Origin of the sequence: Streptomyces sp. NPDC002055 (assembly GCF_040296705.1) — a bacterium.
Classification (GTDB): Bacteria; Actinomycetota; Actinomycetes; order Streptomycetales; family Streptomycetaceae; genus Streptomyces.
Window position 1 is genome coordinate 1 of sequence record NZ_JBEOXS010000011.1, and the last position, 115,343, is coordinate 115,343.

At 72.1% G+C, this 115,343-nt stretch carries 91 protein-coding genes and 1 tRNA gene (1 of these 92 running past the window's edge); 49 read left to right on the forward strand and 43 right to left on the reverse strand.

Going from position 1 to position 115,343, the window contains the following annotated elements; genetic code table 11:
• Positions 1 to 209: 209 nt before the first annotated feature.
• The 4 genes from ABT112_RS08785 to ABT112_RS08800 form a co-directional block, all read right to left on the reverse strand.
• Entirely contained in the window at positions 210 to 656 is a 447-nt protein-coding gene (locus tag ABT112_RS08785) for a hypothetical protein (RefSeq protein WP_351507115.1), read from the reverse strand.
• Between the two features lie 153 nt (positions 657 to 809).
• Positions 810 to 1,247 (reverse strand): CBS domain-containing protein, encoded by a 438-nt coding sequence (locus ABT112_RS08790; RefSeq protein WP_351507117.1) that lies wholly within the window; start codon positions 1,245 to 1,247, stop codon positions 810 to 812.
• Complete coding sequence (locus ABT112_RS08795) at positions 1,226 to 1,699, reverse strand: SRPBCC family protein (protein WP_351507119.1); 474 nt, start codon at positions 1,697 to 1,699, stop codon at positions 1,226 to 1,228. Before ABT112_RS08795 ends, ABT112_RS08790 begins: the two co-directional genes overlap by 22 nt.
• A 110-nt stretch (positions 1,700 to 1,809) precedes the next feature.
• Positions 1,810 to 2,736 (reverse strand): hypothetical protein, encoded by a 927-nt coding sequence (locus ABT112_RS08800; RefSeq protein ID WP_351507121.1) that lies wholly within the window; start codon positions 2,734 to 2,736, stop codon positions 1,810 to 1,812.
• Between the two features lie 282 nt (positions 2,737 to 3,018).
• Here ABT112_RS08800 and ABT112_RS08805 point away from each other — a divergent pair, with 282 nt between their 5' ends.
• Complete coding sequence (locus ABT112_RS08805) at positions 3,019 to 3,816, forward strand: S1 family peptidase (protein ID WP_351507123.1); 798 nt, start codon at positions 3,019 to 3,021, stop codon at positions 3,814 to 3,816.
• Positions 3,817 to 4,490: 674 nt separating this feature from the next.
• Positions 4,491 to 4,814, forward strand: a complete 324-nt coding sequence (locus ABT112_RS08810) for a chorismate mutase (protein WP_351507127.1) — start codon at positions 4,491 to 4,493, stop codon at positions 4,812 to 4,814.
• 56 nt (positions 4,815 to 4,870) lie between these two features.
• Here ABT112_RS08810 and ABT112_RS08815 read toward each other — a convergent pair whose 3' ends face one another.
• Entirely contained in the window at positions 4,871 to 5,626 is a 756-nt protein-coding gene (locus tag ABT112_RS08815) for a haloacid dehalogenase type II (RefSeq protein ID WP_351507129.1), read from the reverse strand.
• 351 nt (positions 5,627 to 5,977) lie between these two features.
• On the opposite strand from ABT112_RS08815, the gene pepN reads away from it, so the two are divergent.
• The 4 genes from pepN to ABT112_RS08835 all read left to right on the forward strand — a co-directional run bounded on the left by pepN (position 5,978) and on the right by ABT112_RS08835 (position 12,639).
• Positions 5,978 to 8,491 (forward strand): aminopeptidase N, encoded by a 2,514-nt coding sequence (pepN, locus tag ABT112_RS08820; protein ID WP_351507131.1) that lies wholly within the window; start codon positions 5,978 to 5,980, stop codon positions 8,489 to 8,491.
• A gap of 155 nt (positions 8,492 to 8,646) precedes the next feature.
• On the forward strand, positions 8,647 to 9,471 hold the full coding sequence (locus tag ABT112_RS08825; RefSeq protein WP_351507133.1) for a MerR family transcriptional regulator: 825 nt from the start codon (positions 8,647 to 8,649) through the stop codon (positions 9,469 to 9,471).
• Positions 9,472 to 9,826: 355 nt separating this feature from the next.
• Positions 9,827 to 11,248, forward strand: coding sequence for a pyridoxal phosphate-dependent decarboxylase family protein (locus ABT112_RS08830; RefSeq protein WP_351507134.1), 1,422 nt, complete (start codon positions 9,827 to 9,829; stop codon positions 11,246 to 11,248).
• A complete protein-coding gene (locus ABT112_RS08835) occupies positions 11,245 to 12,639 on the forward strand; it encodes a lysine N(6)-hydroxylase/L-ornithine N(5)-oxygenase family protein (protein WP_351507136.1) in 1,395 nt (464 codons plus the stop codon). The genes ABT112_RS08830 and ABT112_RS08835 overlap by 4 nt, the downstream gene beginning before the upstream one ends.
• A 90-nt stretch (positions 12,640 to 12,729) precedes the next feature.
• On the opposite strand, the gene ABT112_RS08840 is transcribed toward ABT112_RS08835, so the two are convergent.
• Positions 12,730 to 14,526: a bifunctional metallophosphatase/5'-nucleotidase gene (locus ABT112_RS08840; RefSeq protein ID WP_351507139.1), complete on the reverse strand. Its 1,797-nt coding sequence runs from the start codon at positions 14,524 to 14,526 to the stop codon at positions 12,730 to 12,732.
• A 210-nt stretch (positions 14,527 to 14,736) separates the two neighbouring features.
• On the opposite strand from ABT112_RS08840, the gene ABT112_RS08845 reads away from it, so the two are divergent.
• The 5 genes from ABT112_RS08845 to pyk all read left to right on the forward strand — a co-directional run bounded on the left by ABT112_RS08845 (position 14,737) and on the right by pyk (position 20,978).
• Positions 14,737 to 15,435 carry an SIMPL domain-containing protein gene (locus ABT112_RS08845; RefSeq protein ID WP_351507141.1) on the forward strand — a complete coding sequence of 233 codons (699 nt, stop codon included), beginning with the start codon at positions 14,737 to 14,739 and terminating at the stop codon, positions 15,433 to 15,435.
• A 258-nt stretch (positions 15,436 to 15,693) separates the two neighbouring features.
• Positions 15,694 to 17,094, forward strand: coding sequence for a lysine N(6)-hydroxylase/L-ornithine N(5)-oxygenase family protein (locus tag ABT112_RS08850; RefSeq protein WP_351507143.1), 1,401 nt, complete (start codon positions 15,694 to 15,696; stop codon positions 17,092 to 17,094).
• Positions 17,091 to 18,845: an IucA/IucC family protein gene (locus tag ABT112_RS08855; RefSeq protein WP_351507145.1), complete on the forward strand. Its 1,755-nt coding sequence runs from the start codon at positions 17,091 to 17,093 to the stop codon at positions 18,843 to 18,845. Before ABT112_RS08850 ends, ABT112_RS08855 begins: the two co-directional genes overlap by 4 nt.
• Entirely contained in the window at positions 18,842 to 19,393 is a 552-nt protein-coding gene (locus ABT112_RS08860) for a GNAT family N-acetyltransferase (RefSeq protein WP_502975289.1), read from the forward strand. Before ABT112_RS08855 ends, ABT112_RS08860 begins: the two co-directional genes overlap by 4 nt.
• Before the next feature lie 151 nt (positions 19,394 to 19,544).
• Positions 19,545 to 20,978 (forward strand): pyruvate kinase, encoded by a 1,434-nt coding sequence (gene pyk / locus ABT112_RS08865; RefSeq protein ID WP_351507147.1) that lies wholly within the window; start codon positions 19,545 to 19,547, stop codon positions 20,976 to 20,978.
• Positions 20,979 to 21,011: 33 nt separating this feature from the next.
• Here the strand turns inward: pyk and ABT112_RS08870 are convergent, their stop codons facing one another.
• Together ABT112_RS08870 and ABT112_RS08875 are read right to left on the reverse strand one after the other, a co-directional pair.
• The gene (locus ABT112_RS08870) at positions 21,012 to 21,785 is read right to left on the reverse strand and encodes a transcriptional regulator (protein WP_351507149.1); all 774 of its coding nucleotides are present in this window, start codon (positions 21,783 to 21,785) and stop codon (positions 21,012 to 21,014) included.
• A gap of 110 nt (positions 21,786 to 21,895) precedes the next feature.
• Positions 21,896 to 21,970: transfer RNA gene (locus tag ABT112_RS08875), tRNA-Leu, on the reverse strand.
• Positions 21,971 to 22,065: 95 nt separating this feature from the next.
• Between ABT112_RS08875 and ABT112_RS08880 the strand changes: the two genes are divergently transcribed.
• Complete coding sequence (locus ABT112_RS08880; protein ID WP_351507151.1) at positions 22,066 to 22,710, forward strand: ANTAR domain-containing response regulator; 645 nt, start codon at positions 22,066 to 22,068, stop codon at positions 22,708 to 22,710.
• A gap of 232 nt (positions 22,711 to 22,942) precedes the next feature.
• Here the strand turns inward: ABT112_RS08880 and ABT112_RS08885 are convergent, their stop codons facing one another.
• The 7 genes from ABT112_RS08885 to ABT112_RS08915 form a co-directional block, all read right to left on the reverse strand.
• The gene (locus ABT112_RS08885) at positions 22,943 to 23,659 is read right to left on the reverse strand and encodes an ABC transporter ATP-binding protein (RefSeq protein ID WP_351507153.1); all 717 of its coding nucleotides are present in this window, start codon (positions 23,657 to 23,659) and stop codon (positions 22,943 to 22,945) included.
• Positions 23,656 to 24,741, reverse strand: a complete 1,086-nt coding sequence (locus ABT112_RS08890; RefSeq protein ID WP_351507364.1) for an ATP-binding cassette domain-containing protein — start codon at positions 24,739 to 24,741, stop codon at positions 23,656 to 23,658. The genes ABT112_RS08885 and ABT112_RS08890 overlap by 4 nt, the downstream gene beginning before the upstream one ends.
• Before the next feature lie 5 nt (positions 24,742 to 24,746).
• Positions 24,747 to 26,483, reverse strand: coding sequence for a branched-chain amino acid ABC transporter permease (locus tag ABT112_RS08895; RefSeq protein WP_351507155.1), 1,737 nt, complete (start codon positions 26,481 to 26,483; stop codon positions 24,747 to 24,749).
• A gap of 5 nt (positions 26,484 to 26,488) precedes the next feature.
• Positions 26,489 to 27,421, reverse strand: coding sequence for a branched-chain amino acid ABC transporter permease (locus ABT112_RS08900; protein ID WP_351507156.1), 933 nt, complete (start codon positions 27,419 to 27,421; stop codon positions 26,489 to 26,491).
• A 95-nt stretch (positions 27,422 to 27,516) separates the two neighbouring features.
• Complete coding sequence (locus tag ABT112_RS08905) at positions 27,517 to 28,746, reverse strand: branched-chain amino acid ABC transporter substrate-binding protein (RefSeq protein WP_351507159.1); 1,230 nt, start codon at positions 28,744 to 28,746, stop codon at positions 27,517 to 27,519.
• A gap of 1,027 nt (positions 28,747 to 29,773) precedes the next feature.
• Positions 29,774 to 30,247, reverse strand: a complete 474-nt coding sequence (locus ABT112_RS08910) for a PaaI family thioesterase (protein WP_351507366.1) — start codon at positions 30,245 to 30,247, stop codon at positions 29,774 to 29,776.
• Positions 30,248 to 30,310: 63 nt separating this feature from the next.
• On the reverse strand, positions 30,311 to 32,626 hold the full coding sequence (locus tag ABT112_RS08915; RefSeq protein WP_351507162.1) for an FdhF/YdeP family oxidoreductase: 2,316 nt from the start codon (positions 32,624 to 32,626) through the stop codon (positions 30,311 to 30,313).
• A 269-nt stretch (positions 32,627 to 32,895) separates the two neighbouring features.
• On the opposite strand from ABT112_RS08915, the gene polA reads away from it, so the two are divergent.
• The gene (gene polA, locus ABT112_RS08920; RefSeq protein WP_351507164.1) at positions 32,896 to 35,652 is read left to right on the forward strand and encodes a DNA polymerase I; all 2,757 of its coding nucleotides are present in this window, start codon (positions 32,896 to 32,898) and stop codon (positions 35,650 to 35,652) included.
• Between the two features lie 249 nt (positions 35,653 to 35,901).
• Here the strand turns inward: polA and ABT112_RS08925 are convergent, their stop codons facing one another.
• Entirely contained in the window at positions 35,902 to 36,765 is an 864-nt protein-coding gene (locus tag ABT112_RS08925; RefSeq protein WP_351507166.1) for a DUF4184 family protein, read from the reverse strand.
• A gap of 260 nt (positions 36,766 to 37,025) precedes the next feature.
• On the opposite strand from ABT112_RS08925, the gene ABT112_RS08930 reads away from it, so the two are divergent.
• The 3 genes from ABT112_RS08930 to pgfA all read left to right on the forward strand — a co-directional run bounded on the left by ABT112_RS08930 (position 37,026) and on the right by pgfA (position 40,300).
• The gene (locus ABT112_RS08930) at positions 37,026 to 38,861 is read left to right on the forward strand and encodes a lytic transglycosylase domain-containing protein (RefSeq protein ID WP_351507168.1); all 1,836 of its coding nucleotides are present in this window, start codon (positions 37,026 to 37,028) and stop codon (positions 38,859 to 38,861) included.
• Between the two features lie 195 nt (positions 38,862 to 39,056).
• Positions 39,057 to 39,209, forward strand: coding sequence for an SPW_0924 family protein (locus ABT112_RS08935; protein WP_351507170.1), 153 nt, complete (start codon positions 39,057 to 39,059; stop codon positions 39,207 to 39,209).
• A 92-nt stretch (positions 39,210 to 39,301) separates the two neighbouring features.
• A complete protein-coding gene (gene pgfA, locus ABT112_RS08940) occupies positions 39,302 to 40,300 on the forward strand; it encodes a cell envelope lipid trafficking protein PgfA (RefSeq protein WP_351507172.1) in 999 nt (332 codons plus the stop codon).
• Positions 40,301 to 40,374: 74 nt separating this feature from the next.
• Here pgfA and hrpB read toward each other — a convergent pair whose 3' ends face one another.
• Both hrpB and ABT112_RS08950 read right to left on the reverse strand, forming a co-directional pair.
• Positions 40,375 to 43,107, reverse strand: a complete 2,733-nt coding sequence (gene hrpB, locus ABT112_RS08945) for an ATP-dependent helicase HrpB (RefSeq protein ID WP_351507174.1) — start codon at positions 43,105 to 43,107, stop codon at positions 40,375 to 40,377.
• Positions 43,108 to 43,188: 81 nt separating this feature from the next.
• Positions 43,189 to 43,992 (reverse strand): class I SAM-dependent methyltransferase, encoded by an 804-nt coding sequence (locus ABT112_RS08950; RefSeq protein ID WP_351507176.1) that lies wholly within the window; start codon positions 43,990 to 43,992, stop codon positions 43,189 to 43,191.
• A gap of 373 nt (positions 43,993 to 44,365) precedes the next feature.
• Between ABT112_RS08950 and rpsA the strand changes: the two genes are divergently transcribed.
• From rpsA to ABT112_RS08980, 6 genes are all read left to right on the forward strand, one after another.
• Positions 44,366 to 45,874 carry a 30S ribosomal protein S1 gene (gene rpsA, locus ABT112_RS08955; protein WP_351507178.1) on the forward strand — a complete coding sequence of 503 codons (1,509 nt, stop codon included), beginning with the start codon at positions 44,366 to 44,368 and terminating at the stop codon, positions 45,872 to 45,874.
• Positions 45,875 to 46,117: 243 nt separating this feature from the next.
• A complete protein-coding gene (locus ABT112_RS08960) occupies positions 46,118 to 47,356 on the forward strand; it encodes a PP2C family protein-serine/threonine phosphatase (protein WP_351507367.1) in 1,239 nt (412 codons plus the stop codon).
• 161 nt (positions 47,357 to 47,517) lie between these two features.
• Positions 47,518 to 48,459, forward strand: coding sequence for a PAC2 family protein (locus ABT112_RS08965; RefSeq protein ID WP_351507180.1), 942 nt, complete (start codon positions 47,518 to 47,520; stop codon positions 48,457 to 48,459).
• 33 nt (positions 48,460 to 48,492) lie between these two features.
• The gene (gene coaE / locus ABT112_RS08970) at positions 48,493 to 49,101 is read left to right on the forward strand and encodes a dephospho-CoA kinase (protein WP_351507182.1); all 609 of its coding nucleotides are present in this window, start codon (positions 48,493 to 48,495) and stop codon (positions 49,099 to 49,101) included.
• 268 nt (positions 49,102 to 49,369) lie between these two features.
• Positions 49,370 to 49,753 carry a tetratricopeptide repeat protein gene (locus ABT112_RS08975; protein ID WP_351507183.1) on the forward strand — a complete coding sequence of 128 codons (384 nt, stop codon included), beginning with the start codon at positions 49,370 to 49,372 and terminating at the stop codon, positions 49,751 to 49,753.
• A 129-nt stretch (positions 49,754 to 49,882) separates the two neighbouring features.
• Positions 49,883 to 50,614: a DUF7873 family protein gene (locus ABT112_RS08980; protein WP_351507185.1), complete on the forward strand. Its 732-nt coding sequence runs from the start codon at positions 49,883 to 49,885 to the stop codon at positions 50,612 to 50,614.
• 598 nt (positions 50,615 to 51,212) lie between these two features.
• Here the strand turns inward: ABT112_RS08980 and ABT112_RS08985 are convergent.
• The 4 genes from ABT112_RS08985 to ABT112_RS09000 form a co-directional block, all read right to left on the reverse strand.
• A complete protein-coding gene (locus ABT112_RS08985; RefSeq protein WP_351507188.1) occupies positions 51,213 to 51,473 on the reverse strand; it encodes a DUF6343 family protein in 261 nt (86 codons plus the stop codon).
• A 148-nt stretch (positions 51,474 to 51,621) separates the two neighbouring features.
• Positions 51,622 to 52,533 carry a hypothetical protein gene (locus ABT112_RS08990; protein WP_351507190.1) on the reverse strand — a complete coding sequence of 304 codons (912 nt, stop codon included), beginning with the start codon at positions 52,531 to 52,533 and terminating at the stop codon, positions 51,622 to 51,624.
• 135 nt (positions 52,534 to 52,668) lie between these two features.
• The gene (locus ABT112_RS08995) at positions 52,669 to 53,322 is read right to left on the reverse strand and encodes a hypothetical protein (RefSeq protein WP_351507192.1); all 654 of its coding nucleotides are present in this window, start codon (positions 53,320 to 53,322) and stop codon (positions 52,669 to 52,671) included.
• A 271-nt stretch (positions 53,323 to 53,593) separates the two neighbouring features.
• A complete protein-coding gene (locus tag ABT112_RS09000; RefSeq protein ID WP_351507194.1) occupies positions 53,594 to 54,289 on the reverse strand; it encodes a DUF6308 family protein in 696 nt (231 codons plus the stop codon).
• Positions 54,290 to 55,347: 1,058 nt separating this feature from the next.
• Here ABT112_RS09000 and ABT112_RS09005 point away from each other — a divergent pair.
• Positions 55,348 to 58,641 (forward strand): SCO1167/SCO6262 family helicase, encoded by a 3,294-nt coding sequence (locus ABT112_RS09005; RefSeq protein ID WP_502975290.1) that lies wholly within the window; start codon positions 55,348 to 55,350, stop codon positions 58,639 to 58,641.
• Positions 58,638 to 59,876, forward strand: a complete 1,239-nt coding sequence (locus ABT112_RS09010) for an SWIM zinc finger family protein (protein WP_351507198.1) — start codon at positions 58,638 to 58,640, stop codon at positions 59,874 to 59,876. Before ABT112_RS09005 ends, ABT112_RS09010 begins: the two co-directional genes overlap by 4 nt.
• A gap of 89 nt (positions 59,877 to 59,965) precedes the next feature.
• Here ABT112_RS09010 and ABT112_RS09015 read toward each other — a convergent pair whose 3' ends face one another.
• From ABT112_RS09015 to ABT112_RS09035, 5 genes are all read right to left on the reverse strand, one after another.
• Complete coding sequence (locus ABT112_RS09015; protein ID WP_351507200.1) at positions 59,966 to 60,157, reverse strand: DUF4236 domain-containing protein; 192 nt, start codon at positions 60,155 to 60,157, stop codon at positions 59,966 to 59,968.
• A gap of 293 nt (positions 60,158 to 60,450) precedes the next feature.
• Positions 60,451 to 60,660, reverse strand: a complete 210-nt coding sequence (locus tag ABT112_RS09020) for a DUF397 domain-containing protein (protein ID WP_351507203.1) — start codon at positions 60,658 to 60,660, stop codon at positions 60,451 to 60,453.
• A 78-nt stretch (positions 60,661 to 60,738) separates the two neighbouring features.
• On the reverse strand, positions 60,739 to 61,272 hold the full coding sequence (locus ABT112_RS09025; RefSeq protein ID WP_351507205.1) for an HAD domain-containing protein: 534 nt from the start codon (positions 61,270 to 61,272) through the stop codon (positions 60,739 to 60,741).
• Positions 61,273 to 61,500: 228 nt separating this feature from the next.
• Complete coding sequence (locus tag ABT112_RS09030) at positions 61,501 to 62,478, reverse strand: carbohydrate kinase family protein (protein WP_351507207.1); 978 nt, start codon at positions 62,476 to 62,478, stop codon at positions 61,501 to 61,503.
• A complete protein-coding gene (locus tag ABT112_RS09035; protein WP_351507209.1) occupies positions 62,475 to 63,398 on the reverse strand; it encodes a pseudouridine-5'-phosphate glycosidase in 924 nt (307 codons plus the stop codon). The genes ABT112_RS09030 and ABT112_RS09035 overlap by 4 nt, the downstream gene beginning before the upstream one ends.
• A 250-nt stretch (positions 63,399 to 63,648) precedes the next feature.
• On the opposite strand from ABT112_RS09035, the gene ABT112_RS09040 reads away from it, so the two are divergent.
• Positions 63,649 to 64,980 (forward strand): glycoside hydrolase domain-containing protein, encoded by a 1,332-nt coding sequence (locus ABT112_RS09040; RefSeq protein ID WP_351507211.1) that lies wholly within the window; start codon positions 63,649 to 63,651, stop codon positions 64,978 to 64,980.
• 186 nt (positions 64,981 to 65,166) lie between these two features.
• On the forward strand, positions 65,167 to 65,529 hold the full coding sequence (locus tag ABT112_RS09045) for a cupin domain-containing protein (RefSeq protein WP_351507213.1): 363 nt from the start codon (positions 65,167 to 65,169) through the stop codon (positions 65,527 to 65,529).
• A 33-nt stretch (positions 65,530 to 65,562) separates the two neighbouring features.
• Here the strand turns inward: ABT112_RS09045 and ABT112_RS09050 are convergent, their stop codons facing one another.
• From ABT112_RS09050 to ABT112_RS09060, 3 genes are all read right to left on the reverse strand, one after another.
• Entirely contained in the window at positions 65,563 to 66,933 is a 1,371-nt protein-coding gene (locus tag ABT112_RS09050; protein WP_502975291.1) for an MFS transporter, read from the reverse strand.
• A 273-nt stretch (positions 66,934 to 67,206) separates the two neighbouring features.
• Positions 67,207 to 67,740, reverse strand: a complete 534-nt coding sequence (locus ABT112_RS09055; protein WP_351507215.1) for a methylated-DNA--[protein]-cysteine S-methyltransferase — start codon at positions 67,738 to 67,740, stop codon at positions 67,207 to 67,209.
• A gap of 166 nt (positions 67,741 to 67,906) precedes the next feature.
• Positions 67,907 to 68,821: a glycerophosphodiester phosphodiesterase gene (locus tag ABT112_RS09060; RefSeq protein ID WP_351507217.1), complete on the reverse strand. Its 915-nt coding sequence runs from the start codon at positions 68,819 to 68,821 to the stop codon at positions 67,907 to 67,909.
• A 637-nt stretch (positions 68,822 to 69,458) separates the two neighbouring features.
• Between ABT112_RS09060 and uvrB the strand changes: the two genes are divergently transcribed.
• The 4 genes from uvrB (at position 69,459) to ABT112_RS09080 (ending at position 76,382) form a co-directional block, all read left to right on the forward strand.
• Complete coding sequence (gene uvrB / locus ABT112_RS09065; RefSeq protein ID WP_351507219.1) at positions 69,459 to 71,603, forward strand: excinuclease ABC subunit UvrB; 2,145 nt, start codon at positions 69,459 to 69,461, stop codon at positions 71,601 to 71,603.
• 287 nt (positions 71,604 to 71,890) lie between these two features.
• Complete coding sequence (locus ABT112_RS09070; protein WP_351507221.1) at positions 71,891 to 72,469, forward strand: TerD family protein; 579 nt, start codon at positions 71,891 to 71,893, stop codon at positions 72,467 to 72,469.
• A gap of 517 nt (positions 72,470 to 72,986) precedes the next feature.
• Positions 72,987 to 75,179 (forward strand): TerD family protein, encoded by a 2,193-nt coding sequence (locus ABT112_RS09075; RefSeq protein ID WP_351507223.1) that lies wholly within the window; start codon positions 72,987 to 72,989, stop codon positions 75,177 to 75,179.
• A gap of 219 nt (positions 75,180 to 75,398) precedes the next feature.
• Positions 75,399 to 76,382 (forward strand): TerC family protein, encoded by a 984-nt coding sequence (locus tag ABT112_RS09080; RefSeq protein ID WP_351507225.1) that lies wholly within the window; start codon positions 75,399 to 75,401, stop codon positions 76,380 to 76,382.
• Between the two features lie 244 nt (positions 76,383 to 76,626).
• On the opposite strand, the gene ABT112_RS09085 is transcribed toward ABT112_RS09080, so the two are convergent.
• Positions 76,627 to 77,913 carry an MFS transporter gene (locus tag ABT112_RS09085; RefSeq protein ID WP_351507371.1) on the reverse strand — a complete coding sequence of 429 codons (1,287 nt, stop codon included), beginning with the start codon at positions 77,911 to 77,913 and terminating at the stop codon, positions 76,627 to 76,629.
• A gap of 603 nt (positions 77,914 to 78,516) precedes the next feature.
• On the opposite strand from ABT112_RS09085, the gene ABT112_RS09090 reads away from it, so the two are divergent.
• Positions 78,517 to 78,729, forward strand: a complete 213-nt coding sequence (locus ABT112_RS09090; RefSeq protein WP_351507227.1) for a hypothetical protein — start codon at positions 78,517 to 78,519, stop codon at positions 78,727 to 78,729.
• Between the two features lie 274 nt (positions 78,730 to 79,003).
• On the opposite strand, the gene ABT112_RS09095 is transcribed toward ABT112_RS09090, so the two are convergent.
• From ABT112_RS09095 to ABT112_RS09105, 3 genes are all read right to left on the reverse strand, one after another.
• Positions 79,004 to 79,258: a hypothetical protein gene (locus tag ABT112_RS09095; RefSeq protein WP_351507229.1), complete on the reverse strand. Its 255-nt coding sequence runs from the start codon at positions 79,256 to 79,258 to the stop codon at positions 79,004 to 79,006.
• 373 nt (positions 79,259 to 79,631) lie between these two features.
• Positions 79,632 to 80,288: an MBL fold metallo-hydrolase gene (locus tag ABT112_RS09100; RefSeq protein WP_351507231.1), complete on the reverse strand. Its 657-nt coding sequence runs from the start codon at positions 80,286 to 80,288 to the stop codon at positions 79,632 to 79,634.
• A gap of 4 nt (positions 80,289 to 80,292) precedes the next feature.
• A complete protein-coding gene (locus tag ABT112_RS09105; RefSeq protein WP_351507233.1) occupies positions 80,293 to 81,009 on the reverse strand; it encodes a maleylpyruvate isomerase family mycothiol-dependent enzyme in 717 nt (238 codons plus the stop codon).
• A 179-nt stretch (positions 81,010 to 81,188) separates the two neighbouring features.
• On the opposite strand from ABT112_RS09105, the gene uvrA reads away from it, so the two are divergent.
• The 16 genes from uvrA (at position 81,189) to pgi (ending at position 103,543) form a co-directional block, all read left to right on the forward strand.
• Positions 81,189 to 84,362, forward strand: coding sequence for an excinuclease ABC subunit UvrA (gene uvrA / locus ABT112_RS09110; RefSeq protein WP_351507235.1), 3,174 nt, complete (start codon positions 81,189 to 81,191; stop codon positions 84,360 to 84,362).
• A 454-nt stretch (positions 84,363 to 84,816) separates the two neighbouring features.
• Positions 84,817 to 85,719: a GNAT family N-acetyltransferase gene (locus tag ABT112_RS09115; RefSeq protein ID WP_351507237.1), complete on the forward strand. Its 903-nt coding sequence runs from the start codon at positions 84,817 to 84,819 to the stop codon at positions 85,717 to 85,719.
• Between the two features lie 334 nt (positions 85,720 to 86,053).
• Positions 86,054 to 86,227 (forward strand): hypothetical protein, encoded by a 174-nt coding sequence (locus tag ABT112_RS09120; RefSeq protein ID WP_351507239.1) that lies wholly within the window; start codon positions 86,054 to 86,056, stop codon positions 86,225 to 86,227.
• Positions 86,224 to 86,694, forward strand: coding sequence for a hypothetical protein (locus ABT112_RS09125; RefSeq protein ID WP_351507241.1), 471 nt, complete (start codon positions 86,224 to 86,226; stop codon positions 86,692 to 86,694). The genes ABT112_RS09120 and ABT112_RS09125 overlap by 4 nt, the downstream gene beginning before the upstream one ends.
• A gap of 418 nt (positions 86,695 to 87,112) precedes the next feature.
• Complete coding sequence (gene uvrC / locus ABT112_RS09130) at positions 87,113 to 89,365, forward strand: excinuclease ABC subunit UvrC (RefSeq protein ID WP_351507243.1); 2,253 nt, start codon at positions 87,113 to 87,115, stop codon at positions 89,363 to 89,365.
• Complete coding sequence (rapZ, locus tag ABT112_RS09135; protein ID WP_351507245.1) at positions 89,362 to 90,291, forward strand: RNase adapter RapZ; 930 nt, start codon at positions 89,362 to 89,364, stop codon at positions 90,289 to 90,291. The genes uvrC and rapZ overlap by 4 nt, the downstream gene beginning before the upstream one ends.
• A gap of 263 nt (positions 90,292 to 90,554) precedes the next feature.
• Positions 90,555 to 91,571 carry a gluconeogenesis factor YvcK family protein gene (locus ABT112_RS09140; protein WP_351507373.1) on the forward strand — a complete coding sequence of 339 codons (1,017 nt, stop codon included), beginning with the start codon at positions 90,555 to 90,557 and terminating at the stop codon, positions 91,569 to 91,571.
• A complete protein-coding gene (gene whiA, locus ABT112_RS09145; protein ID WP_351507247.1) occupies positions 91,562 to 92,551 on the forward strand; it encodes a DNA-binding protein WhiA in 990 nt (329 codons plus the stop codon). The genes ABT112_RS09140 and whiA overlap by 10 nt, the downstream gene beginning before the upstream one ends.
• Positions 92,552 to 92,873: 322 nt before the next feature.
• On the forward strand, positions 92,874 to 95,822 hold the full coding sequence (locus ABT112_RS09150) for a M14 family metallopeptidase (RefSeq protein ID WP_351507249.1): 2,949 nt from the start codon (positions 92,874 to 92,876) through the stop codon (positions 95,820 to 95,822).
• A 128-nt stretch (positions 95,823 to 95,950) separates the two neighbouring features.
• Positions 95,951 to 96,955, forward strand: coding sequence for a type I glyceraldehyde-3-phosphate dehydrogenase (gene gap / locus ABT112_RS09155; RefSeq protein ID WP_351507250.1), 1,005 nt, complete (start codon positions 95,951 to 95,953; stop codon positions 96,953 to 96,955).
• Positions 96,956 to 97,062: 107 nt separating this feature from the next.
• Positions 97,063 to 98,274: a phosphoglycerate kinase gene (locus ABT112_RS09160; RefSeq protein ID WP_351507252.1), complete on the forward strand. Its 1,212-nt coding sequence runs from the start codon at positions 97,063 to 97,065 to the stop codon at positions 98,272 to 98,274.
• Between the two features lie 101 nt (positions 98,275 to 98,375).
• Positions 98,376 to 99,152 carry a triose-phosphate isomerase gene (gene tpiA / locus ABT112_RS09165; RefSeq protein ID WP_351507254.1) on the forward strand — a complete coding sequence of 259 codons (777 nt, stop codon included), beginning with the start codon at positions 98,376 to 98,378 and terminating at the stop codon, positions 99,150 to 99,152.
• A 149-nt stretch (positions 99,153 to 99,301) separates the two neighbouring features.
• Complete coding sequence (gene secG, locus ABT112_RS09170; protein ID WP_351507256.1) at positions 99,302 to 99,532, forward strand: preprotein translocase subunit SecG; 231 nt, start codon at positions 99,302 to 99,304, stop codon at positions 99,530 to 99,532.
• Positions 99,533 to 99,695: 163 nt separating this feature from the next.
• On the forward strand, positions 99,696 to 100,031 hold the full coding sequence (locus ABT112_RS09175) for an RNA polymerase-binding protein RbpA (RefSeq protein ID WP_351507258.1): 336 nt from the start codon (positions 99,696 to 99,698) through the stop codon (positions 100,029 to 100,031).
• 585 nt (positions 100,032 to 100,616) lie between these two features.
• Complete coding sequence (locus tag ABT112_RS09180; protein ID WP_351507260.1) at positions 100,617 to 101,834, forward strand: MFS transporter; 1,218 nt, start codon at positions 100,617 to 100,619, stop codon at positions 101,832 to 101,834.
• Between the two features lie 56 nt (positions 101,835 to 101,890).
• Positions 101,891 to 103,543: a glucose-6-phosphate isomerase gene (gene pgi / locus ABT112_RS09185; RefSeq protein ID WP_351507262.1), complete on the forward strand. Its 1,653-nt coding sequence runs from the start codon at positions 101,891 to 101,893 to the stop codon at positions 103,541 to 103,543.
• Here the strand turns inward: pgi and ABT112_RS09190 are convergent.
• The 8 genes from ABT112_RS09190 to tkt form a co-directional block, all read right to left on the reverse strand.
• Positions 103,519 to 104,295, reverse strand: a complete 777-nt coding sequence (locus ABT112_RS09190) for an amino acid ABC transporter ATP-binding protein (protein WP_351507264.1) — start codon at positions 104,293 to 104,295, stop codon at positions 103,519 to 103,521. The genes pgi and ABT112_RS09190 overlap by 25 nt on opposite strands.
• Before the next feature lie 7 nt (positions 104,296 to 104,302).
• Positions 104,303 to 105,103, reverse strand: a complete 801-nt coding sequence (locus ABT112_RS09195; protein ID WP_502975292.1) for an amino acid ABC transporter permease — start codon at positions 105,101 to 105,103, stop codon at positions 104,303 to 104,305.
• On the reverse strand, positions 105,100 to 105,882 hold the full coding sequence (locus ABT112_RS09200; RefSeq protein ID WP_351507268.1) for an ABC transporter substrate-binding protein: 783 nt from the start codon (positions 105,880 to 105,882) through the stop codon (positions 105,100 to 105,102). Before ABT112_RS09200 ends, ABT112_RS09195 begins: the two co-directional genes overlap by 4 nt.
• A gap of 276 nt (positions 105,883 to 106,158) precedes the next feature.
• Positions 106,159 to 106,941 (reverse strand): 6-phosphogluconolactonase, encoded by a 783-nt coding sequence (gene pgl, locus ABT112_RS09205; RefSeq protein WP_351507270.1) that lies wholly within the window; start codon positions 106,939 to 106,941, stop codon positions 106,159 to 106,161.
• Positions 106,938 to 107,996: a glucose-6-phosphate dehydrogenase assembly protein OpcA gene (gene opcA, locus ABT112_RS09210; protein WP_351507272.1), complete on the reverse strand. Its 1,059-nt coding sequence runs from the start codon at positions 107,994 to 107,996 to the stop codon at positions 106,938 to 106,940. The genes pgl and opcA overlap by 4 nt, the downstream gene beginning before the upstream one ends.
• A complete protein-coding gene (gene zwf, locus ABT112_RS09215; RefSeq protein WP_351507274.1) occupies positions 107,993 to 109,531 on the reverse strand; it encodes a glucose-6-phosphate dehydrogenase in 1,539 nt (512 codons plus the stop codon). Before zwf ends, opcA begins: the two co-directional genes overlap by 4 nt.
• Before the next feature lies 1 nt (position 109,532).
• Positions 109,533 to 110,651 (reverse strand): transaldolase, encoded by a 1,119-nt coding sequence (gene tal / locus ABT112_RS09220; protein WP_351507276.1) that lies wholly within the window; start codon positions 110,649 to 110,651, stop codon positions 109,533 to 109,535.
• Positions 110,652 to 110,685: 34 nt separating this feature from the next.
• Positions 110,686 to 112,764, reverse strand: a complete 2,079-nt coding sequence (gene tkt, locus ABT112_RS09225; RefSeq protein WP_351507278.1) for a transketolase — start codon at positions 112,762 to 112,764, stop codon at positions 110,686 to 110,688.
• Positions 112,765 to 113,198: 434 nt separating this feature from the next.
• Between tkt and ABT112_RS09230 the strand changes: the two genes are divergently transcribed.
• Positions 113,199 to 114,161 carry a heme o synthase gene (locus ABT112_RS09230; RefSeq protein WP_351507280.1) on the forward strand — a complete coding sequence of 321 codons (963 nt, stop codon included), beginning with the start codon at positions 113,199 to 113,201 and terminating at the stop codon, positions 114,159 to 114,161.
• A 183-nt stretch (positions 114,162 to 114,344) separates the two neighbouring features.
• Positions 114,345 to 114,695, forward strand: a complete 351-nt coding sequence (locus ABT112_RS09235; RefSeq protein WP_351507282.1) for a hypothetical protein — start codon at positions 114,345 to 114,347, stop codon at positions 114,693 to 114,695.
• Between the two features lie 329 nt (positions 114,696 to 115,024).
• Here the strand turns inward: ABT112_RS09235 and ABT112_RS09240 are convergent, their stop codons facing one another.
• A protein-coding gene (locus tag ABT112_RS09240; protein WP_351507284.1) for a COX15/CtaA family protein crosses the window boundary here: on the reverse strand, positions 115,025 to 115,343 show its 3' portion. 665 nt of this gene lie beyond the right edge of the window; only the last 319 of its 984 coding nucleotides appear in the window; its start codon lies beyond the right edge, outside the window; its stop codon occupies positions 115,025 to 115,027.

Here is a 115,343-nt window from a genome sequence, read left to right on the forward strand (position 1 = left end):
CCACCGGCGGGAGGGGGCGGGGCCGCAGGGGTGGGGGTTCCGGAAGCTTCCGTGTATTTGTGGCCCCCAGGGCCGTAAATATACGTTCCGGAACCCCCACCCCGCAGGCCCCGGCCCCCGGCCCAGACCCCCACCCCGCGCGGCACGGCCCCGCTCACCCGCACCGGACCCCCGCCGACCCCGCGGCCCCGGTCCGGCCCCCGCCCGGCTCACCGCACGGCCAGCCGCTCCCCAGTCGCCGCGTCCACCACCGTGCGGTCCCCGACCGCGTTCCGCAGCCGCACCGTGACCGGGTCGACGAGCAACTGGTCCGTGCAGACGTCGACGTCCTTCGGCTTCTCCCAGCCCGCCACCACGACGAGCCGGTCCGTCTCGCGCACCCGGGCGCCCCAGTCCGAGACGCACGCCCCGTGGCCCACCCGGAGCGTGAGCGCCGGCCCCGCCGCGCCGCTCGGGTGCTCGGCAGCCTCCAGCGGGAGCAGATCGGCATGGCGCCCGGGCACCGGGCCCACGTCCGGCCAGTCGCGTGCGATCCGGTCGGCCCGGGCCTCGAAGCGGGCGCCGCCCGCAGGCGCGGCCGGATCGCCGCTGCCGCAGCCCGCCGTCCCCACGGCCAGCGCCAGCAGCGCGGCCGCCGCCACCGCAGCCGATCGCATCGTTCCCTCCCGCCGCCGGGGTGACGGACCGCTGTCCTGCCGCGCGCGGCCCGGTGCCGGCGGGCCCCGACGGGAGCCGCCCCGACCGCCGGGGCATCGACACCCTGCCGTCCCGCCCGGGAGCCGGCTGAGCGGCCCGAGCCGGGCCCGTCGTCAGACCGCGTAGACCCGTTCGACGAACTCCGCCATCATGGCGTCCGGGATGTTCCGGGCGAGATTGGCCTCGCTGATCATGCCGATCAGCCGGTGGCCGTCCCGTACGTCGATCACCGGCAACCGCTTGATCTGGTGGGTCTCCATCATCTCCAGGGCCTCGGTGATGGAGGCGTCCGCATCCGTCCAGAACAGCTGCCCGGCGAACGCACCGGCCCGCACGCTCCCCGGGGACATCCCCTCGGCGACACAGCGGACGGCGATGTCCCGGTCGGTGATCATGCCCTTGAGCCGGTTGTCCTCACCGCAGATGGGGATGCACCCCACGTCGAGATCGCGCATCATGCGTGCGGCGTCGAGGAGCGTCTCGTTCTCCCCGACGCACTGCGTGCCCTGGTGCATGACGTCGCGGGCCCTCATGGACTCTGTCGTGGCCATGGCTCGTCCTTCCCTTCGGTGCGCTCCTTCTCCGCCAGATCCTTGAACTGGCGGAGGTCGTTCCGTACGAGTCGTTCGATCGCACTGGCCTGCGCGAATCCCTTCGGCCCGCCGAATTCCTCTTTGACCGTGTCCGGGTCGTACTCCACCCGGACCTGGATCCGGGTGTGCTCGGGGTCGAGCGGCAGGACGGAGAAGGTGCCCGCCAGATGCGGGGCGCCGTTCATGGTGCGCCACATCATCAGCCGCCCCTGGCCGCGGTCGAGTATCTCGGCGTCGAGCTCGTAGACCCGGTCCCCGGCGTGGATGTCCAGGTGTGCCCGGTGCCTGCCCTCCGTCCGCGCCTCCCGGACCCCGCCCACGAACCGCGGGTAGTCCTCGACACGGTGCAGACGCTCCCAGGCCACCCGCGCGGGGACGTCGATGTCGATCTGCTCTTCGAGCGTGCTCATCGGAGACCTCCAACCTGCTATCCAGGTTGCTCCGCCCCGGCAGGGGACGCGAATCGGCCCCGGGCCGCGGAACCCCGGTGGAGAGCGGGGACGCCGCACCGGTACGGAGGTCAGGTGTCGCAGTCGAGCACCGTGCGGCACAGCCCGCAGCGCGCCCGCATCCGGCCGCGGACGGGCACCCGGATGCGCTGCAGACAGGTGGGGCAGGGGAAGGTCACCCGCAGCGGGGAACCGCCCTCGAAGCGGTAGCCGCCACCGGGCGGGTGCGCGGCCCGCCCGCCGTGACCGTGCGGCGGCGGAACGGGCCGGCCGCCCTGGGCCGCCCGGCGCTCCCGGGCGTACCGGAGCCGCCCGGCCCAGCCGCCGGCGGTCAGCGGGGGCTGCTCCTCGTCGTGGCGGGCCGGCGCGCGGCCGGCGGTGTACGCGGTGTACGCCTGCGGGCTGGTGAACCAGGGCGACGGGTCCTCCCCGAAGACCCGGGCCCGCTTGGCCAGGACGTACCCGAACTCCTCCGGCGTGAGATACCCCAGCTTCTGCGAGGTGACGGCGTCCTCGCGGAAGGCGTCCAGCAGCAGCCAGCCCGCCCCGAGGTAGGCGGCGGCGGTGTCCGTCAGGATCTCGTTGTCGCGCGTGCCGGGGAACGACAGGTCCAGGCGGTGCAGATAGATGTGCATCACCTCATGGGCGAGGGCCGCGCCGATGTCCTCGCGGTGGTCCCGGAACCGGCTGTTGAGCTCGACGAAGTACTCCGGCCCGGCGGTGAGTTCGACGTTCGCGGCATGGTGCATGTCGCGGAAGCTCACGATGATCCGCGCTTCCGGCAGGCGCAGATGCTGCACCATCGCGCGGGCCACCCGCTGGGCGCCGAGGTGCAGGTCGTCGGCGTCGGCGAAGGCCACCTCGGCCGGCGGCACACTCGCGGCGAAGCTGTGCACCGTGTCGGGGGAGAGCCGCTGGTAGAGCGCGGTGATGGCCGACCGCACGGTCTCGATGTGCGGAAAGCCGTGCACCACGTCGCTGCCCGTTCCCGTGCCCACAGGTCAACTGTACGGTCGGCCGGCTCATAGCGGACGGAACGCGGCGCCGGGCGGGATTGGCCTGAAATAGCCCTCAGAAATGGCTTATTGGCGGCTCTTGTTGCGTACGTCACTCTCTCCTCATAATCCAAGGGCGCGTCTTGTGGACTCATCCCCCAGGGTCCGGAACGCCTGCGGTGTGCTGCCGTCACCCAACGGAACCCCTTCGGCGGTCCCTTCCGGATTCCTGAATTGGCATGAGCCTGCCAAGAGTGCGGGAGACCCCCCACGAAAGGACTTCCGTTGAAGACCCTCGCCAGATCCCTGAAGAGATGCCTCGCCGCCGGCGCCGTACTGCTGGCCGCCTTCACCCTCCAGCCGGGCACCGCCCAGGCCCGGCCCGCCACCACAACCGCCACCCCGCCCGTCGTCGGCGGCACCCGCGCCGCCCAGGGCGAATTCCCCTGGATGGTGCGCCTGTCCATGGGGTGCGGCGGCGCCCTCTACACCAAGACCATCGTGCTGACCGCCGCCCACTGCGTGAACGGCTCCGGCAGCAACAGCAGCATCACCGCCACCGCCGGCGTCGTCGACCTCCAGGCCGCCGGCGCCATCAAGGTCAAGTCCACCCGGGTCCTCCAGGCCCCCGGCTACAACGGCACCGGCAAGGACTGGGCGCTGATCAAGCTCGCCCGGCCCATCGACCTGCCCACCCTGCCCATCGCCCGCACCACCGCCTACGACCAGGGCGACTTCACCGTCGCCGGCTGGGGCGCGGCCCGTGAGGGCGGCGGCCAGCAGCGCTACCTCCTCAAGGCCACCGTGCCCTTCGTCGACGACACCACCTGCCGGAGCGCCTACTCCGACCTGGTCCCCGGCGAGGAGATCTGCGCCGGGTTCATGGACCAGGGCGGGGTCGACACCTGCCAGGGCGACTCCGGCGGCCCCATGTTCCGCAGGGACGGATCCGGCGCCTGGATCCAGGTCGGCATAGTCAGCTGGGGCGAGGGCTGCGCCCGGCCCGGCAAGCCCGGCGTCTACACCCAGGTGAGCCGCTTCGCGGCGGACATCGCGGCCGGTGCGAGCCAGCTCGGCGGCTGACCAGCGCGCAAGCCCCGGGGAGACCCACCGGCGGGAGCCCCTGAGAAGTGCCACCGAGAGACGTCAGGGGAGCGGCCGACCACCGCGGGGAAACGACCGGCGCCCGTGCCGAGCACGGGCGCCGGTTCGTGTCCGCGGCCGGCGCACAGCGTCCGCTTCACCCCCGGCCGCCGCTACCGGGTCGCGTTCCGCTACGAGAACGAGGCGGCGGGCCGGTACGCGTGGGTCACCGCCGTCGAGCTTCCGGAGACGCGGGAACGCGACCGCATGCCGCTCCCGTCGCGACCTCTCCCGCCGCCCTGGAGCACGAGTTCACCGCACCCCGCCGAGGGCGACGCCCGGGTCGGGCTCCGCACGACCGGCGACAGCGATACCGCCGGATTCGCCCTGGACGGCTTCACCGTCGACGAACCCGGGTACCACCCAGGTGCCTCGGGCCGGTCCGCTCCTCGTCGCGGACCGGCCCACGGTCCGGCGGACGCCCTCTGGCGGGCAGCCGGTCCGGGCGGGAGGACCAGCGGCCGGAGCGGGACCCGGGGCGGGGGAGCGTGCCCTGTACCGGACCTCGTCCCCGGGAGGACCGCACCGTGGCCGGGCGACAAAGGGAGGAGGACGCTCCTGTTACCGTGACCGCAGGTACCTCCGCCGTGACGCGCAACCGGGAGACCCGCTCGATGACCGATCAGTCCGTGAACAGCTCCCCGCTCGACGACGAAGCCGTCCGGGCCGAACTCGAGCGGTTGCGCAACAGCATCGACAACATCGATGCGGCCGTCGTCCACATGCTGGCCGAGCGCTTCAAGTGCACCCAGCAGGTCGGCCGCCTCAAGGCCACGCATGAGCTGCCTCCGGCCGACCCCGCGCGCGAGGCACGGCAGATCGCCCGTCTCCGCGAACTCGCCGAGAGCGCCAAGCTCGATCCGGCCTTCGCCGAGAAGCTGCTCAATTTCATCATCGCGGAGGTCATCCGCCACCACGAGACGATCGCCCGCGGCTAGCTGTATCGATCACGAGCGTTGTTGCCCGCGCGGACGGCGCGACCGCCGGCTCGTGATCAATGCACCTGGCTGACCCGGCTGCCGGAGGTGAGCGGCCGGTCCGCCCCGGATGCGCCGAGGGCATGGGCCAGAGCGACGATGTCGTCCGCGACGAGGTCGACGCCGTCGGGCGGTCCGACGGGGTCGGCGTCCGGCCCCCACTCCAGTGGGCGCGGGACATAGGCGGTGCGCAGCCCCGCCCGGGCCGCCGCTTCGAGGTCGTCCGGGTGGCAGGCGACCATGAGCAGCCGCCGCGGCTCCACCGCGAGCAGTTCGGCCGCCGTGCGGTAGATCCGCGGGTCGGGCTTGTAGGACCTGGCGAGTTCGGCCGACAGGATGCAGTCGAAGCGGAGTCCGGCCTGTTTGGTGAGGCGCGCGAGCAGACCGACACCTCCGTTGGACAGGGACGCGGTGACCACCCGGGTGCGATGCAGCATCTCCAGGCCGACGGGAGCGTCCGGCCAGGGGCGCAGCCGGTGCCAGGCCCGGACCAGTTCGTCCCGCTCCGCCTCGCCGAGCCGGTCCAGCCTGTGTGCGGTCAGCACCTCGTCGAGCACGAGACGGTGCAGATCGTCCAGCGGTATCCAGGGCATCTCTCCGGACAGGATCCGTCCCAGGGCCGGGTGGTAGCCGCGCCGCCAGGAGTCCGTGACGGCGGGCCAGTCGGCGCGCAGCCCGGCCCGGCCGCCGACGCCGGCCAGCTCGCGGCTCACGCTCGACCGCCAGTCGGTCAGCGTCCCGAACACATCGAACACTGCGGCATCAACGTCCATGAGCCGTCCCCATCCCTCGATCGTCCCCTCAACCGTGTCCCGGCGTCCTTCCACCCTCATGGACGGAGACCGGGGCCGACAGGTTTCGTCGGCTGTGCGGCGGACCGTCGTGCGGCGGACCGTCGTGCGGAGGCGCGTCGCGGTACCGGACGACGAGGGGGCCGCGGGCTCACTGCGGGACCGGACGAAGACCCGGTCTGCGGCTCACCACCGCCCGCGCCCCTCGCGGACGCCCCGCGCCCCGCGCCCCTCGCGGACGCTCCGCGGACGGCGCGGCCACCGGCCCGGCCACCGGCGAGGCCATGGCAACCCCGCTGCACCGCCCACCGGCCATGCGGCAGCATGTCAGCCATGTCCGTACTGACACGCGACGAAGCGCAGATCCGCGCCCGCATACTCGAAGTCCACCGCTACACCCTCGACCTCGATCTGACGCGCGGCGACGAGCTGTTCGGCTCGACCACCGTCCTGCGCTTCACCGCGCGCGAGGCCGCGGACACCTTCGTCGAGCTGCGCCCCGCCGTGCTCCACCGCGCGGTGCTCGACGGGCAGGAGCTCGACCCGGCCGGCCTCGCCGACGGGCGGCTGCCGCTCACCGGGCTCACCGCGGGCGACCACGAGCTGCGCGTCGAGGCCGACATGCGCTACTCCCGCACCGGGGAGGGCATGCACCGCTTCACCGACCCGGCCGACGGCGAGACGTACCTGTACTCCATGTGCGGCATGGCCGAGGCGCCGGCCGTCTTCGCCGCCTTCGACCAGCCCGACCTCAAGGCCGTCTTCGAGCTCGCCGTCACCGCGCCCCCGGCCTGGACGGTGCTCGGCAACGGCATCGCCGGCCGCCCCGCCGAGGGCCGCTGGACGTTCACCCCCACCCCGCCGCTCAGCACCTACCTGCTGGCGCTCGCCGCCGGGCCGTACCACTCGGTCCGGGCCGAACACCGCGGGCTGCCGCTCGGCCTCCACGTACGGCGGTCGCTCGCCCCCCACCTCGACGCCGACGCCGACGAACTCCTGGACGTCACCCGCCGCTGCTTCGACCGCTACCAGGACATCTTCGACGAGCCCTACCCGTTCGACTCCTACGACCAGGCCTTCGTCCCGGAGTTCAACTTCGGCGCCATGGAGAACCCCGGACTCGTCCTCTTCCGCGACGAGTTCATCCACCGCTCCGCCGTCACCGACACCGAGCGGCAGACCCGGGCCATGGTGATCGCCCACGAGATGGCCCACATGTGGTTCGGCAACCTGGTGACCCTCACCTGGTGGGACGACATCTGGCTGAACGAGTCCTTCGCCGAGTACCTGGGCTTCCAGATCCTCACCGAGGCCACCTCCTACACCGGGACCTGGACCGACTTCGCGGTCACCCGCAAGAGCTGGGGCTACGACGCCGACCAGCGCCCCTCCACCCACCCCGTCGCACCCGAACCCGACGCCGTCCCGGACACCGTCGCCGCGCAGCTCAACTTCGACGGCATCTCCTACGCCAAGGGCGCCGCCGCCCTCCGACAGCTCGTCGCCTGGCTCGGCGAGAAGGTCTTCCTCAGCGGCATCAACGACCACTTCGCCCGCCACCGCTTCGGCAACGCCACCCTGGCCGACTTCATCGACTCGCTGTCCCGCGCCTCCGGCCGGGACGTCCGGGCCTGGGCCGACCGCTGGCTGCGCACCACCGGCATCGACACCCTCACCCCCGCGGTCGAGGCGGACGGCAGCGACTGGCGGCTGGCGGTCCGGCACAGCGGCAGCCGGCCGCACCGGATCACCGTCGGCGCCTACGGGCACGCCCCCGCCGACCCGGGCCGGCTCGTGCTCCGGGACCGCTTCGAACTCGACGTCCCGAAGGACGGCGACCCAGCTCCGCTCACCTTCGCCGGCCCCCGCCCGGACCTGCTCCTCCTCAACGACCAGGACCTCGGCTACACCAAGATCCGCCTCGACCCCGGCTCCTGGGAGACGGCCGTCCGGTCCCTCTCCGGGCTGCCCGACCCGCTCGGCCGGGCGGTGCTCTGGAACGCCGCCCGCGACATGGTCCGCGACGGCGAACTGCCGCACGCCGCCTACCTCGACGCGGCCCGCACCCACCTGCCCCGGGAGACCGACACCGCGATCGTCCAGGGCGTGCTGGCCTTCGCCCGCACCTGGATCGCCGACCGCTTCCTCCCTCCGGAGGACCGCCCCGCCGCGCTGACCGCCCTCACCCGGATCTGCCGGGACCTGATCCGGCTCACCGAGGACGGATCGGCGCCCGGGCTGCGGCTCACCGCCGTCCGCACCTTCATCGACAGCTCCGTCGACCCCGAGCCCCTGCGCGACTGGCTGACCGCGGGCGCCGTCCCCGGCAGCCCCGAACTCGACCCCCAGCTGCGCTGGCGGATCCACGGCAGGCTGGCCGTCCTCGGCGCGGCGACCCCGGCGGACATCGACGCCGAACTCGACCGGGACCCCGGCGCCACCGGCCGGGAAGGGGCCGCCCGCTGCCGGGCCGCGCTCCCGGACCCGCAGGCCAAGGAAAAGGCCTGGGCGGCCATGTTCGACAGCGACGAGCTGTCCACCTACCTGGTCGCGGCCACCGCCGACGGCTTCTGGCACCCCGAACAGCGCGACCTCCTGCGGGACTACGTGCCCCGCTGGTTCCCCGCCGCGGTGGCCGCCGCCGAACGCCGCGGCCCCGCCGTCGCCGACGCCCTGGGCCGCCACGGCTTCCCGGCCGTGGTGGCCGACGCGGAGACGCTGCGGCTGGGGGAGAAGCACCTCGCCGCCGCCCGGCCCGTCCCGGCGCTGCACCGCAAGCTGACCGACCTCCTCGACGACCTGCGGCGCGCCCTGCGCGTCCGGGACGGGGCCGCCACTCCCCGCTGACCTGCCGGAACACGCTGGAGGGGGGGGGACCCGGTCCGGGTCCCCCTGCGACCACACTGCGGATTCAGCCCGTCACTCCAGGAATTCGGCAGGCGCCATTCCGGACTCCCGTGCTTGACCATGACACCGTGTGAGGCGCTGGACTCGGAGGCACCATGTTCACCATCGGAGACTTCGCCCGCCACGGCCGCGTATCGGTCCGCATGCTGCGCCACTACGACGCGATCGGACTGCTGGCCCCCGCCCGCGTCGACCCCGCCACCGGCTACCGCTTCTACACCGCCGCCCAGCTCGCCCGGCTCAACCGCATCATCGCCGTCAAGGACCTCGGCTTCACCCTTCAGCAGGTGCGGGCCATCCTCGACGAAGAGGTCGGAGCCGAGGAGCTGCGCGGCATGTTGCGGCTGCGCAAGGCGGAGCTCGAGGAGGCGATGGCCGCCGCCGCGGCGCGACTGGCCCAGGTCGAGGCGAGGCTCCGGTCCATCGAGAGCGAGGGACACATGCCCGCCGACGACATCGTGCTCAAGAGCGCCCCCCCGGTGCGGGTCGCCGAGCTCACCGGCACCGCCGCGAGCTACGGGCCCCAGGACATCGGCCCCGTCATCCAGCCCCTCTACGAGGAGCTCTGCCGTCGCCTGGCCGCCGCGGGGGTGACCCCCTCCGGGCCCGGCATCGCCTACTACGAGGACTCCCCGGACGGCGAGGGCACGATCGTCGTCCACGCCGGGCTGACCGTCACCGGCGACCCGGGCGGCGGCCACGGCTTCGCCGTCGTCGACCTGCCCGCCATCGGCAGCGCCGCCACCATCGTGCACCGCGGCTCCCTGCAGGGTGTGATGCCGACGGCCCAGACCCTGGCCCGCTGGATCGACACCAACGGCTACCGCTCCGCCGGATACGCACGCGAGGTCTACCTCGAATGCCCGGAGGACATCGACGCGTGGGTGACCGAACTCCAGGAACCGGTCACACCCGCCTGAACCAGACGCCCCACCGCCTGAACCACACGCCCTCGTGGCGCGTAACTCGCTGTGGAGTCCACACCCCTGACGGTGCGTCCGGCCCGCTCCCCACGAGCGGCCGGACCACCGTTCTCCTTCGCCACCCGGGGAGCCCTCGCAGCCCGCCCCCGAGGCACACCCCCACAGCTGCCCCGCCGCGCCCCGTCCTCTACCAGCCGACGTAATCCGACGTCCAAGCCCCGGACAGCAGTCCCCCTTTCGAGTCCGATCACCGTGCTCGGCCGGGCTTCTTCCGCCATGCTTGCTCAGAATCGAGTGCGCCCGGCCGACGCACCCGGTGCGCCCGAACGCCCCACCACCCGAGGGACACACCATGCCCACGCCCCCCGACGGCACCCCCCTCACGCCGCTCGCCGGAGGCACCGACGGCCCACGGCAGCTCCGCCCCCTCCTGGACACCGTCCTGGAAGCGCTCGCGTCCGGCACCACCGCCCGCGGCGGCCCCTTCCCCTCCGGCGGCCCCGCCACGGTCGCCCACCGGATAAGGACCGCGGCCGAACCGCTCATCCCCGAGAACGGCGTCGGCTCCCACCCCGCGCTCCGGACCCTCGTCCACGCCCTCGCCGAAGGCGCCGCCGACCCGGCCGACCCGCACTGCGCGGCCCACCTGCACTGCCCGCCGCTCGCCGTCGCCGCGGCCGCCGAACTCGCCGCCGCCGCACTCAACCCCTCCATGGACTCCTGGGACCAGGCCCCCGCCGCCTCCACCCTCGAATCCCTCGTCTGCCGCGGACTGGCCACCGAGGTGTTCCCGCACGGCGCCGCCCCCGACGCGCTCGTCACCACCGGCGGCACCGAGTCCAACCAGCTCGCCCTGCTGATCACCCGGGAACTCACCCGCGAGCGCGGGCCCCTCCAGGTCGTCTGCGGAGCCAACGCCCACCACAGCGTGCGCCGCGCCGCCTGGCTCCTCGGCCTGCCCCGGCCCGTCGTCCTCCCCACCCCCGCCGGCATCCTCAGCCCCACCGCCCTCGACGCCGCCCTCGGCGGGCTGAACGGCCCCGCACTCGCCATCGCCACCGCGGGCACCACCGACACCGGCGAGATCGACCCGCTGCCCCAGCTCGCCGACGTCTGCGCCGCCCACGGCACCCGGTTCCACGTCGACGCCGCCTACGGCGGGCCGCTCCTCTTCAGCCACACCCTGCGCAACCGGCTCGACGGCCTCTCCCGCGCCGACTCCGTCACCCTCGACCTGCACAAACTCGGCTGGCAGCCGGTCGCCGCCGGCCTCCTCACCGTCCCCGACGCCGCCGTGCTCGCCACCCTGGACCACCAGGAGGACTACCTCAACGCCCCCGACGACACCGAGGCCGGCATCCCCGACCTCCTCGGCCGCTCCCTGCGCACCACCCGGCGCCCCGACATCCTCAAGATGGCCGTCACCCTGCGCGCCCTCGGCCGCACCGGGCTCGCCGAACTCGTCGACCACACCTGCGCCGCCGCCCAGCGCCTCGCCGACCTCGTCGAGGCCCGCCCCGGCTTCGTCCTCTACGAGCGGCCGACCCTCAGCACCGTCCTCTTCCGGCCCGACGGGGCAACCGACGAGCAGGTGGCCGCCGCCCGCCGCAGCCTGCTCACCGAGGGCCGCGTCGTCCTCGGCCGCGCCCACGCCACCGACCACCGGGACGGCACCGAACGGCTCTGGTTCAAGGCCACCGTCCTCAACCCGCACACCCGGCCGCCCGACCTGGAGGCCCTGCTCAAGATCGTGGAAGGAAGCACCGCGAGATGACCACCGAGAACGATCAGCCCCTGGACCTGGTGGGCATCGGCATCGGCCCGTGCAACCTCTCCCTGGCCGCCCTCGCCCACGGCGTGCCCGGCCTGCGCACCGCCTTCTACGACCAGCGGCCGTCCTTCCGGTGGCATCCCGGCCTGCTCATCGAGGGCGCCACCCTCCAAGTGCCGTTCCTGGCCGACCTCGTCACCATCGCCGACCCCGCCAGCCCCTGGTCGTTCCTCAACTACCTCAAGACCCGCGAGCGGCTCTTCCCCTTCTACTTCGCCGAGCGCTTCCACATCCAGCGCGCCGAGTACGACGCCTACTGCCGCTGGGTCAGCGAACAGCTCCCCGGACTCCACTTCGGCCACCACGTCGACGCCGTCCGCCGGGACCCCGAACGCGGCCTGTTCGAAGTCGACTTCACCCAGCTCGGCCCGGACGGCGAAGCCGAGGCCCTGGGCCGCACCTACGCCCGCAACCTCGTCCTCGGCATCGGCACCACCCCCTACGTCCCCGAGCCGCTGCGCCCGCTCACCGACGCCCCGGACGTCCCCGTCGTCCACTCCTCCGACTACCTCGCCCACCGGGACCGGCTGCTCCGCGGCGACCACCTCACGGTGATCGGCGCCGGCCAGTCCGGTGCCGAGGTCTTCCTCGACCTGCTGCGGGCCCGCCCCGCCGGGCGCGAGCGGCTGACCTGGCTGGCCCGGACCCCCGCCTTCGCGCCCATGGAGTACAGCAAGCTGGGCCTGGAGCAGTTCACCCCCGACTACGCCCGCTTCTTCCACGGCCTCGCGCAGCCGGTGCGGGACGAGCTGCTGCCGCGGCAGTGGCAGCTCCACAAGGGAATCGACCACGAGACCCTCGCCGCCATCCACGACGAGCTGTACCGGCGCACCCTGCATGGCGGCTGGCCGGACGCCGTCCTCACCCCGGGCGTCTCCGTGCGCACCGCCGGACGCGTCGCCACCACCCAGGTCGAGCTCCACCTGGAACACGGACAGCAGGGCACCCGCAGCCGGCTCACCACCGACGGCGTCGTCCTGGCCACGGGCTACCGGGAGAGCCGCCTCGACACGGTCCTCGGCCCGCTGGACGCCTCTGTGCACCGGGACGCCGCCGGGCGGCCGCAGATCGACGAGCAGTACCGGCTCGTCCTGGACCGCGGCGTGCAGGGCTCGGTCCACGTGCAGAACGCCGAGCGGCACACCCACGGCGTCGGCGCCCCCGACCTCGGCCTGATGGCCTGGCGCAGCGCCGTCATCCTCAACTCGCTCCTCGGCAGGACGGCCTACCCGCTGCCGTCCCGCACCGCGTTCACCACCTTCGGCCTGACCCCGGGGCCGGGCAGCGGGCAGGTGCCCGACCAGCGCGGCCGGCTCGTCCGCACCCGGGCCTGACCGCACCGCGGGGCCGCCCGGCAGGGTGGCACGCGGGGCGCCGGGAGCCCCGGGGCGGAATCACCCCGGGGCCCCGGCCATCGGCCGCCGTCAGAAGACCGGGGTGCCGTCCCGGGTCAGCCGCCAGTCCACCGAGGCGAACCGCGCGCCGTCGATGGTGCCCTTCGCCTTCACCCAGGCGATGATCGTGTTGCGGATCTCGTCGGAGTTCGCCCACAGCTGCCGCGCCTTGGCGATGTGCGGGAAGTTGCCGCCGCCGCTCGCCCGGTAGTTGTTCACCGCCAGCACGAACTGCGCCTTCTCGTCCAGCGGCCTGCCGTCGTAGGTCAGCTTGCCGATCCGGGAGCCCGGCTCCCGGGCGATGTCGATCTCGTAGCCCAGGCCGCTGATCACGTCGTAGTTGTAGTCCGGGGTGTTCCCGGCGTTGGTCAGCTTCGCCGGGTCCACCTCGCCACCGGCCGGGGTGGTGACGTAGTACCGCGCCGAGAACTCCAGGTACTCCTTGAGCTGGGCGCCGGTCAGCAGCCGCGCCTCCAGGGTGTTCTCGAACGGGTACAGCCCGGCGACCTCGCGGATCGTGACCTTCCCCGCCGGGATCGCCGCCGTGCGGGAGAAGCACGAGGCCTGGGAGAGCACGGGCAGCGCCGCGTGCTCGGTGCCGGCGAGGGCCGCCTTCACCGTCTCCGCCTGGACGTGGTTGATGAAGTCGAGGATCGGGACATCCTTGTACGGGGCCTCGGCCGCGGCCATCGCGGCGGTGGAGGTGCCGATCACCTGGTTCACATACCGCACCACCTTCGCCTGCTCGTCACCGAGCAGCCGGGTGATCCTCGGGTCCTCGGCGGCGGCGTTGGAGTTCAGCACCTTCGCGGCGACCGACTCCACGGCCCAGCGGCCCTTCCGCCACACCAGACCGAAGTCGAAGAGCGTCAGCCGCTGGCCCCACTTCAGCGGCTCGGACAGCACGACCTCCCGGCCGGTCTCCTTGTTGGTGACCCGGTACTCGGGGATCTCGGTGTGCGCGTGGCCGACGAGGATCGCGTCGATGCCCGGCACCTGCTCGGCGACGAGCGCCGCCGCGTTCTCGATGTGCGGCAGCTGGTCGCCGTACGAGGAGGTGCCGCTGCTGCCCGAGTGCGCGGACACGATCACCACATCGGCGCCCATCGACCGCAGCCGCGGCACGTACTTCGCCGCCTGCTCCTCCAGCCCCGGGAAGGTCATCTTCCCCTGTACGTTGGCCTTGTCCCAGATCGCGATCCCGGGGTTGGTGAGCCCCAGGACGGCGACCTTCACGGTGCGGCCGCACGGGGTGCGCAGCCGGGTCATCCAGTACGGCGGGAACGCGGGGGCCCCGGTCCGCGCGTCGAGCGCGTTGGCGCCGAGCAGCGGGAAGTCGCACTGCTCCTCGAACTTCCGCAGCACCGGAATGCCGTAGTTGAACTCGTGGTTGCCCAGCGCCGCCGCGTCGTACCCGATGGCGTTCATGGCCTGCGCCATGGGGTGGACCGGGCCGCCCGCGCCGGTGATCGGGTCGACCTTGGCGTAGTAGTAGGAGAGTTGGGTGCCCTGGATGGTGTCGCCCGCGTCGATCAGCAGGGTGTTGGACCGGCCCTTCTCCCTGCGGACCTGCTCCACCAGGGTGGAGATCTTGGCGAGGCCGACGTCGTTGTGGTCCTTGTCGTCGAACTCCTTGTCCGTGAAGTAGTCCCAGTTGAAGACGTTGCCGTGCAGATCGGTGGTGCCCATGACGGTGAAGGAGTACCGCTGCGGGGGACGGCCGTGGCCGTGGCCCCGCGCCTCCGCGGGCACGGCGGTGCCCGCGAGGGCGACCCCCGCTCCGGTCGCCGCGGTGCGGCCCAGGAACTTCCTTCGGTCGATCGACATCTACGGGCTCCTTGTTCAGCTGTGTGCGCGTCTGCGCGAATACGACGCGCGTAGATTCTGGCCCGGCGCGCCCCGCCCGCAACAGCCCCGCCGGATCTCTCTTCGATGACGGATCCCCGCCCGGGGGCGCGCACCAACTGCCGTGGCCCGGCCCGGACAAGGCCCGGGCACCGCGCCGGGGACGGCCGCCGCCCTGCCACAGTGGGCGGCATGACCACACCCGAACCCACCCCGTACGGCACCCCCGAGAGCCCCCGCGTCGCCGTCCGCGGCGAAGCCCGCCTGGAGGCGGACCCCGAACTCGCCCGCATCTCCGTCACCGTCGAGGCCCGGGGCGGCGACCGGAAGGCGGCACTCGACGACCTCGCCCGCCGCAACTCCGCCGTCCTCGACCTCGTCACCTCCTACGGCGAGGCGGTGCACAAGCTGGAGACCGGCTCCTTCGTCATCACCCCGGAACTGGCCCAGAAGGGCCGCGGGGAACGCGTCAAGGCCTACCACGGCCGGGTCCACATCACCGCCACCCTCACCGACTTCACCGTCCTCGGCGACGTCGTCACCCGCCTCGCCGACCTCGACCTCACCACCGTCAGCGGCCCCTGGTGGTCCCTGCGCCCCGGCTCGACCGTCCACCGGGACGTCCGGCAGCGGGCCGTGCGCGCCGCCGTCCGGCGCGCACGGGAGTACGCGGAGGCGCTCGACGCCCGCCTGGTGGCGCTGGTCGAACTCGCCGACGAGGGAGCCGAGAGCACCGCCCCCACCCCGCGCGGCCCCGGCCGGCCGGGCGGACCCGCGCCCCAGGGGCTGGCCGGCGCCGCCCCGGGCCCGGTCCTGGACCTCCAGCCGCAGCGGCAGACCGTCTACGCGCGGGTCAACGCCCGGTTCATCATGTCGCCCCCACAGCTCTGACGGCTCCGACCGCCCTGAAACCGTTGGCCATACCCGGCGGCCCGGCAGCACAAACACACCTTCTGGTAAGGAAGTTGAGCACGGCCGGGCCGCTGTGCGTATTGGATGGTGTGAGGTGCTATGTAAAGAAAGGTGAGGCTGACCTAACCAACTGGTGCAGGAGTGTGGAACGCCTCACAATCCGCCGCTCCGACGAGCCCCGACCGGGACACACGCCGTCAGAGAGGCAAGCAGGCACCCGAATGCACGGAGGAACCGATGACGCCGCCCGGACACCTGTCCACCCGTGAAGAGCCCCTGGACCTGCTCGGGATCGGCGCCGGCCCCTTCAACCTCTCCCTCGCCGCCCTCGCCGACGGAGCCCCCGGACTCACCAGCGCCTTCCTCGACCAGCGCACCCGCTTCCAGTGGCACCCCGGCCTGCTCATCGACGGCGCCACCCTCCAAGTCCCCTTCCTCGCCGACCTCGTGAGCCTGGTCGACCCCAGCAGCCCCTGGTCCTTCCTCAACTACCTGAAGACCCGCGAGCGGCTCTTCCCCTTCTACTTCGCCGAGCGCTTCCACATCCCCCGCGCCGAATACGACGCCTACCTCCGCTGGGCCGCCGGCGAACTGCCCACCGTCCACTTCGGACACCAGGCCGACCTCGTCCGCTGGGACCCCGCACGCCAGGCCTTCGAAGTCGACTTCACCCGCCTCGACGCGGACGGCGCCGCCGAAGGACTCGGCCGGATCTTCGCCCGCAACATCGCCCTCGGCATCGGCACCGCCCCCCACATCCCCGCACCCCTGCGCGCGCTCGCCGACGACCCCGCCGTACCCGTCCTGCACTCCGCCGACTACCTCCACCACCGCGACCGGCTCCTCGCCGCCCGCCACATCACCGTCGTCGGCTCCGGCCAGTCCGGCGCCGAAGTCCTCCTCGACCTCCTCCGCGCCCGCCCCGCCGGCCACGAAGGACTCACCTGGCTCGCCCGCACCCCCGCCTTCGCGCCCATGGAGTACAGCAAGCTCGGGCTCGAACAGTTCACCCCCGACTACACCCGCTACTTCCACGGGCTCCCCGAAGCCACCCGCGACCAGGTCCTCCCCGGCCAGTGGCAGCTCTACAAGGGCATCGACCACGACACCCTCGCCGCCGTCCACGACGAGCTCTACCGGCACACCCTGCACGGCGGCTGGCCCGACGTGACCCTCACCCCCGGCCTCGACGTCACCGCCGCCGAGCGCGCCCACGGCCGCATCGACCTGACCGTCCACCACACCCAGCAGCACACCCGGGCCACCCTCACCACCGACGCCGTCGTCCTCGCCACCGGCTACCGCGAACGCCCCCTCGACGGCCTCCTCGCCCCCCTCGACGACCACATCCGGCGGGACGACGCCGGACGCCCCCGCATCGACACCCAGCAGCGCATCGTCCTCGACGACCGCATCCCCGGCTCCCTCTTCGTACAGAACGCCGAACGCCACACCCACGGCGTCGGCACCCCCGACCTCGGACTCGCCGCCTGGCGCTCCGCCGTCATCGTCAACGCGCTCACCGGCCGCGAGATCCACCCGCTGCCGCGGCGCACCGCCTTCACCACCTTCGGCCTGGACGGAACCCCCCACATTCCCTCCCGCACCCGGGCCGGCGCACAGAAAGAGACCCCATGAGCCCGACCCTGCAGGACCGTCCCGCACCCGACCGGCTCCGCCACCGCACCCCCGCAGAAACGGCCGACACCGCCGCCACGGAGAACCTCCTCCGCTGCTGGGTACGCGAGAACGGCATCCCCCGGCCGCCCGACGACATCCTGCGGCTCCACCTCCCCTCCGCCGGCACCACCCTCCAGGCGACCGTCCTGCACTGGTCCGCCGTCGGCTGGCACCGCTTCTGCGGCGCCCGCCTCGCCTCCGGCGCACCCGCCCCCGCCACCCTCGTCGCCGCCCTCCTCGCCACCGAGGCCGCCCGCGGCGAACCCGGCGCCGTCACCGACCTCACCGGCCGCGTCACCGACTCCGTGCGGCACGTCGAAACCTTCATCCGCACCCGCGCCGAACACCCCGAGGACCCCGCCGGCACCACCCCCTTCCTCGCCGCCGAACAAGCCCTCATCACCGGCCACCCCCTGCACCCCACCCCCAAGAGCCGCCTCGGACTCACCGACCGCGAAACCAGCCGCTACTCACCCGAACTCCGCGGCAGCTTCCCTCTCCACTGGTTCGCCGCCGACACCTCCGTCGTGCACACCGACACCGCCCTCGACCGCACCACCCAGCAACTCCTCACCGAACTCGCCGGCCACGACGCACCGAAGCCGCCCCCCGGCACCCGCCTCGTCCCCGCCCACCCCTGGCAGGCCCAGGACCTCCTGCGCCGCCCCGCCGTCCAGGACCTCCTCGCCGCCGGACTCCTCCACGACCTCGGCCCCGCCGGCCCCGCCTGGTCACCCACCTCCTCCGTGCGCACCCTCTACCGCGCCGACGCCCCCGTCATGCTGAAGTTCTCCCTCGGCCTCGACATCACCAACTCCCGCCGCGAGAACACCCGCCCCGAACTCCACCGCGGCCTCGCCGTCCACCGGCTCCTCGAAGCCGGCCTCGACAGCGCCCTGCGCGCCGCCCACCCCGGCTTCGGCATCGTCCGCGACCCCGCCTGGATCGCCGTCGACACCCCCGACGCCACCCCCACCGGCCTCGACGTCGTCATCCGCGACAACCCCTTCCCCGGCCCCGCACACCGCCCCCAGGCCGTCTGCGTCGCCGGACTCGTCGCCGAACGCCCCGACCGCACCGACAGCCGCTCCGCCCTCGCCCGCCACATCCACCGGCTCGCCGGACGCACCGGCCGCCGCGTACCCGACGTCGCCCGCGAGTGGTTCGACCGCTACCTCCACACCGTCATCGGCCCCGTCCTCTGGCTCCACGCCACCTACGGCCTCGGCCTCGAAGCCCACCAGCAGAACACCCTCGTCACCCTCGACACGGACGGCCGCCCCACCGGCGCCCGCTACCGCGACAACCAGGGCTACTACTTCTCACCCACCCGCAGCCCCGCCCTCCACCGCTGGATCCCCGGCATCGGCCGCGACCTCGGCACCTACGTCGACGACGCCGTCATCGACGAACGCCTCACCTACTACCTCGGCATCAACAACATCCTCGGCCTCATCGGCGCCCTCGGCTCCCAGGGCCTCGCCGACGAACACGACCTGCTCCGCCTCGCCCACCGCACCCTCACCGAACACGCCCGCACCCACGGCGACCGGCTGCGCCTGGCCACCCTGCTCTGCGAAGCCCCCACCCTCCGCTGCAAGGCCAACCTCCTCACCCGCGTCCACGGCATGGACGAACTCACCGGCCCCCTGGAGAGCCAGTCCGTCTACGTCGACATCCCCAACCCCCTCGCGGAGGCCGCCCGGTGATCCAGCACCGCACCGCCGCCGCCGAGGTCGAGCTCCCCGCCGGCACCTTCACCCTGCGCCCCGTCGACCCCGCCACCGACGCGGCCCTCGTCCACACCTGGATGAACGACCCCGAAGTGGCCCGCTTCTGGGACATGGCCCAGCCCGTCGACCACATCGGCGCCTACCTGCGCGGACAGATCGCCGGCACCCGCTCCACCCCCTACCTCGGCCACCTCGACGGCACCCCCATGAGCTACTGGGAGCTCTACCGCGCCGACCTCGACCCCCTCGCCGACCACTACCCCGCCGAACCCCGCGACGCCGGCGTCCACCTGCTCCTCGGCCCGGCCGCCCACCGCGGCCGCGGCCTCGGCGCGGTCCTGCTGCGCGCCGTCTCCGACTGGCAGCTGCGCACCGACCCCTACGCCCGGCGGGTCGTCGCCGAACCCGACATCCGCAATATCCGGTCCGTCCGCGCATTCGAGCGCGCCGGATTCCGCATGACGAGCCGGCTCGACCTGCCGGACAAATGCGCGGCACTCATGGTCCGGCATCGCACACAATGACGAAAGGGACGGCGCTCCCGGCCGCGCATTTCCGCTCATCGGAGCGCCCCCCTGCACTTTTCAACACTTGTCAACAAGGCTTCATGAAAAGGCCGTTGGACAGTCATGCTCTTCCAATTCTTTACCGGCGGGTAAGTCGTAGGCTCGTTTCATGCGCCGAGCGAAAATCGTCTGCACCCTGGGACCCGCCACCGACTCGTACGACCAGATCAAGGCACTGGTAGACGCCGGAATGGACGTGGCCCGGCTCAATCTCAGCCACGGCACCCACGCCGGCCACGAGGAGCGTTACCAGCGGGTACGGAAGGCCGCCGAGGACGCCGGCCGCAGCGTCGGCATCCTCGCCGACCTTCAAGGCCCGAAGATTCGCCTCGGCCATTTCGGCGAAGGCCCCGTACTCCTTGAACGCGACGACACCTTCACCATCACCGTCGAGGACCAGGAGGGCGACCGCCACGGCTGCGGCACCACCTACCCCGGCCTCGCCGACGACGTGACGCCCGGCGAACGCATCCTCGTCGACGACGGACGGGTCACCCTCGAAGTCACCGAGGTAGACGGCCCCCGGGTCCGCACCCGGGTCGTCGAGGGCGGCCTCATCTCCGACCACAAGGGGCTCAACCTCCCCGGAGTCGCCGTCTCCGTCCCCGCCCTCTCCGAGAAGGACGTCGCCGACCTCCGCTGGGCCCTGCGCGCCGGCGCCGACGTCATCGCCCTCTCCTTCGTCCGCAGCGGCCGCGACATCGAGGACGTCCACCGGATCATGGACGAGGAGGGCCGCCGGCTGCCCGTCCTCGCCAAGATCGAGAAGCCGCAGGCCGTCGACGACCTGCAGAGCATCGTCGACGCCTTCGACGGCATCATGGTCGCCCGCGGCGACCTCGGCGTCGAGATGCCCCTGGAGACCGTGCCCATCGTCCAGAAGCGCGCCATCTCCCTGGCCAGGCGCAACGCCAAACCGGTCATCGTCGCCACCCAGATGCTGGACTCGATGATCGACGCCTCCCGGCCCACCCGCGCCGAGGCCTCCGACGTGGCCAACGCCGTCATGGACGGCACCGACGCCGTGATGCTCTCCGGCGAGACCAGCGTGGGCAAGTACCCCGTGGAGACCGTGCGCACCATGGCCCGCATCGTCGCCGCCGCAGAGGAGGACATGCTCGCCAAGGGCCTCCCCCCGCTCACCGAGCGCAGCAAGCCGCGCACCCAAGGCGGCGCCGTGGCCCGCGCCGCCGCCGAGATGGGCGACTTCCTGGGCGCGAAGTACCTGGTCGCCTTCACCCAGTCCGGCGACACCGTCCGCCGCCTCTCCCGCTACCGCTCCCCGATCCCGGTCCTCGCCTTCACCCCCGAGGCCCCGACCCGCCACCGGCTCAGCCTGACCTGGGGCGTCGAGACCTTCCTCGGCCCCTCGGTCGACTCCACGGACGAGATGGTCCAGCAGGTCGACGAGTACCTGCTCAAGCTCGGCCGCTGCCGGCCGGGCGACGTCGTCGTGATCACGGCGGGCTCCCCGCCCGGCGTCCCGGGCTCGACCAACCTGGTCCGGATCCACCACATCGGCGAGGACGACTACCAGAAGTAGCCCCCGGCGCTCGACGGGCGCTGCGATGCCCGGTCAGTACTTCGGCCCGATGTGCTCGTCCATGAGGGCGACGGAGGCGCGCCGGGCGACGGAGATGTTCCGGGCGCCCCCGGAGCGGCGGCAGGTCCGCCATTCGACGCCGACCCGGTCGAGCGAGGCGGTGAAAAGCCGCAGAATGTCGGCCGAGGTGTTCGTGAAGAAATACCGGGGATACGAATAGCTCCGCCGCTCCCCGGCGACCGTTCTCGCGGTCCGGTTGATGACCCGGCAGCCGTCGGAGTGCATCAGCCCGCGGATGAATTCCCAGGGATTCTCCGCGACGATGTCCTGTTGCCAGTCGGCGAGAGCGATGACCCGTTCGTGCTTCTTTCCGGGACCGTGCTGCGGGAAGAGGCACGGCCAATGATGGCTGTAGCACGTCACCGTGGTGCAGCCCGGATTCCGGACGGCGCAGATCCGGTTCATCGGCCGTACCGTCCCGATCGCGTCCCGGCAGGCCTCGATGAGACCCGGCCAGGCATCCGCACAGGCGATCCGCAGCGCGTAACCCCCGCGTGGGTGCGCGCTGATGCAGCCGTCGCCGAGGTAGAGACCGAGCAGGTACGCGTAGGCGGCGGCTGCCAGCGGCGCTCCGGGCGAGCACCGGGGGCACTCGTTCCGCCGGCTCGCGGGGGAGAGCGGATGGAGCCGTTCCCGCCAGGACCGGATCGCCGAACGGGATATCCCCGTCCGCCGGCTCACCGAGTTGAGACTGTGCCCCTGGCCGACGAGCGCGAGGGCGCGGCGGCGCGTTTCGAGGTCGTACATGACCCCGAGCGTGACGGAATCTTTACCGTACGGGGCCGATTCGAAGTGATGTTCACCTGAGCCGGTGAAGATCCCCGGCCGTTCGCCGAACCTTGGAAAGAAAGGTAAAGTGCCCCGGGTCGGACTCGAACCGACACTGTATGGGTTTTGAATCCATTGCCTGCTGCCAATTGGGCTACCGGGGCCTTGTAAAGGAAGGATAGCCCACACCCTCCGGGTCCCAACCATACCGGAGCTAGGTAGGCTCGTGGGGCACCACCTGCCTGGAACGAGGAGTCCCGTGAGCGCCGCCGAGCCCGAGCAGCCCGTCGCCGACGAGCAGTCCCACGTCCCCCCGCTGACGACCCGCGTGGTCATCGCCGAGGACGAGGCGCTCATCCGTCTCGACCTCAAGGAGATGCTCGAGGAGGAGGGCTACACCGTCGTCGGTGAGGCCGGGGACGGACAGAAGGCCGTCGAGCTGGCCCGGGAGCACCGCCCCGATCTCGTCATTCTCGACGTCAAGATGCCGATCCTCGACGGCATCTCCGCCGCCGAGCAGATCGCCGCGGAGACCATCGCACCCGTGCTGATGCTGACCGCCTTCTCGCAGCGTGAGCTGGTGGAGCGGGCGCGGGACGCCGGTGCGATGGCGTACCTGGTGAAGCCGTTCAGCAAGAGCGATGTCGTGCCCGCGATCGAGATGGCCGTCTCGCGCTTCACCGAACTGCGGGCCCTGGAGCAGGAGGTCGCGGACCTCTCGCAGCGGCTGGAGACCCGCAAGCTGGTGGACCGGGCGAAGAGCATCCTGCAGACCCAGTACGGGCTGACGGAGCCGGCGGCGTTCCGCTGGATCCAGAAGACGTCGATGGACCGGCGGCTGTCCATGCAGCAGGTCGCGGAGGCGGTCATCGAGGACGCCGAGGAGAAGAAGCAGGGGAAGTAGGGCCGCGCGGAAGCCCGTTCCGCCGTTCCGTGCGGACGCCGGGCCTTCCGGCCGCTCGCCTACGCCGGGCCTTCCGGTCGCTCGACTGCCGTGGCCCCGGAAGCCGCCCAGCGCACCGGCTCCGGCCGTCGCCCGGCCCCCGCCCCGCTCGTGCCTCCGACGCCGACGAAGGGCCCGCACCCGTTCTCCGGGTGCGGGCCCTTCGGTTAAGGCCGCGTCGCGCATGGGGTGCTCAGTCCTCGCCGAGGTAGGCCTTCCGCACGGACTCGTCGTGGAGCAGGCTCTCGCCCGACCCCGACAGCACGATCTTGCCGATCTCCATCACATGGCCCTGGTCAGCGAGGGAGAGCGCCGCCTGGGCGTTCTGCTCGACGAGCAGGATCGTGGTGCCCTGCGACTTCAGCTCGGCGATCGTTTCCATGATCTTCTGCATCATGATCGGCGAGAGTCCCATGGAGGGTTCGTCGAGCATCAGCAGTTTCGGCCGGCACATCAGGGCCCGGCCCATGGCGAGCATCTGCTGTTCGCCGCCGGAGAGGGTGCCCGCCGCCTGGCCGCGGCGTTCGCCGAGGATGGGGAAGAGGTCGTACGCCTTCTCGATGTCCTTGGCGATGCCGTCGGTGTCCTTCCGGAGGAAGGCGCCGAGCTGGAGGTTCTCCGCGATCGTCAGCCGGGGGAAGATGTGGCGTCCCTCGGGCGAGTGGGCGAGGCCCAGGGCGACGATCTTGTGGGCGGGGACTCCGGAGAGCGGCCTGCCGTCGAAGCGGATCGATCCGCCGAGGGGCTTGAGCAGCCCGGACAGGGTGCGCAGGGTGGTGGTCTTGCCTGCGCCGTTCGTCCCGATCAGGGTGACGACCTGGCCTGCGTCGACGCTGAACGAGATGCCCTTGACGGCTTCGATCTTGCCGTAGGCGACCCGGAGGTCCTCGACTTCGAGCAGTGCGGTCACTGGTCGCCCTCCTTACGGGCGTCGGTGCCGGAGGACTCCGTGGTGTCCCCGGCTGCGGCGTCGGCCGGTGCCGTGCCCGTGGCCTTGGCGTCCGGGGCTTCCGCGGGGGCGTTCCCCGGGGTGTTCCCGGCGGGGGCCGGTGCGGTGCCGTCGGCCGGGGTGTCCCCGGAACCGTCGGCCGGGGCGCTCTCGGTGGGAGCTCCGGTGGTGTGCCCGGCGGCGGCTTCCGCGGCTTCTTCCGCCGCTTCGACCTCGGCGGCCTCCTCGGCGCCTGGTTCCCCCTCGAAGGGGGTGCCGATGTAGGCGGCGATGACCCGCTCGTCGCTCTGGACGACGTCCGGGGTGCCTTCGACGAGCTTCTGGCCCTGGACGAGTACGGCGACCCGGTCGCAGAGGTTGAAGATGAAGCGCATGTCGTGCTCGATGACGAGGACGGCGGTGCCCTGGTCCCGGATGGCGAAGACGAGTTCCTCGGTGGCCCGGGTCTCCTGGGGGTTCATACCGGCGGTCGGCTCGTCGAGGAGCAGCAGCCCGGGGTCGCTCGCGAGGGCGCGGGCGATTTCGAGCTTGCGCTGTTCGCCGTAGGGGAGGTTGCGGGCGAGGTGGTCCTTCTTGGCGGCGAGGCCGATGAATTCCAGGAGTTCCATGGACCGTGCCTCGGAGGCCTTTTCGGCCTTCTTGAAGCCGGGGCCGCGCAGCAGGGCGGACCAGAGGCCTTCCTTGGTGCGGGTGTGCCGTCCGACGAGGACGTTCTCCAGGACGGTCATGTTGGCGAACAGCCGGATGTTCTGGAAGGTCCGGGCGACGCCTGCCTTGGTGACCAGGTGCGGCTTGGGCGGGAGGACGGACCCCTTGTAGGTGACCTTGCCCTCGGTGGGGATGTACAGCCCGGTGAGGCAGTTGAAGAAGGTGGTCTTCCCGGCGCCGTTGGGGCCGATGAGACCGACGATCTCGCCGGAGCGGACTTCGAGGTCGACCGAGCGCACGGCGGTGAGGCCGCCGAAGCGCATGGTGACGTCGGTCGCGCTGAGCACGGTGGTGCCGGTCGACTGCGCGGCCGGGCTGGTGTCGGTGGTGGTCATATCGGTCACGCCTCCGCCTTGGTGACGCCGACGGCCCCGTCGGGCAGGCGTTGTTCGGGCACGTCGAGCTGGCCGGTCTCGTGGAATTCGAGCTGCTTCCTGCGGTCGGCGATGAGCCCTTCGGGGCGGAAGCGCATCAGCAGGATGAGGGCGAGACCGAAGAAGAGAAGCTGGAAGTCGGCGAGGAACTGCAGCTTGGCGGGGATGAGGTAGAGCAGCGACGCGCCGAGGAGCGGGCCGCTGATGGTGCCCATGCCGCCGAGGATGACCGCGGCGAGCAGGAAGGCGGAGTTGGGCGGGACGGGGCCGGCGAAGAAGTACTGCTCGGGCACGACGGTGTAGGTGACGTGTGCCTGGACGGTGCCGGCGACTCCGGCGAGGGTGGCGCCGAGGGCGAAGGCGATGAGCTTGACGCGGAAGCCGTTGATGCCCATGGCGGTGGCGGCGGTCTCGTCCTCGCGGATGGCGACCCAGGCGCGGCCGATGCGGGAGTTCCCGGCCCGGCTGAAGACCAGCACCACGAGGGCGGTGACCAGCAGCATCAGCAGGAAGTAGCTGGCGAAGGGCGGGATGGAGAGGCCGCCGACGGTGTGGGTCTCCCCGAAGTCGTAGCCGAGGATGACGAGGTCGGGGATGTTGGGGATGCCGTTGGGGCCGTTGGTGATCTGGGGGCCGGAGACGCCGTCGAGGTTGCCCATGGCGATGCGGAAGATCTCTCCGAAGCCGAGGGTGACGATGGCGAGGTAGTCGCCGCGCAGACGCAGGGTGGGGGCGCCGATGAGGACGCCGAAGACCAGCGATGCGAGGGCGCCGGCGAGGACGGCGGCCCAGAAGGGGAACTGGACGTCGAAGACGGAGGCGGTCGATCCGCTGACGAGGGCGGCGGTGTAGGCGCCGACACCGAGGAAGGCGACGTATCCGAGGTCGAGGAGTCCGGCCAGGCCGACGACGATGTTGAGGCCGAGGGCGACGGTGGCGAAGATGAGGATGTTGACGCCGACCAGGGTGTACTGGTCGTTGCTCTGGGTGAGCGGAAAGACGGCGGCCGCGGCGAACGCGGCGCCGAGGGTCACCGAGCGGTGCTTGGCGGTGAGGGCGGAGAGCCGGGCGATGAGCCCGGCCTTCATGACCGCGAGGACGCCGAAGGCGACGAGGAACATGTAGCCGACGAAGAGTTCGGGGTCCTCGGTGGCGATGCCGTAGGTGAAGATGTACAGCCCGACGCCGAATCCGGCGACGATGAGCAGGATTTCGGCCCACGTCGGCAGGGTGCGCGGCGCGGGCAGACGCTTTGCGGTGCCGGTGCTGCGGGGAAGGCCGAGTGCGCCGAAGAGGGGCACTGCCGAGGCGATGACAGCGACGTAGCCGCCGGGCTCCAGGTTGATGACGCCGCCGAGTTCGACGGCGATGGCCATCGCGGTGAACCAGGTGGTGGCGAAGGTGCCGATGGCGAAGAAGAGTACGGCTGTGTTGCCGCCCGCCGGGTTGAGCCAGCCGAGGCCGCGGATGCCGTAACCGGCGAGGATGTAGACGAGCGTCAGCAGGGCGCCGGTCAGGGTGAGGACCTGGAGGCCGCCGGGGTAGCCGGTGACGGTGAGGTCACCGGGGAATGCGGCGGTCCAGGTCCACGGGAAGAAGGTGGAGGCGACGGTGAGGACGGCTCCGGCCGCGGTCAGGGCGCGGGCGACCGTGTGGCCCAACGGGATGACCGGGGTGACTTCGGTGGTCTTCTGGGTGCTCATGGTTCTCACGCCCGATCCGCTACGCGCTCGCCGAGCAGGCCCTGTGGCCGGAGCAGCAGCACGAGGATGAGGAGGACGAAGGCCCAGACGTTGGCCCAGGCGCCGCCGCCGAGCTGGTCCATGCCGGGGATGTCCTGGATGTAGTGGATGGACATCGCTTCGGCGAGGCCGAGGACGACGCCGCCGAGCATGGCGCCGTAGATGTTGCCGATGCCGCCGAGGACGGCCGCGGTGAAGGCCTTGAGCCCGGCGATGAAGCCCATCTCGAACTGGACCTGCCCGTAGCGGAGTCCGTGGGCGACCGCGGCGACGGCGGCGAAGACGGCGCCGATGGCGAAGGCCAGCACAATGATGCGGTCGGTGTTGATGCCCATGAGCTTGGCGGTGTCGGGGTCTTGGGCGGTGGCCTGCATGGCCCGGCCGGTGCGGCTCTTGGAGACGAAGACGCCGAGGGCGAGCATGCACAGCGGTGCGGCGACGAGGAGGAAGACGTCACCGCGCTGGATGTGCAGGTTCCCGAAGACCTCGATGGACTTGCCTTCGATCTGGGGGAAGCTGCGGGCCTTCTTGGCGTCCGGGTAGAACGCCCAGACGATCTGCTGGAGCGCGATGGACAGACCGATGGCGGTGATCAGCGGGGCCAGCCGGGGTGCGCCGCGCAGCGGGCGGTAGGCGAAGCGTTCCGCCGCGGTGGCTATGGCGACCGACGCCAGGGCGCCGCCGAGGAGCATCAGCGGTATGGCCATCCACAGGGAGGTGCCGCTGGGGAGCCAGATGTAGACGGTGAGGGCACCGAAGCCCCCGATCATGAAGATCTCGCCGTGGGCGAAGTTGATGAGCTGGACGATGCCGTAGACCATGGTGTACCCGATGGCGATCAAGCCGTAGAGGGTACCCAGGGCCAGGCCGTTGACCAGCTGTTGCGGCAGTTCGTGCACCGCAGGGCCTCCGATGAGCGTGTCGGATGTGAGACCGCGCGAGGGCGCCGGTGTGCGCCCTCGCGCGGGTGGGTCTGGGTGAGGCGGGAGCCGGGTCAGTCCTTGAACGTCTCGCTCTTGACGGCTTCCCAGGCGCCGTTCTTGACCGCGTACACGGTGAGCTGCTTGTTGGTGGTGTCGCCGAACTTGTCGAACGAGACCTTGCCGGTGACGCCCTCGAAGGAGACCTTGTTCAGGGCCTCGGTGACCTTGGCGCGGGCGTCGCTGGGGAGCTTGCCGTCGTTGGCCTCGACCACGGACTTGACGGCCTGGATGATGGCCCATCCGGCGTCGTAGGAGTAGCCGCCGTAGGCCGCGTACGGGTCCTTGTAGCCGGCCGCCTCGTAGTCCTTGATGAAGGCCTTGGCGGAGTCGAGGTCCTCGACGGGGTAGCCGACGCCGGTGGAGAGGTCGCCGTCGTTCTTCTCGCCCGAGGCCTTGATGAACTCGGGGTCGTAGATGCCGTCGCCGCCCATCAGGGGGACCTCCGCACCGGCCTTCTTGATCTGGTCGGAGAGGAGGCCGCCCTCGGGGTACTGGCCGCCGAAGTAGACGGAGTCGGCGCCGGAGTTCTTGACCTTGTCGGCGACGCTGGAGAAGTCGGTCTCCTTGACGGTCAGGTGGTCGGTGCCGACGACCTTGCCGCCGAGGCGCTTGAACTCCTGGGCGAAGATCTGCGCCAGGCCCGCGCCGTAGGTCTGCTTGTCGTCGATGACGAAGACCTTCTTCTTCTTCGCGTCGTTGTAGTAGTGCTGCGCGGCGAAGCGGCCCTGGATGACGTCCGTGGTGGCCGTGCGGAAGTAGGACTTGAAGGGGCGCGAGAGGTCGCCCTTGGCCCAGTTGTCGCCCTGGCTGAGCGCCGGGTTGGTGTTGGCGGGGGAGACCAGGGCGAGGCCGGCCTTGTCGAAGACGCCCTGTATGGACTGGGCGACACCGGAGTTGAGCGGGCCGACGGCGCCGAGGACGTCCTTGTCGCCGACGAGGGTGGTGGCGTTCTGCTGACCGGAGGCCGGAATGGCCTGGTCGTCCAGGGCCTTGATCTTGAAGGTGACCCCGTCGACCTCGTTGTTCTTGTTCGCCGTCCTGGCCGCGAGGTCCACGGAGTTCTTGATGCCCTGGCCGAGGGCGGACAGAGAGCCGGTCAGCGGAGCGTCGACACCGATCACCACGGTGGTCTTGCCGCCGCCTTCGCCGTCGCCCTTGTCGTTGCGGGATCCACAAGCGGTGAGGGTGAGGGCCCCAGCCGTGATCGCTGTGGTGAAGATGATCAAGGAACGATGTCGCACGTTGTGTCCTCTCCCTGGCGCGGCGCCTCTGCTGAGGTGCCGTGTCGCGTGCCGGACCATGCCGGCCAAATATGGCTGAGCTGTGAAAGTGCTGTGTGGCTACCGGCGACGCGGTGACTGGCCGTGACTCTAAGGGCGTGCGGCGGCGGGTGGCAGAGGTGCAGGCCATGATGTGACTTTCTTGTTATGACCCAGGTCACGGCAAGGTGTCGGTGTAGCATCCATAACCTGACAAAGCGCCCAAAGTGCTGCATAGTCGGGGTTCCGCATGGCGAGAACGCGCAGATCCGCTAAGGGGTCCGGGGTGGCGCAGGTCACAGCGTCCGGAATGTGGCAGGCGTTGTTACGTGGGGGTACTCCGTGTACACGGCATGCAGTTGCCGGGCGGTGGTGGACCCGGCTCGAATCTCACGGAGAGTGACGATCTTCGGTTCCGTCGCGCCGTGCGGAGGGACTGCTTCCCTTCACATGAGCGGCACACAGTCGACGGGTCCGCCGGTCGATGAGATCCCTGGCCGCGGCGATTCCGGGGTGCTTCCGCTCGGCCTGCGCGGCGGCAGCGACCTCGTCCGGAGTATCGCGTTGGGCGGTCGACAGGCTCTTTGGATCCCGGTCGAGGCCGGCGCCGCGGCCGTTCGCCGGAATCACCCCGGCCCAGTGGCTGAGCGGCACGGTGCAGCGCTCGGCGGCCGAAGTCCCCTGCGGGCGCGGGGAGTCGGCGGGCGCGAGTGAGGGCCCGGCAGGGCCCGGGACGCGTCGGCATGCGGCCGGTGGAGGCATGCGGAGCGGCGGAGCAGGATATCCGGAACAGCCGGACAGTGGCAGGAGCGCGCCGAGTACCGCGGCGCGCCGGATCCGGGTGCGCGGCGCGGCTGTCATGACCGAAGGGAGCGGGCGGACGTGCCGCCGCAGGTGTGCAGGGCGGGAAACCCCCGGTGTCGTTGGCGTGGGGCATCGCGGCGCCGCCGTACGCGCCGGCCCACGGTACGGCTCACCTCACCGTACGGCTCACCCCCCCCGATGCGGGTCAGCCCGCCGTGCCGTTCGGGTCCGCCTCGCGGAGCAGGCATGTCAGGCGCGCCGTGCAGACGCGGCGGTCCTGCTCGTCGGAGATGACGATTTCGTAGGTGGCGGTGGAGCGGCCCCGGTGCACGGGCGTGGCGACGCCGGTCACCAGGCCCGAGCGAAGGCCGCGGTGATGCGTGCAGTTGAGGTCGACGCCGACCGCGATCCTGGTGGGGCCGCCGTGCAGCATCGCGCCGACCGAGCCGAGGGTCTCGGCGAGCACCGCGGACGCGCCGCCGTGCAGCAGCCCGTACGGCTGGGTGTTGCCCTCGACGGGGAGGGTGCCGACGACCCGCTCGGGCGCGGCCTCGACGATCTCCAGCCCCATGCGCTCGCCCAGGTGGCCGGCGGAGAACAGCGCGGGCAGGTCCATGCCCAGACCGGCCCACTGGTCCAGGACGTCCTGCGGGAACTTCGTGCTGCTCTGCTCACCCATGGTGTGCCGGCTCCGATCGTCACTCATCGAACAACTGTGTTCGATGCAGTCTGCACTTTCCTATCAGGTGCGCGCTGTGACGGCGGTCTCGGGTGCGGGCTTCTCGAGCCGTACGACAAGGGACTTGCCGGCCGGGGTGTTGCTGGTGTCCGCGGTGGCGTCCAGCGGGACGAGGACGTTCGTCTCCGGGTAGTACGCGGCCGCGCAGCCGCGGGCGGTCGGGTAGTGGACGACCCGGAAGCCGGGCGCGCGGCGCTCCCGGCCGTCCCGCCACTCGCTGACCAGGTCGGTGTAGGAGCCGTCGGGGAACCCGAGGGCCCGGGCGTCCTCGGGGTGGACGAGCACGACCCGGCGGCCGCCCCGGATGCCGCGGTAGCGGTCGTCGAGCCCGTAGATCGTGGTGTTGTACTGGTCGTGCGAGCGGAGCGTCTGCAACAGCAGCCGCCCGTCCGGGAGTTCGGGGTACTCGACGGGCGCGGCGGTGAAGTTGGCCCGGCCGGTGGCGGTGGGGAAGCGGCGGTCGTCGCGCGGGCCGTGCGGCAGGGTGAAGCCGCCGGGCCGGCGGAGCTTGTTCTCGAAGTCCTCGAAGCCGGGCACCACCCGTGAGATGCGGTCCCGGATGCGGCTGTAGTCCCGCTCGAACTCCTCCCAGGGGGTGCCGCTGCCCGCGCCGAGGGTCCGCCGCGCGAGCCGGCACACGATGGCGGTCTCGGAGAGCAGCTGTTCGCTGGCCGGCTCCAGCCGGCCGCGGGAGGCGTGCACCATGCCCATGGAGTCCTCGACGGTGACGAACTGGTCGCCGGAGGCCTGGCGGTCGCGCTCGGTGCGGCCGAGGGTGGGCAGGATCAGGGCGCGGGCCCCGGTGACCACGTGCGAGCGGTTGAGCTTGGTGGAGACGTGCACGGTGAGCCGGGCGCGGCGCATCGCCGCCTCGGTGACCTCGGTGTCGGGGGAGGCGGCGACGAAGTTGCCGCCCATCGCGAAGAACACCTTCGCCGTGCCGTCGCGCAGGGCCCGGATGGACCGGACGACGTCGAGGCCGTGCTCGCGGGGCGGCGCGAAGCCGAATTCCTTCTCCAGGGCGTCGAGGAAGGCGGGCGCGGGGCGTTCGAAAATGCCCATGGTGCGGTCGCCCTGCACGTTGCTGTGCCCGCGGACCGGGCAGACCCCGGCGCCGGGGCGGCCGATGTTGCCGCGCAGCAGGAGGAAGTTGACGACCTCCTTGATGGTGGGCACGGCGTGCTTGTGCTGGGTGAGGCCCATCGCCCAGCAGACGACGATGCCCTTCGCCTCGAGGATCATGCGCAGGGCGCGCTCGACGGTGTCCCGGTCCAGGCCGGTGGCGCGCAGCGTCTCGTCCCAGTCGTGGGCGCGGGCGGCGGCCGCGAACTCCTCGAAGCCATGGGTGTGCTCGGCGATGAACGTCCGGTCGACGGCTTCGGGCGTGGTGTCGGACGCCTCCAGCAGGAGCCGGCTCAGGAGGCGGAAGAGGGCCTGGTCGCCGCCGAGCCGGATCTGCAGGAAGAGGTCGGTCAGGGCGGTGCCGCCGCCGGCCAGCCCGCGCGCGGTCTGCGGGTTCTTGAACCGCTCCATCCCGGCCTCGGGCAGCGGGTTGACCGTGATGATCCGGGTGCCGGCCGCCTTGGCCGCCTCCAGCGCGGTGAGCATCCGCGGGTGGTTGGTGCCCGGGTTCTGCCCGGCCACGATGATCAGGTCGGCGCGGGGGAGGTCCTCCAGCAGCACGCTGCCCTTGCCGACGCCGATGGTCTCGGTGAGTGCGGAGCCCGAGGACTCGTGGCACATGTTGGAGCAGTCGGGGAGGTTGTTGGTGCCGAACTCGCGGGCGAAGAGCTGGTAGAGGAAGGCGGCTTCGTTGCTGGTGCGCCCGGAGGTGTAGAAGAGGGCTTCGTCCGGGGAGTCCAGGGCGCGCAGCTCGTCCGCGACGATGTCGAAGGCCCGCTCCCAGGGCACCGCCTCGTAGTGGTCGGCGCCCTCGGCGAGGTACATGGGCCGGGTGAGCCGGCCCTGCTGGCCGAGCCAGTAGCCGCTGCGCTCCGCGAGCCGGGCCACGGGGTGCTCGGCGAAGAAGTCGGGGGTGATCCGGCGCAGCGTCGCCTCCTCGGCGACCGCCTTCGCGCCGTTCTCGCAGAACTCCGCGGCGTGGCGCTTCTCCCCTTCGGGCCAGGCGCAGCCGGGGCAGTCGAAGCCGTCCTTCTGGTTGACCCGGAGGAGGGTGCGCGCGGTGCGCCGGACCCCCATCTGCTGCTGCGCGACGCGGAGCGAGTGGCCGATGGCGGGCAGGCCGGCGGCGGCGTGCTCGGGCGGCGAGACGTCCGGTGCGTCCTGGACGGGGTCGTCGGCGGGTGGCCGGGCTGCCACGTCGCTGCCTCCTTCGTGCTCGCGCGCTCGCTCGCCGTGCACCCCCGGGCGCTGTTCGCTGCGGACGGGTGGGCGTGCTCAGTGTGATGGCTGTCTCGATCCTCCCACGCCGGGACGGCGCATGCGGCCCTGCGGAGGGTTCCGTGCGGGCGGATGCGGGGCGCCCCGCGGCGGGCCGGACCGGGCGACGGGGGCATCACGGCTCCCGGACGGATGTGCCCGGAGGCGGCGGGCACCGGCTGTCAGTGGGGCGTGGCAGGATCGGGGGCGTGGCAGAGACAGCATCGAAGAAGTCCGCAGCAACCGCCCCCGCCCGCAGCTCGCAGGGCTCCCCGGCCACCGGGCAGGGAGACCGCCCCCGCCTGCTCCTGCTGGACGGGCACTCCCTGGCGTACCGGGCGTTCTTCGCGCTGCCCGCGGAGAACTTCAGCACGACGACGGGGCAGACGACCAACGCGATCTACGGCTTCACGTCGATGCTGGCGAACACGCTGCGCGACGAGCAGCCCACACATCTGGCGGTGGCGTTCGACGTCTCCCGGAAGACGTGGCGGTCCGAGGAGTTCGCCGAGTACAAGGCGAACCGCTCCAAGGCCCCGGACGAGTTCAAGGGGCAGGTCGAGCTGATCGGCGAGCTGCTGGACACGATGAACGTCACCCGCTTCGCGGTGGAGGGCTTCGAGGCGGACGACGTGATCGCCACCCTGGCCACCCAGGCCGAGGCGGCGGGCTTCGAGGTGCTGATCGTCACCGGTGACCGGGACTCCTTCCAGCTGGTCACCGACCATGTCACGGTGCTCTACCCGACCAAGGGCGTCTCGGAGCTGACCCGCTTCACGCCGGAGAAGGTCGAGGAGAAGTACGGCCTCACCCCACGGCAGTACCCGGACTTCGCGGCGCTGCGCGGCGACCCGTCCGACAACCTCCCCGGGATTCCGGGCGTCGGCGAGAAGACCGCCACCAAGTGGATCAACCAGTTCGGCTCGTTCGCGGAGCTGGTGGACCGGGCCGACGAGGTCAAGGGCAAGGTCGGCGAGAAGCTCCGGGAGCACCTGGAGTCCGTCAAGCTGAACCGGCAGCTGACCGAGCTGGTCCGGGACGTCGAGCTCCCGCTGGGCCCGGAGGGCCTGGAGCGCAGCCCGTACGACCGGCAGGCGCTCGCGGTGATGCTGGACGCGCTGGAGTTCCGCCACCAGAACTTCCGGGACCGGCTGATGGCCGCGGACCCGGGCGAGACGCCGGAGGAGGCCGCCCCGGCGCCGGGCGTGGAGCTGGAGGGCGAGGTGCTCGCCGCGGGCGGGCTCGCGCCCTGGCTCGAGCGGCACGGGGCCGGGCCGCTGGGCCTGGCGACGGTCGACGCCTGGGCGCTGGGCTCCGGCAGCGTCAGCGAGATCGCGCTGGCGCTGGGCTCGGGTCCGGCCGTGTGGTTCGACCCGGCAGAGCTGGACGAGGCGGACGAGCGGGCCTTCGCCTCCTGGACCGCCGACCCGGACCGGCCGAAGGTGCTGCACAACGCCAAGGGCGTGATGCGGGTCTTCGCCGAGCACGGCTGGCGTGTCGAGGGCGTCACCATGGACACCGCGCTCGCCGCGTATCTGGTCAAGCCCGGCCGGCGGTCGTTCGCGCTGGACGCGCTGTCGCTGGAGTACCTGGGCCGCGAGCTGGCCCCGGCCGCCGCCGACAGCGGACAGCTCGCCTTCGGCGCCGACGAGCAGGCCGAGAAGGACGCGCTGATGACCGAGGCGCGCACCGTGCTGGACCTGGGCGAGGCGTTCACCGGGCGGCTGGAGGAGGTCGGCGCGGCGGGGCTGCTGCGCGATGTGGAGCTCCCCACCTCCGCGATGCTGGCCCGGATGGAGCGGGCCGGGATCGCCGCCGACCGCGACTGGCTGGCCCGCATGGAGCAGCAGTTCGCCGGCGCGGTGCAGCAGGCCGTGCAGGAGGCGCACGCCGCGGTGGGCCATGAGTTCAACCTCGGTTCGCCGAAGCAGCTCCAGGAGGTGTTCTTCGGCGAGCTGGGTCTGCCCAAGACCAAGAAGACCAAGACCGGTTACACCACGGACGCGGACGCGCTCGCCTGGCTGGCGGGCCAGACCGACCACGAACTGCCCGTGATCATGCTCCGCCACCGTGAGCAGGCCCGGCTGCGCTCCACCGTCGAGGGTCTGATCAAGACGGTCGCGCCGGACGGGCGGATCCACACCAGCTTCAACCAGACCGTGGCGGCGACCGGCCGGCTCTCCTCCACCGACCCGAACCTGCAGAACATCCCGGTGCGGACCGACGAGGGCCGGGCGATCCGGCGCGGCTTCGTCGTCGGCGAGGGGTACGAGTCGCTGCTCACCGCCGACTACAGCCAGATCGAGCTGCGCGTGATGGCCCACCTCTCCGAGGACGAGGGCCTGATCGAGGCGTTCACCTCCGGCGAGGACCTGCACACCACGGTCGCCTCCCAGGTGTTCTCCGTCGCCAAGACCGACGTCGACCCGGAGATGCGCCGCAAGATCAAGGCGATGTCGTACGGCCTGGCCTACGGGCTCTCCGCGTTCGGCCTGTCCCAGCAGCTGAACATCGGGCCGGACGAGGCGCGCAAGCTGATGGACACCTACTTCGAGCGCTTCGGCGGGGTCCGCGACTACCTGCGGCGCGTCGTCGACGAGGCGCGCGCCACCGGCTACACCGAGACCATTCTCGGGCGCCGCCGCTACCTGCCCGACCTCACCAGCGACAACCGGCAGCGCCGGGAGATGGCGGAGCGGATGGCGCTCAACGCCCCCATCCAGGGCACCGCCGCCGACATCGTCAAGGTCGCCATGCTGCGGGTGGACGAGGCCCTCACCAAGGAGAAGCTGACCTCGCGGATGCTCCTCCAGGTGCACGACGAAATCGTGCTGGAGGTCGCCCCCGGTGAGCGGGCCCAGGTCGAGGAGCTGGTGCGCCGCGAGATGAGTGGGGCGGCCGAGCTGCGGGCGCCACTCGATGTGTCGGTGGGTGACGGCGGGGACTGGGAGTCGGCGGCGCACTGAGCGGCCTCGACCCCGTACCGGCGAATCCGGGCCGGGCTCCGCACCGACGGGGCCCGGCCCCCGGCCTCAGCCCCGTACCGACGGGGGCGGCCTCGGCCCGGCACCCGGGCCGCCTCAGCTCCGCACCGACGGGGCCCGGCACCTCCGCACCGACGGGGCCCGGCTTCAGCCCGGCCACAGCTCCGCACCGGCGGGGGCCCGGCTCCGTACCGGCGACCCGGCCTCAGCCTCGTACCGGCGAAGCCATCCTCAGCCCCGTACCGACGGGGCCGGTGGGCGCCGGTCCGGCTGCGGGGGCCGGGGAGCACCCTCGTTGCGGTGGCGGACGCGTACCGCCGCCGCGACGATCACCAGCCCCGGGGCGAGCCCCGCGCCCGCTCCGAACAGGGCGGTGGGGACGTAGTCCAGCAGGGCCAGGTCCCCGCCGAGCGTCGCCCGCAGGCGCAGACAGCGGTGCGCGGCGCCCGCGAGGACGCACCCCGCGAGCAGCGCCGCGGCGGTGAACCGTTCCCGCGTCCCGAGCCGGGGAACGGCGGCGGGCACCGGCACCTCCCGCGGCAGCCGGCGCACCGCCGACACCAGGAACGCGCCGATCACGGCCAGCGCCACCGCCGAACTGCCGTACTGCACGTAGGTGTAGAGCGGAAAGCCCGCCACGACCTCGCCGAGCACCGGGAACAGCCGCGTCCCCCACCGGTCCAGGTGCGTGAACGCGTCCCAGACGATGTGGGTCGCCGCGCCGAGCACCGCAGACACCCAGAACCACCACACCAGCGGCGCCACCGGTCTGCCGCGCCACGGGCGCCCGCGCAGCAGACCGTGCGTCGTGCCCTGCCATGCCCGGGGCAGAAGCGCCACCAGCGGTTCGCGCAGCAGCAGCCAGCCCGCCACGAGCAGCGCCGTGATCGCCGCGTCCACGGTCAGCACCCCGGCCGGCGCATGGGTGAAGTCGCCGAACTCCATGGCCCCGGGCAGCGCGCTGTCAGCGAAGTAGGTGGCGTCCGGTGAGAACGACCCCGCGACCAGGGCGGAGGCGAGCAGCGGCCCCCGCGCCGTCCCGTCCCTGCGGATGGCCGGCAGCACGGCCGCCGCGTGGCTCAGTGTGAACGGCATGGGTTCCCTTCGGCTCTGTCCTTGGTCGGAACGACCAGTATGCGTGCCGTAGGGTTCCGCGACTGGTTCCGCGACCTGCGGGCAACAGCGAGGTGGAGCAGTCGTGAAAGCTCTCGGGACTGCGATGGCTCGGGGGCCCAGGATGTCGTAATGTCACCTGAGTTGTGGCGCCGGGGGCGCGCCGCATTCCGGACGGGGCGGATCCCGTCCGATGTCCCCTGACCGTCGGCAGGGGAATGCGCAGGGGAGGGAACGCGGATATGGCAGCACAGTTCGGTCGGCGGCTACGCAAGAGTGCGGCCACCACCGCCGTGACGGCGGTGGCGATGGCGGCGTTGACGGCGTCTCAGGCCCCCAGCCTGCTCAGTGCCGAACAGGCCACCGGCGGCGGCTCGGAGCCCGTGCACGAGAACCCCATCGACGGCGGTTCGCCGTACCACACCGACCTGCCACCGCTGAACACCCCGAACCGGCCCGGTACTTCCATACCCGTGCCCGGCCGTCCCGAGAAGTCCGCCGAGGCGGGGCTGCCTGCTTCCGTGCTCGCCGCCTACAAGAAGGCCGAGAAGACGCTCGCGGACCGCAACCCGGGCTGCAACCTCCCCTGGGAACTCCTCGCCGCCATCGGCAAGGTGGAGTCCGGCCAGGCGCGCGGCGGTTCGGTGGACGCCGAGGGCACCACCCTCCGTCCGATCCTCGGCCCCAAGCTCGACGGCAACGGCTTCGCGCGGATCACGGACACCGACGGCGGGAAGTTCGACGGCGACACCACGCACGACCGCGCGGTCGGCCCGATGCAGTTCATCCCTTCCACCTGGAAGAACTGGGGTGCGGACGGCAACGGCGACGGTGCGAAGAACCCCAACAACATCTACGACGCGGCCCTGGCCGCCGGCCGCTATCTGTGCGCCGCCGGCCGCGACCTGTCCGTCCCGGAGGACCGGGACCACGCGATCCTCGGCTACAACCATTCCGAGGAGTACCTGCGCACCGTCCTCTCCTGGTTCGAGTACTACCGCAAGGGCACCCACGAGGTCCCGGACGGCACCGGCGTGCTGCCGGTCGACGTCGACCCGGACCCCGTCCCGGTCGACCGGAACCGGGCGCGGGACACCGGCGGCAAGAAGGGCGACCAGGGCGGCAAGGGCTCGTCCGGCCGGCACGGTTCCGGCAAGCCGGGCAGCGACCGCCCGCACAAGCCCGGCGACGGCGCCGACAAGCCCGACCGCCCGTCCGAGCCGAACGAACCGCAGCAGCCGGGCGACCCGACCGGGCCGGGCGAGTCCACCCCGGCCTCCCGCGTCACCGCCCTCCAGCGCATCGGGGCCCGGAACCTGACGGCCACGGCGGGCACCGCCTTCACCGAAGTGCCCCGGGTGCGGGCGGAGGACGCGAAGGGCAAGCCGGTCGCGAAGGTGCCCGTTCGGTTCGAGATCCGCGGCGGCACCGACACCCGCTTCCCCGATGGGGCGACCCGGGTCACCGTTCTCACCGGCGCCGACGGCACCGCCCGCGCACCGAAGCTGCTCGCCGGGGAGCGGGCCGGAACCTTCACGCTGCACGCCGGCGTCGAGGGCCGCCTGCTGCTCGGCACCGACTGCACCGGCACCGTCGAGGCCCGTCCCGCGCCGCAGGCCGATGCCCTCGTCCGCGTCGGTGACGCGCCGCTCACGGCCCCGGCCGGTGGTGCGTTCGCCGCGCCGCTGGAGGTCCGGGCGACCTACCGGGGGCAGGCCGCGGCCGGGGTGCCCGTGACCGCTTCGTTCGTCACCTCCGGGCTCCTCGCGTCGGCCGAGAACGACGAGGGCCCCTTCTTCAAGGACGCGGCCGGCAAGCCCGTGCGCACCCTGAAGACCCTCAAGACCGGCGCGAACGGTGTCCTGAAGCTGCCGAAGATCTACACCGACGACCGGGCCGGTACGTTCCGGCTGCGCGTCACCACCGCCGAGGGCACCGTCCTCACCGTCGAGCTGACCGTCACGGAGGCCACGACCCCCGCGCCCGGAACCCCTGCTCCCGGAACCCCCGCTCCCGGAACCTCTGCTCCCGGAACGCCCGCCCCGGAGACCTCCGCCCCGAAGTCCTCCGGCCAGTAGCCACCGGCCGAGCGCTCCGCCGGGTGCCGCCCGCACGGCGGTGCCCGCCGGAGCTGCGGCGCACCTGTCGCCCCGGCACCGCACCCCGCGTGGGGAGCGGTGCCGGGGTGTTCTCATCTCCGGCTCCCCTTGCTACGGTGCCCCAGCCCTGACGGACCGTCAGGTAGCAGCCGTCGACCCCCGGGGAGGCCGGTCATGCGCGCCCTCGCAGCTGCCGCCGCCGGACTGGCCGCCGCCCTCGCGCTGGTCCTCACCGTGACGGCGATCGGCGCCCCGGTCGGCGAGACGTCCCCGAGGCCGCTGCTCACCACCGTCCCCGAGCACCCCCTGGACGGAGGGGCGCCGTGACGCGGGCCGTGCAGCCACCGGAGCCGGCACCCGGGCCCCCGGCCTCCCTGTCCCGCGATCGCCGGCCGGGGCGCCGTCGCCCCCGGCGCGGGATGCGCCGACGGGCGAGCCTGGTGCTGCTCGCCCTCGCCGTCTTCTGCGCGGCCCTCGCGCCGCTGCTGCGCTGGTACGCCTTTCCCCGGCTGGCGAAGATCCCGGCGGGCCAGTACCAGGAGATGGTGCTGGAGGCGGAGAACGCCACCCTGCTCGACTACACCACCATGCGGCCCCGCACGGTCTCCCGGGTCACCATCGTGCAGACCCTCAAGGGCAACGTCGAAGCGTCGGAGAAGGTCGAGCGGACCGCCGGGCGGGACGTCGTGGTCTGGGACGGTCTCTCCCACATCATCGGCCCCGACGGAAAGATGGTCTCCAGCATCCCCGAGCGCTACATCTTCGACGCGCACACCCAGGCGCCGGTGCACGCCGACGGCGAACACGTCGACCGCGACCCGGTGAAGCGCGAGGGCATCGAGTTCAAGTGGCCCTTCCTCACCGAGCGCCGCGACTACACCTACTTCGACGCCCAGACCCGGACCTCCGCACCCATCCACTACCGGGGCACCCGCACCTTCCGGGGGCTGGAGGTCTACTACTTCGAGCAGACCATCCCCTGGACCAGGGTCCCCGTGCCGAAGAAGATGCCGGTCTCGGGCGTCACCCCCGAGTCGGTACGGAAGGCCGGTACGACGCGCTGGTACACCACCCGGCGCATGTTCTGGGTCGACCCCACCACCGGCGCGCCCGTCAACGGCGAGGAGATCCACCGGGAGGAGCTGCGGGGCGGCACCCTGCTCGGCGGCCGTGACCGGGTGACGGCATTCGCCGGACACGTACGGATGCGCGAGGACTACATCGACCACACCGTCGCCCTGGTGACGTCCCAGCGAGCGCTGATCCTGCTCATGACGTCATGGCTGCCGTGGGGCCTCGTCACCCTGTCGGCCGGGCTGCTCGCGCTGGCGCTCCTCCTGGAGGCCCGCGGCCGGCGGCCCGCGCGGGGCGGGACCGGCACGCTGCCCGACGGCTCCGGACGCGGCGGCGGCCCCTGATCCGGCCCGGGCCCGGCAGCGGACCCTGATGCCGCCGCGGCCCCGTCGTGGCTCAGGAGCGGCCCGCCATGCCCTCACTTCCGTTGCAGCCGCGCCTTCGTGTACCGCGTGGCCTCGGCCGAGAGCGGATCCTCCGGCCACGGGTGCTTGGGGTACCGGCCGCGCAACTCCGCCCGGACCGCGCGGTACCCGTCCCGCCAGAACGACGCCAGATCGGTGGTGACGGCCGCGGGACGGCCGGCGGGGGAGAGCAGATGCACCAGCAGCGGCACCCGCCCGCCCGCGATCAGCGGAGTGCGCTCCATCCCGAACAGCTCCTGGAGCTTCACCGCCAGCACCGGCCGCTCGCCCGAGTAGTCGACCCGGATCCGGGACCCGCTGGGCACCGCGATCCGTTCCGGCGCCAGCTCGTCGAAGCGCGCGGCGTCCCCGGTGGACCACGGGAGCAGCCGGGCCAGCGCCCGTCCGGCGTCCACCCGCTCCAGGTCGCTCCGCCGCCGCGCGCCGTCCAGCTCCGGGCCCAGCCATGCGTCCGGCGCACCGAGCAGCGCGGCGTCCGACACGTCCGGCCACGGCTCGCCCAGCTCCCGGTGCAGGAACGCCATCCGGCCGCGCAGCACGGACGCCTCGTCCGACCAGCGCAGCAGCCCCGGCCCCTCGCGCCGCAGCCCGTCCAGCAGCGCCGCCCGCAGCCGGGCCGGGTCGGGCCGGGACAGCGACCGGACGGACAGTTCGACGGCGCCGAGCCGCACCACCCGGCGGGCCACCGCATCGCCGCGCTCGGCGGACCAGGCCACCTCCTCGTCCGTGGACAGCAGCCCGGCCGCCGCCCGCCGGGCGGTGTCCTCGTCGGTCACCGCGGCCAGCCGGATCCGGGCCGACGCCGCACCGGAGGACCGGTCGGCGACCGCGACGGCCAGCCACTCCGCGGTGCCGAGCCGCGACCCGTCACCGAGCGCCGCACCGGTACCGGAGACCATCAGATACGCACCGGAACCGCGGCCGAGGGCCACCCGCTCGGGGAAGGCCAGGGCCGTGACCAGCCCCGCCACGGCGTCGTCGGTGAGCTCCCCGTCCGACGCGCCCGGTCCGCCCCCGGGACCCATCCGCCCCGCCGCCCCCTGGAGCCGCCGGACCTCCGCCCGCCAGCGCTGCGCATAGGCGTCACCGCCCCGCCGGGCCGAACGCCAGGCCGCCGCCAGATCGTCCCCGTACCCCCGGGGCGGCTCCTCCGAGAGCAGCGCGACCACCTCCGCCGCCCGGCGGTGACCGACCAGCTCCGCGCCGTCCAGCAGGGCCCGGGCCAGCCGCGGATGCAGGCCGAGCCGGGCCATCCGGACGCCGCGGTCGGTCGCCCGCCCGTCGGCGTCGACCGCGCCGACGGCACGCAGCACCTCACCCGCCGCGGCCATCGCCCCGGCCGGCGGCGGGTCCAGCAGGGCGAGGCCCGCGGCGTCCGGGTCGCCCCAGCAGGCCGTCTGCAGCGCGAACGCCGTCAGGTCCGCGACCCCGATCTCCGGCGACGGCCACGGCGCGAGCCGCGCCTGCTCCGCCTCGGCCCAGCAGCGGTACACCGCGCCCGGAGCCTCCCGCCCGGCACGCCCCGCCCGCTGCCGCGCCCCCGCCTGGGACACCCGCACGGTGGTCAGCGAGCTCAGCCCGCGTGCGTGGTCCGTGCGCGGCTCGCGCGCCAGGCCCGCGTCGACCACGGTCCGCACCCCCGGCACGGTCAGGCTCGACTCGGCGACCGACGTCGCCAGCACGACCCGCCGCACCCCCGTGCCGCCGCCGAGCACCGCGTCCTGCACGGCCGCCGGGGCGCGCCCGTGGACCTGGAGCACCTCCGCTGCGACCCCGCGCAGCAGGCCCGCGACACGCCCGATCTCCCCGACACCGGGCAGAAAGCACAGCACGTCCCCGTCCCGTTCGCGCAGCGCCCGCCGGACGACGGCGGCGACATGGTCCAGCAGCGCCGGATCCACCCGCAGGCCGTGCGGCGGACGCACCGGGCGGGACGGCGGGGCCCACACCACCTCCACGGGGTGCGACACGCCGTGCGCCTCGACCACCGGCGCGTCCGCACTGCCGCAGTCCGCCGAGTCGTCCGCACCGACCGTGTCCGCACTGCCGGAGTCCGCCGAGTCGTCCGCACCGACCGGGTCCGCGCCGCCGCTGCCCGCCGAGCCGTCGGACCCCTTCGAGCCGTCGGCCCCGCTCGAACCGCCGGGAGCCGACGCGCCGCCGGAACCCGCCGCGCCGCCCGCGAGTGCACCGTCTCCGAGCAGCCGCGCCCAGCCCGCCGCGTCCGTGGTCGCCGACGCCGCGACGAGCCACAGGTCCGGCCGCAGCGTCGCCCGCACGTCCAGCAGGAACGCGGCCGCCGTATCGGCGTCGAGATGGCGTTCATGGCACTCGTCGAGCACCACCGCGTCCACCCCGGCCAGCTCCTGGTCTCGCTGCAGCCGCTGGAGGAGCACACCGGTCGTCACCACCTCGACGACGGTGTCCCGGCCGGCCCGCCGCTCGCCGCGCACCGTGAAGCCGACCGTCCCGCCGACCTCCTCACCCAGCAGCCACGCCATCCGCCGGGCCGCGGCCCGGGCGGCGATGCGCCGCGGTTCGGCGACGACGACCCGCCGCACCGGCCCGTCGCCGGTCAGCCCGGCCAGCGCCAGCGGAACGAGCGTGGTCTTGCCGGTGCCCGGCGGAGCGCACAGCACCGCGGCGCCCCGTTCCTCCAGGGCGGCTCGCAGCGCGGGGAGCGCGGTCCGTACGGGCAGCTGGTCGAGGGCGTCGGTGCGGATCACGGCCCCAGTCTCCCAGCGCCCCGGCAGCCTCCCAGCGCCCCGGCCCCTCCCCGAGGCAGTGCTCCCGCCTCGTCGACCGGCTCAGTCCCGTGCGCAGACGAAGATCGCCGTGCCCGGGATCAGATGCCCTCGCAGCGGGGACCAGCCGCCCCACTCCTGCTGGTTCCAGTCCGGCCACTCCGGCTCCACCAGGTCGGTCAGCCGGAATCCCGCCGCGACCACGTCCCGCACCCGGTCGCCGATCGTCCGGTGGTGCTCCACGTAGACGGCGTTCCCGGACTCGTCCTGTTCCACATAGGGCGTGCGGTCGAAGTAGGAGGAGGCGATGGACAGCCCCTCGGGCCCCGGCTCGTCGGGGAACGCCCAGCGGATCGGATGGGTCACCGCGAAGACCCAGCGTCCGCCCGGCCGCAGCACCCGCCGCACCTCGCGCATCGCGCGCACCGGGTCGGCGACGAAGGGGATCGCCCCGTAGGCGGAGCACGCCAGGTCGAACGAGCCGTCGGCGAACGGCAGCGCCATCGCGTCCGCCTGGACCAGCGGCACCCCGCCGCCGATCCGCAGCGCGTGCTGCAGCTGCCGGTGGGAGAGGTCGAGGGCCACCGGCCGGGCGCCCTGCGCCGCCAGCCAGCGCGAGCACTGTGCCGCGCCGGCCCCGATCTCCAGGACGTCGCGGCCCTTCAGCCCCTCGGCCGGGCCCAGGAGCCCCGCGTCCTCCTCGTCGAGCCCCTCGGGGCCCCAGACGAAGCGCTCGTCCCCCAGGAAGCCGCCGTGTTCGAGCTGGTACTCGTCCGCGTTGCGGTCCCACCAGCCCCGGTTCGCCCGGCTGCTCTCCGTGTTCCCGGCGTCGCGCCGGGTCGCCACCGCTTCTTCCTCTTGGTTCATGGGGCCCGTCGTCGTAGTCTTCGCTCGAACCTTGTAGCTGCATGTGCAGTGAGGCCACGGCCTCACAGAACGCAAGTTGTGCCGGGAATGGGGCATTCCGCCCCGTGGTGTGCGCCTTCGCGCATTGACCATGTCCGGCTGCCCCCGTATGCTACAAGTTGCGCTGCGGGCCTGCGCACCTCAGACGGAGCAGGCTGCGCTCGCATCTGTTGTATGTCCCCTCGGTTGTCGAGGCGTGCGCCCTTTCTTCGGAAGGGCTCCTTTCTCCGGAAGGGAATGCGCCTCTCTGGCTGTCCGGCTTCGGCGGTTGCGATAAGGGTCCCCGGCGTAGTAGTGCCTACGACTCAATGTCCGTACCGGAGCCCTTTCCCACATGACGAGCAGCACCGAGACCACCGCCACCACCCCGCAGGTAGCGGTCAACGACATCGGTAACGAGGAAGCCTTCCTCGCCGCGATCGACGAGACGATCAAGTACTTCAACGACGGCGACATCGTCGACGGCGTCATCGTGAAGGTCGACCGGGACGAGGTCCTGCTCGACATCGGTTACAAGACCGAGGGTGTGATCCCCTCCCGCGAGCTTTCGATCAAGCACGACGTCGACCCCAACGAGGTCGTCGCCGTCGGCGATGAGATCGAGGCCCTGGTTCTCCAGAAGGAGGACAAGGAAGGCCGTCTCATCCTGTCCAAGAAGCGCGCTCAGTACGAGCGTGCCTGGGGCACGATCGAGAAGATCAAGGAAGAGGACGGGATCGTCACCGGTACCGTCATCGAGGTCGTCAAGGGTGGTCTCATCCTCGACATCGGCCTCCGCGGCTTCCTCCCGGCCTCCCTGGTCGAGATGCGCCGTGTCCGCGACCTCCAGCCCTACGTGGGCAAGGAGCTCGAGGCCAAGATCATCGAGCTGGACAAGAACCGCAACAACGTGGTCCTGTCCCGCCGTGCCTGGCTGGAGCAGACCCAGAGCGAGGTCCGCCAGACCTTCCTCACCACCCTCCAGAAGGGCCAGGTGCGCTCCGGCGTCGTCTCCTCCATCGTCAACTTCGGTGCCTTCGTGGACCTGGGTGGCGTGGACGGCCTGGTGCACGTCTCCGAGCTGTCCTGGAAGCACATCGACCACCCCTCCGAGGTCGTCGAGGTCGGCCAGGAGGTCACGGTCGAGGTCCTGGACGTCGACATGGACCGCGAGCGCGTGTCCCTGTCGCTCAAGGCGACCCAGGAAGACCCGTGGCAGCAGTTCGCCCGGACCCACCAGATCGGTCAGGTCGTCCCGGGTAAGGTCACCAAGCTCGTTCCGTTCGGTGCGTTCGTCCGCGTCGACGAGGGCATCGAGGGCCTGGTCCACATCTCCGAGCTGGCCGAGCGCCACGTGGAGATCCCGGAGCAGGTCGTCCAGGTCAACGACGAGATCTTCGTCAAGGTCATCGACATCGACCTCGAGCGCCGCCGCATCAGCCTCTCGCTGAAGCAGGCCAACGAGTCCTTCGGTGCCGACCCGTCCGTGGTCGAGTTCGACCCGACCCTGTACGGCATGGCCGCGTCCTACGACGACCAGGGCAACTACATCTACCCCGAGGGCTTCGACCCGGAGACCAACGACTGGCTCGAGGGCTTCGAGAAGCAGCGCGAGGAGTGGGAGCGCCAGTACGCCGAGGCGCAGGTCCGCTTCGAGCAGCACCAGGCGCAGGTCATCAAGTCCCGCGAGGCCGACGAGCAGGCCGCGGCCGAGGGCGCTGCGGCTCCGGCCGGTGCCACCGGTGGCGGCAACGCCGGCGGCAGCGGCTCGTACTCCTCGGAGTCGGCGGACAACTCCGGCGCCCTGGCGTCGGACGAGGCCCTGGCCGCGCTCCGCGAGAAGCTGGCCGGCGGCCAGAGCTGACGCTCCGGTTCCGGTAGCCGACCGCAACGGCTGAACGGTGAGGCCCGCTCCCTTCGGGGGGCGGGCCTCACCGCGTTCCGTCGCCGGTGCTGATCGCGTGCCTGCGGCGGGGGAGGGCTTCGCGGTCGCCCTTCCGCTCCCGGCCCCGGTGCCGGCGGCTCGTGCACAGGCCTGGGCGCCTCTGACGCCGTACATTGGCCGTAACAGGGGGGCGCGCACAAGGAGCACACGACGGACGAGGACATCGACTACGCCGCCCTGTTCGCGGCGACCCCCAGCCCGTATCTGGTGCTGAACCCCGACCTGGTGATCGTCGCCGTCAACCAGGCCTATCTGGCCGCGACCGGTCGCGAGCGGGAGGAGCTGATCGGGCGGTACGTCTTCGATGCGTTCCCGGACAACCCGTCCGACCCGGACAGCCACCCCGTCCGCAATCTGGAGGCGTCCCTGAACCGGGCGCTGGCCGGCGGAGAGCGCGACAGCATGGCGCTGCAGAAGTACGACATCCCGGTGCCCGGCCGCGAGGGACAGTTCGAGGAACGGTACTGGAGCCAGGCCAACACCCCGGTCAGAGGGCCGGACGGCTCGGTGGTCCTGGTGATCCACCGGGCCGAGGACGTGACGGAATTCGTCCGCGGGCGGGAGCGCAGCGGCTGGGAGCACGGCCTCGGCGACAACCCTCAGGCGCGCAAGGAGGCCATGGAGACCGAGCTGTACGCCCGTGCCCGCGATCTTCAGGAGCTCAATGAGCGCCTCCGGCAGGAGCACGCCCGGGAGCGCGAGGTCGCACTGGCGTTGCAGCAGGCCATGCTGCCGGTCATCCCGTCCGTGCCGCGCCGGCCGGCCGCCGTCCGCTACCGGCCGGCGGGCGGACTGCTGAACGTCTGCGGCGACTGGTACGACCTGATCGACCTGGACGAGGACCGGTTCGGTGTGACGGTCGGGGACGTCGTCGGGCAGGGGCTGGGGGCCGCCGGGGTCATGGGCCAGCTGCGCAGCGCCCTGGGGGCCGCCGTCCGCGCCGTCGACGGCCCGGCGCGGGCGCTGGACATCCTCGATGTGTACGCCCGCTCCATCGACCGGGCCCTGTCCACGACCGTGGTGCAGGCCGTCGTCGACCTCGCCGCGCAGCGCGTCACCTACAGCTCGGCGGGCCATCCGCCGCCGCTGCTGCTGCACGCCGACGGCAGCGTCGAAGCCCTGGACGCCGCGACCGACCCGCCGCTGGCGGTGCGGCCCGAGACCGTTCCCCGGCCGCAGGCCGAGGCCGCCTTCGAAGCGGGTGCCGCTCTCGTGCTCTACACCGACGGCCTCGTCGAACGCCGGGGCGAGGACATCGACTCCGGCGTCCGGCGCCTGGCTGACAGCCTCAGCCGGCACCGGGGGCTCGGTCCGGAGCCGCTGGCCGACGCGCTGCTCGGCGAGCTCGGCGCCACGGACGGCGTGCCCGACGACACCGCCCTCGTCGTCATCCGGCTCTGACCGCTGTTCCCGGGATCCCGTCGGCCCGAGCCCCTGGCGTGCTCGGATCCTGGGCCCGTCCACGGAACGCACCGCGCCCGGCCGGATCACCCGGCCCCGGGGGGAATGCCCACGCCCGGGGGCGTGTTGGCGAAGGTGAACGCAAGGGAGGCGCGGTTACGGTGCTTGATCCGCAGGATCTGTACGCATGGGAGCCCAAGGGGCTCGCGGTGGCCGAAATGGCCATGGCCCAGGACTCGGCGGGGCTGGTCATGCTCTACCACTTCGACGGGTACATCGACGCAGGTGAGACCGGTGAGCAGATCGTGGAGCAGCTGCTCGACGGACTGCCCCGGCAGACGGTGGCCCGCTTCGACACCGACCGGCTCATCGACTACCGCGCCCGGCGTCCGCTGCTCACCTTCCGGCGGGACCGCTGGACGGCGTACGACGCGCCCCGGCTCGAGCTCCACCTCGTCCAGGACGCCACCGGAGCCCCGTTCCTGCTGCTCTCCGGCCCGGAGCCGGATGTGGAGTGGGAACGTTTCGCCGCCGCCGTACGGCAGATCGTGGAGCGGCTCTCCGTGCGGCTCTCGGTGAACTTCCACGGCATTCCCATGGGCGTCCCGCACACCCGCCCGGTCGGCATCACCCCGCACGGCAACCGGGTCGACCTGATGCCCGGCCACGGCAGCGTCTTCGACGAGGCGCAGGTGCCCGGCAGCGCGGAGTCGCTGGTGGAGTTCCGGCTGGCGGAGGCGGGCCACGACGTGCTGGGTGTCGCCGCCCATGTGCCGCACTACATCGCCCGCTCGCCCTACCCGGACGCGGCGCTGACCGCGCTGGAGGCGATCACCGCGGCCACCGGGCTCGTGCTGCCGGGCGTGGCGCGTGCCCTGCGCACCGAGGCGCACCGCACCCAGGTGGAGATCGAGCGGCAGATCGGGCAGGGCGACGATGAGCTGATCTCCCTGGTGCAGGGGCTGGAGAACCAGTACGACGCCATGGCCGGGGCCCGGACCCGCGGCAACCTGGTCGCCGAGCCGGCGCAGCTGCCCTCGGCGGACGAACTGGGCCGCGAGTTCGAACGCTTCCTCGCCGAGCGTGAGGGCGACGGCGGCTGATCCCCGCCGCCTCCGGTCTTCTACCCTGAGTTCATGCTGAAGGTGGGCCTGACGGGCGGAATCGGATCCGGCAAGAGCGAGGTGTCTCGGCTGCTCGCCTCGTACGGCGCGGTGATCGTGGACGCGGACAGGATCGCGCGGGAGGTCGTGGAGCCCGGAACGCCGGGACTGGACGCGGTGGTCGCCGAGTTCGGCCCCGGGATCCTGACGGAGGACGGCACGCTGGACCGCCCCGGGCTGGGCGCCGTCGTGTTCAGCGACCCCGAGCGGCTGCGTGCGCTGAACGCCATCGTCCACCCCTTGGTCGGCGCCCGGTCGGCGGAGCTGGAGGCGTCGGCGGGGCCGGGGGCGATCGTCGTCCACGATGTGCCGCTGCTGGCCGAGAACGGTCTGGCGCCGCTGTACGACCTGGTGGTCGTCGTGGACGCCACCGAGCGGACCCGGGTCGAGCGCCTGGTGCGGCTGCGCGGGATGGCGGAGCAGGAGGCCCGGTCCCGGATGGCCGCCCAGGCGACGCGGGAGCAGCGCCTCGCCGTCGCCGACCTGGTGATCGACAACGATGGGCCGCTGGAAGCCCTGGAGCAGCAGGTCGGGAAGGTCTGGGACGAGCTGCGGCGGCGTGCGGCCGGGGCTGCGGAGTAGGACCGCCGGGTGTCGCGGGGCCCGATTGCCGGAAGCGAAGGCGCCGGAGTGGTGGGCGCTGGAATGGTCGGGCGTCGGGGCTTCGACGCGGTGGGCGTCGGGCCGGTGCGGCGGGAGCGTGCGGTGCCGGGGTGTCCGCCCGCGGGGCTCCGAGGGTTGCGGTGCCGGGGACTGTTCTCGCGCTGTTTCCCTCGGGGAATGGTCGAGGGGGCAGTGTTGTTGTGCCGGATCGACAGGCGTCCGTTTCGCAGCTGGGACAGGAGGGACCGTGCCCGAGCGCACCCCCGAGACACACGTCATCGACTTCCGCGCCGCGGAGCATCTGCTCGCCGCCCACGACCCGCAGGGCGCGGTGAAGCTCCTGGACCCGGTGATCTCGGCTCATCCGGAGAACACCGCGGCCCGGCTGCTGAGGGCGCGGGCGTTCTTCCACGCGGCGCAACTCCGCTCGGCCGAGCTGGAGTTCCAGCTCGTCCTGGAGCGCGAGCCGGACAACGCATTCGCGCACTTCGCCCTCGGGCGCACGCTCCAGCGGGCCAACCGTCCGGAGGAGGCCACCCGGCACTTCCGGCTGGCCGCGGCGCTGGACCCGCGCCCGGACTTCGTGGAGGCGGCTCGCTTCGGCGACACCGGCCCGGGCGACGCGGCCTGATACCGCAGCGTGCTCCGGCACGGCTCGCGCGCTCACCGGGGGTGACCCAGGGGGTGACCGCGCCCGGTCGCCCGACGGCGTCGTAAATCCGGTCGATCATCGTTCGTACGGGCTGCTAGCGTGCGGCACGTGGCGAAACTCAATCAGATCATCGCAGTCGAGAAGGGCGTCAAGTCCAAGGCGCAGCAGGACCTTTCGGGTACGCAGCGGGGACTCGAGAAGCCGGCGCTGCTGGCCGGGATCTCCCGCACGTACCAGCCGAAGGACGAGGAGGGCGAGCAGCTCCCGCCCGAGTCCACCCGTGTGCAGGTGAAGGCGGAGGACGTCCTGCGGGACACCGCCGCCACGCTCACCCGGCTGTTCGATGTCACCGCCACCAAGGACTGGGCGAACTGCGAAGCCCGCGCGGACATCACCGTCGAGGGCCGGACGCTGCTGCGCGACGTACCCGTCTCGTACCTGCTGTTCCTGGAGAAGCAGCTGACGGACATCAACGCGTTCGTCCGCAGGATGCCCACCCTGGACGCGGCGGAGTCCTGGTCCCTCGACCCGTCGACGGACGCCTGGAAGACCGAGCCGGTGCGCACCGTCCGGACGAAGAAGGTGCCGCGCAACCACGTGAAGGCGGAGGCGACGGACAAGCACCCGGCGCAGGTCGAGGTCTACTACGAGGACATTCCGGTCGGCTACTGGACGACCGTCAAGTTCTCCGGTGCCCTCCCGGCCCGCAGGGTCAACGAAGTCCTCGACCGCGTCGAACGGCTGCAGCAGGCGGTGAAGTTCGCCCGTGAGGAGGCCAACGGCGCCGAGGTCTCCGACCAGCAGGCCGGCGACGTGGTCTTCGGCTACCTCTTCGGGTAGCGTCATGATCTCCCCGGCCGCTGTTGAGAGCGGGCGGGGTGCGCGAGGAGCGCAAAGCTGAAGAGGAAGCTCGTCGTGATACACGCGGCTGCATTGGGAGGTATTGACCACCTCTCCGAGCATTCGGTCACGAGAGGGGACTGCCTGAAGTCCGGAGGGCACCGAGCTCAACCCTCGGTCTCCGGTCAGGTCTTCCGCCCGTGACACGCGTTCAGTCTCAGACTCTCGCTCCAGACTCAGCATGCGCCGCCGATCGCCGGATCGACCGGGCGCGGGCCCAGTCGTCGGATGCCGGTTCGAATCCGGCCCGCCCCGCTGTCCTGGGGCGGTAGTTCAAAGGAAGAACACGACGACGTCAGACTGACCCGCGCCGACGGATCCGGCGTGCACACAGGGGCGGCACACCAGGGCCCGGGGGATGGCCAAACCCCCGGGCCCGTTCAGTGCTCTTTGCCATGTGCTCGTTCGATCCCCGGTGCGGTGGCCTCGCCGGGCCGTCCGGTCCGGTCGTCGTGGCATGCTTCTCGGAGCCGTCGCCGTCGCCGCACTTGCACTCGCACCGGTGCTCGCACCACTCCCGCAGTGGGGCTGTGCCTGGTCAGTGGCGCCGAACCGGCCGGTACGGCGGAACGTCCCGGCCCGGTTGCCAGTGGGGCCCCTGATGCAGGTGGTGCGCGATGACCAGCAGATCAGCCGTCGCGATCAGCATGAGAACACCGCAGGCGACGGCCCACCCGGTCCGGCCGAGCTCGGCGAAGATCACCGTGCCCGCAATGGCCCAGAGCAGCCCCCACACGGTCAGCCCGAGCCGCATCCGCAACGGACTCCGCGCCTCCGTCGGCTCACTCCCGGTACGCATATGCCACCATCTCCACCTCCAGCATCCCTCGGACAGGAGCCGTGGGCCAGCGTCGTGTGGCGGGCTGCGCGTCGGGGCGCCGGCCTTCGGGGCGCTCGGCGGTCGTGCGCGGGAGCTCACGACGGCGGGGCGGACCGCCGTCCGCTGATCACGAACCGGTGGCCGAGCGTGATTGGACCACCGCTTGCGCCTCCTGAACAGTGACCTGCTGCTCAGCGCCGAAGACGCCATCCGGGAGGTGTCCGCCTGTTGTGCCAGACCCCGTCCACTCGACCTTCCAGGTGATGGTCGCGTTGAGCGGATACGACGCCTTTCCGGACGTTGCCCTCAGGTACGTAATGCCACACGGGGGAGTTCTGCTTGCATGTCCCTTCGTGTACGGCTGCCCGATGCTGCCATCCTTTTTGATCGGGCATTCACCCGAAGCCGGGTGCAGGTCGGCGTCCTCGGTCCCGGGCTCCAGCTTCAGTGCGACGGGTGTAGCAGTGGTGGTCGCCTGCAGGTTCAAGCCGCCGCCGATGGACGCGGTAACGGACACCGGTTTGAAGGTGGCCTTCTCCAGCCAAGCCCATGTCGCCAGGTTGACGGTCTGAGGGCCGTTCGGGTTGAGTTCCACCTCGGTGTCGGGCACCTTGATCTGCTGGTAGGCAAGGCCGGCGAGGATTTTCGGGTCAATAGCGTTCTCGACCTTGGGTTTCTCGCCGTTGTCCGCCCAGAACGGAAGCCGGTTGCAGGAGCCCCTCTTGAGGACATCCGGCTCGGCAGGGTTCTCCACTGCCCCCCACCACATGCCGTCGCCCTGCTTGTCCTTGTTGTAGTCCTTGTACTTCCCGTCCTTGTACTCCTGCCGGTACTCGTCTACCGCGCGCTTCGCGTAGTTCGCCTGCCCTGGATAGTTGAGCGTGTCACGGTATTCCTTCTCGGTCTTCTTCTCGAATTCCTTCGGGCTCCACAGCGGGGCATACCAGCAAGGAGGTGGTGTCCAGTTGCTGTTGGATACCGTGAGCCCGCCCGTCGAGCGTCCCGTGCCGTTCTTCGAAGTGTCATAGGAGACCTTCACGGGCTTGTGCGTATAACGTGTCGTCTTTGCGTCCCCCGGTCGTCGTGTCGCCTGGTTGCTCGCCGGCGAGGGCGGCGGGAACAGTCAATACCAGCGATGCTGAGACAAGTCCGCCGAGAACCAGACTTCTTAACGCTACTTCCTGCACTGTTCGGCCCCCGGCTTCACCTCGATGGAGTTCGCCTGCCACAGCTTGCCCTCGGGGGCGGCTTCCATCACGATCTCGTAGATCGAAAAGTCGGAATCGCTTTCCTGGGTTCGGAGAACCCTGCGAGTCCTGAGCTCCTTGCTGTACGCCTTCGACTGGTCGCGGCAGAAGGAGACCGCGGCGCGCTTCCCGCCGCTGTCCACCCGGACCTGGGGGCGGCTGTACCGGTCGACGCCGGTGATGGTCCAGCCGCCCTTCACGCGCTCCTCGATCTGGTCCTTCGCATAGGTCTTCGCGTTGCCCAGTGGTGTGGCGTAGAAGAGGTAGGCCGCATCATTCGGATTCTGTGTGATGACACCGTGTCGGATGCCGCGCACATAGTTCACGGCGTCATCGAGTACGGAAGCCTGTCGGCCGTCCGAAGGAGGCTGCCAGTCAAGAGCAATCTTGAAGTCCGCAGGAAAGACCACCTTTGGGCCCCTGTCGTCGTCGGCGGCCGGTGGGGTGCTGCGCGAGGATGCACGGCCTTTGCCGGCTCCTTCGATCTCCTTGCTCTTGCTCTCTTCGGTACTGCCACCACAGCCTGCGAGCAGGACGGCTAAGGCCGCAAGGGTGAAGACGGACATGGTGCGATGTCGCACGATGTGCTCCCTGGTAGGTGGAGTTGTCATGTGCGAAGGGACGCTACAGGTGTCCACACAGGGCCGTCATCGTTCCCAGGTGCCATGGTGGCGCGCCTTGGGTATCCGCTGCGGGGCCTTCTCTCTTGTTCGGCTCCGCTTGCGAGCACATGGTGTTCCGCCCACCGGCGCGGCATCGAGAGCACACCCGTACGAGGCATGCACCTTGCTGCTGGTGACGGCCTCGAACTTCCCACCGCTCGACGTCCAGGGGCCTCCGGGCGCACCGCGGTCAGGACTCGATGAGCCACTGTGGTGGGCAGGGGTGGGCCAGTTGGCGTCGGGACGGCATGACCTCCTTGCCGTAGTGCCAGGCCATGGTGTCCAGGACGCGCAGCACCGAGATGTCGTCACCGAGGCCCGCGGTGGTGCGGGCGCGTTCGAGGTGAGTGATCAGGCGCCCGTCGTCCGCCTGCAGTTCGCACCGCATGTCGGACCAGAAGAGCAGGTCGTTCTCCGGGCGGTCGAACACCCACTTGATCACGGAGTCGTACACGGGGAACAGCGCCGGCCGTTTGCGGGCCATCAGCTTGCCCGCGATCACCGGGCCGATCCACCGAAGGTCGTTCAGACGTTCCCAGAGCTGCCAGGCAGGTCCTTCGCGTCCGATGAGGCTCGCGTCCACGTCCACCAGCTGGGCGGTGACGGGCAGTTGGGCGAGCAGCTCGCTGAACGCGTGTGCGGGGTCCGGTTCCAGGAGTTGCAGGGCCGCGGTCGCCGGGATGCTGACGCCGAGCGTCGTCACGGCTATCACGTCGTCCGCGGTGAAGCGGTTGGCGACCGATAACCGGTCCCCGCCTCCGCCGAGGCGTTCGAAGCGCGATCCGGTGCAGGCCGGTGTGCCGTCCCAACGGACGGCCCAGTAGCTGCGGAGGAGTTCGGCCGCGCGGTGGCTCTGCCAGAGGGCGGGCGGGATGCGGAGGCACATGGGTGGTCTCCCGGGTGTGTACGGACGGGACGGATCGCGGGTCGCGGAGGGCGGCCGCTGAGCAGGGGAGTGGTGCGGTGCGGAAGCGCCGTGGAGCAGGGGCCCTGCGCCGTGAGTGAGCCGGTGGCCGGGGAGGTGACGGGTGCTGATGGCACTCCGGTCGGTGGAGCGGATCCCGGTCAGGGGGTGAAAGGTCGCGGGCAGTGTGCCTGCTTCGTTCCGCGGTGCTACGCCTCCGCGGTTCTGCCCCTCGTGGCTCTGCGCTTCTGCACCTCCGAGGGGGCGAACCCTGGCCGACGGGCGGTCGCGGCACGGGCTGCCGACGGTGGGGCGTCTCGTGTGGGCGCGGCCGGCCATGAGTCCGAGTGGCCGCGACCGGCGGTGCGGTCCACGGCCGGAGCCGGGTCGGAGGTCGCCATGCCGTTCCAGGTGGTGGTACGTATGCCGCCGACCTGTCGCCGACCTGCCGCTGTGCGGAACGCGCTGAACCGGCGAGGGATCGCGGTCCGCGTGCTTCTCTGCGGAGCGGTCGGTGCCGGTCGCCACAGCGGTACGGCGGGTGCCTCAGAGGCGGAGTGGGCGGTGCCGGGCGCCCGTGGTGCCTCGGGACGTGCCACCCCCGCAGGCGAGAGCTCGCTGCGTATGGGCCCGGTGTGCAGGAAGCGCTCGGTGGGTGATCCGGGCGGCATACGGAAAGGTGTGAGCGTTCACGAAACTGGTCCCCCCAGTTGAACGGCGAACAAAATACGCCGGGGGCGGGAGTTTTGCAGACCTCGAACCCTGGGGGCAAGAGTCAGGAGAAATCACTCCAAAAATGCCGAGGCTCGGCCGTTCCGCCCGCTCACAGGTGCCTGCCCCGCCGCGCGTGACGCCTTGGACCCTTTGGACATCGTGGACGGCAGACGGGGAGGGCGAAGCACAGGGGGTGACCGTGAGCGTTGGCCTACGCTGGGTTGTCGCGCCCTGTCGGCCGTAGACTCGCACGCGGTCCGCAGGTCCGGCGGGCGGGAACGGGTGCCGGTACCGGTACAGCAGTACGGCGCGAGGGGTGGCAGACGGTGACGCGGGAGCAGCACCCCGAGGCCGGTGCCTTCGCGGACTGCGCGGCTGTCTTCCTGCCGGCCGATCCGCCCCGCCATGGACGGGTCGCCTTCTGGCGGCCCGACGGCGGCCCTCTCCCTGGTGCCCCGCCACGGCGTGCCGCTCCGTTCCCTGACCCTGGACCGCCCCATGACCCCGGTCTGTCCCCTGACCCCGGTCTGTCCCAGCACCCTGGTACGTTCCCTGACGGAGTCCCGCCCCTCGACGGTCCGCAGGTCAGCGACGGTGCCGCCCCCGAGGCGTTCCCTTCCGGCCCCGGCCCCGGCCCCGGCTCTGGCACCGACCTTCGCCCCGCCCCGCAGGACCTGACCGTCGTCCGGCGGCACGGCAAGGGGGTCCGCAGCCGGACCGTCCCCGCCGTGCACCTTCCGCTCGCCGACGCCGTCCCGCTGCTGGCCGGTGCGCGCCACGACCCCGCCGCCCATCCCGCGGCGGCCTGTTGGGGCGCGGCGGCCCTGCACGCCCTGCACCTCGCCGCACGCGGCAAGCTGCTCCCCGGGCTGACCTCGGACGACGTCGACGCCTGGCGGGCCGGTCCGCTGGATCCCGAGGACGTCGCCCATCTGCGGGCCATCGCCGCCGCCATGCCCGCGGAGGCCAATGCCGTGCCGCTGCCGGGGCGGAAACCTTTGCAACTGCCCGACCCCGAGGCACTGCTGCGGGCCTTCCTCGACGCCGTCGCCGATGTGCTGCCGCGGAGCCCCGCCGCTCCCCATGCCGTGGCCGACATGCAGCCCGGGGGCCGCAACCCCGTGGGGCGCTCTCCTGCGGCCCGCGGTGCGGGGCGGCCGCACGCCACCCGTTCCACCGGGGGCCGCCGGGCCGGCAGGACCTCCGGAGTCGGCAGAACCGCCAAGGCCGACAGGACGTCCGCAGCCGCCCCGGCGTCCCACCCCGCCGGAGCCCCGTTCGCCGTGGACGAGCCGCAGCGGCTGCCCCATGCCCGGGAGTGGGCCGCCGAGGTGGCCGCGGGTCTGGCCGCCGGTGTGCGGATCTCGCTGCGGCTGGACCTCTCCCCGTACGACCTCTTCGACTCGGGGATCAGTCACGGTTCGGCGGTCGGTGACGGCTTGGCGAACGGCTCTGACCTGGCAGACGGCGAGGAGCAAGGCGGCGAGGAACCAGGCGGCGAGGAACCAGGCCGCGAGGAGGAAGGCCGCGAGGAGCGGTGCATCGCGGCGGCCGTCCTCCAGGTCCACAGCCTGGCCGATCCGACCCTGGTCTCCGACGCCGCGACGCTCTGGGACGGTGCGGACCACTTCGGGCCGCGCGCCCGGATCGACACCCTGCTCGCCGTGCGCCGCGCGGCCCGCGTCTGGCCTCCACTCGCCCGCCTGCTCGACCGGCCCGCGCCGGACGTGCTGCCGCTGACCGAGTCGGAGCTGTACGCGTTGCTGGGCCAGTCCGCGAACCGGCTGGGCGCCGCGGGGGTGGCCGTCCACTGGCCCAAGGAGTTCGCCCGGGAGCTGACCGCCACCGCCGTCGTGCGCCCCGCCCCCGGCTCCGCCGCCGACGGCTTCGGCTTCTTCGAACCGGAAGAACTCCTCCAATTCCGCTGGCAGTTGACGCTGGACGGCGAGCCGATCAGCGACGCCGAGATGGACGCCCTCGCCGAGGCGCACCGCCCCGTCGTACGGCTGCGCGACCAGTGGGTGCTGGTCGACCCCGCCCTCGTCCGCAAGGCGCGCAAGCGCGACCTGGGGCTCCTCGATCCGGTCGACGCGCTGCGCACCGTGCTCACCGGAACCGCCGAGGTGGACGGAGAGAACGTCGAGGCGGTACCCCTGGGGGCGCTGGCCGACCTCCGCGCCCGCCTCACCGGTGAACTGCGGCCCGCCGCACAGCCCCCGGAGCTCCGCGCCACGCTGCGCGACTACCAGCTCCGCGGCCTCGCCTGGCTCGACCGGATGACCTCGGCCGGTCTCGGCGGCTGCCTCGCCGACGACATGGGGCTCGGCAAGACGATCACGCTCATCGCCCTCCATCTGCACCGCGACCACCCCGCCCCGACCCTGGTGGTCTGCCCGGCCTCGCTGCTCGGCAACTGGCAGCGCGAGATCGCCCGCTTCGCGCCGGACGTTCCCGTGCGCCGGTTCCACGGCACCGGCCGCACCCTGGAAGGGCTGTCGGGCGGCTTCGTCCTCACCACGTACGGCACGATGCGCAGCAGCGCCGCCGAACTCGCCGGGCGCCGCTGGGGACTGGTCGTCGCCGACGAGGCCCAGCACGTGAAGAACCCGCGCTCCTCGACCGCGAAGGCGCTGCGCACCATCCCCGCTCCGGCGCGGATCGCGCTCACCGGCACCCCCGTCGAGAACAACCTCTCCGAACTGTGGGCACTCCTCGACTGGACCACCCCCGGGCTGCTCGGGCCGCTGAAGACCTTCCGCGCCCGGCACGCCCGCGCCGTCGAGGGCGGCGAGGACCGGGAGGCGGCCGAGCGGCTGGCCCGGCTGGTACGGCCGTTCGTGCTGCGCCGCAAGAAGTCGGATCCCGGCATCGCGCCCGAACTGCCGCCCAAGACCGAGACCGACCACCCCGTCGGGCTCGGCCGGGAACAGGCCGCGCTGTACGAGGCCGTGGTGCGCGAGACCCTGGCCCGGATCGAGGCCGCCGAGGGCATCGCGCGCCGCGGGCTGGTCATGAAGCTGCTCACCGCGCTCAAGCAGATCTGCAACCACCCCGCGCAGTATCTGAAGGAGGCCGCGCCCGGACTCACCGCCCGCTCCGGCAAGCTGGAGATCCTCGACGAGCTGCTGGACACCATCCTCGCCGAGGGCGGAGCGGCACTGGTCTTCACCCAGTACGTGGAGATGGCCCGGCTCCTCGAACGGCACCTCACCCGCCGCGGCGTCCCGGTCCAGCTGCTGCACGGCGGCACGCCCGTGGAGCAGCGCGACGTGATGGTCGACCGCTTCCAGTCCGGCGAGGCCCCGGTGTTCCTGCTCTCCCTGAAGGCCGCGGGCACCGGGCTCAACCTCACCCGCGCGGGACACGTGGTCCACTACGACCGCTGGTGGAATCCGGCCGTCGAGGAGCAGGCCACCGACCGCGCCTACCGCATCGGCCAGACCCAGCCCGTGCAGGTGCACCGGCTGATCGCCGAAGGCACCGTCGAGGACCGGATCGCCCAACTGCTGGACGCCAAAAGGGCGCTGGCCGACGCCGTGCTGAGCGGTGGCGAGGCCGCGCTGACCGAACTGAGCGACGCGGAACTCGCCGACCTCGTCTCGCTGCGGAGGCCGTCATGACCCGCCACGGCCGCCCCGCCGCTCCGGGGACCGGCGGCCCCGAGGAGTTCCCGCGGTCCTGGTGGGGGCACGCCTGGGTGCACGCCCTGGAGGAGAACGCGTCCGACCCGGCCCGGCTCTCCCGCGGCCGCGGCTACGCGCGCCGCGGGTTCGTCGACGCGATCACCGTCACCCCGGGGCGCGTCGCCGCCGCGGTGCACGGCACCCGCCCCCGCCCGTACCGGACCGCCCTCCGCCTCCAGGTCCTCACCGACGCCGAGTGGAACGACTTCCTCGACGCCGTCTCCGCGGAGCCCGCCCACATCGCGGCGCTCCTGGACAAGGACATGCCGCAGGCCCTGGTGGCCGCCGCGGACCGGGCGGGCGTCCACCTGCTCCCCGGCCCCGGTGACATGGACCCTTCCTGCTCCTGCCCGGACGACGGCCGGCCCTGCAAACACGCGGCGGCGCTCTGCTACGAGACGGCCCGGCTGCTGGACACCGACCCGTTCGTCCTGCTGTTGCTGCGCGGCCGGGAGGAGAGCGAACTCCTCGACGACCTCACCCGCCGCAACGCGGCGCGCGCCGCCCGGGAGAAGGCCGCCGGAACCCCGGCCGCCACCGCGTCGGTGGTGGCGCGTGACGCCCTGTCCGGCACGGCGCGTCCGCCGCTTCCCGCGCCCCTGGCGGCGCCCACCGCCGCGGCGTATCCGCCGGCCTTCCCGGAACCGGATGGTGCCCCGTCGGCCGAGGCCCTCGAATTCCTGGCCGTGGACGCGGCGGCCCGCGCCCAGGCGTATCTGGCCGACGGGGCGGACCCGTTCGCGGTCCGCTCGGCCTGGCAGGACGCCGTACGGCTCGCCGCCACCCACCCGCATCTCTCCGGGCGCCGGAGCTTCTCCGCCCGGTTCGCCCAGCTGGCCGCGAGCAGCGGCCGCACCGCCCAGGATCTCTCCCGGGCCGTCGCGGCCTGGCGCCAGGGCGGCGCGGAGGGCCTGGCCGTTCTCGATCTCCCGTGGGACCCGCCGGCCGGCGATTTCGACCGGGCCCGCAGCGCGCTCGCCGACGCGGACTTCCCGCGCATGACGATCCGGCACAACCGGCTCACCGACCCCCGGGGCTTCGTCCAGCTCCGCTACGGGCGGGACGGCCGCTGGTACCCGTACCGCTCCGACGGGGGACGCGAGGACTGGTGGCCGGAGGGCCCGGCGGACGAGGACCCGGTCGGCGCCCTGACGGGATCGCTGTACGGCTGACGGCCGGTGAGGACCGGGTGGGGGACCGGCAGGGCTGGGCCGGTGGCCGGCCCGCCTCGGGTGGGGTCGGCGCCTCGCGGACCGGACGCTCAGCCGCGGCGCGTGGTCTTGCGGTATCCGAACGGGCCGGGAAGGTCCATCGACGTCGTCCGACGGCCCGTGGACGAATAGGTGCGGCGCACGCCGTCCCCCTTGCCGAGGGTGACGGAGACGGACTTGCGGTTGATGTTGAGCCGGACGCCCGGAAGTATCCGGAAGCTCTTGCGGAAGGTGATGGGCACAGTGGACTCCTCTCGTCCCCGACTGGCCTTCCCCGAGGATACGCGGGTACGCCGCATCCCCTTGCCGCGATGCGCGTGCGGGCCCCGAAGCTGTTGAGGCTGTGGCCCTGCTTCCACGGCGCGAGTCGCGCACCAGGGCGTGCAAGTCGCGGACCTCGTCGGGACCGCTGCCGCCGGGACGAGCACCGGCGCCTCGTCGGGCGAGGCGGCGCAGTGCCTGCGCATGGTGTCTGCCCGGGGCCGTCCTCATGCCTCAGCCGGCCCCGACCGCGCAGGGCTGTCCGTCGACCGGGTCAGACGCCTCTGCTCGCGAAGCGGATGAAGTCGGTCCAGGCTTCGGGTGTGAGGGTGAGTGCGGGGCCGTGGGGGTTCTTGGAGTCGCGTACCTGGATGGTTCCCGTGTCGATGGCGACTTCGACGCAGTCGCCGCCTTCGCTGCCGCTGTGGCTGGACTTGATCCACTGAGGATTGTCGGTGCGGTGTGTGTTCGCTGCGCTGTTCATGACCCTCCTGCCAGGTCGGCCAGCAGATTCAGGCTCTCCTCCGGGGCGCCCACGCCATGAGCCGTGAAGCCGAACCCCCTACAGTTCCGCTGCCCACCGGGCCAGCGTCGCGAAGTCCGCGTCGCGCAGGCCCCGGCGGGGGTGGATGCGCAGGAGCAGGGCGGGGGCGTCGTGGTGGGCGGTGACGTGTGCGGTGTCGAGGTCGGTGACCATGTCGTCGACCCAGACGAACGGGCGCCCCGCCGCCCACGTCAGCACATGACGGGTCTTCCAGTAGAGGCCGTCCGGGTCCTTGGTGAAGAGCTCGGGCCATTCGATCACCGGCAGGTCGCCCGGGAGGCCGATCGCGGGGGCGATCATCTCGTTCGCCTGGTGCATCCAGGTGGTCGCCCAGGCCAGTTCGTACGGCAGCGTGGTCAGCCGCCGGCCGTGCCCGGGGTTGAGGCGGACCCGCAGGCCGCGGCGGTGGCTGCGGGACCCCGGGGTCTGCCGGGACAGCCAGTTGGCGGGGTGGAGGCGGTGCGTGGTGTAGCCGCGCGGCCGGTACAGCCGGGCGGCGTACGGGTTGAGCGGGCCGTCCACGTCGAGGAGCAGCAGGGGGCGATCCGTCATGGAGAACTCCTACCCATGGAGGTCGGGTATGTCGGCGCCGCGCCGGGTGCCGGGCAGCGGGACGTGGACGGTTGGGTACGTCGGGCCGTCGAGCGCCCGGCGCGTGCGCGGAGAAGGAGGCGCACTCATGAGGTGAGGGGCGCACCCGCGTGGCAAGGAGGCCGCTGACGCACCGCACCCTCCCCGACCTGCCCTCCTGGTGCGCCCCGCGCGGCAAGGGAGCCGCGCTCATGTGGGAGCGCCGCTCCGGAGAGCGCCCGCCGCAGCGGACACTCCCCGCTCCGGCGGCCGTCCGCCGGCCCGTGTGACGGCCTCCGCTCCGGCCCGGCAGCCCGCCTCCGCGGCGGCCACCGGATCGCCTCCGGTCAGCAGCGACGCCAGGAAGGCCCCGGTGAAGGCGTCGCCCGCGCCGGTGGTGTCCACCGGAGCGACCACGGGGGCCGGGACCCGGGCGAGGACGTCACCGCCCGCGGCGAGCACGGCTCCCGCGGCGCCCCGCTTGACCGCGACGAGAGAGAAGTCCCGGCTGAGTTCGGCCGCCGCGTCGGCCGGATCCGCGAGGCCGGTGAGCAGCGTGGCCTCGTCGCTGTTCGGGAGGAGGAGGTCCGCGGCGGCGACCGACGTCAGGAACGCGGCGGGGCCGTGCTGTTCGATGAAGCCGGCCGACGCCGGATCGACACTGACCGGTACCGACCGCTCCCGGGCCGCCGCCATCGCCGCCGAGGCCAGCGTCCTGCTGCCGTCCGCGAAGAAGAGATAGCCCGACAGGTGGAGGCGGGCCACGCCGTCGAGCAGGCCGTCCCGCCAGTCCGCGGCGGACAGCCGGAGCGCGGCGCCGCTGTCGGTGACCAGGGTGCGCTCCGCCGTGGCGTCGACCAGACAGATGACGGTGCCCGTGGCCGCGTCCGGATCGACGCGGAGGGCGGGGCGGACCCCGCAGCGCAGCAGCGCGTCCTCGTGCCACGCGGCGGAGTCCGCCCCCACGCACCCCATGAGCCGGACGTCCGGTGCTCCGCTCCGGGCCGCCCAGCAGGCCGCGTTGGCCCCGGCGCCACCCGGCAGCGTGCTCACCCGGGCCGTGGTGTCGGTCGCCGGGGCGAGGGGAACGGTGTGCCGGGCGACGACATCCGTGATCACATCGCCGATCACCAGCAGCCCCCCGCGGGCCGGGCCCGGCGGCCCACCGGCGTCCCCGGGCCCCGTCATGCCGGGGTCCGGGACCAGGCCGTGGCGATCCGCACGGCCAGGCGCACATTGCCCCGTACCGCCGCGAGGTTGGCCTCCAGCGAGGCGCCGTCGGTGTGCTGCACCAGCTGGTCCAGCAGGAACGGTGTCACCGCCTGTCCGGTGATTCCCTCGCGGGCACACGCGGCCAGCGCCTCGGCCAGCACCCGGTCGTGGAGTTCCGGATCCAGCTGCTCCCGTCGGGGAACGGGATTGCCGACGACGAGGGCCGACTCCGGGCCGCCCAGCGCGTCCTGGGCGGCCATGGCCGCGGCGACCTCCTCGGGCTCGTGGACCGTCCAGTCGACCGGCTCGCCCGAACTGCTGAGATAGAAGCCGGGGAAGCGGTCGGTGCGGTAGCCCAGCACCCCCACCCCCAGCGTCTCCAGGCGCTGGAGCGTGGCGGGCACGTCGAGGATGGACTTCACGCCCGCGCACACGACCGTGATCCGGGTGCGGGCCAGCAGCGACAGGTCCGCCGATTCGTCCTGCGTCGCGGCCCACTCCCGGTGCACACCGCCCAGTCCGCCCGTCGCGAAGACCCTGATCCCCGCGCGGGCGGCGAGGAAGGCCGTCCCCGAGACGGTCGTCGCGCCGTCGCCGCCCGCCGCCACTGCGGGGGCCAGATCGCGGTGCCCCAGCTTGCGCAGTGACGGGTCGTCGGCGATGCGTTCCAGCTGGTCCGGGGTGAGGCCGATGTGTGCCCGGCCGTCCAGTACCGCGATGGTCGCCGGGACGGCGCCGCCCTCGCGGACCTCGGCCTCCAGCTCCTTCGCCACCTGCAGATTGCGGGGACGGGGCAGGCCGTGCGCGATGATCGTCGATTCCAGGGCCACCACCGGCTGTCTGCGGGCGAGCGCTTCCCGGACCTCCTCGGACACGTTCATCGGGGGTGTGGGCATCGCTGCGCGTCTCCCGTCTCGTGGGCCGTGCTCGAAGGAACGCTTCTCCTTCCATCCCTGGCGTTCCGGTCACACCGCCAAACCTTGTGTCCCGGTGCTTGACCAGCACCGCACAAGAGTGGCAAAAATATGACAGAACAGACAGAACCTCAGAAATCCATAGAGTCCGTCGTACCGTCAGGACGCTGCCCGCGGCGCCCTCCTGACGGTCGTGCAGCCGGACTCGGTCCGACTGCCCCCGGGGGTCGACATGTCCCGTTTCCCGTTCCGTATCAGACAGCGGCTCGGCATCGCCGGCCTGGCCGCGGCCGTGGGCGGCGCGATGACGCTCGTGCTCGCCCCGCCCGCCGCCGCGGAGCCCGCCACCTCGATCACCTATCCAACGGGCGCGGCCTCGACCCGCTACACCGGTCCGGCCTTCGACGCGTGCAGCGCGCCGAGCCTCGACGCGATGAAGGCGTGGAAGGAGTCGCCCTACCGCGCCGTCGGTGTGTACATCGGGGGTGTCAACCGCACCTGCACCCAGCCCCGGCTGACCGCGAGCTGGGTCACCGAGGTGTCGAAACTCGGCTGGCGCCTGCTCCCCATCTACAAGGGACTGCAGCCGGCCTGCGGCGCACGGGCCCAGGACGAGAAGATCACCCCCGGCTCGGCGGCGGAGGAGGGCAAGGCGGCGGCGGCCGACGCCATCGCCGCGGCGACCGCGCGCGGCATGCTGCCCGGCAGCGCCCTCTACAACGACATCGAGCAGTACACCAGCCCCGACAGCACCTGCCGGAACTCGGTCCTGACGTACCTGTCGGCGTGGACGAAGGCACTCCACGCCCGCGGCTACCTCTCCGGCGTCTACATGAACCTCAACCACGGCGCCGCGGACCTCTCCGCCGTCTACGGTTCCACGAGCCACGCCCGCCCCGACGCCCTCTGGATCGCCCGGTACGACGGCAGCACGTCACTCAGCGGCTGGTCGGGGATCCCGGACTCCCAGTGGGCGGCGCACCAGCGCGCCAAGCAGTACAGCAACAGCCATGACGAGACGCACGGCGGCGTGAAGATCAACATCGACAGCAACCAGCTCGACGCCCCGGTGGCCACGGTCGCCCACACCTACACGGTGACCAGCGAAGCCGTCCTCAAGGCCCGCCGGACGCCGTCGACCTCCGGCACCGTAGTGCGGTCCGTCGCCCCCGGATCCTCGGTCGCGGTGGTCTGCCAGAAGCCGGGTGCCACCGTCGGGGGGACCTCGGTGTGGGACCAGCTCTCCGACGGCACCTTCGTCTCCGACCACTATGTGAGCACGCCCTCCAAGACCGGCTACAGCGCCCCGCTGCCCCGCTGCGCGCACCCGTACCAGGTCACCCCGGCCGGCGGGGTCAACCAGCGGACCGGTCCCGGCACCTCGTACGCCACGGCCGGTGCGCTGCCCAGCGGAGCGCTCGCCTGGACGACCTGTCAGGCCCCCGGTACCGCGGTGAGCGGCACCTCGGTCTGGAACAAGCTGGACAGCGGGCACTGGGTCTCCGACTACTACGTGGCCAACGCGAGCAACACGACGTACAGCAAGCCCGTGCCCCGCTGCTGAGCCGACTGCCCGCCGCCGCGAGAGATCGCCGCCACCCTCCACCGGGAGGGTGGCGGCGATGCGTTGCCAGGGGGCCGTCGTCCGGGGCGCCCGTGCCCTTCCGAGGGGTACCGGACAGGCTCCGGATCGACGCGCTGCGGTACCTGCCGTCCGGCGGCGGAACCGGCGCCGCTACTGTGACCGGCTATGACTGGCATGGACAACCCCGTCGCGTCGTTCGCAGTGCACATTCCGGATGTGGAGCTCGAGGTGGAGCCGCTCGCTCCCGAGCAGATCGTCTCGGGCGATCCCGTCGTCACCGGGAAGGTGCTGTGGGAGTCCCCGGACGGCAAGCAGCTCCGCGGGATCTGGCAGATCACTCCGGGCGTCGTGACCGACACCGAGGCCAACGAACTGTTCGTCGTCGTGAGCGGGCGGGCGACGATCGAGGTCGAGGGCGGTTCCGTCATCGAGGTGGGCCCGGGCGACGCGTGCGTGCTGCGCGAGGGCGACCGGACCACCTGGACCGTTCACGAGACGCTCCGGAAGGCGTATCACATCAGCCTCTGACGTCCTTCGGCCTCCGGGGCCTCTGGCGCGAGGTCAGGCGCGGGCCGGGCGTGCGGTGAACAGGGCCAGGGCCGCCATCGGCAGCAGCAGGAGGGCCGCTGCCAGGTTCAGCCAGCCGTAGCTCGCCCGCGCGACGATCAGCCCGGCCAGGGCGCCACCGGCCCCCGCCGAGGCGTTCATCGTCAGGTCCGAGAGGCCCTGGACGGCGGCCCGGGCGGCCCGCGGTACGGCGTCGGTGAGCAGCGTGGAGCCCGCCACGAGCCCCGCCGACCAGCCCAGGCCCAGCAGGAACAGACCGGCCGTGGTCCGCCCGTGGTGCCCGTCGGCCGTGCCCGCGAGCAGGGCGGCCGAAGCCATCAGGGCCACCGTCAGGGCGATCACGGTGAACGGCCCCACCCGGTCGCAGAGCCGGCCCATCACCGGGGCGAAGGCGTACATGCCCGCGATGTGAGCACTGATCACCAGCCCGATCAGCTCGATGTCCGCGCCGTGGTGTCCCAGGTCCACCGGGGTCATCACCATGATCGCCACCATCGCGGTGTGCGAGGCGCTGATGGTGACGAGCGCCAGCCGGGCCCGCGCGGAGCCGGCCACCACCCGTACACCCGCGCGGAGCGACCGGCTCTCCCGCGTCTGCGACCCGGCCGGATCCAGCGACCGGGCCGTCAGCAGCGGATCGGGGCGCAGCAGGACCAGTACCAGGACGGATGCGGCCAGGAAGACCACCGCGGCCCACAGGAACGGTCCCGCCGTGGCCGGAATCCCCAGGCCCGCGACGCTGTCCCCGGCCGGGGCCGCGATGTTCGGCCCCAGGACCGCACCGATCGTCGCCGCCCAGACCACCGTCGAGATCGCCCGGCCGAGGGTCCCCGCCGGCGCCAGATCCGCCGCCGCGAACCGGGCCTGCAGGTTGGCCGTCGTACTGGCGCCGAACGCCACCATGCCGAGCAGCAGCAGGGGGAAACTCCCCACCGCGGCGGCCAGCACGGACAGACCCGCGCCCACCGCACCGACCGCATACGCCAGCGCCAGACCGGGCCGCCGGCCGCGGGCGCTCATCAGGGCGGCGACCGGAACCGACAGCAGGGCCGTCCCCGCCACGGCCGCGGTCCCGGCCAGCCCGGCCACCGCCTCCGAGCCGCCGATCTCCTGTGCCAGTACCGACGAGAGGGCGACCCCCATCGCCGTGCCCAGGCTGCCGAGGATCTGGGAGGCGATGAGTACGGCCGTGGTGCGCCGCCGCACGGCGTCCAGACCGGGGACGGCCTCCGCCTCAGCGGGCACGGCCGGGGCGTCGGAGCCGGATACGGGTGAGGGAGCGGGGACGGGCGGGGGAATGGAGGAGGGCGAATCGGAGGAGTCGGGCACGGCCGCAGTCTGGCAGCACCGCTGCCGGCAGGCCATGGGCCGGCGGGGAAGCTTTCGGAAACGTGACCGGAGGGCGTTCCGGGCGGGAACCTTCCGCGCCGGCCCGCTGCGAGGGTTCCTTGCGAGGGCCTTCTGCGCAGCGGCCTGCGAGGTCGCGGGGTGCTTCTCCTGCCCGGGCCGGGAGCCCTGGGCAAGGCCGCGGGCCCTCCGGAGCACGGCTGCGGGGCCCGCCGGAGCAAGGCCGTGGGGCCCGCCGGAGCAAGACTGCGGAGCCTTTCGGCGCGGGGCGGGAACGGGTCTGCCGACGGCTCAGAACAGCGGCTGCGGGAGCACGCCCTCCAGCGCGAGCAGGGTGCGCTTCGTCTCCAGCCCGCCGCCGAAGCCGCCGATCCCGCCGCCGCTCTCCACCACCCGGTGGCAGGGGACCACGACGGGCAGCGGATTGGAGCCCATGGCCGTGCCCACGGCCCGTGCGGCCCCCGGTTCGCCGACCCGGTCGGCCAGGTCCTGGTAGCCGACGACCGTGCCGTACGGGACGCCGGTCGCGAGCTCCCGCAGCACCCGCCGGTTGAAGCCGGCCGACAGCGACCAGTCCAGCGCCACGGTGAACTCACGCAGCGTTCCCGCGAAGTAGGCGCGCACCTGCCGGACCGTCTCGGCGAGCAGCGGGTCCTCGGACGCCTCCACCGGCTCGTCCCCGAGCCGGGATGCCAGCCGGTCGACCGCCGCGCGGGCCGTCCGCTCGTCCGCGTGGAAGACGACGTTGACCAGCCCCCGGCCGGTCGCCGCGAGCAGCAACGGCCCGATGGGGGTGCCGGTCACGGTCCAGCTCACTGCGCTCATTCCCCGCAGGGTAGTGCGCTCCGAAGCGGTGTGCGCCGCGAGCGCGGGCCTTGCGCACCGGCGGCGGGCGCTGGGCGGCGCGCGCCGGGGGAGGGGGCGCCGCACGCACCGCGGCCGCGCCCCTCAAGGACGCGGCCGCGGTGCGTCGTGCTCCCGGGAGTCGGAGCTACGACGCGGAGGCGCCGGCGAAGGCGCTGTGGTCCGAGGTGCTCCTGGCCGTCGCGTCGCGGACGATGTCAGGGGTGTTGGTGATGATGCCGTCCACGCCGTAGCTCTTGAGCAGGGCGGCCCGCGGGCCGTCGTTGACCGTCCAGGTGAAGACCTCCAGCCGGCGGCCGTGGGCCCCGCGCAGCTTGTGCACCGCGGCCACGTACTCGGGAGTCAGCGTCCGGTGACTCGGGTTGATCTGGTCGACGAACTGCGCGTACGTCTTCAGGTCCGCGACCTCCGGAGCGCCGAGGAAGCCGGTCTTGATGTCGGGACGCAGCTTGTGGACCATGCCCACGCTGTCCGCGCTGAAGGACTGGATGATCAGCTTGCGCCGGACGTGCGAGCGGTCGAGCCAGCCCTCACGGCGCAGTTCACGGAGGGTCTGGAGCTCCAGACCGGGGTACAGCTCCGGGGCCTTGATCTCCAGCAGCAGCTTCTGCCGGTGGTCACTGACCCGTTCGAGGTACTCCTCCAGGGTGGGCACGCGTTCGCCCGCATAGGCGGGGGAGAACCAGCTGCCCGCGTCCAGCCGCTTGATCTCCGCCATGGTGAAGTCGGCGACCTTCCAGGGCGCCCGGTCGGGGAAGACCTGCTCCACGTTGGTGGTGCGCTTCAGATCGGTGTCATGAATGACGGCCAACTCACCGTCCTTGGTGCGCTGGACGTCGTTCTCCACCCAGGTGATACCGAGGTCGTCGGCCTTGTCGACGGCCGCGAGGGTGTTCTCGGGCGCGTAGGCGGACGCGCCGCGGTGGGCCACGACCACGGGTCGGTGCGGGTGGTCGATGGCCTGCGCCACCGTGGCGGGGAAGAAGAGTGTCGAGACTCCCAGAAGCGTTCCGACTGTGGCTGCGAGAGGGCGTATACGCACGGGGACTCCTCGCGTCGTCTTTCGCGGACGGGCCGAGGGTCCCAGGCGTGGTGCAACAGTGGACAGGCGTGGAATGGACAGAAGTTGAACGGGACGCCCCCCGGAGAACTTCACGGTGCCATGCCGCGACGGCCCTGTGTTCGACGCTGTGCGAGTTCACCCGCTCGAGCGAATGGGCGGGGGCGCCCGCGGAGTCGGGAACGCGTGCCGCGTGCCCGGTCCGCTCCGGCCCGGCCGCACGTGGGCGCCGACCGGGACCGGCAACCGTTCGTGATGCCGGCACCTGCCCGCGTCCGCGCCCTGTCCGCCTCTGCCGGCTGCTGCCTCGGCCCGCGTCGTGCGCCCACGGGCAGCACCGTCCGCCGGGCGCCCCGGCCCCCGGCCCCCGGCCCCCGGCACGCATGGTCCGCTCGGTCGGTGTCCGCTGCCCCGGAGAGGGCCGCTGCCGGAGGAGACGTCCGGTCCCGGCCCGGCCCGGCGGCCCCGGGAGAGATCCCGGGCCGTGCGTGCGGCTCCGCAACCGCCCGGCGGGCCGCTCAGCCCTTCGTCCCTGGTCAGCGCGGTTCGCATGACGTACGGGCCGGGGGCGGAGTGCTCGTCGGGCCCGGTTGTCAGTGGGGGGTCGTACCGTGGATGCATGCGGCCCGTTTCCAAGATCGAACGCACCGTGGCGCCCTTCGAGGTCGTCAGCCCCTACCAGCCCAGTGGCGACCAGCCCACGGCCATCGCCGACCTGGAGCGCCGCATCACGGCGGGCGAGAAGGACGTCGTCCTGCTCGGCGCCACCGGCACCGGCAAGTCGGCCACCACCGCCTGGATGATCGAGAAGCTCCAGCGGCCGACCCTCGTCATGGCGCCCAACAAGACCCTCGCGGCCCAGCTCGCCAACGAATTCCGCGAGCTCCTCCCCAACAACGCCGTCGAGTACTTCGTCTCGTACTACGACTACTACCAGCCCGAGGCGTACGTCCCGCAGTCGGACACCTACATCGAGAAGGACTCCTCGATCAACGAGGAGGTCGAGCGGCTGCGCCACTCGGCGACGAATTCGCTGCTCACCCGGCGGGACGTGGTCGTGGTGGCGTCGGTCTCCTGCATCTACGGCCTGGGCACACCGCAGGAGTACGTGGACCGCATGGTTCCGCTCAAGGTCGGCGAGGAGATCGACCGGGACCAGATGCTGCGCCGCTTCGTCGACATCCAGTACACGCGGAACGACCTCTCCTTCACCCGGGGCACCTTCCGGGTGCGGGGCGACACCATCGAGATCTTCCCGGTCTACGAGGAACTGGCCGTCCGCATCGAGATGTTCGGCGACGAGATCGAGGCCCTCTCCACCCTGCACCCGGTCACGGGCGAGGTCATCAGCGAGGACCGGGAGCTCTACGTCTTCCCCGCGAGCCACTACGTGGCCGGCCCGGAGCGGATGGAGAAGGCCATCACGGGGATCGAGGCGGAGCTCGAGGAAACGCTCGCCCGGATGGAGAAGCAGGGCAAGCTGCTGGAGGCCCAGCGGCTGCGCATGCGCACCACCTACGACATCGAGATGATGCGGCAGATCGGCAGCTGCTCCGGCATCGAGAACTACTCGCTGCACATCGACGGCCGTGAGGCCGGCTCGGCGCCCAACACCCTGCTGGACTACTTCCCGGACGACTTCGTGCTGGTCATCGACGAGTCGCACGTCACCGTTCCGCAGATCGGCGCGATGTACGAGGGCGACGCCTCGCGCAAGCGGACGTTGGTGGAGCACGGCTTCCGGCTGCCGTCGGCCATGGACAACCGGCCGCTGAAGTGGGAGGAGTTCCTGGGGCGGATCGGGCAGACGGTCTACCTCTCGGCGACCCCCGGGCAGTACGAACTCTCCCGCTCCGACGGCCATGTGGAGCAGATCATCCGGCCGACCGGTCTGATCGACCCGGAAGTGATCGTCAAGCCGACCGAGGGCCAGATCGACGATCTGGTGCACGAGATCCGGACCCGCGCGGAGAAGGACGAGCGCGTCCTGGTCACCACCCTCACCAAGAAGATGGCGGAGGACCTGACCGAATACTTCCTTGAGCTCGGCATTCAGGTCCGCTACCTGCACAGCGATGTCGACACGCTCCGCCGCGTGGAACTCCTGCGGGAGCTCCGCGCCGGTGAGTACGACGTGCTGGTCGGCATCAACCTGCTGCGCGAGGGGCTCGACCTGCCGGAGGTGTCACTGGTCGCCATCCTCGACGCGGACAAGGAAGGCTTCCTCCGCTCCGGCACCTCGCTCATCCAGACCATCGGCCGCGCGGCGCGGAACGTCTCGGGCCAGGTCCATATGTACGCGGACAAGATGACGCCGGCGATGGAGAAGGCCATCGACGAGACCAACCGGCGCCGTGAGAAGCAGATCGCGTACAACAAGGAGAACGGCATCGATCCGCAGCCCCTGCGGAAGAAGATCAACGACATTGTGGCGGCCATCGCCCGCGAAGAGGTCGACACCGAGGAGCTGCTGGGCTCCGGGTACCGCAGCGCCAAGGAAGGGAAGGCCCCCGTTCCGGACCTGGGCGGCAAGGGGAGCAAGGCCGGGCCCGCAAAGGCAGGGAAGGGCGCGAAGAGCGCGAAGGGCGGCGTCGTTCCGACCGACCGTCCCGCCGCCGAGCTCGCCCAGCAGATCGAGGACATGACGGAGCGCATGCGTGCGGCTGCCGCGGAGCTGCAGTTCGAGGTCGCGGCGCGCCTGCGAGACGAGGTGAAGGAGCTGAAGAAGGAGCTCCGGCAGATGCAGGAGGCCGGACTCTCCTGACGGGTGGACGGGTGGACGGGTGGACGGGAGGACGGGGCGGGGACAGCTCCTCCGCCCCTCCGCACCACCGCCGCCGAGTACTCCGACGTCCCAGGGCCCGTGTCCCCATCGACGTCCCCATCCACGTCCCCGGAGACCGGGCGCAGTCGGCCGGCCGCCGCGTGTTGCAGGAACGCCACAAAACGGGGCGGGCCATGCCCCGCGTCGGTGGCACTGCGTAGGGTTTCCGTCAGCTGCCCGAACAGGTGGTTGATGGTGATGGGGAACGGTTCGAGAGGGGACACCGCGTGAGCGTCAACTTGTCCAAGGGACAGGGCATCAGCCTGCAGAAGTCCGACGGGGTCGCCCTGACCGCGGTGCGGATGGGGCTGGGCTGGCAGGCCGCCCCTCGCCGAGGGCTCTTCGGGACCCGCACCAAGGAGATCGACCTCGATGCGTCGGCCGTGCTCTTCGCCGAGAAGCAGCCGGTGGACGTCGTGTTCTTCCGGCACCTCGTCAGTGACGACGGCTCGGTCCGGCACACCGGCGACAACCTGGTCGGCGGCGCCGGCCAGGGCGGGGACGACGAGGCGATCCTGGTCGACCTGCAGCGGGTCCCGGTCCACATCGACCAGATCGTCTTCACCGTGAACTCCTTCACCGGCCAGACGTTCGCCGAGGTGCAGAACGCCTTCTGTCGCATCGTCGACGAGACCAACGGCCAGGAGCTGGCGCGCTACACGCTGACCGGCGGAGGCAAGTACACCGCGCAGATCATGGCGAAGGTGCACCGCGCCGGCGGCGGCTGGCAGATGACCGCCCTCGGCTCCGCCGCCGACGGCCGCACCTTCCAGGACCTCATGCCGGCGATGCTGCCGCACCTCTAGGAGCCGTTTGCCGGAGGCGGTCCCGTCTTTGCGGCAGTGGGGCGGGAGTTCGGAACGCGGGACTCGGGCACGGGCCTTGTGCGGTGGTTGCCCCCGGGCCGACCTCTGCGGGGCCCTACGGCTGACGCACACCGGCGACGGACGTGCCCCGAGGCCGGGCCTGGGCCCGCACCCCGTCGTTGCCCACCTGCGGACCTGCGGACCTGCGGACCTGCGGACCTGCGGACCTGCGGACCTGCGGACCTGCGGACCTGCGGACCTGCGGACCTGCGGACCTGCGGAGCCGTCCCGGCGGGACGTGACGAGACAGGGCGGAACGGGCGGCTCCCGGAGGCGCTACGGCTCCGGGAGCCGCCCGGCGTTCCGGGCCGTGGGCGCGTCACGCCGTGAGCATGTGGCGCCGTGACGCCGTGTGGGGCCGTGAGCACGTGGCGCCGGGAGGAGCGTGTGGGCTCGCGCAACCACGAAGCACACCACGCACCACAGGAATCTCAGGACACAGAACAGGGGACGCACGATGACGGCCGAGCTGGTGCGCGGGCAGAACCACCCGTTGCCCGGGAACCGTGTGGAGATCCGGGTCTCGGCGGGCAGTCCGGTCGTGGCCGGAGCCACCCTGGGCGACGAACAGGGCACGGTGCGGGGTACCGCCTGGGTCGCTCATCCGGCCGCCCCGGCCCTGCCCGGTCTGGAGGTCTCCCGGCAGGCCGCGGCCGTACACCGGCTCGCCGTGGACCTCGACGTGCTGCCCGGCGAGGTCCACCGGGTCCACGTACTGCTCGCCCTGCCGGGCGGTGGTGGCGGGCCGGCGCGCTTCGGGGCCGTCGCGGCGCCGTTCGTGGCCGTCACCGGCCTCGACGGTAGCGAGATCGCCGGCTACACGGTCACGGACCTGGACAGCGAATCCGCGGTCGTCGCCGTGGAGCTGTACCGCCGGCAGGGCGCCTGGAAGGTACGCGCCGTCGGGCAGGGGTACGCGGGCGGTCTCGCCGCGCTGTTCCGGGACCAGGGACTGCCCCAGGCCGGTGAACTCGCCGCCACGATCCAGGACGCGGTGGCCCAGGGCATGGCCCGTTCCGTTCCGGCACCGTCCCGCACCGCCGAGGGCGACCGGGTCCGCACCGCCCCGTCCGGCACCGGGGCCGGTGCCGGCACCGCGCCCGGCACGGCGGCCGACCGAGCACACAACGGCCCGGCTGACGGCGGGGGCGGCGGAACGAGGGGCACGGGCAGCTCCCTATCGCCGGGCACCGATCCCGCTCCGTTCTCCTCCCCGTCCGCGTCCGGCCCGTCATCCGCACCCGTCGCCTCCCCGTCCGCCCCCGGCCCGTCATCCGCGCCCGTCGCCTCCCCGTCCGCGCCCGCCCCGTCATCCGCACCCGCCGCTTCCCCCTCAGCCCCGTCACCCCTGCCTGCCGCCTCCGCGCCAGGGCCCTCCGTTGCGCCGTCCGGGGCCTCGGTGCCCGCCACCGGCGAGGGCGGAGGACCGGTCGACTACCGGCATCCCCGCCGTGCCGCGGCGCCGTCCGCCGCCCCTCCGTCCCCGGCCGACGGGGCCGGTGGGCCCGCCTCGCCGTCCTCGCCCGCCGCGGGCGACGCCACCGGCTGGACCCTGGACGAGCGGCTCTACAACCAGGTGTGGGGCATGTTCGAGGACCTGGCCCGCACCGTCGCCGCCTACCGCAGCGCCGTCGACTTCGCCGACTCCCGCCGGGAGCAGGAGCTCGACCGGCTGCTCGCCGATCCCCGCCTGCGGCTCGCCGCCACCGGCGACTCCCCCCACGCGGAAGCCCACGCCAAGCACACCCGGCTCGTCGAGCAGGCCCAGGCCGCCCTCGACCGTGACCTCGCCCAGCTCGTCGCCGAGGCCGAGGTCGTGGAACCGGCGCTGCCACCCGCGTTCGCCCGCTGGGACAACCCCGTCTGGCAGACCTACCGGGTGCCGATGGAGATCCCCATGGCGCTGCGCCTCGGCGATCTGCACCTGCCCGAGAGCCCCGACCTCCGCATCCCCATGCTGGTCCGGCTGCCGCTGGAGCGAGGGCTGTGGGTGGACCGCGGGCGCGCGAGCACCCCCGACAGCGCGTTCCTGGACCCCGGTGAGCTGCGCCGTCTGGCCATGGACACCGCGGTCGCGCACGCCGCCCGCCTGCTCGCGGTGTATCCGGCGGGCGAGTTCACCGTCCAGGTCATCGACCCGGCGGGCGCGGCGGCCTCCTCGCTCGCCCCGCTCGTGCGCTCCGGGGCCCTCCGTGAGCCGCCCGCGGCCGGTGCGGCGGGCGTGGCCGCGGTCCTGGCGGGGCTGACCCAGCGGGTGGACCTGGTGCAGATGGCCCTGCGCGGGGGAGCCTCCGATGCCCTGCCCCCGGACGTGGACACCTCCCAGCGCCTGCTGATCGTCAACGACTTCCCGCACGGTTTCGACGACCGCGACGTCACCCGGCTTCGCTACCTGGCGGACGAGGGCCCGGCCGTCGGCGTGCACCTGATGCTGGTCGCCGACCGCGAGGACGCCCAGGAGTACGGACCGCTGCTCGACCCCCTCTGGCGCTCCCTGATGCGGATCACGCCGATCCCCGACGACCACCTCGCCGACCCCTGGGTCGGCCACGCCTGGACCTACGAGCCGCCGCTCGCCCCGCCCGGCAGCGCGGTGCTGGAGCAGGTCCTCGTGCAGGTGGCCGAGGCCCGACGTCGATACGGCCGGTGACCAGCGACTTTGGGCTTACTTTGCCGAGTGCTTTACCTTTCCTTGGCATTTCCTGTACCGTTCTTTACGCGGAGGGGAGTACTCCCTGCTGCGGCGTTCCCGTCAGTACGGATCGGTGAGATCCCGGGGCGCCGGCCCGAGAGCGGCACGCGTTCCCGGGTGGAAGAGACCTCCGGCAGCGACGACGCTGGCAGTTGCCGTACCCATGCCGGAGGAACAGTGGACGTAACCCCCGCCGTCTGGGCGTTGACCATCGTTGGTCTGTGCGCCCTCATCGCGGCCGACTTCTTCATCGGTGGACGCAAGGTGCACGAGGTCTCCATGAAGGAGGCCGGTATCTGGACGATCGTCTGGGTCGTGCTCGCCGGGCTCTTCGGGCTCGGCCTCTATCTCTTCGGTGGGGGGCAGCCCGCCGGCGAGTTCTTCGCGGGCTACATCACCGAGAAGTCGCTGAGCGTCGACAACCTCTTCGTCTTCGTGCTGATCATGGCGAAGTTCGCCGTGCCACCGGTGCTCCAGCAGCGCGTGCTCATGATCGGCGTGCTGATAGCCCTGGTGCTGCGAGCGATCTTCATCGCCGCCGGCGCCGCGATCATCGCCAACTTCTCCTGGGTGTTCTACATCTTCGGCGCGTTCCTCATCTGGACCGCCTGGAAGCTGATCCAGGACGCCCGTTCCGAGGACGACGACGAGGAGTACAACGAGAACCGCTTCCTCAAGGCGGTCGAGAAGCGCTTCCCGTCCACCGGCGAGTACCACGGCCCCAAGCTGTTCGTCCGGGAGCAGGGCCGGCGCCTGATGACCCCGATGTTCGTCGTCGTGCTGGCGATCGGCACCACGGACATCCTCTTCGCGCTGGACTCGATACCGGCGATCTTCGGCCTCACCCAGGATCCGTACATCGTCTTCACCGCCAACGCCTTCGCGCTGATGGGCCTGCGGCAGCTGTACTTCCTCATCGGCGGACTGCTGAAGAAGCTCGTCCACCTCTCGTACGGCCTGTCGGTCATCCTCGGCTTCATCGGCGTGAAGCTGCTGCTCCACGCGCTTCACGAGTCCGGGGTCCATGTGCCCGAGATCAGCATCCCCGTCTCGCTCGGCGTGATCTGTGCGGTGCTCGTCGTCACCACGATCACCAGCCTGTACGCGTCGAAGAAGGAAGCGAAGGCGAAGGCCGCCGAGAAGGACGACGTCACCACCTGACCCACCCCGGCAGGGGCGCCCTCGCGGGGGCGCCCCCGCTCGGCCGGCCTGTTTCTCCCGGGCAGGCTTCCGGAACCCGGTCAGGATCTCCGGAACCCGGTCAGGATCTCCGGAAACCAGGCAGGATCTCCGGAAGCCAGGTCAGGACGCGGCCACGCCCACGGCTGCCCACGGACGCGTCCGCCTTCGACGACCGGCCGATGGCGGACCGGGCCGTGGGCCCGCCCGGGGCAGCCGGCCGGGATCAGGCCGGCGCGCCCGCCGCGGCGGCCGGCTCCACCGCCTCCCCGGGCCGGGTCTCGGGCAGCAGCGCGAAGCACACCAGGCTGACCACCGCGATCCCGGTGAGATACGCGGCCACGCCCCAGGGCGACCCCTTCCCGGCCGCCACCACGGTCGCCACGACCGGGGTCAGCGCGCCGCCGAGCACCCCGCCCAGGTTGTAGCCCACGGCCGCCCCGGTGCAGCGCACCCGAGGCTCGTACAGCTCCGGCAGATAGGCGGCGACCACGGCGAACATCATGATGAACGCCAGCAGGGCGACGAGGAATCCCAGGAACATCGGCAGGGGCTGTCCGGTCCGCAGCAGCGCGATCAACGGGAACATCCACACCGCCGAGGCCGCGCATCCCGCCAGGCACAGCGACCGTCGGCCATAGCGGTCGGCGAGCATGCCGACCAGCGGTGTACAGGCACCCTTGATCACCACCGCGGCCATGATGCAGCCCAGCATCACCGTGCGGCTCACGCCGAGTTCCTCGGTGCCGTACGCGAGGGACCATGTCGTCACCGCGTAGAAGACGGCGTAGCCGACGGCCAGTGCCCCGGCGGTCAGCAGGACCAGTCGCCAGTGCCCCCGGACGACCTCGGCCAGCGGCACCCGGGCCCGGCTGCCCTGTTCGGCCAGCTCCCGGAACTGCGGGCTCTCGGTGAGCGAGGCCCGCAGCAGCAGCCCCGCCAGCGCCAGTACCCCGGCCGCCCAGAACGGCACCCGCCAGCCCCAGGCACGGAACTCCGCCTCCGTCAGCGCGGCCGACAGCGCGAGCATCACGCCGTTCGCCAGCACGAAGCCCACCGGCGGACCCATCTGCGGGAAGCTCGCCCACAGGGCCCGGCGCCGCGCGGGGGCGTGCTCGGCGGTCAGCAGCACGGCCCCGCCCCACTCCCCGCCCAGTCCGAGCCCCTGCAGGAAGCGCAGCGCCAACAGCAGCAGCGGTGCGCCGGCCCCCAGAGAGGCGTAGGTAGGCAGGCAGCCCACGGCGACGGTCGCGGTTCCCGTCAGCAACAGCGAGGCGACCAGCACCGGACGGCGGCCGTGCCGGTCGCCGATGTGCCCGAAGAGCACGGCCCCCAGGGGCCGGGAGAGAAAGCCGACCGCGAAGGTGCCGAAGGCCGCGAGGGTCCCCGCGAGCGGGGAGAACGTCGGGAAGAAGAGCGGCCCCAGGACCAGGGCCGCCGCCGTGCCGTAGAGGAAGAAGTCGTAGAACTCGATGGCGGTGCCGGCCAGCGATGCCGCGGCCAGGCGCGTCATCGAGGGGCGGGCGGTGGCGACGTGATCGTTCACGCCGCGCTCAACGAAGGGGAGCGCCCTCGGGTCACCGGTCCCGCGGCGGCGCCCGGGGGCATCCGCGGCGCCGGCGGGTGCGCGGGCCCGGACGGTGCCGGCGAGCGGGGCGTGACGCTTCCGGCAGGGACCGGTCGTGCGCCGTCGCTCCCCGGCGCGGAACGAGCGGGGCCCACCGACCGGCAGCCTCCGCTCCGCGTCCCGCACACCGGCCGCCCGCTGTCCCGCGCAGTCCCCGTCGGCTGTCCTGCACAGCCTCCGCCGGCAGCCCGCGGCCTTCGTCGGCCCGGCTCCGGGGCGGCCCGGCTCCGGGGCGGCAGGGCGCCGGGCCCGGGGTGGGCGCCCACCGGTGCCGACGCACGGCGACGTGCCCACCGAGGCCGTGCGCGGTACCCGGCCGCGGCTCCGGTTCGCGTGCTCGGGGCAACCGCGGATGAACGAACTCGGCTCCGGGGCCGTACAGATCACTGACGCCATCGGCGGCCTCGGCACCACCGGCGTTCCACCGGCAGGCGAGGCCCTTATCGCTGACGACCCGTACAGCTCAGGTCCCGAACCTTGGAGGAGTGCATGAGTCAAGGCAAGCTCAGTGCGGCGGAGCGACTGGCCGCCAGGATGCGTGGGGTCGAGCCGCACGGAGTCGAGCCCCAGGGACTGGTGAGCGCATGGCCCCGCGGCACGGAGCGGAACGGGCCGCGCGCGGCGGCCGGCATCGTGCCCATGGCTCTGTGGGACAGCAGGCGATACCGGGGCAACGACGACGGGCCGCCCAGCGCCGCGTGAGGACCGTCCGTTCGCCGCACGGGAGGTGAGGTCCGCCCGACTCGGTACGGGGCGTACTCCCGGCGACCGGGCGGACCGTCGGAACGGCCGCCGACAGGACCCGCTCGGTGAACCCACCGACAGGGTCCCTCTCGGTGAACCCACCGGCGATCACCGCGCAGCGGACGGCCGTGCAACTCTTCGATCGGGACGCCGTGAACCCTCCGGGCGGGACCTCGCCAACCCTCCGGGCGGACGCCCCTCTCCGGGAGGCGGGGGCGGATGGCCCGTCGGGTCAGCTCTGCACGCGGTAGGTGAGGGTGTCGAGTTTCTGGCCGAGATCGGAGAGCGCCGTGCCGATCGCGCCGCTCTCGGTGTCCACCCGGTGGGTGAGGGTGCGCAACTGGGCGTTGACGTCGCCGATTCCGGCGACGAGCGCCAGCGTCGCATAGGCCTGCGCCGCACCGGCGGTCCCGGGATCCCCGGATTCGGCGGCCTGTTCGGCGAGTTCACGCGCCCTGGTGATGAGGTCCTGCACGTCGTTGTCCATAAGACTCCTGAGCTGGCTCACGGCACAGGCTGGGGGACCCGGGTCCGGATGGCGGTTCCTCGCCCCTGCGGGTACCCGGCCGACGGCGGGGCGAACCTCACCGGGCGCCGACCCGCCGACAGCGGGACGCCCTGCCGCACGACAGGTGCCGGCTCCCACCGGGCCCTATCGGCTCCCACCGGGCCCCGCACGGTCGCACCGCGCGCGGCCGACCGCACGTCCTCCGGCCGCCACCCTCCGAGTTGCCGCCTTCCGGGCCGACTGACCTCCTGACGCGGTCTCGTGGGCGCGTCGCTCGGATGCGGTCCCCCGGCTACGAGCAGAACACCGGAGCGCGCCCCGGCGCGGACGTCGGTGCGCGCTCCGGCAGGGGCTACCAGCCGCGGGCCTTCCACTCCGGCAGCTGAGGCCGCTCCGCTCCCAGGGTGGTGTCGTTGCCGTGGCCGGGGTAGACCCAGGTCTCGTCCGGTAGCTGGTCGAAGAGCTTCGTCTCCACGTCGTGGATCAGCGAGGCGAACGCCTCGGGGTCCTTGTTGGTGTTGCCGACACCGCCGGGGAAGAGACAGTCACCGGTGAACACGTGCGCGTGGCCGTGCGGGTCGTCGTAGACCAGGGCGATGCTGCCGGGGGTGTGGCCCACCAGATGGCGCGCGGTCAGCTCCACCCGGCCGACCCGGATGGTGTCGCCGTCGTCCACCAGGACGTCGGTGGCAACGGGGATGCCGACCGCGTCGTGCCGCCCGGCGTAGGTGCGGGCGCCGGTCTCCGTCACCACCTGCGCGAGCGCCTGCCAGTGGTCCGCGTGCCGGTGCGTGGTGATCACCGAGGCGATCCCGCCGTCGCCGATCAGGCTGAGCAGGGTGCGCGGCTCGTTCGCCGCGTCGATCAGCAGCTGGACGTCGGTCGCGCGGCAGCGCAGAAGATAGGCGTTGTTCTCCATGGGGCCGACGGCGACCTTCGAGATCATCAGGTCCGTCAGTTCGTGCACGTCCGCGGGCCCGCCGACCGTCACCACTCCGCTGTACGTCATGACGTCAGCCTAGCGGCGGCACCACGGGGAGCGGGGCGCCCCCGGCGTCGAGATCCGAGCCGTCGGCCCGGCCGGTGAGCCAGCCGAGCAGCGCCGCCGCGGACCCGGAGACCGCCACCGGGTCGCCGTCCGTCCGCCCGGTGCGCCGGCCGCGGCCGCCGTCGGCGGTCAGCAGCAGTGGCGGGACGTCGGGCCGGCCCGCGAACCGCTCACCCACGACATAGTCCAGATCGCGCTCGACGAAGGCGGCCGGAAGATCGCCGACCGTGCAGCCGATGCCCAGGTCCACGTGGTGGAGTTCGATTTCGATCAGTCGCCGGAAGGGCACCCGCGAGGCCCGGTCGGTGACGCCGTTGCGCAGGGTGACGGTGGCCTCCCACGCCTCGGGATGAAGAGCGGCCGCGGCGTTGTTGAAACGGTCGGCGGCAGCAGTCAGGTCCTCGATCTGGACGGCGAGCGGACGGCCGGCGCCCCGCTCGATGTCCTGATCGCGGCTCTCACTGCCGGCATACATGGGAATGTGGGTGCCGGTGCGCGCGGCTTCGAGGACGTTCACGAGAGCATCGGCGTTGCGCGCGAGATGGGCGAGCACATGCCCGCGTGACCAGCCCGGAAGCCGGGAGGGCTCGCGGACGGCCGCGTCGTCCAGCTTCTCCAGGGCGGTGAGCAGTCGTGCGGTGGCCTCCCGGACCGCCGCCGTGTCCTGCACGTGATCAGTCATGACTCGACGCTATCGCCGCCACACGTTCGGGTGAAGGTGGCGACACGACCCCGTAAATCGAATGTGCGTGCTATAGGCTCGGTCCGGCATCAAGTACGACACCGCAGTGGCGCCGCCCATACCCTGGACCGGGGGTGCCGGCGTACCCCCGCCTCTTCTCACGAAAGGTGCCGACCGGCGTGGCCGACCGTCTCATCGTCCGTGGCGCTCGCGAGCACAACCTCAAGAACGTCTCGCTCGACCTCCCTCGCGACTCCCTCATCGTCTTCACCGGGCTGTCGGGGTCGGGCAAGTCCTCCCTGGCGTTCGACACGATCTTCGCGGAGGGGCAGCGCCGCTACGTCGAGTCGCTCTCCTCCTATGCCCGCCAGTTCCTGGGCCAGATGGACAAGCCCGATGTGGACTTCATCGAGGGTCTCTCCCCGGCGGTCTCCATCGATCAGAAGTCGACCTCGCGCAACCCGCGCTCGACGGTCGGCACGATCACGGAGGTCTACGACTACCTCCGGCTGCTCTTCGCACGGATCGGCAAGCCGCACTGTCCCGAGTGCGCCCGGCCGATCTCCCGGCAGTCGCCGCAGGCGATCGTCGACAAGGTGCTGAGCCTGGAGGAGGGCAGCCGCTTCCAGGTGCTCTCCCCGCTGGTGCGCGAGCGCAAGGGCGAGTTCGTCGATCTCTTCTCCGACCTCCAGACCAAGGGCTACAGCCGTGCGCGGGTGGACGGCACGACGATCCAGCTGTCCGACCCGCCCAAGCTGAAGAAGCAGGAGAAGCACACCATCGAGGTGGTCGTCGACCGCCTCACCGTGAAGGAGGGCGCGAAGCGCCGGCTCACGGACTCCGTGGAGACCGCGCTGGGGCTCTCCGGCGGCATGGTCATCCTCGACTTCGTCGATCTCGACGCCGACGATCCGCAGCGCGAGCGGATGTACTCCGAGCACCTCTACTGCCCGTACGACGACCTGTCCTTCGAGGAGCTCGAGCCGCGCTCCTTCTCGTTCAACTCGCCGTTCGGCGCCTGCCCCGACTGCACCGGCATCGGTACCCGCATGGAGGTGGACCCGGAGCTGATCGTCCCGGACGAGGACAAGTCGCTCGACGAGGGCGCCATCAACCCGTGGTCGCACGGCCACACCAAGGACTACTTCGGCCGGCTGGTCGGAGCCCTCGCCGAGGAGCTGGGCTTCCGTACGGACATCCCGTGGGCCGGGCTGCCGCAGCGGGCGAGGAAGGCCCTGCTGAACGGGCACCGGACGCAGATCGAGGTGCGCTACCGCAACCGCTACGGGCGCGAGCGCGCGTACACCACCTCGTTCGAGGGCGCGGTGCCGTTCGTCAAGCGGCGGCACTCGGAGGCCGAGAGCGACAGCAGCCGGGAGCGCTTCGAGGGCTACATGCGCGAGGTGCCCTGCCCGACGTGCGAGGGCACCCGGCTGAAGCCGATCGTCCTCGCGGTCACCGTGCAGGGCCGGTCGATCGCCGAGGTGTCCGCGATGTCGATCAGCGACTGTGCGGACTTCCTGCGGGAGATGAAGCTCAGCGTCCGGGAGAAGAAGATCGCGGAGCGGGTGCTCAAGGAGGTCAACGAGCGGCTGCGCTTCCTGGTCGACGTCGGCCTGGACTACCTGTCCCTGAACCGCGCCGCCGGGACGCTCTCGGGCGGCGAGGCGCAGCGCATCCGGCTCGCCACCCAGATCGGCTCCGGCCTGGTCGGCGTGCTCTACGTGCTGGACGAGCCGTCCATCGGCCTGCACCAGCGCGACAACCACCGGCTGATCGAGACCCTGGTCCGGCTCCGGGACCTGGGCAACACGCTGATCGTCGTGGAGCACGACGAGGACACCATCAAGACCTCGGACTGGGTGGTGGACATCGGCCCGGGCGCGGGCGAGCACGGTGGCAAGGTGGTGCACAGCGGCCCGTTGAAGGAGCTGCTGACCAACAGCGAGTCGATGACCGGCCAGTACCTCGCCGGGAAGAAGGAGATCCCGACGCCGGACATCCGGCGGCCGGTGGACACCGACCGCCGGCTGACCGTCCGCGGCGCACGGGAGAACAACCTCCAGGACATCGATGTGTCCTTCCCGCTCGGGGTGTTCACGGCGGTGACGGGAGTCTCCGGCTCCGGCAAGTCCACGCTGGTCAACGACATCCTCTACACCCACCTGGCGCGGGAACTCAATGCAGCCCGGACCGTCCCCGGGCGCCACACCCGGGTCGACGGCGACGACCTGGTCGACAAGGTGGTGCACGTCGACCAGTCGCCCATCGGCCGGACCCCGCGGTCCAACCCCGCCACGTACACCGGGGTCTTCGACCATGTGCGCAAGCTCTTCGCCGAGACGATGGAGGCGAAGGTGCGCGGCTATCTGCCGGGCCGGTTCTCCTTCAACGTCAAGGGCGGCCGGTGCGAGAACTGCTCCGGTGACGGCACCATCAAGATCGAGATGAACTTCCTGCCGGACGTGTATGTGCCGTGCGAGGTCTGCCACGGCGCGCGCTACAACCGGGAGACCCTGGAGGTGCACTACAAGGGCAAGTCCATCGCCGAGGTGCTGGACATGCCCATCGAGGAGGCGCTGGACTTCTTCGACGCCGTGCCGACGATCTCCCGCCATCTGCGCACGCTCAACGAGGTCGGCCTCGGATACGTCCGCCTCGGGCAGTCGGCACCGACGCTCTCCGGCGGTGAGGCGCAGCGCGTCAAGCTGGCGAGCGAGCTGCAGAAGCGCTCGACCGGCCGGACCGTCTACGTCCTGGACGAGCCCACCACGGGGCTGCACTTCGAGGACATCAGCAAGCTGATCAATGTGCTGTCCGGACTGGTCGACAAGGGCAATACGGTGATCGTCATCGAGCACAACCTCGATGTGATCAAGACGGCCGACTGGGTCGTCGACATGGGTCCGGAGGGCGGCAGCGGCGGCGGTCTGGTGGTCGCCGAGGGCACGCCCGAGGAGGTGGCGGCCGTCCCCGCGAGCCACACCGGCAAGTTCCTGCGGGATCTCCTGGGCGAGCGGGTCAGCGACGCCACCCCGCGAGTGGGAGCACAGCGGACGGCGAAGAAGGCCCCGGCCGCCCGGAAGTCCGCCAGGACGGTCGCGGCCCGGTCCGCGCCCGCCAAGCGGACGGTGGACGCGAAGACGTCGACCGGCAAGCGGGCGGCGGCCGGGTCCGCCACGGTGAACTCGACGCCGAAGGCCGATGCGGCCGGGAGGACGGCGGCGAAGAAGACCACCACCAAGAAGGCCGCTGCCAAAAGGGCCGTGGCCGAGCAGACCACGGCCGCGAAGAAGGGCGCCGCCGCGAAGAAGTCCGCGGAGGGGAAGCCCACGAGGTCCCGACGCGCCTGAGCCCGGGGCGCCCCTGCCGGGGTGTGCCAGAACCCGGGCGCGGCTGAACCCGGGCGTGCCTGAACCCGGGCGTGCCTGTGTCCGGTGCCCAGGGTGGGCCCGTGTCCGGTGCGTCTGAGCTCAGCGCGCCTGTGCCGATGGTCTGAGCAGAGCAAGGCCCACGCGGCCCGCGTGCTCGGCGGAGCGGAACGTCCGCGCCGCCGTGCACGCGGGCCGTGACCAAGTCCGCTACACACGTGCCCGTGGCTGCCGTCCGCCCGACGCCGAGAGGCACGGCACGGAAATGCCTGGACCTTTGCGAGCGGCCGCCGTTAGGGTGAGCGCACGCCCGTGATCACAGATGAGGAGGCGAGAGCGATGTCCACCACAGCAACCCTGCGCTCCCGCCCCGTCCACCGGGCGTCCCAGGTCTGATTCGGGAGCGCATCACTCTCCCCGAAGGATCGCTTCACCCATGACTGAACTGGTCATCCGTCCGCTCACCGCGGGCGAGACTCCCCTCTTCACCTCCCTGCCCGACCCGGGCCTGGTCGGCCGCGCCGTTCTCGGCGACACCTACGGCATGGCCGCCGACGGCGGCCAGTACCGGCCGGAATGGACCTGGGTCGCTCTGCGCGACGGCGTCGTGGTCGCCCGCGCGGCCTGGTGGGCCAAGCCCGGGGACGACGAGCCCATCGCCCTCGACTGGTTCGACTTCACCGACCACGAAGCCGCTGTCCAGTTGCTGTGCGCCGCACCTCTGCACGCCGAGTACAGCCTGCTGCTGCCGCCCGGCTGGCGCGACGAGCCGGATGTGCGAGCCGCAGCCGAGGCCCGGACGGCCGCGGCCGAGGCTGCCGGCCTCCGGAAGCTGGTCGAACGCTACCGCTACACCTGGACCCCCGACTGTCCGCTCCCCGAGCGCACCGGGCGCCTGGAGTGCCGGCCCGAGCCGGACGACGACGGCATCCGGGGCGTGGTGCGCCGGATCCAGCAAGGCTCGTTGGACGCCCACGACCTGAACGACATCGCGACGCACGGCAGGGCCGGCGCGGTCGAGGAACTCCTGACCGTCCTCAGCCGGCTGCCTTCCCCACGGGACTGGTGGCGCGTGGCCTACGACGCGGCCGGCGAGATGGTGGGCTTCCACGTCCCCGCCCGCCACCCGTCGGGCCACTGCATCGGCTTCATCGGCGTCCTCCCCGAGCAGCGCGGCCACGGCTATGCCTACGACCTGCTGGTCGAGTGCACGCAAGACCTGGTGGCACGGGGCGCGACGCGCATCGTGGCCGCGACCGACCGGGGGAACTTCCCGATGGCCGAACATTTCGCGACGGCGGGCTACCCGGTCAGCGAGGAGCGCGTCGACTTCGTCTGACCGCCGGCGGCGCGGAGCCGCCGGCGGCGTGCCCGGAACGGCCGTCCGGGCAGCAACATCGGACCAGGGCAGTCCCCCGCCGCCCGGACCGCTGCCCCGATTCGCCGCGCGGCCGGGGGAGTTCCGCATCGGGGCAGCTCCGGCCCGCGCGGAGAAATCCGTACTTCCGCGCGTGCTCGACCCCATTAGCGGTACGGCCGGCCCCAACTCCCGTGCAACCTTCGGTCATGCACGGAGCGGTCCGGCCGGAGCAGCCGTCAAACCCGGGCCGCATGTGCCGGATGACTGCATTACTCCACTGTGCAGACCGGGATCAACTCGGACGAGAGGCGACATGCATGTGATCTACGGTTATGACAATGTCAACGACAGGACCGGGGACGAGATGGCCCAGAACGACCGTCAGCAGGGGGCGATCCGCGCCGGTGCGCCGACACCAGCCGTCATCTCCGGGCCGGCCCTGCTCCCAGGGCCGCGCGCCCGACCGGATCGGAGCGTGAAGTTGTGACCGCCCACAGGACCGCCGCTCGTGCGGCCGTGACCGGGGCACTCGCCGCCGTACTGCTGCTGTTCGCGCCACCGCTCCAGGCGTCGGCGCGGGCCGCCTCCCCCGCGCGTGCGGTGACCTCGGTGGCCGCGCAGTCCCGGGCTCAGGCGGATGTGCAGGCCCGCACGCGGTACCCGGCAGCGGCGCACGCTCCGGGGCGGGCACAGGACCGGTCCCCGGGCGGGAGCAGGACCGTCGACGCCCGCCCGGCTCGCCGTCACCCGGCGTACGGCAGCGGGCTGCCCAGTTCCGCGCACGACCGGGACGGCAAGGTCGGCGGCTACGGAACCCCGGGCGGGCCCGCCTCACCCCCCGGCCGGGCCGTCGACGAGAGCCTGGTGACGGCGGCGTCCGCGGCCACCGCCGTGGCCGCGGTGCTGGCACTCGGGCTGAGCGCTGTCGCCGCTCGTCGTCGCAGGTGCCGCTGACCGTCCACGCCGGCCGGCCCGCGCTCCGTCGCCGCGTCCCGTCCGTCTCGACGCCTGCCCGCCCCCGACTGCGCCACGGTGCGCTGCCCGCTCGCCACGGCGGTCGCGTCCGCCCCGCCCGTCCACACGTGCCGCCCGTCCACACGTGCCGCCCGTCCACACGTGCCGCTCCGGGGCCACGGCTGCTGTCCCGTGACCACCGCGCCCGGCGCCCTGCCCGCCCCTCCGAGGCCCCACCTGAGGCCCGCCCTCTCCCGGCGCCCCCGCCGCTCGCTCCGGCGTCATCCCGGCCCCTGGCCCGCCCGAGCGCCGCCCCGGAGCACCGCCGCGCGGTTGCATGGGACACGTCACACCCGAGTCCCTTCGGCCGACGGTCTCCGGCCGCCGGACTGTCCCCTCCCGCCAGTAGGGTGAGGGCATGGCAGACCCCAGCAGCTACCGACCCAAGCCGGGACAGATCCCCGACTCGCCGGGGGTCTACAGGTTCCGGGACGAGCACGGCCGGGTGATCTACGTCGGGAAGGCGAAGAGCCTGCGTCAGCGGCTCTCCTCGTACTTCCAGGACCTCGCCGGGCTGCACCCGCGGACCCGCACGATGGTCACCACAGCGGCCTCCGTCGAGTGGACGGTCGTCACCACCGAGGTCGAGGCGCTGCAGCTCGAATACTCCTGGATCAAGGAGTTCGACCCGCGGTTCAACGTCAAATACCGCGACGACAAGAGTTACCCCTCCCTCGCCGTCACCCTGAACGAGGAATTTCCACGCGTTCAGGTGATGCGCGGACCGAAGAGGAAGGGCGTTCGCTACTTCGGGCCCTATGCGCACGCCTGGGCCATCCGGGAGACGGTCGACCTGCTGCTGCGGGTCTTCCCCGTCCGCACCTGCTCCGCCGGGGTCTTCAAGCGCTCCGCGCAGATCGGCCGCCCCTGTCTGCTCGGCTACATCGGCAAGTGCTCCGCACCCTGCGTCGGCCGGGTCACCCCGGAGGAGCACCGCGAACTCGCCGACCAGTTCTGCGACTTCATGGCCGGCAGCACCGGGGCGTATCTGCGGCGCCTGGAGAGGCAGATGCAGGACGCCTCGGACGAGCTGGAGTTCGAGAAGGCCGCCCGGCTGCGCGACGACATCGAGGCGCTCCGCCGCGCCATGGAGAAGAACGCGGTCGTCCTCGCCGACGCCACGGACGCCGATCTGATCGCCGTGGCCGAGGACGAACTGGAGGCCGCCGTCCAGATCTTCCACGTCCGCGGCGGCCGGGTGCGCGGTCAGCGCGGCTGGGTCACCGACAAGGTGGAGGCCGTGGACACCGCCGGGCTCGTCGAGCACGCCCTCCAGCAGCTGTACGGCGAGGAGACCGGCGAGGGTGTGCCCCGCGAGGTCCTCGTCCCCGCGGTGCCCGACCCGGCCGATCCGGTCGTGCAGTGGCTCAGCGCCCGCCGCGGTTCCCAGGTCAGCCTCCGGATACCGCAGCGCGGGGACAAGAAGGACCTGATGGCGACCGTGCAGCGGAACGCCCAGCAGGCCCTGGCGCTGCACAAGACCAAGCGCGCCTCCGATCTGACCACCCGCTCCCGGGCGCTGGAGGAGATCGCCGAGGCCCTGGACCTGGACTCGGCGCCGCTGCGGATCGAGTGCTTCGACGTCTCGCATCTGCAGGGCGACGACGTGGTGGCGTCCATGGTCGTCTTCGAGGACGGCCTCGCCCGGAAGAGCGAGTACCGGCGCTTCCAGATCAAGAGCTTCGCCGGACAGGACGACGTCCGGGCCATGCACGAGGTCATCGGCCGCCGCTTCCGCCGCTACCTCCAGGAGAAGCAGCGGACGGGGGAGTGGGACGAGGAGACCGGCGGTGAGGCGGTCGTCGGTGCCGTGTCGCCCACCGGACCGGAGGAGACGGGCGGCGCAGCGGTCGTCGGTACCGCCTCGCCCACCGCCCCCGAGGAGACCAGCGGTGAGGCCGTCGTCGGCACCGCGTCGCCCACCGGACCCGACGCTCCCGGCACGCCGGGAGCCCCGGACCTCGTGGAGCCCGGTGCCGTCGCCGCCCCCGTACCGCCCTCGGGCCCGGTCGATCCCGACGCCGACCCCATGGCCGCGGGCCCCGTCGACCCCGAGACCGGCCGGCCGCGGCGCTTCGCCTACCCCCCGCAGCTCGTCGTCGTCGACGGCGGCCGGCCGCAGGTGGCCGCCGCCCGGCGGGCCCTCGACGAGCTGGGCATCGACGATGTCGCCGTCTGCGGCCTCGCCAAGCGCCTGGAGGAGGTCTGGCTCCCGGACGACGAGGATCCGGTGGTGCTGCCGCGCACCAGCGAGGGGCTCTACCTCCTCCAGCGGATCCGCGACGAGGCGCACCGGTTCGCCATCGCCTACCAGCGGAAGAAGCGCAGCAGGAGCATGCGGTCCGGGCCCCTCGAAACGGTCCCCGGCCTCGGCGAGACCCGCCGCCAGGCCCTGCTCAAGCACTTCGGGTCGGTCAAGCGGTTGCGGGCCGCCACGATCGACCAGATCTGCGAGGTGCCCGGCATCGGCCGCAAGACGGCCGAGACGGTCCTGGTGGCGCTCGCCGGTGCGGCTCCGGCCGGGCCCGCGGTGAACACCGCGACGGGAGAGATCATGGAGGACGAGGCCGCAGCCGCGGCGTCCTCGTCGGAACGGGGGCAGGACGGATGAATGACAACGACGGAGACGGAGCACAGGTGAGTACGGGCACGACGGCGGATGGCGCCGATTCCGAAGCCATCCCCGAGCTGGTGATCATTTCGGGCATGTCGGGTGCGGGCCGCAGCACCGCGGCCAAGTGCCTGGAGGACCTCGGCTGGTTCGTGGTCGACAACCTGCCGCCCGCCCTGATTCCCACGATGGTGGACCTCGGCGCCCGCTCGCAGGGCAACGTGGCCCGGATCGCGGTCGTCGTCGACGTCCGCGGCCGGCGGTTCTTCGACAACCTGCGGGAGTCCCTGGCCGACCTGGCCGCCAAGAACGTCAAGCGCCGGGTGATCTTCCTGGAGGCCTCCGACGACGCACTGGTCCGCCGCTTCGAGTCGGTGCGCCGCCCCCACCCCCTCCAGGGCTCCGGCCGCATCGTGGACGGCATCGTCGCCGAGCGCGACCTGCTGCGCGAGCTGCGCGGTGACGCCGATCTGGTGATCGACACCTCCAGCCTCAACGTCCACGAACTGCGGGCCAAGATGGACGCCCAGTTCGCAGGCGAGGAGGAGCCGGAGCTGCGCGCCACGGTGATGTCCTTCGGCTACAAGTACGGCCTGCCGGTCGACGCCGACCTGGTCGCGGACTGCCGCTTCCTGCCCAACCCGCACTGGGTGCCCGAGCTGCGCCCCTTCACCGGGGTCAACGAAGAGGTCTCCAACTACGTCTTCCACCAGCCCGGTGCCAAGGAGTTCCTGGACCGCTACGCCGAGCTGCTGCAGCTCATCGCGGCCGGATACCGCCGTGAGGGCAAGCGCTACGTGACGATCGCGATCGGCTGCACCGGCGGCAAGCACCGCAGCGTCGCCATGTCCGAGAAGCTCGCCGCGCGGCTCGCGGCCGAAGGGGTCGAGACCGTGGTCGTCCACCGCGACATGGGGCGCGAGTGAAACGCCGCGACGAGGGCCGGGACGACAGCGCCGCCCCCGCTCCGGGCGGGCCTGCCCCGGACACGAGCGGCCGCGCCGCCGAGGAGCCGGCCGGCGCCGAGGAGTGCGCCGGCCCGCTCCCGGACACCGGCCCGTCCCCGGACGCCGACCGGGCCGCGGACACCCCCCGGGCTCCGGGCACCCCCCAGGCCGCCCCGGCCCCGGCCGTCCCGCAGCGGGCGGCGAGCGGGCGCAGCTCGCGGCTCCGTCGGGTCCGGGCGCTCGTGCCGGACCGGGCGGGCCTGCCCACGCGGCGGGCGAACCGCCGGCGCAGCGCTGCCCAGCCCAAGGTCGTCGCGCTCGGCGGCGGCCAGGGCCTGTCGGCCTCGCTGGCCGCACTGCGCCGCATCACCGGTGATCTCACGGCCGTGGTCACGGTCGCCGACGACGGGGGATCGAGCGGACGGCTCCGTGACGAGCTGGGCGTGCTGCCGCCCGGCGATCTCCGCAAGGCGCTGGCGGCGCTGTGCGGGGACGACGACTGGGGCCAGACCTGGGCCCGGGTGATCCAGCACCGCTTCGCGAGCGAGGGCGACCTGCACGGCCACGCCGTCGGAAACCTGCTGATCGTCGCGCTGTGGGAACAGCTCGGCGACCACGTCAAGGCGCTGGAGTGGGTGGGTCGGCTGCTCGGAGCGCACGGCCGGGTGCTGCCGATGTCGGCGGTGCCGCTGGAGCTCCAGGCACTGGTGCGCGGCCACGACCCCGCCCATGCCGACGCGATCAGCACCGTCCGGGGCCAGGCCACCGTGGCGCTCACGCCCGGCGAGGTCCAGTCCGTCCACCTGGTGCCCAACGACCCGCCGGCCGTGCCCGAGGCCGTGGAGTCGGTGCTCGACGCGGACTGGGTGGTGCTCGGCCCCGGCTCGTGGTTCTCGTCGGTGATCCCGCATCTGCTCGTCCCGGAGCTGCTCACCGCGCTCACCGAGACCAAGGCACGCCGGGTGCTCTCGCTGAACCTCGCGCCGCAGCCCGGTGAAACCGAGGGGTTCTCCCCGCAGCGTCATTTGGAGGTTTTGGCCCGACACGCCCCTAAACTCGCCTTCGACGTGGTGCTGGCCGACGAGGCCGCCGTGCCCGACCGGAAGAGCCTGACCGAGGCCGCCCAGCGCTTGGGCGGCACGGTCGAGCTGGCGCCGGTGGCCGCGCCGGACAGTTCCGCCAAGCACGACCCGGAGCTGCTGGCCGCCGCGTACGACCGTATTTTTCGGATGCATGGAAGGATCGGCCCATGGCGATGACGGCAGCGGTGAAGGACGAGATCTCCCGGCTACCCGTCACCCGGACCTGCTGCCGGAAGTCGGAGGTTTCGTCGATCCTGCGGTTCGCGGGCGGATTGCACCTGGTCAGCGGGCGGATCGTGATCGAGGCGGAGCTGGACACCGGCATCGCCGCCCGCCGCCTGCGCAAGGACATCCTGGAGATCTTCGGGCACGCGTCCGACCTGGTGGTGATGGCCCCGGGCGGGCTGCGGCGCGGCAGCCGTTACGTCGTTCGGGTGGTGGCGGGCGGTGACCAGCTGGCACGGCAGACCGGGCTGGTCGACGGCCGCGGCCGCCCGATCCGCGGGCTGCCGCCCCAGGTGGTCTCCGGTGCGACCTGCGACGCCGAGGCCGCCTGGCGCGGCGCGTTCCTGGCCCACGGCTCGCTCACCGAGCCGGGCCGCTCCTCGTCCTTGGAGGTCACCTGCCCCGGGCCGGAGGCCGCGCTCGCCCTGGTCGGCGCCGCCCGTCGGCTCGGCATCGGGGCCAAGGCCCGCGAGGTGCGCGGTGTGGACCGGGTCGTCGTACGGGACGGCGACGCGATCGGCGCGCTGCTGACCCGGCTCGGCGCCCATGAGTCGGTGCTGGCCTGGGAGGAGCGGCGGATGCGCCGCGAGGTCCGGGCGACGGCCAACCGGCTCGCCAACTTCGACGACGCGAACCTGCGCCGCTCGGCACGGGCCGCCGTCGCCGCCGGGGCACGGGTCCAGCGGGCGCTGGAGATCCTCGGCGAGGAGGTGCCCGAGCACCTCGCCGCGGCCGGACGGCTCCGTATGGAGCACAAGCAGGCGTCGCTGGAGGAGCTCGGTGCGCTCGCCGATCCGCCGCTGACGAAGGACGCCGTCGCGGGCCGTATCCGCCGGCTGCTGGCGATGGCCGACAAGCGGGCCCAGGACCTCGGCATTCCGGGGACGGAGTCCAATCTGACGGAGGAGATGGCCGACGGCATGGTCGGCTGAAGCCGGAAGCCGGAAGCCGGAAGCCGGAAGCCGGAAGCCGGAAGCCGGAAGCCGGAAGCCGGAAGCCGGAACGTCCGAACGCCGGTCGGTGGCCCCGTGACCCCTGGAGGGTGCGGGGCCGCCGTCCTTTCCGGTCACCGCCCGGCGCGGCTCCGCCCCGGGCGCCCGCCCTCGTGCTGACCTGATCATCGGACCCGGCAGGCCGCCGGAACCCCCCGTCGGCCGTGCCCGCGCGGCGCGACCGGCACTATTGACATGATCATGCAGCGTCACAAGCCTGTCGTCAGCGCACAACCGTGACGGACTACAGCAAGGGGGGCTCATGAGACGCAAGGCGAGATCGATCCTCGCAGCGGCTTCACTGCTGCTGGGACTAGTGGTGGCCGCACCTGCCGCCCAGGCCCGGCCGGGCAACGGCCCGGACGGCGACGAAGTCTCCGTGTGGAACGCGGACGTGACCAGGGAACAGATTCCGCTGTTGCTCCGGGCCGGCGCCGACGGCCACGAACTGGGCGAGCGGGCACCGGCGACCGGCACCACGAAGGTCGAACTGGTGCTCACCGGCCGACAGGCCACCGAGCTGCGCCACCAGGGCGTCGACCTCGAACGGCGCACCCTCTCCACCACCGCCGAGCACCGCCTCGCGGCCGCCGGGGACGGGGTGTTCCGCCCGTACAGCGGCGAGAACGGCCTGCAGCAGGAGATCCTCGCCGCCGCGCGGGCGCACCCGGACATCACCAAGGCCGTCAGCATCGGAAAGACCGTCGGCGGCAAGGACATCCTCGCCCTCAAGGTCGGCAAGGGGGCGCGGAAGGTCCGGGACGGCGCCAAGCCTGCGGTGCTGTACATGTCCAACCAGCACGCCCGCGAGTGGATCACCCCGGAGATGACCCGCCGGCTGATGCACCACTACCTGGACGGCTACGGCCGGGACCGCCGAATTTCCGAGATCGTGGACTCCACCGAGCTATGGTTCGTGCTCTCCGCCAACCCCGACGGATACGACTTCAGCTTCACTCCGGGCAACCGGCTGTGGCGCAAGAACCTCCACGACAACAACGGCGACGGGAAGATCGCCCCCGGCGACGGCGTCGACCTCAACCGCAACTTCGCCTACAAGTGGGGCTACGACAACGAGGGGTCCTCACCCGACCCGGCCGACGAGACCTTCCGCGGCAGCGGTGCCATGTCCGAGCCGGAGACCAAGGCGATCGACCGTCTCCAGAAGCGCATCGGCTTCGAGTACGGCATCAACTACCACTCCGCCGCGGAGCTGATCCTCTACGGCGTCGGCTGGCAGGTCGCGACCGAGACCCCGGACGACGTGCTCTACAAGGCGCTGGCCGGCACCCCGGAGAAGCCCGCGGTCCCCGGCTACCGTCCCCAGGTCTCGTCCGAGCTCTACACCACCAACGGTGAAGCGGACGGCCATGCGGGCAACGCCAACGGGATGATGATGTTCACCCCGGAGATGTCCACCTGTGCCGCCGCGTCGCGGGTCGACCCGAACGACGCCTGGAACGCCGCCGACTGCCAGTCGGGCTTCAACTTCCCCGACGACCGCAAGCTGATCGAGCAGGAGTTCCGCAAGAACGTCCCCTTCGCGCTGGCCGTCGCCGAGACCGCCGCGCACCCGGACCGGCCCAGCTCACCCGTCGGCATGGAGGCCCCGGACTTCACCCCGGACGCCTTCACCACCTCCTACGCCCGCGGCGCCGCCCAGCAGGTCTCCGTCACCGCGCGCAAGAGCGTCCGGGCCAAGCAGCTCAACTACCGCATCGACGGCGGCCGTACGCACACCGCTCGCCTCAAGGCATGGAAGGGCGGCGAGACCTACGGCGGCGACGACAACATCCGCTTCGACCAGTACCGGGCGAAGGTCACCGGCGCGCGCACCGGGGACAAGGTGACCGTCTGGTTCACCGGCCGCACCCGCGCGGGCAAGCGGACCGAGAGCGCCCCCTTCACCTACGCCGTCGCGAAGCGTCCCGCCGCTGACACCCTGGTCATCGCCGAGGAGGGCGGCACCGGCGCGGCCCGGCACACGGCCGCGTACACCCGGGCGCTCGCCGACAACGGGCGCAAGGCCGTCGTCTGGGACGTTGCCACCCAGGGCACCCCGCATCACCTCGGCATCCTCGACCACTTCCGCACCGTACTCTGGTACACCGGCGCCGACCGGCCCGGCGGCTCGACGCTGCTCGCCGTGCGGGACTTCCTCAACGAGGGCGGAAAGCTCATCACCACCGGTGAGAAGGCGGGCGGCGCGTCCACGGTCGGACGGGCCGCCACCGACGACTTCAGCCAGTACTACCTCGGCGCCTCCGGCCGCATCTCCGTGAAGTCCCCGGACCGGTTCGCCGGAACCGGACGGCTCGGCGGAACCACGGCACGCCTCGGCGACGCCGAGGGCAATCCGCTGGACGGCGCGGGCGCCTACACCGTCACCTCCGACGAACTGCCGCCCGCGGACTTCCCGCAGTTCCGCAGCGCCGCCGCGGGCGACTACCCCGGCGTGCGGACGCCGTTCCAGCCGTACGAGGGCGACTGGTTCGCCGCCGCCCGGCACCAGGACAACTCCTGGATGCGGCTGTCCCGCACCGTCGATCTGACCGGCACGGACGCCGCCGCGGAGCCGACGCTGGACTTCCGGCTCAGCTACGACACCGAGCGTGACTACGACAACGTGATCGTCGAGGCGCACACCGTGGGCCAGGACGACTGGACGACCCTGCCCGACAAGCGCGGCGGCACCGGCACGGAGGTGCCCGCCGACTGCACCGAGGGCTTCTACCTCCGCGGCCACCCCTTCCTGTCGCACTACCTCACCCAGGGTGAGGACGCCTGCCGGGCCACCGGCAGCAGCGGCAGCTGGAACCGGTTCACCGGCTCCTCCGACGGCTGGCGGTCCGTCGCGTTCGACCTGAGCGGCTACGCCGGCAAGAAGGTCGAGCTGTCGGTCTCCTACGTCACCGACCCGGGCACCGGCGGGCGCGGCGTGTTCGTCGACAACACCCGTCTGCTCACCAGCGGCACTCCCGGGCAGACCGAGGGATTCGAGCAGGCGCTCGGCCCCTGGGCGGTTCCCGGCGCGCCGTCCGGCAGCCCCGCGAGCACCACCGACTGGGCGCGCTCCCGGGAGCTGTTCCACGCCTCGTCGGCCGTGACCACGCGCGACACGGTGCTGCTCGGCTTCGGTCTGGAGCATGTGAACGGCGCCCAGGAGCGGGCACAGGTGGTACGGACAGCACTGCGCGCCCTGCGCCGCTGACCGTGCGTGTCCCCGGCCGCCCGATGTCGCCGGTCCCCCCGTCGAAGGGGGTAGGGTCGGGGGTGGTCGGGGACATCCCATACAGCTCGCCGGGTTCCAGACCGGCGTACCAACGAGGAGATCGGTTCGTGACGATCCGCGTAGGAATCAATGGCTTCGGCCGCATCGGCCGCAACTACTTCCGGGCTCTCCTGGAGCAGGGTGCGGACATCGAGATCGTCGGTGTCAACGACCTGACCGACAACGCCACCCTGGTGCACCTGCTCAAGTACGACTCGATCCTCGGCCGGCTGAAGCAGGACGTCAGCCACACCGAGGACACCATCACGGTCGGCAACCAGACCTTCCGGACGATGGCCGAGCGCGACCCGGCGCAGCTCCCCTGGGGTGAGCTGGGCGCCGACATCGTCGTCGAGTCCACCGGCATCTTCACCAAGCGTGACGACGCGGCCAAGCACCTGGCCGCCGGCGCGAAGAAGGTCCTCATCTCGGCCCCGGCCAAGAACGAGGACATCACCATCGTGATGGGCGTCAACCAGGACAAGTACGACGCGGCCAACCACCACGTCATCTCCAACGCCTCCTGCACCACCAACTGTGTGGCGCCGATGGCCAAGGTCCTCGACGAGAGCTTCGGCATCGTCAAGGGCATGATGACGACGGTCCACGCGTACACCAACGACCAGCGCATCCTCGACTTCCCGCACTCGGACCTGCGCCGCGCCCGGGCCGCCGCGGAGAACATCATCCCTACCTCCACCGGCGCCGCGAAGGCCACCGCTCTGGTGCTCCCGCAGCTCAAGGGCAAGCTGGACGGCATCGCCATGCGCGTCCCGGTCCCCACCGGTTCGGTCACCGACCTCGTCATCGAGCTCGACCGCGAGGTCACCAGGGACGAGATCAACTCGGCCTTCCAGAAGGCCGCCGAGGGTCAGCTCAAGGGCGTCCTGGAGTACACCGAGGACCCGATCGTCTCCTCGGACATCGTGAACTGGCCGGCCTCCTGCACCTTCGACGCCGGCCTCACCATGGCCCAGGGCAAGCAGGTCAAGGTCGTCGGCTGGTATGACAACGAGTGGGGCTACTCCAACCGCCTGGTGGACCTGACCACCTTCGTCGGCGGGCGGCTCTGACCCCAGCGGCCTTACGACACCTCGATGTGAGTGGCAGGGCTCGCGCAGCGCACAGCGCGCCGCACGGGCCCTGCCGCTTGTCTCGGCACCCAAGGAGTCCAGGAGACATGAAGACGATCGACGACCTCATCGACGGCGGTGTGGCGGGCAAGCGCGTATTCGTCCGCGCCGACCTGAATGTGCCGCTCGACGGCACCACCATCACCGACGACGGCCGGATCCGCGCCGTCGTGCCGACCGTCGCCAAGCTCGCCGAGGCCGGCGCCAAGGTGGTGGTCGCCTCGCACCTGGGACGTCCCAAGGGCGCCCCGGACCCGCAGTTCTCCCTCGCCCCGGCCGCCAAGCGGCTGGCCGAACTCCTGGGCAGGGGCGTGGCGTTCGCGACGGACACCGTCGGTGAGTCCGCCCGGACCACCGTCGCCGCGCTGGCCGACGGCCAGGTCGCGCTGCTGGAGAACCTGCGCTTCAACGCCGGGGAGACCAGCAAGGACGACGCCGAGCGCGGTGCGTTCGCCGACAGCCTCGCCGAACTGGCCGACCTGTACATCGGCGACGGCTTCGGTGCGGTGCACCGCAAGCACGCCTCGGTCTACGACCTCCCGGCCCGGCTCCCGCACGCCGCGGGATACCTGATCGCCGCCGAGGTGGACGTGCTCAAGCGGCTCACCGAGGACGTCGAGCGCCCGTACGCCGTGGTGCTCGGCGGTGCCAAGGTCTCCGACAAGCTCGGCGTCATCGACCACCTGCTGGAGAAGGCCGACCGCATCCTCATCGGCGGCGGCATGGCGTACACCTTCCTCAAGGCCCAGGGCCACGAGGTCGGCATCTCGCTCCTCCAGGAGGACCAGATCCCGACGGTCCGGGAGTACCTGGAGCGCGCCGCGTCCAAGGGAGTGGAGTTCGTGCTCCCGGTCGACGTCCTGGTCTCGCCCGAGTTCCCGGACCTGAAGACCAAGGCCCCGGCCAACCCCGCGGTCGTCGCCGCCGACGCCATCCCGGCCGACCAGGAGGGCCTGGACATCGGGCCGCGCACCCGCGAGCTGTACGCCGCGAAGCTCGCCGACGCGGCCACCGTCTTCTGGAACGGCCCGATGGGTGTCTTCGAGCACCCCGACTTCGCCGAGGGCACCGCCGCGGTCGCCCAGGCCCTGGTCGACAGCCCGGCCTTCACCGTCGTCGGCGGTGGCGACTCGGCCGCGGCCGTGCGCACCCTGGGCTTCGACGAGAAGGCCTTCGGCCACATCTCGACCGGCGGCGGAGCGAGCCTGGAGTACCTCGAAGGCAAGACGCTCCCCGGCCTCGCGGCGCTCGAGGACTGACCGCCGGGGCGCGCACGCCCCCCGCGGCCCCCGGGCCGCGCACCGACACGAGTCCCGTCCGCGCGCCGCGCGGGCGGGGACGAGAACCAGAAAGGACGGACATGACCAGCCGCACCCCGCTCATGGCGGGCAACTGGAAGATGAACCTCAACCACCTCGAGGCCATCGCCCATGTCCAGAAGCTCGCCTTCGCCCTGAGCGACAAGGACTACGAGGACGTCGAGGTCGCCGTCCTGCCGCCCTTCACCGACCTGCGTTCGGTGCAGACCCTGGTCGACGGCGACAAGCTCAAGATCAAGTACGGCGCCCAGGACCTCTCGGCGCACGACGAGGGCGCCTACACCGGCGAGATCTCCGGCGGCATGCTGGCCAAGCTGAAGTGCAGCTACGTGGCGATCGGCCACTCCGAGCGACGGCAGTACCACCAGGAGGACGAGCCCCTGGTGAACGCCAAGGTCAAGGCCGCGTTCCGGCACGACCTCACCCCGATCCTCTGCGTCGGTGAGGGCCTGGACGTCCGCAAGGCGGGCAACCAGGTCGCCCACACCCTCGCCCAGGTCGACGGGGCCCTGGAGGGCGTACCGGCGGAGCAGGCCGAGACCATCGTGATCGCCTACGAGCCGGTCTGGGCCATCGGCACCGGCGAGGTGGCCACGCCCGAGGACGCCCAGGAGGTCTGCGGGGCGATCCGCGGCCGGCTGGCGGAGCTGTACACCCAGGAGCTGGCCGACAAGGTCCGCATCCAGTACGGCGGCTCCGTGAAGTCCGGCAACGTCGCCGCGATCATGGCGCAGCCCGACGTGGACGGCGCCCTGATCGGCGGCGCGGCGCTGGATGTCGACGAGTTCGTCAAGATCGTCCGCTTCCGCGACCAGTAAGTAGGCCGAAGGCGGTACTCCGAAGTACCCTGTCGGGGGTCGAGGCAGCGCGCTGCAGCTGCCCGGCCCCCGATTGCTCGATCAAGACCCGATTGTTCGATCAAGAGCAGCGTCCGTCACCGTCCGAGAGAGTTGGTCCAGCCGTGGTTATGGGGTTCTCGATCGCCCTGATCGTCTTCAGCGCGCTGATGATGCTGCTGGTGCTGATGCACAAGGGGAAGGGCGGCGGTCTGTCCGACATGTTCGGCGGCGGCATGCAGTCCTCCGTCGGTGGCTCGTCGGTCGCCGAGCGGAACCTGGACCGGATCACGGTCGTGGTCGGTCTGCTGTGGTTCGCGTGCATCGTGGCCCTCGGCGTGCTGATGAAGTTCGACTCCTGACACACCGTCGTCCCTGCGGCATATCATGAGGGCTTGCGTCCTCGGGGAGCGGTATGTAACTCCTGCCACTGGACGCGCGTTGGGCCTTACGTAGACTGGAGCGCCCCGGCAGCGGAGCTGCCTATCAATGCTTCGCGGCACCATGACGCAGGGAGTTACGACCGTGGCAAGTGGCAACGCGATCCGTGGAAGTCGGGTCGGAGCGGGGCCGATGGGGGAGGCCGAGCGGGGCGAATCCGCACCGCGCCTCCGCATCTCCTTCTGGTGCTCCAACGGGCACGAGACACAGCCGAGCTTCGCCAGCGACGCGCAGGTTCCCGAGACCTGGGACTGCCCCCGCTGTGGCTTCCCCGCCGGGAAGGACCGGGAGAGTCCGCCGGACCCGCCGCGCACCGAGCCGTACAAGACACACCTCGCGTACGTCCGGGAGCGGCGCAGTGACGCCGACGGCGAGGCGATTCTCGCCGAGGCACTCGCCAAGCTCCGTGGCGAGATCTAGGCCCTCCGGACGTCGTCCCCGAGCTCACCCGGGCGCCTCCCGCGCCCCGTCAGCCGTTCCAGCGGCCCGGTTCACCGGTACATCCCCGGTGCACCGGGCCGTTGGCGTTCCGGGCGGGGGCAGTTGGCCCGGGGGCGTTGTCAGTGGCTGTCCCTAGGGTGACGAACACCAGGGAACGGTGCGGAGGGGTGAGTCATGGCGGTGGCGGGTGTGGGTGCCGGTGGCACCGGTGGAGGCGAGGCGCGGGAAGGGCACCCGGCGGGACCACAACCGCCGCAATCGCACCCGGCCGAACCACAAGCTGCGCAGCCGCACCCGGTCGCACCACAACCGGCGCAGCCGGAGCGGCGAGCAGCGCCGAGGGTGGAGCTCTTACCGGGGACGGGGGCTCGCCCAGGGGCGTCGACCGAGCGGGCAGCGGCTGAGCCGACAGTGGCCTCCGAGTACGAAGGGGCACACGAGGCGCACGAGGCGCACGAGGCAGGCGCCACACATGTGGCGGGTGAGCCGAGGGTGGCGGCCGGGCCTGGGCAGGTGCCGGTCGCCGCGCCGGGCGAAGGAGCGCCGACCCTACCGGAATCCGTGGTGCCCGCCTGGCGGGGCGGGTTCGGGCGGCTGTGGACCGCGGCCGTGGTCTCCCGGTTCGGGGACGCGCTGCGCGGTGCGGCCCTGCCCCTGCTGGCCTACGGCCTCACCGACTCGCCGTTGCTCATCTCCCTGGTCACCGCCGCAGGACTCGCGCCCTGGCTGCTCTTCGGGCTGCTCGGCGGCGCCGTCGCGGACCGGGTGGACCAGCGCCGGGCCATGTGGGCGGTGGACACGGTGCGCGCCCTGCTCATGGCGGCCTTCGCCGTCCTGGTCGCGACCGGCCACGCGAGCATCGCCCTGCTGATCCTCCTCGCCTTCGCCCTCACCGCACTCCAGACCCTCTTCGACAACGCGGCGACCGCCCTGCTGCCGTCCGTGGTGCCGCGGGCGGCGCTGGGCAGCGCGAACGCCCGGCTGATGACCGGGCAGGAGGCGGCGCACCGGTTCGTGGGCGCCCCGCTGGTTCCGGTGCTGCTGGGGCTGGGCCTGGCCGCGCCGTACGCCGTGGACGCGGCCAGCTATCTGCTCGCCGCCGCGCTGGTGGCGTCGGTGCGGACCGCGGCGCCGGAGCGGGATCCGCGGCCGCCGGGTGCGACGCTCCGGCGGGACATCGCCGACGGGCTGCGGGCCCTGTGGCAGCATCCGGTGCTGCGGTCCCTGTGCCTGTCCACCGCCGTGTGCAACATCGCCATCGGCGCGCTCATCGGCACCCTGGTGCTGCTGGTGAAGGGCCGGCTGGGCGCCGGGGACACCGGATACGCCCTGGTGATCACGGTGTACGGCGTCGGGACCGTCGTCGGCGGGCTGCTGGCGTCCCGGATCACCGACCGGCTGGGGCGGACCCGGGTCCTGCTGGCCGGCGGACTCGTGCAGACCGGCTGTCTGCTGGCGCTGGGCACCCTGCCCGGTCTTCCCGCCGCCACCGTCGCCCTGGGGATCTTCGGATTCGTGGGAATGGTCTGGAATGTCACCGAGGTGACGATGATGCAGCAGGCCACGCCGCCCGAGCTGCTCGGCCGGGTCGGCGCGGCGTTCCGCACCGCGTCGGTCGCGGGTGCCCCGGCCGGCGCGGTCCTCGGTGGAGCGGTGGCCGGCGCCTGGGGGCTCAACACGCCCATGCTGCTGGCCGCCGGCCTGTTCCTGGGCGGTGTCGCCGCGCTGATACCCGCGCTTGGCCGCGAGGACAGCCGGGGGACACCTCGGACCCGGGCCTGATCAATTAAGTTGGGACCCGCAGCGGGGCAGGTACGAGAGAAGTGGTGAAGGCGCAGATGAACGCAGAAGGCCGTACCGGGCTCGACCGGTTGCCGGAGTGGGTCGCGTTGGGCAAGCACCGGGAGCAGCTCGGGGAGGTGCAGCTGCGCGAGCTGTTCGCGGGTGACCCCGACCGCGGCGAGCGGTACTCCCTCCAGGTGGGTGATCTGCACCTGGACTACTCCAAGCACCTGGTCACCGACCAGACCCTCCGGCTGCTGCGGGAACTGGCGGCGGCGACCGGCGTGGCGGAGCTGCGGGACGCGATGTTCCGCGGCGAGAAGATCAACGTCACCGAGAACCGCGCCGTGCTGCACACCGCGCTGCGCGCCCCGCGGGACGCGGTGATCACGGTGGACGGCGAGAACGTCGTCCCCAGGGTGCACGCCGTGCTCGACAAGATGGCGGGCTTCGCCGACTCGGTCCGCTCGGGCAAGTGGGTCGGCTCCACGGGCCGGCGGATCCGGAACGTCGTCAACATCGGCATCGGCGGCTCGGACCTGGGCCCGGCCATGGCGTACGAGGCGCTGCGCGCGTACACCGATCGCTCGCTGACGTTCCGTTTCGTCTCCAACGTGGACGGCGCCGACCTGCACGAGGCGATCCGGGACCTGGACCCGGCCGAGACGCTGTTCATCGTCGCCTCGAAGACGTTCACCACCATCGAGACGGTCACCAACGCCCGGTCCGCCCGGAGCTGGCTGCTGGACGAGCTCGGCGGGGACGAGGCCGCGGTGCCGTTCCACTTCGTGGCGCTCTCCACGAACGGGGAGGAGGTGGCGAAGTTCGGCATCGACACCGAGAACATGTTCGAGTTCTGGGACTGGGTCGGCGGCCGCTACTCCTTCGACTCGGCCATCGGCCTCTCCCTGATGATCGCCATCGGCCCGGCCCGCTTCCGCGAGATGCTGGACGGCTTCCACCTCGTCGACGAGCACTTCCGCACCGCGCCGCCGGAGGCCAACGCCCCGCTGCTGCTCGGCCTGCTGGGCATCTGGTACGACGACTTCCACGACGCCCAGTCGCACGCCGTGCTGCCGTACAGCCACTACCTCGCCAAGTTCACCGCCTACCTCCAGCAGCTGGACATGGAGTCCAACGGCAAGTCGGTGGACCGCGAGGGCCACCCGGTGCGGGTGCAGACCGGGCCGATCGTCTGGGGCACCCCCGGCACCAACGGCCAGCACGCGTACTACCAGCTGCTGCACCAGGGCACCAAGCTCGTCCCGGCCGACTTCATCGGCTTCGCGCGGCCCGTCGAGGAGCTGGGCACGGAACTGGCCGCCCAGCACGATCTGCTGATGGCCAACCTGTTCGCCCAGGGGCAGGCGCTGGCCTTCGGGAAGACGGCCGAGGAGGTCGTGGCGGAGGGCGTGGCGCCGGAGCAGGTGCCGCACCGCACCTTCCACGGCAATCGCCCGAGCACCACGATCCTCGCCACCGAGCTCAGCCCCTCGGTGCTGGGCCAGCTCATCGCGCTCTACGAGCACAAGGTGTTCGTCCAGGGCGCGGTCTGGAACATCAACTCCTTCGACCAGTGGGGCGTGGAGCTGGGCAAGGCCCTGGCCAAGCGGATCGAGCCGGTCCTCACCGAGGGCACCGGCGGCGCGGACCTGGACAGCTCCACCGCCGCCCTGGCCGCCCGCTACCGTTCGCTGCGCGGCCGCTGAGGTTCGGTGACCCGGGCCAGGAAGGCCCGGGTCCGCTGGTGGCCCGGACGGACCAGAACCTCGTCCGGGCCGCCTTCCTCCACCACGTTTCCGTCGTCCATGAAGACCACCCGGTCGGCGACCTCGCGGGCGAAGCCCATCTCGTGCGTGACGACCATCATCGTCATGCCCTCGTCGGCCAGGGTGCGCATCACCGCCAGCACATCGCCCACCAGTTCGGGGTCGAGCGCGCTGGTCGGCTCGTCGAAGAGCATCAGCTCCGGGCCCATCGACAGCGCCCGGGCGATGGCCACCCGCTGCTGCTGGCCGCCCGACAGCCGCCCCGGGTAGCTGTCCTCCTTGTCGGTCAGGCCGACCTTCGCGAGGTTCTCCCGCGCGGCCTCCGCGGCCTCCTCCTTGCCCCGGCCCAGCACCCGCCGCTGCGCGATGGTGAGGTTCTCCAGGACGGAGAGGTGCGGGAAGAGGTTGAACGACTGGAAGACCATTCCGACCCGGCGGCGCACCCGGTCGATGTCCACCTCCGGATCGGTGATGTCGACCCCGCCGACCAGCACCTTCCCGGCGGTCGGCTGCTCCAGCAGATTCGCGCAGCGCAGCAGCGTGGACTTCCCGGACCCCGACGGCCCGATGACGCACACCACCTCGCCGTACCCGATCCGGAAGTCGATGCCGCGCAGCACCTCCAGCTCGCCGAAGGACTTGTGCAGCCCCTGGATCTCGATCGCCGCCGGCCGCGTCGTTTCCGTGCTCATACCGTTCTCACCGCGCCTTCGCATGCCGGGACTCCAGCCGCCGCACCAGCAGGCCGAGGGGGATCGTCACGAGCAGGTAGCACAGCCCCGCGACGAAGATGGGGGTGGTGTTGGCCTCCTGGCTCGCCAGGTCCCGCCCGAACTTGGTGAGTTCGCGCTGCTCCAGGGTGACCCCGAGGAACAGCACCAGCGAGGAGTCCTTGAAGAGCAGCACCAGCTCGTTGGTCAGCGGCGGCACGATGATGCGGAACGCCTGCGGGATCACGATCGACCGCATCGCCGTCGCATGCGACATGCCGAGCGTCCGCGCCGCTTCGAGCTGACCGCGCGGCACGGCCTGGATCCCGGCCCGGATGGTCTCCGCCATGTACGCGGCCGACACCAGCCCCAGGGCGCACGCCACCTGACCGTAGGTGCCGCCGGGGAAGACCAGACCGGGGAAGGCCAGCGGCACCCCGACCCCGACGAAGATGAAGATCAGCAGGGCGGGCAGCCCGCGGAAGAACTCGATGTACGCCATCGCCAGCCAGCGGTACGGGCCCACCGAGGACAGCCGCATCAGTGCGACGACCAGCCCCAGCACCAGCCCCACGGCGAAGCCGGAGAGGGTGTAGACGACGGTGTTGAACAGCGCGACCGTGATCAGATCGGGGAACAGCTGCTGCGCCACGGACACATCGAGGAACTGCTCCCGCAGCCGCTCCCAGTCCGCGAACGCCGCGAGCAGCAGCAGCGCGACGGCGAACACCGCGTACTGCGCGCCGCGGGCCAGCCGCTGCCTGCGGCGAGGGGTCAGGGCGGTGCTCACCGGGCGTCCTCCGGCAGCGGGCCGATCCACTTCTCGTGCAGCTTCCGGTACGTGCCGTCCTTCCGCGCCTTCGCGATCGCGGCGTCGATCTTCTTCTTCAGCTGCGGATTGCCGCCCTTCTTCACCGCGAAGCCGTACTGCTCACCGGTGTCCAGATTGCCCACGAGCTCGAACTTCGCCGCGGTACGGGAGTCCTTCAGCCAGCTCTGGACCACCGGGAAGTCCTGGATGATCACATCGACCTGGCCGGTGCGCAGCCCGTTCAGCTCGGCGTCGGAGGACTCGAAGGACCGCGAGTCGATCCCCGCCTTGCGGGCGAAGTCCTCTCCGGTCGTCGAGGACTGCGACCCCAGCTTCAGCTTCTTCGCCTTCACGTCCTTCAGCGAGTTCACCTCGAGCCCCTTGCGGGCCAGCAGCGCCTGCGTGGCGTCGAAGTAGGGGGCGGAGAAGTCGAGGTTCTGCTTCCGCTCGTCCGTGATCGTCATGCCCGCGGCGGCGACATCGCAGGTGTTCGCGTTGAGATCGGCGCCGGTCTTGATGGTCTCGAACGACTTGTCCACCACGACCTGCTTCACGCCGAGTTCCTCGGCGACCAGGTCGATCATGGCCACATCGAAGCCGACGACCTTGCCGCCCTTCTCGAACTGGAACGGCGGGTACGGCAGGTGGGTACAGGTCGTCAGCTGCCCGGCCTTGGCCAGATGCACCCCCTTCACCGTGGTGCCGCCGGAGCCCCCGGAGCCGCATCCGGTCAGGAGCAGAGCACTGCAGGCGGCCATCGGCAACAGGACGGACCGGCGGCGTATCGAACGGGCGGGCAGAGTCATCGGCACCCCAGGGTTACGGCGGGCAGTGGTCGCACAGCCTGTCGTACGGGGAACGCCAGTGTCCAGGGTTCGTGGGCCGAAAAAGCCCCGTGACCTCGGGATTCACGGGGCTTCACAGCGCTGCAACGCTGCCGCAACACAACCGGAGTCATGCGGTCCGATTCCCGGGAAAAGCAGGGCCCCGGTGCCGTGTCGAGAACACGGCACCGGGGCCCGGATGCAGGACCGTCAGGGTGAGGCCGGCGGATACAGCCCGCGCGGCAGGTTCGCCGCCGCGGCCGCGTCGAGCAGCCACAGGGTGCGGCTCCGTCCGCGCGCCCCCGCGGCGGGAGCCTGTACCTCACCGGCGCCCGACAAGGCGATGGCCGCGGCCCTCGCCTTGTCCTCACCGGCGGCGAGCAGCCACACCTCACGCGCCGCGCGGATGGCGGGCAGCGTGAGCGAGATCCGGGTCGGCGGAGGCTTGGGCGCGCCCCGCACCCCGACGACCGTGCGCTCGGTCTCCCGGACGCCCGGCATCTCCGGGAAGAGCGACGCCACATGGGTGTCCGGGCCGACCCCCAGCAGCAGCACGTCGAACGACGGCACCGACGCGTGGTTCTCCGGCCGTGCCGCGCCCGCGAGTTCGGCCGCGTACGCCTCCGCCGCCACCTCCACGTGGTCGCCGTGCGGGCCGTCCGAGGCGGGCATCGAGTGCACCCGCTCCGGAGCCACCGGCACCGCGTCCAGCAGCGCCTCCCGGGCCTGGGTGTCGTTCCGGTCCGGGTGGCCCGCGGGCAGGAAGCGCTCGTCGCCCCACCACAGGTCCAGCCGCGACCAGTCCACCGCGTCCCGGGCCGGGGACGCGGCGAGCGCGGCCAGCAGGCCGTTGCCGTTGCGCCCGCCGGTGAGCACCACCGACGCCGAGCCGCGGGCGGCCTGGGCATCCACGATCCGGGTGAGCAGCCGGGCCGCCGCGGCCTGCGCCATCAGCTCCTTGTCCCGGTGGACGACGATCTGCGGAGCGTTCACTTGCCCGCCTTCCGCGCCGCGGCCCGCTTCGCCGGGGCGGCCGGCGCCTTCTGCTCCGCGTGCGCCCCGGTACCGTCGTCCGATCCGGGCCCGGCGGGAGCGGCACCGGTCTGACCGGCGGCGATGACACTCTTGCCCTGCTTGGTCGCCCCGAACTTGACGGTGGCCGCATAGCTCTCGTCCGGGTCGAGCCGGCGCAGCTCCTCGGCGATCAGCTCGCTGACCTCCCGCCGCTTCAGCGCCACATGCCGGTCCGGCTGACCGGGCATGGCCAGCTCGGCCAGCGAACCGTTGGCCCGGTCCAGGCAGATCGTGCCGTCGGCCGTCTCCAGGCGCACCGCGGTCAGCCCGGGCCCGTCGGAGATCTTGCGGTCCACCGGTACGCCGAGCCGGTCGGCGAGCCACAGCGCGAGCAGTTCACTGCTCGGGTTGTACGCCTCGCCCTCGACCACGGCGGACTTGATCGCCGAGTGCCGCTGGTCCAGCGCGGCCGCGAGCACGCTGCGCCAGCCGGTGATCCGGGTCCACGCCAGGTCGGTGTCGCCGGGGGCGTACGCCTTGGCGCGCTGCTCGAGCGTCGCGACCGGGTCCTCGGTGGCCGCGGCGTCGGTGACCCGGCGCGCCGCGAGCTGCCCGATCGGGTCCCCGCCCGGGTCCTCCGGACCGTCCTCCGGCCACCACACGACCACCGGGGCGTCCGGCAGCAGCAGCGGCAGGACCACGGAGTGGGCGTGGTTGGCGAGTTCACCGTGCAGCCGCAGCAGCACGGTCTCCCCGATGCCGGTCTCGCCGCCGACCCGGACCTCGGCGTCCAGCCGGGCCATCTTGCGGTCCCGGGGCGAGCGCCCCGGCCGCTTGATGACCACCAGGATCCGGGACGGGTGCTCCTTGGAGGCCGTGCTCGCCGCCCGCAGCGCGTCGTAGTGGTTGCCCTCGTCGGTGACGATCACCAGGGTGAGCACCATGCCGACGGCCGGGGTGCCGGTCGCCCGGCGGGCCGTGACCAGCGCGTTGTTGATCTGGCTGGACGTGGTGTCGGTGAGTTCGGTCCTCATGGCCGGCGCCAGCTCCGTCCGTCTCGTGCGAGCATCTCGTCCGCGGCCTTCGGTCCCCAGGTGCCCGAGGTGTACTGCTCGGGCTTGCCGTGCTTGTCCCAGTACGCCTCGATCGGGTCGAGGATGCGCCAGGACTCCTCCACCTCCTGGTGGCGGGGGAAGAGGTTGGCGTCGCCCAGCAGCACGTCGAGCAGCAGCCGCTCGTACGCCTCGGGGCTGGACTCGGTGAAGGACTCGCCGTACGCGAAGTCCATCGTCACGTCCCGGATCTCCATCTGGGTGCCGGGCACCTTCGACCCGAACCGGATGGTCACGCCCTCGTCCGGCTGCACCCGGATGACCAGGGCGTTCTGGCCCAGTTCCTGGGTGTCGGTGGTGTCGAACGGGGAGTGCGGGGCGCGCTGGAAGACCACCGCGATCTCGGTGACCCGCCGTCCGAGCCGCTTGCCCGTGCGCAGGTAGAAGGGGACGCCCGCCCAGCGGCGGTTGTCGATCTCCAGCTTGATCGCGGCGTAGGTGTCGGTGCGCGAGTCCGGCGGAATGCCGTCCTCCTCGAGGTAGCCGGGCACCTCCACACCGCCCTGCCAGCCGCGGGCGTACTGGCCGCGCACGGTGTGCTTGCCCAGCTCCCGGGGCAGCTTGACGCCGCGCAGGACCTTCAGCTTCTCGGTCACCAGCGCCTTGGCGTCGAAGGAGGACGGCTCCTCCATCGCGGTCAGCGCCAGCAGTTGCAGCAGGTGGTTCTGGATCACGTCACGGGCGGCGCCGATGCCGTCGTAGTAGCCGGCCCGGCCGCCGATCCCGATGTCCTCCGCCATCGTGATCTGCACATGGTCCACGTAGCTGCGGTTCCAGAGCGGCTCGAACATCGTGTTGGCGAAGCGCAGCGCCATGATGTTCTGGACCGTCTCCTTGCCCAGGTAGTGGTCGATCCGGAAGACGTCGGACGGCCGGAACACCTGGTGGACGATGTTGTTGAGCTCCTGCGCACTGTGCAGGTCGTGCCCGAACGGCTTCTCGATGACGGCGCGCCGCCACGAGTCACCCGCCCCCTCCGACAGCCCGTGCTTCTTCAGCTGCTCGACCACGGTGGGGAAGAACTTCGGCGGGACCGACAGGTAGAAGGCGAAGTTACCGCCGGTACCGCGTGCCTTGTCCAGGTCCTCTATGGTCGTCTTCAGCGTGGCGAACGCGTCGTCGTCGGAGAACTCGCCGGGTACGAAACGGAAGCCCTCGGCCAGCTGCTGCCAGACCTCCTCGCGGAACGGCGTCCGCGCGTGCTCCTTCACCGCGTCGTGCACGACCTGCGCGAAGTCCTCGTGCGCCCAGTCCCGGCGGGCGAACCCGACCAGCGAGAAGCCCGGCGGCAGGAGCCCCCGGTTGGCCAGGTCGTAGACGGCCGGCATCAGCTTCTTGCGGGACAGGTCGCCCGTGACGCCGAAGATGACCAGGCCCGACGGCCCCGCGATGCGCGGCAGCCGTCGGTCCCGAGGGTCACGCAGCGGATTGACGCTCCCTGCGGACGAAGAGGTCAACTCACGCCTCCGGAGGAGCGAGGCGCTTCAGCTCCGCCTCGGTGGACTTGAGCAGGTCGTTCCAGGACACCTCGAACTTGTCGACGCCCTCGTCCTCGAGGAGCTGCACGACCTCGTCGTACGAGATGCCGACGCCCGCCAGCGCGTCGAGGTCGGCGCGGGCCTGCTCGTAGCCGCCGCGCACCGTGTCGCCACGGATCTCGCCGTGCTCGGCGGACGCCTCGAGGGTGGCCTCCGGCATGGTGTTCACCGTGCCCGGGGCGACCAGCTCGTCGACGTACAGGGTGTCCTTGTACGCGGGGTCCTTGACGCCGGTGGAGGCCCAGAGCGGGCGCTGCCGGTTGGCGCCGGCCTTCTCCAGGGCCGCCCAGCGGTCCGAGCCGAAGACCTCCTCGTACGCCTGGTACGCGAGCCGGGCGTTGGCGAGGGCGGCCTTGCCGCGCAGCGCCTTGGCCTCGGGGGTGCCCAGGGCGTCCAGCCGCTTGTCGATCTCGGTGTCCACCCGGGACACGAAGAACGACGCCACCGACTCGATCTCCGACAGGTCCAGGCCGGCCGCCTTGGCCTTCTCCAGACCGGAGAGGTAGGCGTCCATGACCGCGCGGTAGCGCTCCAGCGAGAAGATCAGCGTGACGTTGACGCTGATGCCCTTGCCGATCACCTCGGTGATCGCCGGGAGCCCCGCCCGGGTGGCCGGGATCTTGATGAAGGTGTTCGGGCGGTCGACCAGCCAGGCGAGCTGCTTGGCCTCGGCGACCGTGGCCCGGGTGTTGTGCGCCAGGCGCGGGTCCACCTCGATGGAGACCCGGCCGTCCCGGCCGTCGGTCGCGTCGAAGACCGGGCGCAGCACGTCGGCGGCGTCCCGGACGTCCGCCGTCGTGATCATGCGGACGGCCTCCTCGACGGTCACCCGGCGGGCGGCGAGGTCGGCGAGCTGCTGCTCGTAGCCGTCGCCGCCGGAGATCGCCTTCTGGAAGATCGACGGGTTGGTGGTGACCCCCACCACGTGCTGCTGGTCGATCAGCTCGGCGAGGTTGCCGGACGTGATGCGCCGGCGGGACAGGTCGTCCAGCCAGATCGCCACGCCTTCGTCGGAGAGGCGCTTGAGTGCGTCTGCCATGAGAGTTGCATCTCCTACTAGTCGTCTAGGGGCGTCAGCGGCCGGCGGCGGCGAGAGATTCCCGCGCGGCGGTCTCGACGGCGTCGGCGGTGATGCCGAACTCGCGGAACAGCACCTTGTAGTCGGCGCTCGCACCGAAGTGCTCCAGCGACACGATCCGGCCGGCCTCGCCGACGTACCGGTGCCAGGTGAGGCCGATGCCGGCCTCCACCGCGACCCGGGCCGTCACGGACGGCGGGAGCACGCTCTCGCGGTACCCGCGGTCCTGCTCCTCGAACCACTCGACGGACGGCATCGAGACGACCCGGGTGGGAACCCCGGTGGCCTGGAGCCTCTCCCGTGCCTCGACCGCCAGCTGCACCTCGGAGCCGGTGCCGATCAGGATGACCTGCGGCTGCCCGCCCTCGGCCTCGAACAGGACGTAACCGCCCTTCGCGGCGTCCTCGTTGGCCTCGTACGTCGGCACGTTCTGCCGGGTGAGGGCCAGGCCGTGCGGGGCCGGCTTCGCGGTGTGCCGCCGCGTGATCTCGCGCCAGGCGATCGAGGTCTCGTTGGCGTCCGCGGGCCGGACCATGTTCAGGCCCGGGATGGCGCGCAGCGCGGCCAGGTGCTCGACCGGCTGGTGGGTCGGGCCGTCCTCGCCGAGGCCGATCGAGTCGTGCGTCCAGACGTAGGTGACCGGCAGCTGCATCAGCGCGGCCAGCCGCACCGCCGGGCGCATGTAGTCGGAGAACACCAGGAAGGTGCCGCCGTAGATGCGGGTGTTGCCGTGCAGCGCGATGCCGTTCATGGCCGAACCCATGGCGTGCTCGCGGATGCCGAAGTGGACCGTGCGGCCGTACGGGCTCGCCTCGGGCAGCGGGTTGTCCGCGGGCAGGAACGAGGACGACGCGTCGATCGTGGTGTTGTTCGACCCGGCGAGGTCGGCGGAGCCGCCCCACAGCTCGGGGAGCACGCCGCCCAGCGCCTTGAGGACCTCGCCCGAGGCCTTGCGGGTGGCGACGTCCTTGCCGGCCTCGAAGACCGGCAGCTTCTGCTCCCAGCCCTCGGGCAGCTCGCCCGCGGCGATGCGGTCGAAGTCGGCGGCGCGCTGCGCGTTGGCGGTGCGCCACTCCTGGAACCTCTTGTCCCAGGCGGCACGCGCCTCACGGCCGCGGTCCTGCGCCTGCCGGACGTGGGCGAAGACGGCGTCGTCGACCTGGAAGTCGCGCTCCGGGTCGAAGCCGAGCACCTCCTTGGTCGCGGCGACCTCCGCGGCGCCCAGCGCCGAGCCGTGCGAGGCCTCGGTGTTCTGCGCGTTCGGGGCTGGCCAGGCGATGATCGTGCGGGCCGCGATGATCGAGGGGCGCTCGGTCTCGGCCTGCGCCGCCTTGAGCGCCCGGTACAGCTCCTGGACGTCGAAGTCGCCGTTGGCGGCCTGCTCGATGCGCTGCACGTGCCAGCCGTACGCCTCGTAGCGCTGCAGCACGTCCTCGGAGAGGGCGGTCGCGGTGTCGCCCTCGATCGAGATGTGGTTGTCGTCGTAGAGCGCGACGATGTTGCCCAGCTTCTGGTGGCCCGCCAGCGAGCTCGCCTCCGCGGAGACGCCCTCCTCCAGGTCGCCGTCGGAGACGATCGTCCAGATGGTGTGGTCGAACGGCGAGGCCTGCGGGGCGGCGTCCGGGTCGAAGAGACCGCGCTCGTAGCGGGCGGCCATGGCCATGCCCACCGCGTTGGCGATGCCCTGGCCCAGCGGGCCGGTGGTGGTCTCGACACCGGTGGTGTGGCCGTACTCCGGGTGGCCCGGGGTGCGGCTGTCCCAGGTGCGGAACGCCTTCAGGTCGTCCAGCTCCAGGCCGTACCCGGCCATGAAGAGCTGGATGTAGAGCGTCAGGCTGGTGTGGCCGGGGGAGAGGACGAAGCGGTCGCGGCCCGTCCACTCGGCGTCCGCCGGGTCGTGCCGCATCAGCTTCTGGAAGAGCAGGTACGCGGCGGGAGCCAGGCTCATGGCCGTGCCCGGGTGGCCGTTACCGACCTTCTGCACGGCGTCCATGGCCAGGACGCGGACGGTATCGACGGCCCGCTGGTCCAGTTCGGTCCACTCGAGGTCTGTGGTGGTCGGCTTGGTGCTCACCCTGAGTCAGGGCTCCTCTCCACATGTCGAAGCCGGTGACGTTCTGCACCGGGCGTTGCCAAGCCTATCCTCGCGGGGACGCGCCGTATTTCGACTGGTCGTCGCCCGCGGACCGGCGGCCCGGCGCTACCGGATACGTGCCGAGCGGCTGCCCCGACTCAGCCGGGCGGTCACTGTTACAGACTGCCGGGCCGGGCTCCGCGTGCCCGTCGGGAGCGTGGCGCGCCGTGCCGGGCGGCGAACGGCCCGGTCGCGGGAGCCCGGAGCGGGCCCGGACGGCCCGGAGCGGACACGACCCACCCCCGGGACGGGCGACGTACCCCCTACGTCTAGAGTGGCGTGGTACGCGCAAGTCGTAACCGGCCTCACTGACCGGTGCTTGCTGGTCTGTGCCCCGCGGCCGGAGCCGCTGGAGCCGCTATACAGGGGTGTGCGTGACGGCCGTCGAATCCCGTCCTGCGGGCCACGTCCGAAGGACTGTGGGGGAGCGCGAGCAGAGCCCCGGCCACCGGCCGATCGGGGCCAGGGTCATGGGGTTCGTGGCTCTGACGAAGCCACGGATCATCGAACTGCTGCTGATCACCACCGTTCCGGTGATGTTCCTCGCCGAGCAGGGCGTGCCCGACCTGTGGCTGGTGCTCGCCACCTGCGTCGGCGGGTACCTCTCCGCCGGCGGTGCGAACGCCCTCAACATGTACATCGACCGGGACATCGACGCGCTGATGGACCGCACGTCGCAGCGTCCGCTGGTCACCGGCATGGTGTCACCGCGTGAGGGCCTGGTGTTCGGCCTGTCGCTCGCCGTGATCTCCACCGTGTGGTTCGGCGTCCTGGTCAACTGGCTGTCCGCGGCGCTGTCACTCGCCGCACTGCTGTTCTACGTCGTCGTCTACACGATGATCCTCAAGCGGCGGACCGCCCAGAACATCGTCTGGGGCGGCATCGCCGGCTGCATGCCGGTCTTCATCGGCTGGTCGGCCGTGACGAACTCGGTCTCCTGGGCCGCGGTCGTGCTCTTCCTCGTCATCTTCTTCTGGACGCCGCCGCACTACTGGCCGCTGTCGATGAAGGTGAAGGACGACTACGCGCGTGCGGGCGTGCCGATGCTGCCGGTGATCGCCGGCAACACGGCGGTCGCCCGCCAGATCGTGCTCTACAGCTGGGTCATGGTCGCCGTCTCGCTGACCCTGTGGCCGCTGGGGTACGTCGGCTGGTTCTACCCGCTGGTGGCGGTCGTGGCAGGCGGCTGGTGGCTCAAGGAGGCGCACGGCCTCCAGGCGCGCGCCAAGGCGGGCGTGACGGGCGCGAAGCTCAAGGAGATGCGCCTCTTCCACTGGTCCATCACCTATGTGTCCCTGCTGTTCGTGGCCATCGCCGTGGACCCGTTCCTGCGCTGAGGACGCTCCGCGCGCCCCTGCTCTCCGGCGCCCCGGCCCTGTCGTTGGCCGGGGCGCCGCAGTCTTTCCTGCCGTCTCCCCGGCGGGGCGCGCGCCTCACTCGGCCGGGTGATCCGGGCGCGTGGTCAAGGCCACCCGCACGGGACGTCGCCAGGTGATCTACCCGTCGGTAGCATCTAGTTCATGGCAGACACCAAGCAGGCCGACGACAGCACCCCCGACGCACGGGGGGAGCGCCGCGCGGCACGACTCGCGAAGCAGATCAAGGCCTTCGCCAAGAGCCACGGCGGAAGCGTCGAGGGCCAGCTCGCCTACATCGGTCAGAAGGGCACCCGCATCGTGCTCGTCGCCGAGGACGGCACCTGGGGCGACCTGGTGGCCCCCACCCACGCCGTCGCGCAGCAGGCGGCCGAGCGCGCGGGCATCACCCTGCACGAGTCCTTCGACGGCGACTTCGCGGCGAAGGTCCGCACCGGCCCGTACGAGTGGAGCCGGATGGCGGGCCTCCAGCTCGGCGGCCCCAGCAACGGCTGACCCCGGCCGACGGCTCGACGGCTCGACGGCCCGATGGCCCGGGTGACGGGCGCCTGGCGGCTCCTGTCGCGTACCCCATCGGGAGCGCGTCCCGCACCGGGAGCGCCCGCCGCGCTGGGACCGCGCGCCGCACCGGGAGCGTGCGCCTGTACCGGTACCGGCGTCGCGGCCTCGCGCCCGGCCGCCCGCGGCATGGGCCCGGAGAACGACCTGCCCCCTGTCACCTCGGCGGTGACAGGGGGGCAGCTGCGTACAGAGCGGGTGGTGCGGGCCGCGGGGAGTGGACCGCCCGCAAGGGGGCGGCCTGCCCGGACCGCGGGGCGGCCGGTTCAGACCCCGGCGGGGACCGCCGCGTCCTCGGTGGCCGGGCCCGGCACGCCGGCCTGCTCCTCGGTCCACGGCCGCTCCCGCAGCGCGAGCGGCACCCGCAGGACGGCGATCCACACCAGGCACGAGCCGAGCATGTGGATGCCGACGATCAGCTCGGGCAGATGCGTGAAGTACTGCACGAAGCCGACGCCGCCCTGGGCCAGCAGCACGACGAGCAGCTCGAGCGCCCGGCGGCGCACCGGGGCGGCGGCGTCCACCGCGCGCAGGGTGAACAGCAGCGCGACCGTCAGGCCCAGCAGCAGGAAGACCAGATCGACA

Bases quoted from the DNA above. Each gene is read 5' to 3' on its own strand.
- ABT112_RS08785 (WP_351507115.1), bottom strand. From the start codon at position 656: ATGCGATCGGCTGCGGTGGCGGCGGCCGCGCTGCTGGCGCTGGCCGTG.
- ABT112_RS08790 (WP_351507117.1), bottom strand. From the start codon at position 1,247: ATGGCCACGACAGAGTCCATGAGGGCCCGCGACGTCATGCACCAGGGC.
- ABT112_RS08795 (WP_351507119.1), bottom strand. From the start codon at position 1,699: ATGAGCACGCTCGAAGAGCAGATCGACATCGACGTCCCCGCGCGGGTG.
- ABT112_RS08810 (WP_351507127.1), top strand. From the start codon at position 4,491: ATGACCGATCAGTCCGTGAACAGCTCCCCGCTCGACGACGAAGCCGTC.
- ABT112_RS08815 (WP_351507129.1), bottom strand. From the start codon at position 5,626: ATGGACGTTGATGCCGCAGTGTTCGATGTGTTCGGGACGCTGACCGAC.
- pepN (WP_351507131.1), top strand. From the start codon at position 5,978: ATGTCCGTACTGACACGCGACGAAGCGCAGATCCGCGCCCGCATACTC.
- ABT112_RS08825 (WP_351507133.1), top strand. From the start codon at position 8,647: ATGTTCACCATCGGAGACTTCGCCCGCCACGGCCGCGTATCGGTCCGC.
- ABT112_RS08830 (WP_351507134.1), top strand. From the start codon at position 9,827: ATGCCCACGCCCCCCGACGGCACCCCCCTCACGCCGCTCGCCGGAGGC.
- ABT112_RS08835 (WP_351507136.1), top strand. From the start codon at position 11,245: ATGACCACCGAGAACGATCAGCCCCTGGACCTGGTGGGCATCGGCATC.
- ABT112_RS08840 (WP_351507139.1), bottom strand. From the start codon at position 14,526: ATGTCGATCGACCGAAGGAAGTTCCTGGGCCGCACCGCGGCGACCGGA.
- ABT112_RS08845 (WP_351507141.1), top strand. From the start codon at position 14,737: ATGACCACACCCGAACCCACCCCGTACGGCACCCCCGAGAGCCCCCGC.
- ABT112_RS08850 (WP_351507143.1), top strand. From the start codon at position 15,694: ATGACGCCGCCCGGACACCTGTCCACCCGTGAAGAGCCCCTGGACCTG.
- ABT112_RS08855 (WP_351507145.1), top strand. From the start codon at position 17,091: ATGAGCCCGACCCTGCAGGACCGTCCCGCACCCGACCGGCTCCGCCAC.
- pyk (WP_351507147.1), top strand. From the start codon at position 19,545: ATGCGCCGAGCGAAAATCGTCTGCACCCTGGGACCCGCCACCGACTCG.
- ABT112_RS08870 (WP_351507149.1), bottom strand. From the start codon at position 21,785: ATGTACGACCTCGAAACGCGCCGCCGCGCCCTCGCGCTCGTCGGCCAG.
- ABT112_RS08890 (WP_351507364.1), bottom strand. From the start codon at position 24,741: ATGACCACCACCGACACCAGCCCGGCCGCGCAGTCGACCGGCACCACC.
- ABT112_RS08895 (WP_351507155.1), bottom strand. From the start codon at position 26,483: ATGAGCACCCAGAAGACCACCGAAGTCACCCCGGTCATCCCGTTGGGC.
- ABT112_RS08910 (WP_351507366.1), bottom strand. From the start codon at position 30,247: ATGGGTGAGCAGAGCAGCACGAAGTTCCCGCAGGACGTCCTGGACCAG.
- ABT112_RS08925 (WP_351507166.1), bottom strand. From the start codon at position 36,765: ATGCCGTTCACACTGAGCCACGCGGCGGCCGTGCTGCCGGCCATCCGC.
- ABT112_RS08930 (WP_351507168.1), top strand. From the start codon at position 37,026: ATGGCAGCACAGTTCGGTCGGCGGCTACGCAAGAGTGCGGCCACCACC.
- ABT112_RS08935 (WP_351507170.1), top strand. From the start codon at position 39,057: ATGCGCGCCCTCGCAGCTGCCGCCGCCGGACTGGCCGCCGCCCTCGCG.
- pgfA (WP_351507172.1), top strand. From the start codon at position 39,302: ATGCGCCGACGGGCGAGCCTGGTGCTGCTCGCCCTCGCCGTCTTCTGC.
- ABT112_RS08950 (WP_351507176.1), bottom strand. From the start codon at position 43,992: ATGAACCAAGAGGAAGAAGCGGTGGCGACCCGGCGCGACGCCGGGAAC.
- rpsA (WP_351507178.1), top strand. From the start codon at position 44,366: ATGACGAGCAGCACCGAGACCACCGCCACCACCCCGCAGGTAGCGGTC.
- coaE (WP_351507182.1), top strand. From the start codon at position 48,493: ATGCTGAAGGTGGGCCTGACGGGCGGAATCGGATCCGGCAAGAGCGAG.
- ABT112_RS08985 (WP_351507188.1), bottom strand. From the start codon at position 51,473: ATGCGTACCGGGAGTGAGCCGACGGAGGCGCGGAGTCCGTTGCGGATG.
- ABT112_RS09000 (WP_351507194.1), bottom strand. From the start codon at position 54,289: ATGTGCCTCCGCATCCCGCCCGCCCTCTGGCAGAGCCACCGCGCGGCC.
- ABT112_RS09010 (WP_351507198.1), top strand. From the start codon at position 58,638: ATGACCCGCCACGGCCGCCCCGCCGCTCCGGGGACCGGCGGCCCCGAG.
- ABT112_RS09020 (WP_351507203.1), bottom strand. From the start codon at position 60,660: ATGAACAGCGCAGCGAACACACACCGCACCGACAATCCTCAGTGGATC.
- ABT112_RS09025 (WP_351507205.1), bottom strand. From the start codon at position 61,272: ATGACGGATCGCCCCCTGCTGCTCCTCGACGTGGACGGCCCGCTCAAC.
- ABT112_RS09030 (WP_351507207.1), bottom strand. From the start codon at position 62,478: ATGACGGGGCCCGGGGACGCCGGTGGGCCGCCGGGCCCGGCCCGCGGG.
- ABT112_RS09035 (WP_351507209.1), bottom strand. From the start codon at position 63,398: ATGCCCACACCCCCGATGAACGTGTCCGAGGAGGTCCGGGAAGCGCTC.
- ABT112_RS09040 (WP_351507211.1), top strand. From the start codon at position 63,649: ATGTCCCGTTTCCCGTTCCGTATCAGACAGCGGCTCGGCATCGCCGGC.
- ABT112_RS09045 (WP_351507213.1), top strand. From the start codon at position 65,167: ATGACTGGCATGGACAACCCCGTCGCGTCGTTCGCAGTGCACATTCCG.
- ABT112_RS09050 (WP_502975291.1), bottom strand. From the start codon at position 66,933: ATGGCCTGCCGGCAGCGGTGCTGCCAGACTGCGGCCGTGCCCGACTCC.
- ABT112_RS09055 (WP_351507215.1), bottom strand. From the start codon at position 67,740: ATGAGCGCAGTGAGCTGGACCGTGACCGGCACCCCCATCGGGCCGTTG.
- uvrB (WP_351507219.1), top strand. From the start codon at position 69,459: ATGCGGCCCGTTTCCAAGATCGAACGCACCGTGGCGCCCTTCGAGGTC.
- ABT112_RS09075 (WP_351507223.1), top strand. From the start codon at position 72,987: ATGACGGCCGAGCTGGTGCGCGGGCAGAACCACCCGTTGCCCGGGAAC.
- ABT112_RS09085 (WP_351507371.1), bottom strand. From the start codon at position 77,913: ATGACGCGCCTGGCCGCGGCATCGCTGGCCGGCACCGCCATCGAGTTC.
- ABT112_RS09090 (WP_351507227.1), top strand. From the start codon at position 78,517: ATGAGTCAAGGCAAGCTCAGTGCGGCGGAGCGACTGGCCGCCAGGATG.
- ABT112_RS09095 (WP_351507229.1), bottom strand. From the start codon at position 79,258: ATGGACAACGACGTGCAGGACCTCATCACCAGGGCGCGTGAACTCGCC.
- ABT112_RS09100 (WP_351507231.1), bottom strand. From the start codon at position 80,288: ATGACGTACAGCGGAGTGGTGACGGTCGGCGGGCCCGCGGACGTGCAC.
- ABT112_RS09105 (WP_351507233.1), bottom strand. From the start codon at position 81,009: ATGACTGATCACGTGCAGGACACGGCGGCGGTCCGGGAGGCCACCGCA.
- ABT112_RS09115 (WP_351507237.1), top strand. From the start codon at position 84,817: ATGACTGAACTGGTCATCCGTCCGCTCACCGCGGGCGAGACTCCCCTC.
- ABT112_RS09120 (WP_351507239.1), top strand. From the start codon at position 86,054: ATGCATGTGATCTACGGTTATGACAATGTCAACGACAGGACCGGGGAC.
- uvrC (WP_351507243.1), top strand. From the start codon at position 87,113: ATGGCAGACCCCAGCAGCTACCGACCCAAGCCGGGACAGATCCCCGAC.
- rapZ (WP_351507245.1), top strand. From the start codon at position 89,362: ATGAATGACAACGACGGAGACGGAGCACAGGTGAGTACGGGCACGACG.
- whiA (WP_351507247.1), top strand. From the start codon at position 91,562: ATGGCGATGACGGCAGCGGTGAAGGACGAGATCTCCCGGCTACCCGTC.
- ABT112_RS09150 (WP_351507249.1), top strand. From the start codon at position 92,874: ATGAGACGCAAGGCGAGATCGATCCTCGCAGCGGCTTCACTGCTGCTG.
- ABT112_RS09160 (WP_351507252.1), top strand. From the start codon at position 97,063: ATGAAGACGATCGACGACCTCATCGACGGCGGTGTGGCGGGCAAGCGC.
- tpiA (WP_351507254.1), top strand. From the start codon at position 98,376: ATGACCAGCCGCACCCCGCTCATGGCGGGCAACTGGAAGATGAACCTC.
- secG (WP_351507256.1), top strand. From the start codon at position 99,302: ATGGGGTTCTCGATCGCCCTGATCGTCTTCAGCGCGCTGATGATGCTG.
- pgi (WP_351507262.1), top strand. From the start codon at position 101,891: ATGAACGCAGAAGGCCGTACCGGGCTCGACCGGTTGCCGGAGTGGGTC.
- ABT112_RS09190 (WP_351507264.1), bottom strand. From the start codon at position 104,295: ATGAGCACGGAAACGACGCGGCCGGCGGCGATCGAGATCCAGGGGCTG.
- ABT112_RS09200 (WP_351507268.1), bottom strand. From the start codon at position 105,882: ATGGCCGCCTGCAGTGCTCTGCTCCTGACCGGATGCGGCTCCGGGGGC.
- opcA (WP_351507272.1), bottom strand. From the start codon at position 107,996: ATGAGGACCGAACTCACCGACACCACGTCCAGCCAGATCAACAACGCG.
- tal (WP_351507276.1), bottom strand. From the start codon at position 110,651: ATGGCAGACGCACTCAAGCGCCTCTCCGACGAAGGCGTGGCGATCTGG.
- ABT112_RS09235 (WP_351507282.1), top strand. From the start codon at position 114,345: ATGGCAGACACCAAGCAGGCCGACGACAGCACCCCCGACGCACGGGGG.